Annotated in this window: 77 protein-coding genes, 1 tRNA gene and 1 other RNA gene; 33 read left to right on the top strand and 46 right to left on the bottom strand. The window is 72.1% G+C overall.

Annotation, left to right across the window (positions count from 1 at the left end; translation table 11 throughout):
• The first annotated feature begins 347 nt into the window (after positions 1–347).
• Both ACZ56E_RS39630 and ACZ56E_RS39625 read left to right on the top strand, forming a co-directional pair.
• A tRNA-Cys gene (locus ACZ56E_RS39630) sits at positions 348–419 on the top strand.
• 257 nt (positions 420–676) lie between these two features.
• Positions 677–2,299, top strand: coding sequence for a hypothetical protein (locus ACZ56E_RS39625; RefSeq protein ID WP_471221834.1), 1,623 nt, complete (start codon positions 677–679; stop codon positions 2,297–2,299).
• Between the two features lie 18 nt (positions 2,300–2,317).
• Here ACZ56E_RS39625 and ACZ56E_RS39620 read toward each other — a convergent pair whose 3' ends face one another.
• The 7 genes from ACZ56E_RS39620 to ACZ56E_RS39590 all read right to left on the bottom strand — a co-directional run bounded on the left by ACZ56E_RS39620 (position 2,318) and on the right by ACZ56E_RS39590 (position 11,812).
• On the bottom strand, positions 2,318–2,857 hold the full coding sequence (locus tag ACZ56E_RS39620; protein WP_471221833.1) for an AAA family ATPase: 540 nt from the start codon (positions 2,855–2,857) through the stop codon (positions 2,318–2,320).
• Positions 2,854–5,157 (bottom strand): xanthine dehydrogenase family protein molybdopterin-binding subunit, encoded by a 2,304-nt coding sequence (locus ACZ56E_RS39615; RefSeq protein WP_471221832.1) that lies wholly within the window; start codon positions 5,155–5,157, stop codon positions 2,854–2,856. The genes ACZ56E_RS39620 and ACZ56E_RS39615 overlap by 4 nt, the downstream gene beginning before the upstream one ends.
• Entirely contained in the window at positions 5,154–7,181 is a 2,028-nt protein-coding gene (locus ACZ56E_RS39610) for a (2Fe-2S)-binding protein (protein ID WP_471221831.1), read from the bottom strand. Before ACZ56E_RS39610 ends, ACZ56E_RS39615 begins: the two co-directional genes overlap by 4 nt.
• Positions 7,178–8,083 carry an FAD binding domain-containing protein gene (locus ACZ56E_RS39605; protein ID WP_398298305.1) on the bottom strand — a complete coding sequence of 302 codons (906 nt, stop codon included), beginning with the start codon at positions 8,081–8,083 and terminating at the stop codon, positions 7,178–7,180. The genes ACZ56E_RS39610 and ACZ56E_RS39605 overlap by 4 nt, the downstream gene beginning before the upstream one ends.
• A 285-nt stretch (positions 8,084–8,368) precedes the next feature.
• Complete coding sequence (locus ACZ56E_RS39600) at positions 8,369–9,994, bottom strand: beta-N-acetylhexosaminidase (protein ID WP_471221830.1); 1,626 nt, start codon at positions 9,992–9,994, stop codon at positions 8,369–8,371.
• A 126-nt stretch (positions 9,995–10,120) separates the two neighbouring features.
• Positions 10,121–10,417 (bottom strand): DUF3039 domain-containing protein, encoded by a 297-nt coding sequence (locus ACZ56E_RS39595; RefSeq protein ID WP_033263869.1) that lies wholly within the window; start codon positions 10,415–10,417, stop codon positions 10,121–10,123.
• Positions 10,418–10,636: 219 nt separating this feature from the next.
• Entirely contained in the window at positions 10,637–11,812 is a 1,176-nt protein-coding gene (locus ACZ56E_RS39590) for an MFS transporter (protein WP_471221829.1), read from the bottom strand.
• Between the two features lie 110 nt (positions 11,813–11,922).
• Between ACZ56E_RS39590 and ACZ56E_RS39585 the strand changes: the two genes are divergently transcribed.
• On the top strand, positions 11,923–12,861 hold the full coding sequence (locus ACZ56E_RS39585; protein ID WP_471221828.1) for a LysR family transcriptional regulator: 939 nt from the start codon (positions 11,923–11,925) through the stop codon (positions 12,859–12,861).
• On the opposite strand, the gene ACZ56E_RS39580 is transcribed toward ACZ56E_RS39585, so the two are convergent.
• Complete coding sequence (locus ACZ56E_RS39580) at positions 12,834–13,442, bottom strand: YqgE/AlgH family protein (protein ID WP_468601654.1); 609 nt, start codon at positions 13,440–13,442, stop codon at positions 12,834–12,836. The genes ACZ56E_RS39585 and ACZ56E_RS39580 overlap by 28 nt on opposite strands.
• Before the next feature lie 244 nt (positions 13,443–13,686).
• Between ACZ56E_RS39580 and murA the strand changes: the two genes are divergently transcribed.
• On the top strand, positions 13,687–15,027 hold the full coding sequence (murA, locus tag ACZ56E_RS39575) for a UDP-N-acetylglucosamine 1-carboxyvinyltransferase (protein WP_471221827.1): 1,341 nt from the start codon (positions 13,687–13,689) through the stop codon (positions 15,025–15,027).
• Between the two features lie 112 nt (positions 15,028–15,139).
• On the opposite strand, the gene ACZ56E_RS39570 is transcribed toward murA, so the two are convergent.
• The 9 genes from ACZ56E_RS39570 to ACZ56E_RS39530 all read right to left on the bottom strand — a co-directional run bounded on the left by ACZ56E_RS39570 (position 15,140) and on the right by ACZ56E_RS39530 (position 26,012).
• Positions 15,140–15,421 (bottom strand): HU family DNA-binding protein, encoded by a 282-nt coding sequence (locus ACZ56E_RS39570; RefSeq protein WP_016645140.1) that lies wholly within the window; start codon positions 15,419–15,421, stop codon positions 15,140–15,142.
• Between the two features lie 302 nt (positions 15,422–15,723).
• Positions 15,724–17,154: an NAD-dependent malic enzyme gene (locus ACZ56E_RS39565; protein WP_468601658.1), complete on the bottom strand. Its 1,431-nt coding sequence runs from the start codon at positions 17,152–17,154 to the stop codon at positions 15,724–15,726.
• 409 nt (positions 17,155–17,563) lie between these two features.
• Positions 17,564–19,906, bottom strand: a complete 2,343-nt coding sequence (locus ACZ56E_RS39560) for a HelD family protein (RefSeq protein ID WP_471221826.1) — start codon at positions 19,904–19,906, stop codon at positions 17,564–17,566.
• 99 nt (positions 19,907–20,005) lie between these two features.
• A complete protein-coding gene (locus ACZ56E_RS39555; RefSeq protein ID WP_471221825.1) occupies positions 20,006–20,803 on the bottom strand; it encodes a zf-HC2 domain-containing protein in 798 nt (265 codons plus the stop codon).
• Positions 20,800–21,375: a sigma-70 family RNA polymerase sigma factor gene (locus ACZ56E_RS39550; RefSeq protein WP_398298322.1), complete on the bottom strand. Its 576-nt coding sequence runs from the start codon at positions 21,373–21,375 to the stop codon at positions 20,800–20,802. Before ACZ56E_RS39550 ends, ACZ56E_RS39555 begins: the two co-directional genes overlap by 4 nt.
• Positions 21,376–21,518: 143 nt before the next feature.
• Positions 21,519–22,115: a CGNR zinc finger domain-containing protein gene (locus tag ACZ56E_RS39545; protein WP_471221824.1), complete on the bottom strand. Its 597-nt coding sequence runs from the start codon at positions 22,113–22,115 to the stop codon at positions 21,519–21,521.
• A 443-nt stretch (positions 22,116–22,558) separates the two neighbouring features.
• On the bottom strand, positions 22,559–23,803 hold the full coding sequence (locus tag ACZ56E_RS39540; RefSeq protein ID WP_471221822.1) for a uroporphyrinogen-III synthase: 1,245 nt from the start codon (positions 23,801–23,803) through the stop codon (positions 22,559–22,561).
• A gap of 155 nt (positions 23,804–23,958) precedes the next feature.
• Entirely contained in the window at positions 23,959–25,299 is a 1,341-nt protein-coding gene (locus ACZ56E_RS39535) for an MFS transporter (protein ID WP_471221821.1), read from the bottom strand.
• A 167-nt stretch (positions 25,300–25,466) separates the two neighbouring features.
• Positions 25,467–26,012: a MarR family winged helix-turn-helix transcriptional regulator gene (locus ACZ56E_RS39530; RefSeq protein WP_471221820.1), complete on the bottom strand. Its 546-nt coding sequence runs from the start codon at positions 26,010–26,012 to the stop codon at positions 25,467–25,469.
• Between the two features lie 159 nt (positions 26,013–26,171).
• On the opposite strand from ACZ56E_RS39530, the gene ACZ56E_RS39525 reads away from it, so the two are divergent.
• Positions 26,172–27,134, top strand: coding sequence for an EamA family transporter (locus ACZ56E_RS39525; protein WP_471221818.1), 963 nt, complete (start codon positions 26,172–26,174; stop codon positions 27,132–27,134).
• A 51-nt stretch (positions 27,135–27,185) separates the two neighbouring features.
• Positions 27,186–27,833, top strand: a complete 648-nt coding sequence (locus ACZ56E_RS39520) for an NAD(P)-dependent oxidoreductase (RefSeq protein WP_471221817.1) — start codon at positions 27,186–27,188, stop codon at positions 27,831–27,833.
• 15 nt (positions 27,834–27,848) lie between these two features.
• Here the strand turns inward: ACZ56E_RS39520 and ACZ56E_RS39515 are convergent, their stop codons facing one another.
• Together ACZ56E_RS39515 and ACZ56E_RS39510 are read right to left on the bottom strand one after the other, a co-directional pair.
• Positions 27,849–28,448, bottom strand: a complete 600-nt coding sequence (locus tag ACZ56E_RS39515) for a hypothetical protein (RefSeq protein WP_468560127.1) — start codon at positions 28,446–28,448, stop codon at positions 27,849–27,851.
• A 358-nt stretch (positions 28,449–28,806) separates the two neighbouring features.
• Positions 28,807–29,760, bottom strand: a complete 954-nt coding sequence (locus ACZ56E_RS39510; RefSeq protein WP_471221842.1) for a LysR family transcriptional regulator — start codon at positions 29,758–29,760, stop codon at positions 28,807–28,809.
• A gap of 161 nt (positions 29,761–29,921) precedes the next feature.
• Here ACZ56E_RS39510 and ACZ56E_RS39505 point away from each other — a divergent pair, with 161 nt between their 5' ends.
• Positions 29,922–31,166: an MFS transporter gene (locus ACZ56E_RS39505; RefSeq protein ID WP_471221816.1), complete on the top strand. Its 1,245-nt coding sequence runs from the start codon at positions 29,922–29,924 to the stop codon at positions 31,164–31,166.
• Here the strand turns inward: ACZ56E_RS39505 and dacB are convergent.
• From dacB to ftsE, 6 genes are all read right to left on the bottom strand, one after another.
• Complete coding sequence (dacB, locus tag ACZ56E_RS39500; protein WP_471221815.1) at positions 31,087–32,682, bottom strand: D-alanyl-D-alanine carboxypeptidase/D-alanyl-D-alanine endopeptidase; 1,596 nt, start codon at positions 32,680–32,682, stop codon at positions 31,087–31,089. The two genes, ACZ56E_RS39505 and dacB, sit on opposite strands and share 80 nt — an antisense overlap.
• A gap of 81 nt (positions 32,683–32,763) precedes the next feature.
• Positions 32,764–33,133: a transfer-messenger RNA gene (gene ssrA / locus ACZ56E_RS39495) on the bottom strand.
• Between the two features lie 128 nt (positions 33,134–33,261).
• A complete protein-coding gene (smpB, locus tag ACZ56E_RS39490) occupies positions 33,262–33,783 on the bottom strand; it encodes an SsrA-binding protein SmpB (protein WP_468601685.1) in 522 nt (173 codons plus the stop codon).
• Between the two features lie 18 nt (positions 33,784–33,801).
• On the bottom strand, positions 33,802–34,998 hold the full coding sequence (locus ACZ56E_RS39485) for a S41 family peptidase (RefSeq protein WP_471221814.1): 1,197 nt from the start codon (positions 34,996–34,998) through the stop codon (positions 33,802–33,804).
• Positions 34,999–35,076: 78 nt separating this feature from the next.
• Positions 35,077–35,994 (bottom strand): permease-like cell division protein FtsX, encoded by a 918-nt coding sequence (gene ftsX / locus ACZ56E_RS39480; protein WP_468601689.1) that lies wholly within the window; start codon positions 35,992–35,994, stop codon positions 35,077–35,079.
• 53 nt (positions 35,995–36,047) lie between these two features.
• Complete coding sequence (gene ftsE, locus ACZ56E_RS39475; protein WP_055569411.1) at positions 36,048–36,737, bottom strand: cell division ATP-binding protein FtsE; 690 nt, start codon at positions 36,735–36,737, stop codon at positions 36,048–36,050.
• Positions 36,738–36,965: 228 nt separating this feature from the next.
• Here ftsE and ACZ56E_RS39470 point away from each other — a divergent pair, with 228 nt between their 5' ends.
• Positions 36,966–37,157: a hypothetical protein gene (locus ACZ56E_RS39470; protein ID WP_468321827.1), complete on the top strand. Its 192-nt coding sequence runs from the start codon at positions 36,966–36,968 to the stop codon at positions 37,155–37,157.
• Positions 37,158–37,305: 148 nt separating this feature from the next.
• Here ACZ56E_RS39470 and ACZ56E_RS39465 read toward each other — a convergent pair whose 3' ends face one another.
• From ACZ56E_RS39465 to ACZ56E_RS39450, 4 genes are all read right to left on the bottom strand, one after another.
• On the bottom strand, positions 37,306–37,992 hold the full coding sequence (locus ACZ56E_RS39465) for an LPXTG cell wall anchor domain-containing protein (RefSeq protein ID WP_471221813.1): 687 nt from the start codon (positions 37,990–37,992) through the stop codon (positions 37,306–37,308).
• A 300-nt stretch (positions 37,993–38,292) separates the two neighbouring features.
• Positions 38,293–39,399, bottom strand: a complete 1,107-nt coding sequence (gene prfB / locus ACZ56E_RS39460) for a peptide chain release factor 2 (RefSeq protein WP_398298351.1) — start codon at positions 39,397–39,399, stop codon at positions 38,293–38,295.
• Positions 39,400–39,517: 118 nt separating this feature from the next.
• Complete coding sequence (locus ACZ56E_RS39455; protein ID WP_471221812.1) at positions 39,518–40,777, bottom strand: serine/threonine-protein kinase; 1,260 nt, start codon at positions 40,775–40,777, stop codon at positions 39,518–39,520.
• A gap of 120 nt (positions 40,778–40,897) precedes the next feature.
• Positions 40,898–42,598: a serine/threonine-protein kinase gene (locus ACZ56E_RS39450; protein WP_468601697.1), complete on the bottom strand. Its 1,701-nt coding sequence runs from the start codon at positions 42,596–42,598 to the stop codon at positions 40,898–40,900.
• A gap of 464 nt (positions 42,599–43,062) precedes the next feature.
• Here ACZ56E_RS39450 and ACZ56E_RS39445 point away from each other — a divergent pair, with 464 nt between their 5' ends.
• The 6 genes from ACZ56E_RS39445 (at position 43,063) to ACZ56E_RS39420 (ending at position 54,552) form a co-directional block, all read left to right on the top strand.
• Positions 43,063–46,455 carry an FHA domain-containing protein gene (locus ACZ56E_RS39445; protein ID WP_471221811.1) on the top strand — a complete coding sequence of 1,131 codons (3,393 nt, stop codon included), beginning with the start codon at positions 43,063–43,065 and terminating at the stop codon, positions 46,453–46,455.
• Positions 46,456–46,645: 190 nt separating this feature from the next.
• Entirely contained in the window at positions 46,646–48,040 is a 1,395-nt protein-coding gene (locus ACZ56E_RS39440) for an ABC transporter substrate-binding protein (protein ID WP_471221810.1), read from the top strand.
• A gap of 4 nt (positions 48,041–48,044) precedes the next feature.
• The gene (locus ACZ56E_RS39435; RefSeq protein WP_471221809.1) at positions 48,045–49,391 is read left to right on the top strand and encodes a carbohydrate ABC transporter permease; all 1,347 of its coding nucleotides are present in this window, start codon (positions 48,045–48,047) and stop codon (positions 49,389–49,391) included.
• Entirely contained in the window at positions 49,388–50,275 is an 888-nt protein-coding gene (locus tag ACZ56E_RS39430) for a carbohydrate ABC transporter permease (protein WP_398298363.1), read from the top strand. The genes ACZ56E_RS39435 and ACZ56E_RS39430 overlap by 4 nt, the downstream gene beginning before the upstream one ends.
• A 165-nt stretch (positions 50,276–50,440) precedes the next feature.
• The gene (locus ACZ56E_RS39425; RefSeq protein WP_471221808.1) at positions 50,441–51,739 is read left to right on the top strand and encodes a hypothetical protein; all 1,299 of its coding nucleotides are present in this window, start codon (positions 50,441–50,443) and stop codon (positions 51,737–51,739) included.
• Positions 51,736–54,552: a stealth conserved region 3 domain-containing protein gene (locus ACZ56E_RS39420; RefSeq protein ID WP_471221807.1), complete on the top strand. Its 2,817-nt coding sequence runs from the start codon at positions 51,736–51,738 to the stop codon at positions 54,550–54,552. The genes ACZ56E_RS39425 and ACZ56E_RS39420 overlap by 4 nt, the downstream gene beginning before the upstream one ends.
• Here ACZ56E_RS39420 and ACZ56E_RS39415 read toward each other — a convergent pair.
• On the bottom strand, positions 54,540–56,648 hold the full coding sequence (locus ACZ56E_RS39415; protein ID WP_471221806.1) for a bifunctional glycosyltransferase/CDP-glycerol:glycerophosphate glycerophosphotransferase: 2,109 nt from the start codon (positions 56,646–56,648) through the stop codon (positions 54,540–54,542). The two genes, ACZ56E_RS39420 and ACZ56E_RS39415, sit on opposite strands and share 13 nt — an antisense overlap.
• A gap of 149 nt (positions 56,649–56,797) precedes the next feature.
• Between ACZ56E_RS39415 and ACZ56E_RS39410 the strand changes: the two genes are divergently transcribed.
• From ACZ56E_RS39410 to galE, 4 genes are all read left to right on the top strand, one after another.
• Positions 56,798–60,310 carry a bifunctional glycosyltransferase/CDP-glycerol:glycerophosphate glycerophosphotransferase gene (locus ACZ56E_RS39410; protein WP_471221805.1) on the top strand — a complete coding sequence of 1,171 codons (3,513 nt, stop codon included), beginning with the start codon at positions 56,798–56,800 and terminating at the stop codon, positions 60,308–60,310.
• The gene (locus ACZ56E_RS39405; RefSeq protein WP_471221804.1) at positions 60,307–61,971 is read left to right on the top strand and encodes a hypothetical protein; all 1,665 of its coding nucleotides are present in this window, start codon (positions 60,307–60,309) and stop codon (positions 61,969–61,971) included. Before ACZ56E_RS39410 ends, ACZ56E_RS39405 begins: the two co-directional genes overlap by 4 nt.
• A 123-nt stretch (positions 61,972–62,094) precedes the next feature.
• Positions 62,095–63,687, top strand: coding sequence for a glycosyltransferase family 2 protein (locus ACZ56E_RS39400; protein WP_471221841.1), 1,593 nt, complete (start codon positions 62,095–62,097; stop codon positions 63,685–63,687).
• A 118-nt stretch (positions 63,688–63,805) separates the two neighbouring features.
• Positions 63,806–64,789: a UDP-glucose 4-epimerase GalE gene (gene galE, locus ACZ56E_RS39395; RefSeq protein WP_471221803.1), complete on the top strand. Its 984-nt coding sequence runs from the start codon at positions 63,806–63,808 to the stop codon at positions 64,787–64,789.
• A gap of 44 nt (positions 64,790–64,833) precedes the next feature.
• On the opposite strand, the gene ACZ56E_RS39390 is transcribed toward galE, so the two are convergent.
• Positions 64,834–65,454 (bottom strand): TetR/AcrR family transcriptional regulator, encoded by a 621-nt coding sequence (locus ACZ56E_RS39390; protein WP_471221802.1) that lies wholly within the window; start codon positions 65,452–65,454, stop codon positions 64,834–64,836.
• A gap of 138 nt (positions 65,455–65,592) precedes the next feature.
• On the opposite strand from ACZ56E_RS39390, the gene ACZ56E_RS39385 reads away from it, so the two are divergent.
• From ACZ56E_RS39385 to ACZ56E_RS39360, 6 genes are all read left to right on the top strand, one after another.
• Positions 65,593–66,507, top strand: a complete 915-nt coding sequence (locus ACZ56E_RS39385; protein WP_468601717.1) for an ABC transporter permease — start codon at positions 65,593–65,595, stop codon at positions 66,505–66,507.
• On the top strand, positions 66,500–67,282 hold the full coding sequence (locus ACZ56E_RS39380) for an ABC transporter ATP-binding protein (RefSeq protein ID WP_471221801.1): 783 nt from the start codon (positions 66,500–66,502) through the stop codon (positions 67,280–67,282). Before ACZ56E_RS39385 ends, ACZ56E_RS39380 begins: the two co-directional genes overlap by 8 nt.
• Positions 67,283–67,348: 66 nt before the next feature.
• On the top strand, positions 67,349–71,245 hold the full coding sequence (locus tag ACZ56E_RS39375) for a CDP-glycerol glycerophosphotransferase family protein (protein WP_471221800.1): 3,897 nt from the start codon (positions 67,349–67,351) through the stop codon (positions 71,243–71,245).
• Between the two features lie 32 nt (positions 71,246–71,277).
• Positions 71,278–73,509 (top strand): CDP-glycerol glycerophosphotransferase family protein, encoded by a 2,232-nt coding sequence (locus ACZ56E_RS39370; protein WP_471221840.1) that lies wholly within the window; start codon positions 71,278–71,280, stop codon positions 73,507–73,509.
• Complete coding sequence (locus ACZ56E_RS39365) at positions 73,506–75,185, top strand: glycosyltransferase family 2 protein (protein ID WP_471221799.1); 1,680 nt, start codon at positions 73,506–73,508, stop codon at positions 75,183–75,185. The genes ACZ56E_RS39370 and ACZ56E_RS39365 overlap by 4 nt, the downstream gene beginning before the upstream one ends.
• Before the next feature lie 708 nt (positions 75,186–75,893).
• The gene (locus ACZ56E_RS39360; RefSeq protein WP_471221839.1) at positions 75,894–76,406 is read left to right on the top strand and encodes a GntR family transcriptional regulator; all 513 of its coding nucleotides are present in this window, start codon (positions 75,894–75,896) and stop codon (positions 76,404–76,406) included.
• Positions 76,407–76,427: 21 nt separating this feature from the next.
• Here ACZ56E_RS39360 and ACZ56E_RS39355 read toward each other — a convergent pair whose 3' ends face one another.
• The 4 genes from ACZ56E_RS39355 to ACZ56E_RS39340 form a co-directional block, all read right to left on the bottom strand.
• A complete protein-coding gene (locus ACZ56E_RS39355) occupies positions 76,428–77,930 on the bottom strand; it encodes a hypothetical protein (RefSeq protein ID WP_471221798.1) in 1,503 nt (500 codons plus the stop codon).
• Positions 77,914–78,444, bottom strand: coding sequence for a GtrA family protein (locus ACZ56E_RS39350; RefSeq protein WP_471221797.1), 531 nt, complete (start codon positions 78,442–78,444; stop codon positions 77,914–77,916). The genes ACZ56E_RS39355 and ACZ56E_RS39350 overlap by 17 nt, the downstream gene beginning before the upstream one ends.
• Positions 78,441–79,262, bottom strand: a complete 822-nt coding sequence (locus ACZ56E_RS39345; protein WP_471221838.1) for a polyprenol monophosphomannose synthase — start codon at positions 79,260–79,262, stop codon at positions 78,441–78,443. The genes ACZ56E_RS39350 and ACZ56E_RS39345 overlap by 4 nt, the downstream gene beginning before the upstream one ends.
• Positions 79,263–79,553: 291 nt before the next feature.
• The gene (locus ACZ56E_RS39340) at positions 79,554–84,500 is read right to left on the bottom strand and encodes an NAD-glutamate dehydrogenase (protein WP_471221796.1); all 4,947 of its coding nucleotides are present in this window, start codon (positions 84,498–84,500) and stop codon (positions 79,554–79,556) included.
• Positions 84,501–84,974: 474 nt separating this feature from the next.
• On the opposite strand from ACZ56E_RS39340, the gene ACZ56E_RS39335 reads away from it, so the two are divergent.
• On the top strand, positions 84,975–85,541 hold the full coding sequence (locus tag ACZ56E_RS39335) for a DJ-1/PfpI family protein (RefSeq protein WP_471221795.1): 567 nt from the start codon (positions 84,975–84,977) through the stop codon (positions 85,539–85,541).
• Between the two features lie 339 nt (positions 85,542–85,880).
• Here ACZ56E_RS39335 and ACZ56E_RS39330 read toward each other — a convergent pair whose 3' ends face one another.
• The 3 genes from ACZ56E_RS39330 to ACZ56E_RS39320 all read right to left on the bottom strand — a co-directional run bounded on the left by ACZ56E_RS39330 (position 85,881) and on the right by ACZ56E_RS39320 (position 89,690).
• Positions 85,881–88,175 carry an ATP-binding protein gene (locus ACZ56E_RS39330; RefSeq protein WP_471221794.1) on the bottom strand — a complete coding sequence of 765 codons (2,295 nt, stop codon included), beginning with the start codon at positions 88,173–88,175 and terminating at the stop codon, positions 85,881–85,883.
• 93 nt (positions 88,176–88,268) lie between these two features.
• A complete protein-coding gene (locus ACZ56E_RS39325) occupies positions 88,269–88,940 on the bottom strand; it encodes an HAD family hydrolase (protein WP_468601741.1) in 672 nt (223 codons plus the stop codon).
• 243 nt (positions 88,941–89,183) lie between these two features.
• The gene (locus ACZ56E_RS39320) at positions 89,184–89,690 is read right to left on the bottom strand and encodes a DUF6912 family protein (protein ID WP_471221837.1); all 507 of its coding nucleotides are present in this window, start codon (positions 89,688–89,690) and stop codon (positions 89,184–89,186) included.
• A 336-nt stretch (positions 89,691–90,026) separates the two neighbouring features.
• Here ACZ56E_RS39320 and ACZ56E_RS39315 point away from each other — a divergent pair, with 336 nt between their 5' ends.
• Positions 90,027–90,485: an Rv3235 family protein gene (locus ACZ56E_RS39315; protein WP_468601743.1), complete on the top strand. Its 459-nt coding sequence runs from the start codon at positions 90,027–90,029 to the stop codon at positions 90,483–90,485.
• 97 nt (positions 90,486–90,582) lie between these two features.
• Here the strand turns inward: ACZ56E_RS39315 and secA are convergent, their stop codons facing one another.
• A complete protein-coding gene (gene secA, locus ACZ56E_RS39310) occupies positions 90,583–93,420 on the bottom strand; it encodes a preprotein translocase subunit SecA (protein WP_471221793.1) in 2,838 nt (945 codons plus the stop codon).
• 212 nt (positions 93,421–93,632) lie between these two features.
• Between secA and ACZ56E_RS39305 the strand changes: the two genes are divergently transcribed.
• Complete coding sequence (locus tag ACZ56E_RS39305; protein ID WP_468601747.1) at positions 93,633–94,205, top strand: GNAT family N-acetyltransferase; 573 nt, start codon at positions 93,633–93,635, stop codon at positions 94,203–94,205.
• Positions 94,206–94,276: 71 nt separating this feature from the next.
• Positions 94,277–95,440, top strand: a complete 1,164-nt coding sequence (locus tag ACZ56E_RS39300; protein ID WP_471221792.1) for a winged helix-turn-helix domain-containing protein — start codon at positions 94,277–94,279, stop codon at positions 95,438–95,440.
• Here the strand turns inward: ACZ56E_RS39300 and ACZ56E_RS39295 are convergent.
• From ACZ56E_RS39295 to mtnA, 7 genes are all read right to left on the bottom strand, one after another.
• On the bottom strand, positions 95,433–96,176 hold the full coding sequence (locus ACZ56E_RS39295; protein WP_398795889.1) for a response regulator: 744 nt from the start codon (positions 96,174–96,176) through the stop codon (positions 95,433–95,435). The two genes, ACZ56E_RS39300 and ACZ56E_RS39295, sit on opposite strands and share 8 nt — an antisense overlap.
• A 194-nt stretch (positions 96,177–96,370) precedes the next feature.
• Entirely contained in the window at positions 96,371–97,063 is a 693-nt protein-coding gene (hpf, locus tag ACZ56E_RS39290; RefSeq protein ID WP_398298420.1) for a ribosome hibernation-promoting factor, HPF/YfiA family, read from the bottom strand.
• Positions 97,064–97,376: 313 nt separating this feature from the next.
• The gene (locus ACZ56E_RS39285) at positions 97,377–98,171 is read right to left on the bottom strand and encodes a ComF family protein (RefSeq protein ID WP_471221836.1); all 795 of its coding nucleotides are present in this window, start codon (positions 98,169–98,171) and stop codon (positions 97,377–97,379) included.
• Positions 98,172–98,631: 460 nt separating this feature from the next.
• Positions 98,632–100,494 carry an LpqB family beta-propeller domain-containing protein gene (locus ACZ56E_RS39280; protein WP_471221791.1) on the bottom strand — a complete coding sequence of 621 codons (1,863 nt, stop codon included), beginning with the start codon at positions 100,492–100,494 and terminating at the stop codon, positions 98,632–98,634.
• On the bottom strand, positions 100,484–102,694 hold the full coding sequence (gene mtrB / locus ACZ56E_RS39275; protein WP_471221790.1) for an MtrAB system histidine kinase MtrB: 2,211 nt from the start codon (positions 102,692–102,694) through the stop codon (positions 100,484–100,486). Before mtrB ends, ACZ56E_RS39280 begins: the two co-directional genes overlap by 11 nt.
• Before the next feature lies 1 nt (position 102,695).
• Positions 102,696–103,385, bottom strand: coding sequence for a two-component system response regulator MtrA (mtrA, locus tag ACZ56E_RS39270; RefSeq protein WP_189176211.1), 690 nt, complete (start codon positions 103,383–103,385; stop codon positions 102,696–102,698).
• Between the two features lie 4 nt (positions 103,386–103,389).
• Positions 103,390–104,547: an S-methyl-5-thioribose-1-phosphate isomerase gene (gene mtnA, locus ACZ56E_RS39265; protein WP_468601756.1), complete on the bottom strand. Its 1,158-nt coding sequence runs from the start codon at positions 104,545–104,547 to the stop codon at positions 103,390–103,392.
• A 140-nt stretch (positions 104,548–104,687) separates the two neighbouring features.
• Here mtnA and ACZ56E_RS39260 point away from each other — a divergent pair, with 140 nt between their 5' ends.
• From ACZ56E_RS39260 to ACZ56E_RS39240, 5 genes are read left to right on the top strand one after another with little or no spacing between them, the layout of a single operon-like run.
• Entirely contained in the window at positions 104,688–106,013 is a 1,326-nt protein-coding gene (locus ACZ56E_RS39260) for a DUF7847 domain-containing protein (RefSeq protein ID WP_471221789.1), read from the top strand.
• A gap of 4 nt (positions 106,014–106,017) precedes the next feature.
• Positions 106,018–106,725, top strand: coding sequence for a DUF4129 domain-containing protein (locus ACZ56E_RS39255; RefSeq protein WP_471221788.1), 708 nt, complete (start codon positions 106,018–106,020; stop codon positions 106,723–106,725).
• Positions 106,722–107,990 (top strand): DUF4350 domain-containing protein, encoded by a 1,269-nt coding sequence (locus ACZ56E_RS39250; protein WP_471221787.1) that lies wholly within the window; start codon positions 106,722–106,724, stop codon positions 107,988–107,990. The genes ACZ56E_RS39255 and ACZ56E_RS39250 overlap by 4 nt, the downstream gene beginning before the upstream one ends.
• Positions 107,990–108,976 carry an AAA family ATPase gene (locus tag ACZ56E_RS39245; RefSeq protein ID WP_471221835.1) on the top strand — a complete coding sequence of 329 codons (987 nt, stop codon included), beginning with the start codon at positions 107,990–107,992 and terminating at the stop codon, positions 108,974–108,976. The genes ACZ56E_RS39250 and ACZ56E_RS39245 overlap by 1 nt, the downstream gene beginning before the upstream one ends.
• On the top strand, positions 108,976–110,286 hold the full coding sequence (locus ACZ56E_RS39240; protein WP_471221786.1) for a DUF58 domain-containing protein: 1,311 nt from the start codon (positions 108,976–108,978) through the stop codon (positions 110,284–110,286). The genes ACZ56E_RS39245 and ACZ56E_RS39240 overlap by 1 nt, the downstream gene beginning before the upstream one ends.
• The last annotated feature ends 114 nt before the right edge of the window (positions 110,287–110,400 follow it).

The following is a 110,400-nucleotide window of genomic DNA, read 5'->3' as shown; positions in this document are numbered from 1 at the left end:
CGAAGCGGAATCGGCGCAGCCGACGCGACGCAGGAGCGCCCTTTACTGCCGGCCCGGAGGCGCCACACTCCGGAAAACACCGGGCGGCCCCGGTGACCGTCAACGTCACCGGCCCACCGAAGATGCCGAGCCCCCCGCCCCGCCAACCGGGCCACCAGTTCGCCCCGGCTGGAGACGCCCACCTTGGCGAAGAGTGTCGAGCATCGCGGCCCAGGCGTCCCACACGGCCCAGTCCCTGCACACACCTCTTTCGTGAACGCGGCATGGCAGTCCCGTTGCACCACCCCGTGATCCCTTGAGTCACCCTCGGCACCCCGCCTACGGTCGAGAAGTCAGGTCGACGACTTGGCCGTGTGCCCGAGAGGCTCAGGGGCTGGACTGCAAATCCAGTAACGCGGGTTCGAATCCCGCCACGGCCTCCGACGGCGTCACCGCGCCGTACCGCAACAAGCGAAAGGGTGGTCCCCCACGAGGGGCCACCCTTTCCGCGTACAGGCGGACCCGAACCCGAACCGGCGGGTTCCCGGGTTCCCGTGAGCCATCTCTCAGAATCTCATGGGAACCACACAGCCGTGTAACCCCAACTAGGCGGTCCTGTAACGGAGTTCGGTGTCAGCCCCAGCGCTCTGCATACTCCCCTGGACAGCACCTCGGACCACGACTCCAGGGGGAAGACATGCGCAACCACGCCAGAAGAGCGGCCGCGGCCACCGTCGCCGCAGCCGCCGCCACGGCCCTCGCAGCGGGCACGACCAGCCCCGCGTCGGCCACACCGACGACCACGTCGGCAGCCACCGGGCACAACGGCAAGGGCGCCGCAGTCGAGCGCTATGAAGTGACGCTGAAGACCATCGGCCGCGACGGCCGGCCCACACCGCACCACGACGCGAGGATGTCGGCCATAACCGGCGAGGACAAGGGAATCACCCTGTCCCCGGACGGTGCGAGCACCAAGGTCCAGGTTGCCAAGGGCAGTTACCTGCTGGACTGGTCGATCCACGTCGACCCGGACAACTCGGAGAAGGGCACCGACTGGCTCGTCCAACCCCGGCTGACCGTCGACAGGGACATGACGGTGACGCTCGACGCCCGCAGGGCGAAGCCGGTCGACATCACGGTCCCGGACCCCGACGCCAAGCTCGTGTCGGGCGGACCGCGGTTCACGTACAAGGGCCACGAATCCACCCCCATCAACGCCTCGTTCAAGGGCCTGCGCACCGCCCACCTCGGCCCGGAGGTTCCCGAAGGCTTCGGCGAGCAGTGGCTCGGCACCTGGACGAAGGGCGCGGGCACCCGCTACGACATGCTCATCGGCGGCACGGTCAAGAAGCTCTCGACCGGCTACACCAAACACCTGAAGCGCGCTGACTTCGCCACGGTCAAGGTGCGTTCCGGCGCCTCGGCCCCGGGGAAGTCGGGCTCCCTCGCCGTCGCCGGATACCGTCCCGAGGCGGGCGGCATCTCGCACATCTTCGCTCCGCGGAAACTGCCGCGCACCACGACGGTGCACGTGACCGCGCTCGGCGCCACGAAGTGGGGCATCGACTTCGATCAGTACGGCGACAGGGGAGCGGAGGGCGAGCCGGTCATGGAGGGGTACTACGAGATGGATCCGCAGACCTTCAAGGCTGGGCGTCAGTACACGAGGACCTTCAATGTCGGTGCCTTCGGGCCCGCCCTGAACGCCGCCGGCACCGGTGTCTTCCGCGAAGGCGACCGGCTGGGCGGCCGCATCCCGGTCGTCGCCGACGGCGAGGGCCACGCGGGCTGGACCGCGTACTCCAAGGCGAAGTCGGCGCTCTACCGCGACGGCACGAAGATCGCGGAGAACGACGACCCGGTGACCGGTGGCAAGACGTTCGAGGTTCCGGCGAGTGACGCCGAGTACCGGCTGACCGCGTCGGCGGAGCGTGACCCGCGGGTGGCGAAGGCCTCGTCGCGTGTCGAGGCGTCCTGGACGTTCCGTTCCAAGAGGACGGCGGAGCGGACCGGACTTCCCGTCTCCGTCGCCCGGTTCAACCCGAGGACCGACCTGGAGAGCCGCGCCCCTGCGGGTGCCACCCAGTCCGTTCCCTTGACGGTGCAGGGCGCCGCTGCGGGCGCCGGGCAGCTCAAGTCGCTTGCCGTGTACGTCTCGTACGACGAGGGGCGGAGCTGGAAGAAGGTCCCTGTCCGGGACGGTGAGGTGTCCGTGACGAATCCGGCGAAGGGTAAGGGCGTCTCGTTCCGCGCCAAGATCACGGACAAGGGCGGTAACAAGACGTCCGTGTCCCTGTACAACGCGTACTACGGCAAGTAGCACGGAGCCCGGGTGGAGTCACTTCACCCGGGCTTCGTCCAGTCGCTCCAGGATGACGTCCACGGTCTCCTCGACCGTCAACTCCGTGCTGTCCAGCCAGAGTCCGAGCCGAGGTGTCTGCTCGCGCAGGATCGCGTCCAGGTCCTCGACCGTCCACGCGCCGTAGCCCGTCTTGCCGCGCGCGGCCTCGCGGGCGGCGACCGCGTCGGGGCGTGGGGCGAGGACGACGACGTATGTGGGGTGGGTGCGGAGGAGGTCCACGTACGGCTTCAGCTCGTCGCCCAGGATGACGTCCTGGACTACTGCGGTGAAGCCCGCGTCGGCGTACGCGTCGGCCGTCGACGCCGAGAGGCGGTAGCGCAGGCGGAGTTGGGCCTCACCCTCGCCGCCCGGCACGCCCTCGTACGGCACCCCGCCCGACACGATCATGCGGCGGAAGGTGTCGCCCCGCACATGCGCGGCCTTCGGCAGGCGTTCGGCCAGGGCCTGCGCGACCGTGGACTTGCCGGACGCCATGATGCCGGTGAGCACCACGACCCCGCCGCCGGGCGGCGTCATGTCGCGACCGCCGCCTGGGGGCGGATCGGGAGGCGGTTGACCGGGCGGCCCGTCGCCGCGCGGACCGCGGAGGCGATGGCCGCGGGGGACGTCACGACCGGGACCGCGCTGGCCGCCTTCGCGCCGAAGGGGGCCACGACGTCGCGCTCCTCCACCAGCTTCACGATGCGGATGTCGGGGGCGTCCAGGGCGGTCGGGAGGGCGTAACCCGTCAGGTCGGGGTGGCGGACGATGCCGCGCGGGGTGCGGAGGTTCTCCGTGAGCGCCGCGCCCACGCCCTGGGTGACGCCCGCCTCGATACGGGCCTTCAGCTGGGCGGGGTTGAGGATGCGGCCCACGTCCTGGGCGACGGCGAGCTCGACGACACGGACCGAACCGATCTCGATGTCCACGTCCACCACCGCGCGGATCGCGCAGAACGCCATGCCCACGAAGGCATCGCCCTGCCCGGCCTCGTCCAGCGGCTCCGTCGGGTGCGGGCGGCACTGGGCGGTGGCCCAGAGCTCCTTGCCCTCCAGGGCCTCGGTGACGGTCGTGGACAGCACACCGTCGTACGAGGTGATCTTGCCGTCGGTGATCTGGAGCAGTTCGGTGGACATGCCGAACTTGTGCGCCAGAGGCTGCAGGAGCTGCGTGCGGACCATCTTCGCCGCGCGCTCCACCGCGCCGCCCGACACCCACGTGTGACGGCCGCGGCAACTCGGGCCCGCCGGGGGCTGGTCCGTGTCGACGGGGGCGACCCGGACGTCCTCGATGCCGAGGGTCTCCTGGACGATCTGGCGGGCCAGGGTGGTGAAGCCCTGGCCGGTCTCGACGGCCGCGCAGATCACCGTCGCCATGCCGTCGTGGACCTTCACGGTGGCCGTGGAGACCTCGTCCGTGCCCTCGGCGCCGAGGAGCTGGACCATGCCGAGGCCGTAGCCGACCCCGCGCCGCACTGCGGACGGTTCGCCCGCGCCCTCGGGGCCGCCGGGCAGCAGCCACTCGTCCTCGGGGGTGTCCTTGGGCAGCTCGGGGAGCGGGAAGTCCCGCACGGCGGCGAGGAGTTCGGCCACCGGGGCTGGGCACGTCACGGTCTGGCCGGTGGGCAGGATGTCGCCGGTCGCCATGGCGTTGCGCAGCCGCAGCTCGGCCGGGTCGACGCCCAGCTTCTTCGCGATCTTGTCCATCTGCGCCTCGTACGCGGCGCACACCTGGAGCGCGCCCTCGCCGCGGACGTGTCCGGAGGGCGGGTTGTTCGTACGGACCGCCCAGCCCTCGATGAAGGCGTTCGGCACCACGTACGGACCGCAGGCGAAGGAGACCGCGGCGGCCAGCGCCTCCGACGACGTGTCCGCGTACGCGCCCGCGTCGAGCAGGATCTGCGCCTCCACCTTGACCAGCCGGCCCTCGGCGTCCGCGTGGTGGCGGTAGCGCAGAAGCGTGGGGTGGCGGTGGGCGTGGCTGAGGAAGGACTCCTCGCGGGTCGCGGTGAGCTTGACCGGACAGCCGGTCCGCAACGCCAGGAGCCCGAGCGGGAGTTGGAAGCCGGCGTCCTCGCGGTCGGCGGTCGCGCCCGGCACGCCGGTGACGACCACCTTCACGCGGTCCGGGGCGAGGCCGTAGCAGGCGGCGGCCCGGTCGCGGTCGGCGTGCGGGTCGGTGGAGGCGACGTACAGCTCCACTCCCCCGTCGGGGCGCGGCACCGCGAGGCCCGCCTCCGCGCCGATCGGCGCCGGGTCCTGGCGGCCGATGCGGTACAGGCCCTCGACGACGAGCTCGCCCGCCGCCTCCGGATCGCCGTGCCGCAGCGGGATGTGGCGGATGAGGTTGCCGTCGGGGTGCAGCGGTTCGGCCTCGAAGGCCTTCTCCGGGTCGGTGACCGGTTCGAGCACCTCGTACTCGACGATGACGGCGGCGGCCGCCATCCGCGCGGTGTCGGGGTGGTCGGCGGCCACGGCGGCGATGGGCTCGCCGTGGTGGCGTACGACATCGGAGGCGAAGACCGGGCGGTCCGCGGTCCTGCGGCCGTGCAGCGGCTCGCCGGGGACGTCCTCGTGCGTGACGACGGCGTGCACGCCCGGCATCTCGAGGGCGTGGCTGGTGTCGATGGAGACGATGCGGGCGTGCGCGTGCGGGGAGCGCAGGACCGCCGCCCACAGCAGGCCCTCGGCCCACAGGTCGGCGGCGTAGGGGAAGGTGCCCTCCGTCTTCACGCGGGACTCCGCGGACGGCAGCGACGCGCCGATGCCGTGCGCCGGCTGACCCGGCCCGTCGGGGGCGGCGGTGGGCGTGGTCGCGGTGCCGACTTCGGTGGTCACGCGTGGCCTCCGTCCTGGCCGTAGGGGCCCTGCGGTTCGTCGTACGCGGCGGGGTGGACGCCACCGGCTCCCGGACCCGCCTGATGCGGAATGCGTGCTTCGTCCGCGCGTTCGTACGTGTGCTCGTGCGGGTGCTCGGGCGCGTTCTGCGCCGGGGACTCGGCGGCGGCCGCGGAGGTCGCCTCGCGCTCGGCCACCACCTCGCGCACGGCGTCGAGGACGCCGCGGTAGCCGGAGCAGCGGCAGAGGTTGCCGCAGAGCGCGCGGCGGGCCTCCAGGTCGCTGGGGGCGGGGTTGCCCTCGAGGAGGTCGTGCACGGTCATGGCCATGCCCGGCACACAGAAGCCGCACTGGACGGCTCCGCACGCGGCGAGCGCGCGCTGCACGTCGGAGGGCTGCCCGTCGGTGGCCAGGCCCTCGACGGTACGGACCTCGCTGCCCGCGGTGGTCGCGGCCGGGACCAGGCAGGAGGCGACGAGCCGTCCGTCCACCTGGACGTTGCAGGCTCCGCACTCGCCCTGCGAGCAGCCGTCCTTGGCCCCGGCGAGACCGAGCCGCTCGCGCAGGACGTAGAGCAGCGACTCACCGATCCAGGCGTCGGTGACGGGCCGGTCGGTGCCGTTGACGCTGAGGACGTAGGAGACGAGGGGGTGGTCGTCGTGGAGGGGGTTGGGCGCGATGACGGGGCCGTCGGACTCCTTCGCCTCGGCCGCCTCCGCCGCCTCCGCCGCCGCCTCCGGTGCTTCGTGCGACTCCTGGGGCTCGTGGGGCTCCTGGGATGCGGCTTCGGCCGAGTCGCCGCCACTGGGCTCGTCCGCCTCAGCGATCGCGTCCGCCTCGCCGGTTACGTCGGCTACGTCGGCCTCGTCGGTCGGCTCCGGTCCGGCCGGGTGCTCCTCGGCGGCTTCGGCGACGACCTCGGGGGCAGCCTCCGGCACCGCTTCGAGGGCGGTTTCCGGGGCTTCCTGAGCGGCCTCGGGGGCGAACTCCAGGACGGCCTCGTGGGCGGCCGCTTCGGGCACGTCGACATGCTCGGCGGCGGCCTCGAACTCGTCCGTCGGCTCGGACGACTCCAGGATGTCCGCGACCTCCGCGGCCTCCGCGGCCTCGACGGCTTCCCGGGCGGCCTCGACGACCTCCGCCGCCTCCATGGCGTGGGCGGCCTCCGCCGCGAGGGCGGCCTCCGCGGCCTGCGCCGCCTCCGCGCCGGTCCGTCCGGCGGGCGGCACGCTGATCGCCCGCAGCAGCGTCGTCTGCTCGAACCGGCTCTCCTGCGGCGTCTCCTGACGGTGCGCGACGGGGGCGTGCTCGGCAGCGGGGGGCTCGGGGGCGTGCTCGGCAGGGGCGTGCGCGGCGGCTTCCTGCGGCTGCGTGCCCCAGGGCGCACCGGCTCCCGCCCCCGTCGCCCACGGCGCGGGCGCGCCGCCGGGCAGGGTCGCGGGGGGCGTGCCGCCGCCCCACTGGGCCGTCAGCGAGGACGCCGTGTACTCACCGGACTCGTCCGGCAGGTCCCCGTCGGCGACGGGGATGGACCACTGCCCGGTGACGTCGGAGGGGGCGGGGGTCGCGGGCGCCTGCCCGTACTGGTGGCCGTAGTCCTGCCCGTACCCGGCCTGCTCGTACGACTCCTGCTCGTACCCCTGCCCGAAAGGCTGCTGCAGTCCCGCGGCCTCGGCCTCGCCGAAGCTCCACTGGCCGGTCGCCCGCGGGTCGTACGGGTGCGCGTCCGGCTGCTGCTCCTGCACCGTGCCCGCGTCGGGCCAGCTCACCGCGTGTCCGCCGCCGGCCGCCCCGGTGACCTCGGGGGGCATGACCCAGGCGCCGGTGGCGGCCGGGTCGGTGGCGTCGGCGGTGGTGGGGGTGACCGTTATCTGCGGCGGTACGTAACCGTGTCCCGGGGCGGCGAGCGGGGTGTCCAGCATGCCTTCGGGGAGCTGTACGAACGCCGTGGCGTCGGAGTCGTACTCGCCCTGCGGGTGCGGCTGCCAGCCGCCGCCGTTGTGGGTGTTCTGGTCGTCGCTCACGACAGCGCCCTCCCCAGTGCTCGTCGGGCCAGCGCGGCGACGGTGCGCCGCAGATGCAGTACGGCGGGCGCCAGCGGCTGTTCGGTGCCGTCGGCCGCCGGGGGGTGGTCCGGGATGCAGGCGGACGCGACGTACTCGCCGAAGGCGGTGACCGCCTCCGGGACGAGGCTGCCGCGCTCGCCGTCCCAGTCGATCAGTGAGGCCACCCACTCCTCGGCCTCGAGCGGCCGCAGCGGCATCGGCGCGATGGCGCCGACCGCGCACCGCACGCCGCGCCGCGCCGGGTCGAGGACCAGCGCGACGGACGCCGTGGCCCGGCCGGGCCCGGTGCGTCCGGTCGCCTTGAGGAAGACCTGGGGGGCGTGCAGGAGCGGCACGCGCACGAAGCCGATGAGCTCGCCGGGGCGGAGCATCTCCATGCCGGCGAGGAGGTGCGAGACGGGGACCTCGCGGCGGGCGCCGCCGGGTCCCGCGATGATCAGCACGGCTTCGAGGGCGGCGAGGACGGGCAGCGCGTCACCGGTCGGGGCGGCCGACGCGATGTTGCCGCCGAGGGTGCCCGCGTTGCGGATCTGGGGCGGTCCCGCGGCGCGCGCGGCGGCGGCCAGGGCGGGGATCAGCGCGGCGAAGTCGGGGCGTCCCATGCGCGCGTGCGTGAGACCGGCGCCGAGCAGGGCGTGGCCGTCCTGGTACTGCCAGCCGCGGATCTCGTTGATGCGGCCGAGGCCGACGAGGGCGGCGGGCCGCAATTGTCCCGAGTTGACCGATGTCATGAGGTCCGTGCCGCCGGCGACGGGCACGGCGGCGGGCATGGCGGCGAGCGCCGCCACGGCCTCGTCCAGCGTGGCGGGCAGCTTCACCGATTGCGGTGTCTGTGCCGCCTGCGGTGCGTGCGTGCTCAAAACCGGCTGCCCCTTCCCGATGTCCGGCCGCGTGCTCCACGTACATCCATCGCGTATGTGAAGTGCTCGCCGTTTCGCGACGTGTCACCGTTACGCCTGTTCCGCCGTACGGTACGTGCTCACAACCCGGACGTGGCAACTCTGGCACATCTTCCCCGGGCCCCGACGCGGGGGTCCGCTAGGAGGCATTCGTCCCCAGACCAGGGGGATATGCCGTTTTCGCACGGCTTCCGGCGGCCCATGCTCCCGGCACGGACCGCCGGGAGCACGCACCCCGGAGCTTCCTCACACGTTCGGGGGCGCCCCCTCGATCGGGCGTCCGAGCACGCCCGGTCGCTGCTGGTGCGGCAGCGGGCCGCTCGGCGGGCGGTAGTCGACGCCGAGGGCGTCAAGTCGCGCGTAGTGCTCGGTCATTCGCCGTTCGAAGTCGGCGAAGTCCCGTTCGGCGGGGGCGGGCAGCTGTCGCCACGCCACCTCGCAGAAGGCGGCGAGGCGCGGGAACACCTGGTAGTCGACGCGTCCCTGGTGCTCCATCACCTCGGTCCAGACGTTGGCCTGGGTGCCGAGGACGTGGGCCGCCTCCTCCTCGGTGAGTTCGGCGGGGACGGGCTCGAAGCGGTAGACGTCCTCGAGGGTGCGGATGAAGCCGATGGGCATCGGCTCGTCGGGGCCGCCGTGCTGGCGGTGGTCCAAGTACACGTGCTGCTCGGGGCACATGATGACGTCGTGGCCGGATTTGGCCGCGGCGATGCCGCCCCGGTAGCCGCGCCAGGAGGAGACGGTGGCGCCCTCGGCGAGGCCGCCCTCCAGGATCTCGTCCCAGCCGATGAGGCGCCGCCCGCGGGCCGAGAGCCACCGGTCGAAGTGGCGGATGAACCAGCTCTGCAGCCCGTCCTCGCCGTCCACGCCCAGCTCCTTGATGCGGGCCTGCGCGGCGGGCGACTCCTTCCACTGGTCCTTGGGGCACTCGTCGCCGCCGACGTGGATGAAGGTGGACGGGAAGAGGTCGAGGATCTCCTCGAACACCCCTTCGTAGAAACGGAGTACGTCCTCGGTCGGGGCGAGGACGTTCTTGCTGACGCCCCAGGTGTCCCAGACGGTGAGCGCCTCGGTGTCGACGACGTCGGTGTTGCCGAGGTGCGGGTACGCGCTGATGGCGGCCTGCGAGTGGCCCGGGATGTCGATCTCCGGGACGACGGCGATGTGCAGGGAGTCGGCGTACGCGACGATCTCGCGGATGTCGTCCTGCGTGTAGTACCCGCCGTGCGGGCGCTCCTCCCAGAGGGGGGACGCGCGGTGGCCCCACTTGGAGCGGGCGCGCCACGAGCCGGCCTCCGTGAGCTTCGGGTGGCGCTTGATCTCCACGCGCCAGCCCTGGTCGTCGGTGAGGTGGAAGTGGAAGACGTTGAGCTTGTGGGCGGCGAGCAGGTCGAGGTAGCGCAGGACCCCGTCCTTCGGCATGAAGTGCCGTGACACGTCGAGCATCATGCCGCGCCAGCCGAAGCGCGGGGCGTCCTCGACGACGCCGGCCGGGACGGCGTACTCGGCTCCGTCCCGCAGGCGGGCGCGGCGGAAGGCGTCGGGGCCGAGGAGCTGGCGCAGCGTCTGGGCGCCCCAGAAGACGCCGGCGCCGGTGCCGCCGCGGATCTCGACGCGGTCGCTGTCGATGGTGAGCCTGTACGCCTCCGGCTCCAGGGAGTCGTCGACGTACAGGGAGAGGGAGTTGGCCGCGCCCTCGGTGCCGTCGCGGAGCGGCAGGCCGAGCGCGGGGCCGAGCGCGGCGCGCAGCCACCGCTCGGTGGACCCGGCGCCGGGACCGGCCCAGACGGTGGTGGACGCGTCGATGACGAAGGAAGAGCTCTGCGTGGCCTCGGCGCGTGCGGGCGCCGGGATGAGTTGCCCAAAGGTCATGGCGCCCAAGGCTGTCACGCGATTGCGGGACGCAAAAGGGGCGTTGCGGCAGGCGCAACGCCCCTCGGGCGAAGAGGTCTCACAACGGACGAAAGGGACGCCTACTTCGTGCCGTCCTCGGCAGGGCTACTTCTTGCCGTCCTTGCCGCCCTTGTCCTTGTCGCCGCCGGCGCCCATGGACTCGTAGATCTCCTTGCACATGGGACAGACGGGGTACTTCTTCGGGTCGCGGCCGGGGACCCACACCTTGCCGCAGAGCGCCACGACGGGGGTGCCGTCCAGCGCGCTCGCCATGATCTTGTCCTTCTGGACGTAGTGCGCATAGCGCTCGTGGTCGCCGTCACCGTGCGACACCTGTGGCGTCGGCTCTACGAGGGTCCCCGTACCTGCCCCGCGCTCGGGCTCGGGCTCAAGAGTGCTCATAAGGGCCAAGGGTACTCACGCCCGCGACGTCCCGGCATCGCCCATGCCGGGTGCCCGTTCGTCTGGCGCGGGCCCGCTGTGGCTGGCCGCTCCGTATCGTGCGGGCCCCCTGTGGCTGGCCGCGCAGTTCCCCGCGCCCCTGGGTAAGACCCTCCGGCCCCACCCGCCAGGGCAACCCCGGGTGACCATGCCGCACGCGAGGCCGCGCCACGGACCACTTCAGGGGCGCGGGGAACTGCGCGACCAGCCCCCACCGGCCCGCAGGGAACGGCCCCGTGCAGCGGACAGATGGAGGGTGAGGCCCGCCAAAGCCACCCCCGCCGCCGCCCACGGAAGGTCACGCGGCGCGAGCCCCGCCGCGAGAGCCACCCCGGCAACGCCGGACCCCACCGCACTGCCCAGGTAAAGGGCGGAGTTGTTGAGGGCAAGAGCCACCGTGCCCCGCTCCGCGCGCAACGCGAGCAGCCGATGCTGCTGCGGAACCTGGAAGGCCCACCCCGCCGCCCCCCAGACAACAAGCGCCGGATACGCCGCAGCGCCCAACAGCGGCAACACAGCGATCGCGACGGTCAGCGTCGAGATGATGCCCGTCACGAGAACGACCACCCGACCCGTACGGTCCACCAGCGGCCCGGCCACCAGACTGCCCAGCACCCCGCCGATCCCCCACGCCCACAGATACGGCGCCACCGCCCCCTCACCCACGCCGCCCGACGAAGCGAGCACCGGCGCGAGATACGTGTAGAGGCCGAGACTCGCCACCGCACCCAGGAACGAGACGCCCACGATCGGCAGCACCGCCCGGTCGGCAAGCGCCCCGAGCCGCGCCCGCACCGGCACCGGCGGCTCGGCGGGCACCTCCGGCAGCCCCACCGCGAGGCCCAGCAGAGCGACCGCGCCGAGCCCCGTCACCAGCCACATCGTGGCCCGCCAGGACGTGTGGCCGGCGAGCAGCACCCCCAGCGGCACCCCGAGCACCGTGCCCGAACTCATCCCGCCCATCACCAGCGCGAGCGCCCGCCCGCGCCGCTCCTCCCCCGCCAGCGAGGCGGCGGCCGCCGTGGACAGCGCCGAGTAGACCCCGGCGCCCACCCCCGCCACCGCCCGGGCGGCGAGCAGCACGGCGAGACCGGGGGCGAGCGCGGTGAGCCCGTTGCCGAGCGTGAAGACGGCCAGCGCGGCGACGATGAGCACGCGCGGCCGCACACCGGACAGCAGCCCGGCGACGAGCGGCGCGCTCACCGCGTACGCCAGGGTGAAGACGGTGACCATCTGCCCGGCGAGCGAGACGGTCGTCCCCAGGTCGTCGGCGACCACCGGCAGCAGCCCCGCCATCACATAGGCGTCGAGCCCCAGCGTGAAGGACCCCACCATCAACAGCCACACCTTGCGCACGGCACTCAACTCCCTCGTCGGGCCCGCCTCCCCGGCGGGCGAGAGGGAAACGTAGGCAGCCTCCGTATCCGGCGGGAAATGTCCGCCGAGCCCATTTATGCTCGGGCGGCATGGATCAAGGACTGGGCATGGGTCAGGGACTGGGCATGGGTCATGGACTGGACGGGGTCGAGCTGCGCCACCTGCGAGGATTCCTCGCCGTCGCCGACGAGCTGAGCTTCACGCACGCCGCCGACCGGCTCCGGGTCGGCCAGCCCGCCCTCACCCGCACGGTCCGCGCCCTGGAGGAAGCCGTCGGCACCCGGCTCCTGGAGCGCACCACGCGCCGCGTCGTCCTCACCGACGCGGGCCACCGGCTGCGCGACGACCTCGCCCCGCTGCTGACCCGCCTGGACGCCACCCTGCGCGCCACCCGCGCCGAGCCCCCGCTGCTGCGGCTCGGCTTCACCTCCGTCCTGCCCGAGGCATGCGTCGAGCTGACCTCCGCCTTCCGGGCGGCGACCGGCGCGGGCGTACGGCTGGTGCGGCGCGACGCCCCGCTGGCGGGCCTGGCCACGGGCGCGTGCGACGTCGCGGTCGTACGGGGCGACGTCCCGCCCGGCGCACCGGTCCGCACCCGCGTGCTGCTGCACGAGCCGCGCGTCGCCGTCGTCGCGCGCGGCGCCGCCGAGCTCGCGGGCCGCCGTGTCGTCGACTGGGCGGAGCTCGCGGACGTGCCGCTGGTGGTGAACACCGTCACCGGCACGACCCGCCCCGACCTGTGGCCCCCGTCCCGCCGCCCTCGCCTCGCCTGCACCGCCGACAACTTCGACGAGTGGCTGGAAGCGGTCGCGGCGGGCCACGGGGTGGGGGTGGCGCCGGAGCCGGTGGCCCGCAGGCACGCCCACCCGGCCCTGCGTCACGTACGCCTGAAGAACGCCCCGCCCGTCGCCGTACACCTGGCGATCCCGGCGAGGGACGCGCACCCGCTGGCCGAGCAGTACCTGCACGGCGTCGGGCCGTGCACCGACCGACCCGCCGGTCAGTTCAGCGACGCGTCGTCCGGATAGGTCGCCACCATCGCGAGCTCGCTGCGCTGGCGCCGCAGCACCGCACGCCACAGCCGCTCCGGATCGGGCGACGACACGTCGCCGGGCTCGGACTCGACCACGTACCAGGCGCCGTCGGCCAGCTCGGTCTCCAGCTGGCCCGGGCCCCAGCCCGAGTAACCGGCGAAGATCCGCAGCGAGCCGAGAGCCGAGGCGAGGAGCTCGGGCGGGGCCTCCAGGTCGACGAGGCCGATCGCGCCGTGCACGCGCCGGAAGCCGACCGGGTCCTGTCTGCCGGTCCGCGACCCGGCGGCCGCGGACACCGCCTCGTCGCCGGGGATCACCGCGACGCCGAGCGCCGAGTCCAGCGAGACGGGGCCGCCCTGGAAGACGACGCCCGGCGTCCCGGCGAGCTCTCCCCAGCCCTCCAGGATGTCGGCGACGTCCACCGGCGTCGGACGGTTCAGGACCACGCCGAGCGAGCCCTCCTCGTCGTGGTCGAGGAGCAGCACCACCGCGCGGTCGAAGTTCGGGTCCGCCAGGGCCGGTGTGGCCACGAGCAGCCGCCCTGTGAGCGAGGACACCTCGGTCATGGACCACATGATCCCGCATATTCGCCCGGCGCGGGGAGGCAATGCGCATACCGGAGTGAACGCAGCTCAGGGCCAGAAGTGGCCGGTGGAGCCGCTGCGTGGGGCGGTGACCCGGAGTGTCCGGTTCCGCACGGTTCGTGTTGTCACGAACTCATGACGTGGTTTGCACGCCCTTGGCCTTACGGAAGGGGGGTACGCGGCCATTACGCTTGCCCTTTGGTCCCCCCGTCCATCCAATCGGAACGCGAGATTCATGACCGTCACCGACGATGTACTGCTTGTCCACGGCGGAACCCCGCTGGAGGGCGAGATCCGTGTCCGCGGCGCGAAGAACCTTGTGCCCAAGGCCATGGTCGCCGCGCTGCTCGGCAGCGCTCCGAGCCGGCTGCGCAATGTCCCCGACATCCGCGACGTGCGCGTCGTGCGCGGCCTGCTGCAGCTGCACGGCGTGACGGTCCGGCCCGGCGAGGAGCCGGGCGAGCTCATCATGGACCCGTCGCACGTGGAGAGCGCGAATGTCGCCGACATCGACGCCCACGCGGGCTCGTCGCGCATTCCGATCCTCTTCTGCGGCCCGCTCCTGCACCGCCTCGGGCACGCCTTCATCCCCGGCCTCGGCGGCTGCGACATCGGCGGCCGGCCGATCGACTTCCACTTCGAGGTGCTCCGCCAGTTCGGCGCCACCATCGAGAAGCGTGAGGGCGGCCAGTACCTGGAGGCCCCGCAGCGCCTGCGCGGCACCAAGATCCGCCTGCCGTACCCGTCCGTGGGCGCCACCGAGCAGGTCCTGCTGACCGCCGTCCTCGCGGAGGGCGTCACCGAGCTGTCGAACGCCGCGGTGGAGCCGGAGATCGAGGACCTGATCTGCGTCCTGCAGAAAATGGGCGCGATCATCGCCATGGACACCGACAGGACCATACGGGTCACCGGTGTCGACAGCCTCGGCGGCTACAACCACCACGCCCTCTCGGACCGCCTGGAGGCCGCCTCCTGGGCTTCCGCGGCCCTGGCGACCGAGGGCAACATCTACGTCCGCGGCGCCCAGCAGCGCTCGATGATGACGTTCCTGAACACCTACCGGAAGGTGGGCGGTGCCTTCGAGATCGACGACGAGGGCATCCGCTTCTGGCACCCGGGCGGCTCGCTCGACGCGATCGCCCTGGAGACGGACGTCCACCCGGGCTTCCAGACCGACTGGCAGCAGCCGCTGGTCGTGGCCCTGACGCAGGCCGCGGGCCTCTCCATCGTCCACGAGACGGTCTACGAGTCCCGGCTGGGCTTCACCTCGGCGCTCAACCAGATGGGCGCGCACATCCAGCTCTACCGCGAGTGCCTCGGCGGCTCCGACTGCCGCTTCGGCCAGCGCAACTTCCTGCACTCGGCGGTCGTCAGCGGCCCCACGAAGCTGCAGGGCGCCGATCTGGTCATCCCCGACCTGCGCGGCGGCTTCTCGTACCTGATCGCGGCCCTCGCGGCGCAGGGCACGTCCCGCGTCCACGGCATCGACCTGATCAACCGCGGCTACGAGAACTTCATGGAGAAGCTCCAGGAGCTCGGCGCAAAGGTCGAACTCCCGAACAAGGCAGCGCTGTAGCGGTTCCAGCCCCGGCCGGGTCCAGCCCGGCCGGCGTTTGAGGCCATCTTTGACGGCATGCGAAGGGGGCGGCCACCCGAACCGGGTGGCCGCCCCCTTCAGCTGCTCCGGGCTACTTGCCCTTAGCCGCTTCCTTCAGCTTGGAACCAGCCGAAACCTTGACGCTGTAACCGGCCGGGATGTTGATCGGCTCACCGGTCTGCGGGTTGCGGGCGGTGCGAGCGGCACGGTGGGTGCGCTCGAAGGTCAGGAAGCCGGGGATGGTGACCTTCTCGTCGCCCTTGGCAACGATCTCGCCGACGGTCTCGGCGAACGCGGCCAGCACGGCGTCGGCGTCCTTGCGGGTCACCTCTGCGCGGTCGGCCAGCGCGGCCACCAGCTCACTGCGGTTCATGTTTGTACTCCCGTGTTCTTTTGCCGTTGAGGCGTGCCACGCGGCAGGGCCGCATGATGGGCACAGCGAAGACGATGCTGCCAGGGTCCTCGGACAGTCCCCGGACCCGGGTCTGACGTCCAGACCCTCGCGCCCGATTACGCATCCTGCCCCCACCTGCGGCGGGAAAGCCAATCCGGCGCCCTTGGGGGTCACACGAAAAGCGTCCGCCGCCCCCGAAAATGCGGGGCCAGGGGAGGGCTTGCTGCCAAGCCACCCTAGAGGGGGCCCGAGGGGCCCGGGTTCCGCGACGCGCCGTACGGCTAGGCCGTGGCGCCTGTCACAGCGGCCCCCGCGGCCTTCGCGGCGGTGCGCACGGCACCGGCCACGGCACCCGCGACCTTGTCGTTGAAGACGCTGGGGATGATGTAGTTCCGGTTCAGCTCGTCCTCGGCGACGACGTCCGCGAGGGCGCCCGCGGCGGCGAGCATCATCTCCGTGTTGACCGTGCGCGACTGGGCGTCGAGCAGGCCGCGGAAGACGCCGGGGAAGACCAGGACGTTGTTGATCTGGTTCGGGAAGTCCGAGCGTCCGGTGGCCACAACTGCCGCCGTCTGCCGGGCGATTGCCGGGTCGACCTCGGGGTCCGGGTTCGCGAGCGCGAACACGATGGCGCCGTCGGCCATGGCGGCCACGTCGTCGCCGTTCAGCACGTTCGGAGCGGAGACGCCGATGAACACGTCCGCGTCGACTACGGCCTCCTTGAGGGTGCCCGTGAGACCCTCGGGGTTGGTGTTGTCGGCGATCCAGCGCAGCGGCGAGTCGACGTCGTGGGAGACCAGGTCCTCGCGCTCGGCGTGCACGACGCCGTGGATGTCGGCCACCACGGCGTTCTTCACACCGGCGGCGAGCAGCAGCTTGAGGATGGCCGTGCCGGCCGCGCCGGCGCCCGACATCACCACGCGCACGTCGCCGATGCCCTTGCCCACCACGCGCAGGGCGTTGGTGAGGGCGGCGAGGACGACGATGGCGGTGCCGTGCTGGTCGTCGTGGAAGACCGGGATGTCGAGGGCCTCGCGCAGCCGGGCCTCGATCTCGAAGCAGCGCGGCGCGGAGATGTCCTCGAGGTTGATGCCCGCGAAGCCGGGGGCGATGGCCTTGACGATCTCGACGATGGCGTCGGTGTCCTGGGTGTCCAGGCAGAGCGGCCAGGCGTCGATGCCGGCGAAGCGCTTGAAGAGGGCCGCCTTGCCCTCCATGACGGGCAGCGCGGCCTTCGGGCCGATGTTGCCGAGGCCCAGGACTGCCGACCCGTCCGTTACGACCGCAACGGAGTTGCGCTTGATCGTGAGGCGGCGGGCGTCCTCGGGGTTCTCGGCGATCGCCATGCAGACCCGGGCGACGCCCGGGGTGTAGATCATGGAGAGGTCGTCACGGTTGCGGATGGGGTGCTTGGACGCCATCTCGATCTTGCCGCCGAGGTGCATCAGGAACGTACGGTCGGAGACCTTGCCGAGGGTGACGCCCTCGATGGTGCGCAGCTGCTCGACGATCTCGTCGGCGTGCGTGGTGGAGGACGCCGCGATCGTCACGTCGATCCGCAGCATCTCGTGGCCGGACGCCGTGACGTCGAGGCCGGTGACCGAACCTCCGGAGGACTCCACGGCCGTGGTCAGCTGGGAGACCGCTGTCCCGCTGGCGGGCACCTCCAGTCGGACCGTCATCGAGTAGGAGACGCTGGGCGCCGTTGCCATGGCGGACTTCCTCTGCTTTCACCTTGTAGCTCTTGCCGTCCGATGGTCGCACCTACCGCCGAGTACGTGGTAGCCGCCCCGGATTGAGAACGTTTTGTTCATCGGCCAGTGCGCTGCAGTTTCGGAAACTTGTTTCCACCATACGAGAAGTTGCGCGGAACGGAAAGAGGGACCGGAACAGAAAGAGGCCCACGTCACGTGGTGACGTGGGCCTCTCTCACACGCTTATGACACCGACCCGCCATGCTCGCCTCGCGGCAAGTGGTCGCTCGTAGCGACGATGGTTGGGCCCGGGGGCTTGGATCGAGCCGGTGCCACATCCAAGGTAACAAACGAATCCCGTAAGGCAATTCCCGTCCCGCGAAGCCGCTCGGGTCAATCTCGGACGAGGGGCGTTCACCGCGAAGGGTCAGTCCCTGAGCAGATCCGGGACGCCCGCCGCGTCCGGCTCGTCGCGCTCCCCCGACAGGACCGTGAGCTGCTGCGTCGCGCGCGTCAGCGCCACGTACAGGACGCGCAGGCCCGCCGGGGACTCGTCCGCGATCTCCGCGGGCGAGACGACCAGCGTCGCGTCGTACTCGAGGCCCTTGGCCTCCAGGCTGCCCAGCGCCACCACCCGGTCGCCGAGCCCCGCGAGCCAGCGCGCCGCCTGCTCGCGGCGGTTCATCGCCACGACGACACCGACCGTGCCGTCGACCCGCTCCAGGAGCCGCGCCGCCTCCTCGCGCACGGACGAGGCGAGGTCCTTGCCCCGTACGACCGCGAAGCGGGGCTCCACGCCGGTGGAGCGGACCGCCGAAGGGGACTCGGCGCCCGGCATCGCCAGGGCCAGGACCCGCGCGGCCAGGTCGGCGATCTCGGCGGGGTTGCGGTAGTTGACGGTGAGCGTGAAGCGGCGGCGCGGGCGGCTGCCGAGCGCCTCGTCGCGCGCCTCGCCCGCCTCGTCGGGGTCGGACCAGGAGGACTGGGCCGGGTCGCCGACGACGGTCCACGTGGCGTGGCGGCCGCGGCGGCCGACCATGCGCCACTGCATGGGCGTCAGGTCCTGGGCCTCGTCGACGATGACGTGCGCGTACTCGGTGCGCTCCGCCGCCAGGCGCTCGGCGCGCTCGCGCTGGGACTCCTCGCGCTGCGGCATCAGCTCCTCGAGGCCGGTGAGCAGGTCGAGGGGGTCGAGTTCACGCTTCTTCTTGGGGCGGTGCGGCGTGCCGAGGATCGCCTGGAGCTCGTCGAGCATCGCCACGTCGTGGACGGACAGGGCGTCGCGGCGCAGCGAGCGGGCGACCTTGCGGACCTCGCCGGGGTTGAGGATCCGGCGCGCCCAGCGGCCGAGCCGCCGCTCGTCGCTCATCGCGGCGAGCACGCCGCGCGGGGTGAGCTCCGGCCACCAGGCGTCCAGGAACCGGATGAAGTCGTCCTCGGACGTGATGTCGTCGTCGAAGGAGGAGCGGAGCTCGGCGGCGAGCTCGGGGTCCGTGTGGCGGCCCGCCGAGCCGGACTGGGACCACAGGGCGTCCAGGAGGAGCTTGCGGGCGCGCGGGCGCAGGAGGTTGACGGGGGCGGTGCCGCCGAGCGCGTTGCGGCGGATGCGGTCCAGCTGGCCGGCGTCCAGTTCGAGCCGGCGGCCGAAGGCGACGACGCGGAGACGGGTGGGGGTACCGGTGGCCTGCGGTTCCGGGTCCTCGTCGCCGAAGGACAGCTGCCCGTCCTGCGGGGCGGGAGCAGCCGGGGCGGAGGGAGTCTCCAGCGCCCCCCGCGCCGCCTTCCGCAGCACCTTCAGCATGCGCGATGAGCCCTTGACCCGGGCCACCGCGGGGCTGTCGTACTCCGTCGCCTCCACGCCGTCCACCAGGGAGCCGACCGCGCGGATGGCGACCTGCCCCTCCTCGCCGAGGGACGGCAGCACGCCTTCGGTGTAGGCGACCAGGAGCGGGGTCGGGGAGACGATGAGGATGCCGCCCGCGTACCGGCGGCGGTCCTGGTAGAGGAGGTACGCGGCCCGGTGCAGGGCCACCGCGGTCTTGCCGGTGCCGGGGCCGCCCTCCACGTACGTCACCGAGGCGGCGGGCGCGCGGATCACCATGTCCTGCTCGGCCTGGATGGACGCCACGATGTCCCGCATCGAGTGGCTGCGGGCCTGGCCGAGTGCGGCCATCAGGGCGCCGTCGCCGACGACGGGGAGCTCCTCGCCGTCGAGGCGGGCGGTGAGCTCGGGGCGCATCAGGTCGTCCTCGACGCCGAGGACCTTGCGGCCCTTGGAGCGGATGACGCGGCGGCGCACCACCCGGCCCGGATCGACCGGCGTCGAGCGGTAGAAGGGCGCGGCGGCGGGCGCGCGCCAGTCGATGACCAGCGGGGAGTAGTCGGCGTCGAGGACGCCGATACGGCCGATGTGCAGGGTCTCCGCGATGTCGGCGTGCTTGCCGCTCGCGTCCTCGCGCACCGCGCCCTCCGCCGGTTCGACCGCCGTGTACGCGCCGTCGGGCCCCTTCTTGCCGTCCTTGCCCCGGAGCAGGTCGATCCGGCCGAAGAGGAAGTCCTCGAACTCGTTGTTGAGCCGGTTGAGGTGGACACCGGCGCGGAAGACCTGCGCGTCACGCTCGGCGAGCGCGCCCGGCGTACCGACCTGGGAGCGCTGGGCAGCGTCGTTCATCAGGAACTCGGCCTCGTGGATCTTCTCCTCGAGACGTCGGTAGACCTGGTCGAGATGTTCTTGTTCGACGCTGATCTCGCGGTCGCGTACGTCGGCCACCGAGGCCCCTTTCACACCGTGCTGCTGCCCGTATTGAGCAGCCGTCCACCTTAGGCGAAAGGGGCCCGTCCTGTGCACTTGTCTCGCGGCCGGTGTGCGCTACACGTCGACCTTGACCAGCCGCTCCCCGTCGAACGTGGTCACCTCGAAGTGATCGATGTCGTTCCGGTCCATGGCCGCGCCCCCGTGCACGTACAGCGGGCTGCGCGCCCATTTGTTCGGGCTGTCCTTGATGCCGTATCCCCACTTGGGCACCGACCAGCTGCTGACGGTCTCCTTCTCGCCGTTCTTGCCGACCGCGACCAGGGAGCACTTGAGCGGCCCCTTGACGTTCTTCAGCTCCAGGACGGCGTGCGTGCCCCAGGCCTTCTTCTCCGTGCCGACCGTGGCGCTGACCTTGGTCGTCGGGTCGGTGGCGCGCACCTTCTCGTCCATGTGGTGGAAGAAGGCGTCCTCGGCGGGGCTGGAGGGGTGCGGTTCGGCGACGACGCCCTTCGAGCCGCCGTCGTCGCCGGTCACCGCGAGGACGACGAGCGGCCCGCCGACGATCAGCGCGACCGCCGCCGCGACCAGGTACAGGCCGCGCCTGCGCCGGTGCTCCCGCTTGACGGACACCTCCGCGAGGAGGCGCTCGGCGAGCCGGGGGCTCGGCCGGGCGGCGAGCTGCTCGCCGATCGCGGGCAGGCCGCGCGGGCCGGGAAAGTCCGCGAGCGCGGCCAGCATCGGCTCCACGCCGGAGAGCTCGTCCAACTGACGCCGGCAGAACTCGCACGCGGCGAGGTGCTCCTCGAACCGCGTGGCGTCCGCGTCGTCCAGGATCCCGAGGGCGTAGGCGCCGACGGTCTCGTGGAGCTCGTCGTCCTGCCGCGCGCCGTGGTGGCTGTGGAACTCGGTCATGCCGTCACCCCCCGCTCCTCGAGCGCCAGCTTCATCGAGCGAAGCGCGTAGAAGACCCGTGAACGGACCGTCCCGCTGGGTATGCCCAGCGTCTCGGCCGCCTCGTTGACCGTACGCCCTTTGAAGTAGGTCTCGACAAGTACCTCCCGATGTGCGGGAGTCAGGTCCTCCAGCGCGTCCGAGAGCGTCATCAGCCACAGTGCCCTGTCGATCTCGTCCTCCGCGGGGATGACCTCCAGCGGCGACGGGTCGACCTCCTGCGGCCGGGCCTGCCGGCTGCGGTGGCCGTCGATGACGATGCGCCGAGCGACCGTCACCAGCCAGGGGCGTACCGAACCGGTCGCTCTGTTGAGCTGACCGGCGTTCTTCCAGGCACGGATGAGCGTTTCCTGTACGACGTCCTCGGCACGCTGCCGGTCGCCCGCCACCAGCCGGAGCACATAGGCGAGAAGTGCTCCCGCGTGCTCGCGGTAGAGGGCGCGCATCAACTCCTCGTCCGGGCCCGGGGGCCGTCCGAGGCGATGCCGGTGCGGCTGCGGGCGCTCATCGGCCACGGCGGAATCCTTGCGCACGCGTACCTCCGGTGTCCGCCCTTTCGACGGGTCGGGCGGGTCTCACGACGGAGGTACGTATGGGGGGCGGCGAGTGTTCAAGGGAAGTGGCCGGAGGTTTGCGAGACTCTCACTCGCGACGGGTTTGCGAGGCTTTGAGGCCCTCACTCGCGTCCGACCGCCGCCACCCTCCGGCGGTGCCTGGCCACGCGCTCGCGGTTGCCGCACACCTCGCTGGAGCACCAGCGGCGACGGCGGCCGCGGGACGTGTCGAGGTACACGATCAGGCAGTTGTCGCCCTCGCACTGACGCAGGAGGGCTCGGGCGACGGGGTCGGTGAGCAGGTCGACGGTGTCCCGGGCGACGGCGGCGACGAGCGCGGCGCAGCCGGGGTCGCCGCGCAGGACGCGGACGAGGCTGCCGTCGGCGGCGCGGACGGCGCATGGGGCCGGGGGCGGGGCGGCGGCGAGGGCGTTGACGCGGTCGAGGGCGGCGGTGGTGGCAGCGGGGCGCCCGTCGATCTCACCGAGCACCAACTGCCCTATATGGGCGCGCAGTTCATGAAAGGCGGCGAGCCATTGCGGCCCGGCGCCGGGCAGGGGCGCGCCGGCCGGCACGAGACCGGTGCCCGCGAGCCAGGCGCGCAGCCGCTCCACGGAGTCGAGCCGCTCCACGGGGTGGTTCGTCGCCACGAGGTCCAGGCAGCTCCGCCCGGAGTCGAATCGCAGCTCGTACGGAGCCGGGGCCGTACCCAACGCCATGCGCCTGTCACCGCCTTGGTGGGGGTCACCGGTGAGTGAATGCCGTCGCGTACCCCTACAGTGCCCTCCCCCGGCCGCGTCCGGAACCCGGCGTACCAGGTTGCCCTGGGAACTCCCGTCTAGTCGTCCCGGGAACTCCCATCCGGTTGCCCCGGGAACCCGCGCTCAGCAGTTCCGGTGCCCCCCGCCCAAGCACCGCGAGAACCCCACCAGAGGCGGGGGCACACGCGGGTCGGCCGGGCCGTACCCGGGGCGACGGCGTGATGCACCCGAGGCGACGCGGGCGCACCCCAGGCGGCGGAGCCCCGCCCCCGGCGACGGGGGTGCCCGAGGCGGGAGGGCCGTACCCGGGGCGGGGGTGCCCGAGGCGGGAGGGCCGCACCCGAGGCGGGGGCGCCCGAGGCGGGATGGCCGCGCCCGAGCCGACCGGGGCCGATGGCGGCTTAGCCCACGTATTTCGAGCCCGATGCCGGGTCGATGGCGAGTCGGTACCCGCGCTTGACCACCGTCTGGATCAGCTTCGGTGTGCCGAGGGCCGTGCGGAGGCGGGCCATCGCGGACTCCACCGCGTGCTCGTCGCGGCCCGCGCCCGGGAGGACGCGCAGCAGTTCGGCGCGGGCCACGACCCAGCCGGGCCGGCGGGCGAGGGCGGTCAGGAGTGCCATGCCCGCGGGCGGCACGGCGCGCAGCTCGTCGTCGACCAGGACGGCGTGACCGCGGATCTCGACGCGGTGGCCCGCGACGCGCAACACCCTTGCTCGGGAGGGGAGTTCCTGGCAGAGCAGCTGGACCAGCGGGCCGAGCCGGAACCGTTCGGGCTGCACCGTGTCGACGCCGAGGGACTGCAGCGGCAGCGCGGTGACGGGCCCCACGCAGGCGGACAGCACGTCGTGGTGGAGGGCGGCGAGGAGTTCGGCCGTCATGCCCCGCTCCCCGGCGCGCGCGAGCAGCGAGGCGGCGGCGGGCGCGCTGGTGAACGTCAGCGCGTCGACGCCCCGCCCGACGGCCGCGTCGAGGAGCCGGTCCACGGGGCTGAGGTCCTCGGGCGGCAGCCACCGGTACACGGGCACCATGACGACCTCCGCGCCCCCGGCCCGCAACGCCTCGACGAAGCCGGGCAGCGGCTCCCCGTGCAGCTGGAGGGCGACGCGCCGCCCCGCGACACCCTCGCCGAGGAGCCGATCCAGGACCTCCGCCATGGACTCGGACGAGGGCGACCACTCCTCGGTGAGCCCCGCGGCGCGCACCGCCCCCTTCACCTTCGGCCCGCGGGCGAGCACTTCGACCCCGCGCAGGCAGCGGACCAGCGCCTCTCCGTACCCCCAGCCGTCCGCGGCCTCGATCCAGCCGCGGAACCCGATGGCGGTGGCGGCGACCACGACGTCGGGCGCGTGGTCGATCAACTCCTTGGTCGCTGCGAGGAGTTCACTGTCGTCGGCGAGCGGCACGATGCGCAGCGCGGGCGCGTGCAGCACGGTGGCGCCGCGCCGTTGCAGGAGCGCGCCGAGCTCGTCGGCGCGCCGGGCGGCGGTCACACCGACGGTGAAGCCGGCGAGGGGCCCGTGCCCGGCAGCCGGACCACCGACGGCGGGGGCACCCCTGGGACCCGGGTTGGGGCTCGGGCTTGCGCCGGGACCAGGGCTCGGGCTGGCGCCGGGGCTCGGGCTGGGCCTTGGGCTGTCGTGCATAGGCTCGTCTCGTCTCGTCCCGCTCGTGTTCCTTGTCCCGCTTTCCTTGTCCCGCTCGATTCGCTCGTCTCGCTCGTGGCGTGTGGGCGGCGGACGACCGAGCCTGTCAACGGCGCGTGACGGGCCCGGTTCACGCCGATGTCCGCCGTGTTACGTCACACCTCGGCGTAGCTGAGCTGCGCCTTCTCCTCGGTGTCGGCCGCCGGGACCGTACGGGCGACCGGCCGGCGAAGGTATACGGCCCAGGTGACGGCCGCACACACACCGTAGAAGACGAGGAAGGCGACGTACGCCCCCGTGCCGGACCCCACCGTCTGGAAGGACTGCCGCAGCGCGAGGTTGATGCCGAGCCCACCGAGCCCGCCGACGGCCCCGATCAGCCCCATGGCCGCCCCGGAAAGCCGCCGCCCCTGGGCCGCGGCGGCCTCCCCCACGAGCCCCTCGGCCTCCGCCTTCGCCTGGAAGATCCCGGGGATCATCTTGTACGTCGATCCGTTGCCGAGCCCGGTGAGCACGAACAGCGCGACGAACGCGCCGACGAACAGCGGCAGCGACTCCCGCACGGACGCGACGACGACGACACCGGTGGCGGCGCCCATCCCGAGGAAGTTCCACAGGGTGATGCGCGCCCCGCCGAACCGGTCGGCGAGCCGCCCGCCGAAGGGCCGGACGAGCGAGCCGAGCAGCGGCCCGATGAAGGTGAGCTGGGCGGCTTCGAGCGGCGTACGCCCGAACTGCGTCTGCAGGACGAGCCCGAAGGCGAACCCGTACCCGATGAACGACCCGAACGTCCCCACGTACAGGAACGACATGATCCACGTGTGCGCGTCACGCGTGGCCGCCTTCACGGCACCGGTGTCGTTGCGGACGGACGAGATGCTGTCCATGAAGAGAAAGGCACAGACAGCAGACACGACAACAAGCGGAATATAGATCCCGAGGACGACACGCGGCCCACCACTCGCCCCGATGACGGCGAGCCCCACGAGCTGCACCACGGGCACGCCGATGTTGCCGCCGCCGGCGTTGAGCCCGAGGGCCCACCCCTTCTTCCGCAACGGGAAGAACGAGTTGATGTTGGTCATGCTGGAGGCGAAGTTGCCGCCGCCGACCCCGGTGAGCAGGGCACACAGCATGAAGGTGGAGTAGGACGTCCCCGGCTCCATCACGACGAACGCGGCGACGGTCGGCAGGAGCAGCAGGGAGGCCGCGATGACGGTCCAGTTACGCCCGCCGAAGCGCGCGACGGCGAAGGTGTACGGCACGCGGACCACGGCGCCCACGAGGGTCGCCATCGACACGAGGAAGAACTTCCCTGCCGCGTCGATCCCGTACTCGGGCCCCATGAACAGCACCATCACCGACCACAGGCTCCACACGGAGAACCCGATGTGCTCGGACAACACGGAGAAGGCCAGATTCCGCCGAGCGACCTTCTCCCCGCCCTCCTCCTTCCAGAACGTCTCGTCCTCCGGGTCCCACCGCTCGATCCACATCACACGCCTCCAGGAGTAGTCCACGCACACCGGCCGACCCTCCCGAACGTAAAGAGACCGCATTTCAACCTTGTGCCACACGATGACCACCGGGGAACGTTGCTCTCACGGGGGGCGGGGCGGGGCGGTGAGGGACGGGACGGCGAGGGGACGGGGCGGCGAGGCCGTCACCCCAGATGCGTGTCCCCCAGCGACACCAGCAGCCGGCGCAGGGCCGCGTCGAGGGCGGTGCGGTCCTCCGGGGTCAGGGCCGCCAGCATGCTCTCCTCGTTCGCCACGTGGTCGACCACCGCGCGGTCGACCATGTCGCGGCCCGCTTCGGTCAGGCGGACGCGGATGGCGCGGCGGTCGTTCGGGTCCGGGTGGCGTTCGATCAGGCCCTTGCGTTCCAGTTTGTCCAGGCGGTTGGTGATGGCGCCGGACGTCACCATCGCGGTCTTGAGGAGGCCGCCCGCGGTCAGTTCGTGCGGGGCGCCGACGCGGCGCAGGGTGGCGAGGACGTCGAACTCCGCGAACTCCAGGCCGTACTCGACGAAGACCCGCTTCATGCCCTTGCTCAGCAGGTGGTCGGCCCGCTTGATGCGGCCCACCAGGGCCATCGCGTCGAGGTGCGCGAGGTCCAGGTCGGGGCGTTCGCGGCGCCATTGGGCACGTAGCTCGTCGATGGCGTCGTGGTCGGGTGCCTCGGGGTCGGGCGTCTCGTGGTCGGTCATGTCGTCGTCTCCGCTCGCGGCGTGCCGGGTGCCGGGGCTACCCGGCGGAATCTCTCAACGTTCAGATACTTGACGTTCGTAGATCCCGGGGTCCATATTTATCTCAACGTTGAGAATAATAGCGTTAAGCGTTGAGGGAACGGGGAGAGGAAGCGCGTCATGGGCATCGGCAGCAGGAGCAGCACCGCGCAGCGCACCGCGCAGAGGTCGGCACAGCGGGCGATCCCCAAGTCCGCCACCACTCCCCGCCCCTCCGCCAAAGCCGCCGCCGGCATCGCCGCGCTCGCCGCCATCGGCCCTGCCACCTGGGGCACCACCTATGTGACGACCACCGAACTCCTGCCCCCGGACCGCCCCTTGCTCGCCGCCGCCCTGCGCGCGCTGCCCGCCGGGCTCATCCTGCTCGCGCTCACCCGGCGCCTGCCGAGCGGCGACTGGTGGTGGAAGGCGGCCGTGCTCGGCATCCTGAACTTCGGAGCGTTCTTCCCGCTCCTCTTCTTCGGCGCGTACCGGCTGCCCGGTGGTGTCGCCTCGACGGTCAGCGCCGTCATGCCGCTGCTGGTCGCCGGGTTCGGGATCGGTGTGCTGAAGGTGCGGCCCACCGGTCGTACGCTGGCCGCCGGGCTCGTCGGGGTCGCGGGCGTCGCGCTCCTCGTCCTGCGCGGTACCGCCGCGGTCGACCTCGCGGGCATCGTCGCCATGCTGACAGCCACCACGCTGATGGCGCTGGCCGTCGTACTCAGCAAGCGGTGGGGCCGCCCGGAAGGCGTCTCGCTCCTCGCCCTCACGGGATGGCAGCTGACCGCGGGCGGCCTGGTCCTCGCGCCCATCGCGCTCAGCGTCGAGGGCCTGCCGGGCCACTTCACCGGCGCGAACCTCGCCGGGTACACCTACCTCGGCATCATCGGCACGGCCCTCGCGTACGCCCTGTGGTTCCACGGCATCGAGCGCCTGCCCGCCTCGTCGGTCTCATTCCTCGGCCTGACCAACCCGGTCGTCGCCACGCTCGCCGGGCTGCTGCTCCTGGGGCAGACCCTGACCGCCTGGCAGCTGGTCGGCCTGGTGCTCGTCCTGGGGAGCGTGCTGCTGGGCCAGGCCCGCCGCCCGTCACCCCGCGCCTGAGCCACCCACCCCCACCCGCGCACGTTCCGCGACCCCAAGGAGCCGACCCTCATGCGCATCACCGTCTTCGGAGCAGCCGGAAACGCGGGCAGCCGCGTCGTCGCCGAAGCCCTCTCCCGCGGCCACGAAGTCACCGCCGTCGTCCGGGACGCCACCCGCTTCGCCGAACTGCACCCGGCCGCCGCCCACCGCACCGGCGACGCCGGGAACCCCGACCACGTCGCCGAGTTGAGCGCCGGCCAGGACCTCGTGGTCAACGCGACCAGACCCGCCCCCGGCCACGAACACGAGCACCCGGCCATCATCCAGGCCCTCCTGACAGGCCTCGCCCGCACCGACGGCGTACGCCTCATCGTCATCGGCGGCGCGGGCAGCCTGACGGTCCCCGGTACGCAGGGGGTCCTCGCCATCGACGATCCGAGGTACGTCCCCCCGGCCTGGCGCCACATCGCCGAGGCGTCGGACGCCCAGTACGACGCACTTCGCACCGCACCCACCGACGTCCCCTGGACCTACATCAGCCCCTCGGCCCTTTTCGAACCCGGCACCCGCACAGGCGAGTTCCGTCTCGCCGACGACGAACTACTGGTGGACGCGGAGGGCAACTCGTCCATCTCCATGGAGGACTTCGCAATCGCCCTCCTGAACGAGGCAGAAACCCCGAGCCACCCCCACACCCGCTTCACCGTCGGCTACTGAGCCGGTCGTCGCCGGTTACTTGCCCGCGAACTTCCAGCTCACCTGGTCCCCGTCCTCCTTCGCGGACCAGCGGACCTCGATGGACTTCGAGCCCTTCGGGATCAGGTACGTCTCACAGAGGACGTGGGTCTCGCCCTTCTTCCAGCCTTCGAGGTCCAGCTCGTCCTCGCAGCCCGGCGCGTCCTCGGCGGCGCCGATGAGCAGGCCGCCGCGGGTGCCGTCCGCGTAGATCTCCGTGGTGTCCTGGACGTCCGGGGTGTCCGTGAGCGGTGCGCCGCCCTTGTGCGTGATCTTCATGTGGGCGGTCGCCGTGACCAGGCCCTTGGCCCGCTTCGGGTCGGAGACCAGCTTCTTGGTCTCGGCCTCCGTGCCGACGTCGACCTTTTCGGCGGTGACGTCGTACGTCACGAAGGCCTTGTCCTCCTTCACCTTGCCAGAGGTGCTCTTGCCGGCCGCCAGCACCGACTCTTCCTTGGGCTTGTTCTGCGACGTGGAGGCACCGGCCTTGGGCTTGTCCTCCGACTTCTTGTCGTCGCCGCCACCGCAGGCGGTCAGCGCGAGGGCGAGCACGGCGACGGGGGCGGCGGCGCGCAGCGCCGTCTTCCTGTAAAGCAAAGCAATCTCCTGGCAGAGGTGGGGGGCCCACCGCCCGGCGGTCGTCCGGCGCGAGCAGCGGGAAGAGCCGTCAGCTTAGGAGTTGACTACAGGGTGCGTCGAGATCGTTACGGCCTCTCACCGATCGGCTATTAGCAGTTGCAATGTCGTACACGCGTGCATCTCAGAACTCTTCGCGGGCAGCGCCTTTCAGTGCGGCAGTCGTTCACTGGTGCGAATTGCGGGGCTCGTGATACCCCTGCTCCCATCGAGCCTCACGTGCCGAACGCCCGTATTTACGACGGCATTTCAAACCATTGCGGGCAGCCCGTTGCACGTAACAGTCGCGCAACGCCTTGGGCTGCTGAAGGGTGCCGCGTCAGTTCCGTTGCCCCATGACGAGCGCGTCCGCCGCCGGGACCCATCCATCCGCCGGCCTCTCCAGCCAGCCCTCCTCGGCCGCCAGCGCCGCCGCCGCCGACCGCAGAGCGGTAACACCCGGATGGGCCAGGCCCTTTCGCCACACCAGCGACACGGGAGACAGCGGTACGGGGTCGACGAGCGGCCGCAGCTCCGCTCCCGGCATCGCCGGAAAGTCGACCACCGCGAGGACCGGATTCCGGCTCTTCGCCATCACCCGCTCGAACTCCTCGACGCCCACGGCGAGCGGCGCCGGCGGCGCGATCCCGATGCCGCGCCCCTCGAAGAGCAGCCGCGCGAGGCCCGTCCACTCCAGCGTCTTCGGGTTGCCCGCCCCCGCGTACACGGTCTCCCCCGCGAGCGCGTCCAGCGGCACCGCGTCGAGCTCCGCCAGCGGGTGCCCGGCCGGCAGCAGCACCGCCATCGGCTCGTACCGCACCGGCTGCTGGTCGAGCCCGGCCCGCAGCACCGGGTCGAGCCCCGCGAACCGCCCGAAGGAGACGTCGAGCCGCCCGGCGGCGATCTCGGCGGCCGCGCCGGTGAGGCCGCTCTCGAAACGGGCCATCAGCTCGCAGTCGGGCGCCAGTTCGCGGGCCCGCTCCAGAATGCGCCCGAAGACCAGACCGGGGCTGTTCAGGTCGACGAGCAGAGGCCGCGCCGCGCCCGCGACGGCGGCCACCAGGTCGTCCTGGGCCTCCAGGACCCGTCGCGCGTACGGCAGCAGCCGCTCACCGTCGGCGGTCAGCAAGACCTGTCGCGTCGTCCGCGCGAAGAGCTCGGCCCCCAACTCCCGCTCCAGTCGGCGCACATCGCGGCTCAGCGCCTGTTGCGCGACATAGAGCCGGTTGGCCGCCCGGGTGAAGTGCAGTTCCTCCGCTACGGCGACGAAGGCCCGCAGCAGCCTCGGGTCCACATCTCGGCGTACGGATGGATCCTCATCTCTGCGTACGACTGAACCCCCATCTCTGCGTACGACTGTATCCTCGGTCACCGCAGGAACTTACAACGGGGGAGCGTGAATCGGTACCCAACAGGTGTTGGACCCTGCCCTACACCCCCGGCGAGGGTGACCGCATGCCCCACAACCCCTACGCCCGTCTCTTCGCGATACCCGGCGCCACCGCCTTCACCGTCGGCAACCTCATCGCCCGCCTCCCCATGGGCATGTTCAGCGTGAGCGCCGTCATCATGATCTCCGGAGCCCGCGGTTCGTACGCCCTGGCCGGCGCCGTCACCGCGACCGGCCTCGCGGCGACCGCCGTCGTGGCGCCCTGGACGGCGCGGCTGGTCGACCGCCACGGCCAGGCGCGCGTCGCCGTGCCCGCCACCGCCATAGCGGCGCTCGGCTCGCTCTCGCTGCTGCTGTGCGTACGCTACGGAGCGCCCGACTGGACGCTCTTCGCGTCGTACGCCGCCACGGCGACGACGCCCAACACGGGCGGCATGTCCCGGGCCCGCTGGGCGCACCTCCTCAAGGGCGACGCGCAGGCCGTGCACACCGCCAACTCCTTCGAGCAGGCCGCCGACGAGCTCTGTTTCATGCTCGGCCCGGTCCTCGCCGCCTTCCTGTGCGGCTCGCTCTTCCCTCAGGCGGGCACCCTCATCGGCGTGATCCTGCTCCTGACCGGCGTGCTCGTCTTCGCCGCCCAGCGGGCGACGGAGCCCCCGCCCCAGGGGCGTACGGCCTCATCCTCCGGGACGACATCGCTGCTCCGCGCGCGCGGGATGCCCGCTCTGCTGGCCGGCTTCCTCGCCACCGGTGCCGTCTTCGGCTCCCTCGAAGTCGTCACGATCGCCTACGCGGACACGCAGGGCCACAAAGCCGCCGCGGGAGTGGTCCTCGCCCTCCAGGCCGCGGGTTCCTGCGCGGCGGGCCTCGTCTACGGAGCCGTGAAACCGCGCGGCTCCCTCGGCCGCCGCCACCTGCTGTGCGCCGCCGCGATGGCCGCCCTGATGACGCTGCCGCTGCTCGCGGTGGTGGCCACCGGCTCGCTGATCGCCCTCTCCGGAGCGCTGCTCGTCGCCGGGATGGCGACGGCGCCGACGATGGTCACCACCATGACGCTCGTCCAGCGCCGCACCCCCGAGGGGCGGTTGAACGAGGGCATGACCCTCGCCGTGACCGGCCTCCTCGGAGGCATCGCCTGCGGCGCTGCGGGCGGCGGCTGGGCGGTGGAGCACTTGGGCACCGCCGCGGGCTACGGAGTGCCCGTCGCCGCCGCCTGCTGCGCCCTGCTGCTCAGCAGCGCGCAGGCTTGCGCCACGAGCACTCCAGCTCGCCGCCGTCCCGCTCGGCCGCGCGCGTCGAACGCGGCGTGACCAGGACGGCCTTGTCCTCGGTCGAGGAGGCGAGGGTCACCATGATCGCGTCCTCGACGGGCTTCACCGATGAGGCCAGGTGGTTGTTGAGGATGACGCTGAAGACCAGTTCACGCCCGTCCTTGTCCTTGACGTAGCCGGAGAGGGCGGACGCTCCCGTCAACGTCCCCGTCTTGGCGTGGACGTTGAGCGCCGCCGGAGTGCCGCACATCCGCGAGCGCAGGGTGCCGCCGACGGACTTGCCGGGGCCGCAGGCCACCGGAAGGGACGCGTGCCAGTCGGCGAACCACGGCTCGGCCTTCACCGAACGCAGCAGCTTGATGTACTGCTCCGCGGCGGCGTTGTCCTTGCGCGAGAGACCGGAGCCGTCGACCTGGCGCAGCTTGCCCGGGTCGACACCGGCGGTCCTCAGATAGCCGTTGATCGCCGCGATGCCGTCGCCCCAACTCCCCGGCCGCCCTGTCGCCTTGTGGCCCATGGCCTTGGTGAGACTCTCCGCGTGCATGTTGTTGGAGAGCTTCATGAAGGGGACCATGAGGTCCTTGAGCGGCATGGAGTCGTGCGAGGCGAGCTGCCGGGCGCCCTTCGGCGTGGCGGTCCCGGCCCGCGTCGGGCCGCTCACCCGTACGCCGTGCGCGGCGAGCGCGTCGCGGAAGACGGCGGCCGCGTACCCGGTGGGCTCCCAGACGGTGACCCACTCCTTGGTGGTGTCGCCGCCGACCGGGACGGTGCCGCTGACGGTGATGGTGTTCTTGCCGTGCTGCCGCTCCACGGCGACGGTGTCGGCGCCGCCCTCCGCGACGGTGGTCGCGCGCAGATCGATGTCTACGTAGTCGGTCTTCGGCGTCACGCTGACGCGCGGCTTGTCCCCGGCCCGCGCCCCGGGCGCGACCTCGACGACGACCGTCCCGGTGTCGTAGTCCGTGTCGGGCGCGACGCTCAGGGCGCTGATCTGCGCGGCGTAGTACGCGGACTCGTCGTCGCCGCTCCACCCGTCGCCGATGCGCCTGCCGTCGAAGCGGGTGTCGTCGGCGACCAGCCGCCCCGAGACCCGCCGGATCCCCGAGTCGGCGATCTTCGCGGCGAGTTCGTCGTAGTCCTCGGCGAGCGTCGTCGGGTCTCCTGTGCCGCGCAGGTACAGGTCTCCTTGGAGCACGGAGCCGCGCCGCGGTGCGGCGGAGAGGACGTCGGTGGTGAACCGGTGGCCGGGGCCGAGGAGTTCCATGGCCGCGGCCGAGGTGAGCAGCTTGGTGTTGGAGGCGGGCATCAGGCGCCCGCTGGAGCGGTGCTGGTACAGGACGTCGCCGGACGCGGAGTCGGCGACGACGACACTGGCCACACCGCCCTCCATGCGCGGGTCGCCCAGGATGGTGTCGATGGCCTCGGGGAGCCCCGACCGGTCGGAGTCCGCCCCGGCCGGTGAGCCGACGGCGAGTCCGGCCGCCGCGACGGCGAGCACGGCGGGCCAGATCCAGTGGCGCATACGGATGGTGACGCGTCTCACGGGTCTACTCATGACCCAGGAGCATGGCAGCCCTCGGAGCACGACAGAAGCCCCCTGGCCGGAGGGCCAGAGGGCTTCAGTCTCACATGGGAATTGTGGAGATGGCGGGAATCGAACCCGCGTCCAACGGTGCAGAATCAGGGCTTCTCCGTGTGCAGTTCGCTGCGATTTTCTCGGCCCCGGCGATCACGCGAACAAGTCGCCGACGGGCCCAGTCACTGTTTGATTTCCTCCTAGGTCCCGTGACCGGGCCTAGAAGTTTAGTTCCCTAGCTGATGCCAGGATCCGGGTCGGGAACAGCCCCGGGCTGACACTTCGCAAGTCGCTACTTAGGCAGCGAGGGCGAAGGAATCGCGCTTGGTATCGGCGATTATTTTTTGCGACATATGGTTTACGAGATCATTGCCGCTTCCTCGACACGCTTCCCCTGCTTCGACATCCGCTGTCGAAACCGATCATCCCCATGTTGATTTTTCAATCTGGGCCTTTCGGCCCGGCGCCCCTGCTGTGCGGGGCACGGCCCATCGTACGTGACCAACGCACGACGATGCCAGCGTATTCCTGGCGGCCCGCCGATCCGAGCCCCTGGGGCTAGCCGATGCCCTGGCGCCGCCGCACCGCCGAGATCGCGCGGTTGGTCTCGCGGGTGTCCTGCTTCTCGCGGAGCGTCTGCCGCTTGTCGTACTCCTTCTTGCCCTTGGCAAGGGCGATCTCGACCTTGACCCGGCTGTCCTTGAAGTACAGGGCGAGGGGCACGATCGTGTGGCCCGTCTCGCTCGCCTTGGACTCCAGCTTGTCGATCTCCGCCCGGTGCAGCAGAAGCTTGCGCTTCCGCGTGGCGGAGTGGTTGGTCCAGGTGCCCTGCACGTACTCCGGGACGTGGATGTTGTGCAGCCATGCCTCGCCGCGGTCGATGTGCACGAAACCGTCCACCAGGGAGGCCCGGCCCATGCGCAGCGACTTGACCTCGGTGCCCATCAGCACCAGGCCGCACTCGTAGGTGTCCAGGATGTGGTAGTCGTGCCGCGCCTTCTTGTTCTGCGCGACCATCTTGCGGGCAGGGGCCTTCTCAGCGGCCTTGGCGGCCTTGCGCTTTACCTTTTCCTTCGCCATAGTCCGGCCATTTTCGCACTACGAGGGGGGTCCAAGGCCAGTCAATACTGTCTCGGCCCGCTCCTCGGCCCGCTCGTCGGCCTCCAGGTCCGGGCTGATGCCCCGGCCGTCGACGGTCCGCCCCGAAGGGGTGCGGTAGTGGCCGACGGTCAGCTCGGCGACGGAGCCGTCGGGCAGCCGGCTCGGCATCTGGACCGCGCCCTTGCCGAAGGTCCTCGAACCCACCACGACCGCCCGGCCGCGGTCCTGCAGCGCGCCCGTGAGGAGCTCGGCCGCGCTCATCGTGCCGCCGTCGACGAGCGCGACCACGGGGGTGTCCGTGTCGCCGCCCCGCTCGGCGTGCAGCGCCTTCTCCTCACCCCGTACGTCGTACGTCGCGACGAGGCCTCCGTCGACCAGCGCGGACGCGGCGGTGACCGCCTCCGACACGAGGCCTCCGGAGTTCCCCCGCAGGTCGAGCATGATCCCGGCGCCCTCGGGGGCCTCCCGTACGGCGGTCCGCACGGCCTCTCCGGAGTCCTTGGTGAACGCCGCGACCTTGATCAGGACCGCGCCGCTGGGCAGCCGGCTGACCGTGACGGGGTCCGTGGAGAGGTGGGCCCTGCGCACGGTCTCGCGCCACGCGCGCGTGCCGCGCTGTACGCCGAGGGTCACCGGGGTGCCCGCGCGGTCGCCGCGCAGCAGGGCGAGGACCTCCGTGACGGGCCGGCCCGTGACGCGCTTGCCGTCGACGGTCCGCAGCCGGTCGCCCTCGCGGAGCCCGGCCCGGTCCGCGGGCCCGTCCCGCTGGACCCGGGAGACCTCGATGCGCCCGTCGGCCGCGCGCCTGGCCCACAGGCCGACGCCCGTGTACCCGCCGTCGAGGGCCTTCTCGAACTCCTGGTACTCCCCCGGCGAATACACCGACCCCCAGCGGTCCCCGCTGCGGCTGACGGCCTCCTCGGCGGCCTTCTTGGCGGACTTGCCGTCGGCCATGGCCTCGGCGGCGGCGTCGGCGGCTTCCTCCGCGGTGTCGTCGGCGGGCTCCGAAGAGCCGAGCACGTCCGAACGCAACGAAGGAGGAGGGGGATTTCGGCCGTCGTCCGCGGCGTCGCTCCAGGAGCCGGTGGCGGCGCCCGTGACGAGGACGCTCGCGAAGACCAATGTCAGGGTCGCCCCGCGGCGGATGCGGCGGGGCCGGGACAACCGGTCGGCGAACCGGACGAGGCCTGACATGACGGTGAGTCTAGGACAACGAAGGGCGCCGTACGGCTGGTTGAACCGTACGACGCCCTGCCGCACTGGCGGCTCTTGTCACACCTTCAGGTACTTGCGCAACGCGAAGAACGCGGCAAGCGCGGGCATCAGAAGGCCGATGGCGAGCACCAGCGGGAGCTTGGCGAGGACCGCGTCCCAGCCGATGAAGTTGATCAGGTTGATCTTCTCGGACAGCTCCAGACCGTGGTCGATCATGAAGTACCGGCCGACCAACAGCATTCCGCAGGCGACGGCTCCGCCGATGAGGCCGGCGACGGCGGCCTCCATGATGAACGGCATCTGGATGTAGAAGCTGGACGCGCCGACGAGCCGCATGATGCCGGTCTCGCGTCTGCGGCTGAACGCCGAGACGCGCACGGTGTTGACGATCAGCATCAGCGCGACGACGAGCATCAGCGCCATCACCGCCACGGCCGCCCAGTTCATGCCGTTCAACAGCCCGAAGAGGTTGTCCAGATAGCCCTTCTGGTCCTGCACGGACTGCACGCCGTCACGTCCGGAGAAGGCGGTCGCGACCACCTGGTACTTCTCCGGGTCCTTCAGCTTGATGCGGTACGACTCCTGCATCTGGTCCGGCGTCAGGGAGCTGGACAGCGGGGAGTCGCCGAACTGCTCCTTGTAGTGCTTGTACGCCTCGTCCGCCGACTCGTGGGTGACCTTGTCCACCACGGTCATCTTCTTCAGATCGCGGAGGATCAGGTCCTTCTGCTCGTTCGTGACGGCGCCCTTGGCGCACTTGGGGTCCTGCTCGGCGTCGGCCTTGTTGCAGAGGAAGATCGAGACGTTGACCTTGTCGTACCAGTAGCCCTTCATCGTGCTCACCTGGTCACGCATGAGCAGCGAACCGCCGAAGAGGGCGAGCGAAAGCGCTACGGAGACGATGACCGCGAAGGTCATCGTGAGATTCCGGCGGAGACCGACGCCGATCTCCGACAGGACGAACTGGGCGCGCATGGCGGCCTTTCAGTGGATCAGGTGGAACAGACAGCGGTCGGGCGGGAGAGGCGTCAGTGCTGGTAGCCGTAGACGCCGCGCGACTGGTCGCGCACGAGACGGCCCTTCTCCAGCTCGATGACCCGCTTGCGCATCTGGTCCACGATCTGCTGGTCGTGGGTGGCCATCACGACGGTGGTGCCGGTCCGGTTGATCCGGTCGAGCAGCTTCATGATGCCGACGGACGTCTGCGGGTCGAGGTTGCCGGTCGGCTCGTCCGCGATGAGGAGCTTGGGGCGGTTGACGAACGCGCGCGCGATCGCCACGCGTTGCTGCTCACCGCCGGAGAGCTCGCCCGGCATCCGGTCCTCCTTGCCGCCGAGGCCCACGAGATCGAGGACCTGGGGCACGGACTTGCGGATCTCGCCGCGGGACTTGCCGATGACCTCCTGCGCGAAGGCGACGTTCTCGCCGACGGTCTTGTTGGGCAGGAGGCGGAAGTCCTGGAACACGGTGCCCAGCTGGCGCCGCATGTGCGGCACCTTCCAGTTGGACAGGCGCGCGAGGTCCTTGCCGAGGACGTGCACCTGGCCGTGGCTGGTGCGCTCCTCGCGCAGGACGAGCCGCAGGAAAGTGGACTTTCCGGAGCCGGAGGATCCCACCAGGAAGACGAACTCGCCCTTCTCGATCTCGAGGGAGACGTCCCTGAGCGCTGGGCGGGTCTGCTTCGGATAGGCCTTGGAGACGTTGTCGAATCGGATCACGGATGCACCACGGTTTGCCGGGGGTAGGTGAGCGTGACCATACGCGAACCCGGTACGCGCGCGCAGTCGGCGTCCTGAGTTGCGCGGATTGTCACGGAAGTACGGGGCGGAAACCGTGGCGAAGGGGCGGGCCGCGCCGAAATCCGCGGAAGCTGGCACAGTGGTAGGGGGAACGATTGAGTTCCCCGTAGCGTTGGGCAGGCTGAGACTGTGCGGGAGGAGAAGCGCATGACCCTGGATCGGTTGGTATGCGCGAACTGCGCAGCGCCCGTGAGTGAAGGCCGCTGCCCCGTGTGCCGGGCCAATCGCGAGCGTATGCAGCAGGAAGGGCCCTTCGCCGGGCTCAATCCCGCGGCACTGATAGCGCTGCTCGTCGTGTTGATCGCGGCGGTCGTGCTGCTCGCGCAGCAGACCGCGTAGCGCGGCGACCCCCGCGGGGGCGCCCACGAGGCACACAGTGAACACTGTGAACACAAAGAGTCACAAGGCGTCCCGAAGCTGACACCGGCGGCGACGCAGAAGGGCCCGGAGCTCCGTGGAGCTCCGGGCCCTTCTTCATTCGTACGGATCAGGCGGCTGCGCCGCGGTTGCCGACGAGGCGCGGCAGGACGCGGAAGCCGATGCCACCGGCGATCATCGTCGCGGCGCCGATCAGCAGGAACGTGGTCTCGGCGGCGCCGGTCTCGGCCAGCTCGCCCTTGTCGGCCGCCGGCTGGGCGTTGTTGCCGCCCTGCTCGACGGGCTGGGAGCCGGTGTCGGTCAGGCTGTCCTTGCCCTTGCCCTGCTCGACGGGGACGGAGCCACCGCCGTCGGGGCCGGCGTCGTTGCCGTTGTCGCCGCCACCGCCGCCGTTGCCGTTGCCGTTGTTGCCGCCGTTGCCGTTCCCCTCACCCGGGTCGGTGGGGTCGGTGGTGGGGTCCTCGGTCGGGATCTCCGGGTCCGTGGGCTCCTCGGTCGGAATCTCCGGGTCCGTCGGCTCCTCGGTCGGCTCCGTGGGCTCCTCGGTGGGCTCCGGCGGGTCGCTGGGGTCCTCGGGGTCGCCCGGGCCCGGGTCGCCCGGCGCCGGGTCGGCCGGGTCGAGGTCCACATCCACGCCGACGCCGCTCTCGTCGGCGTGGGCACCGGCGCCCACACCGCCGAGCTCGACACCGACGTCGAGGGCCGAAGCGGCACCCGCGGCGGTCAGCGAGGCACCGGCGGCGATCACCGCGCCGGCAGCTATTCGCGCGACACGGATCCGCGTCTTCTTCGTCATCTGGTTGCTACCCCCAGTAGCTGAATCGTCAGTGAGGCAGCGTCCGGGGCTGCGTTCGCCGGGGGCGTTCGATCAGCCATCGTCATCGGCCTTCAGCCCCCACGGATCCCACGCGCCCCAGAAATACGCACGCCGCGCGCTAGCCTTTCCACTTTTCACAGCAGCGTCAAGGTCGTTGCGGGCGCGATGTCCGAAATTGGGGGAGTTGACCGTCGTACGGACATCTGACTGTGACGCAAAAGGCAACTGCTGCCTCTGAGGCAGCAGTTGCCTTGTCGATAAAGCCGTTTCCGGCGGCTTTTACTTCTCCTGCTGCTTGCGCCAGCGAATTCCGGCTTCCAGGAAACCGTCGATCTCGCCGTTGAAAACGGACTCGGGGTTGCCGACCTCGAACTCCGTCCGCAGGTCCTTCACCATCTGGTAGGGGTGCAGGACGTACGAACGCATCTGGTTGCCCCAGGAGTTGCCGCCGTCGCCCTTGAGGGCGTTCATCTTCGCCTGCTCCTCCTGGCGGCGGCGCTCGAGGAGCTTCGCCTGGAGGACGTTCATCGCGGTCGCCTTGTTCTGGATCTGCGAGCGCTCGTTCTGGCAGGAGACGACGATGCCGGTCGGCAGGTGGGTCAGCCGGACCGCGGAGTCGGTGGTGTTGACGCCCTGTCCGCCGGGGCCCGAGGAGCGGTACACGTCGATGCGCAGCTCGCTCTCGTCGATCTCGATGTGGTCGGTCTGCTCGACCACCGGGAGGATCTCGACGCCGGCGAAGGAGGTCTGGCGGCGGCCCTGGTTGTCGAAGGGCGAGATGCGCACGAGGCGGTGGGTGCCCTGCTCGACGGAGAGCGTCCCGTACGCGTACGGGACGTTGACGGCGAAGGTGGTCGACTTGATGCCGGCCTCTTCCGCGTACGACGTTTCGTAGAGCTCCGTCTTGTAGCCGTGGCGCTCGGCCCAGCGGAGGTACATGCGCTGGAGCTTCTCGGCGAAGTCGGAGGCGTCGACGCCGCCGGCCTCGGCGCGGATGGTGACGAGCGCCTCGCGGGCGTCGTACTCACCGGAGAGGAGGGTCCTGACCTCCAGCTCGTCCAGCGCCTTCTTGACGGCCGTGAGCTCGGTCTCGGCCTCCGCGCGGGTGTCCGAGTCGTCCTCCTCCTCGGCCATCTCGAACAGCACGCCGAGGTCGTCGATGCGCCCGCGGAGCGCCTCGGCCTTCCTCACCTCCGCCTGGAGGTGGCTCAGCTTGCTGGTGATCTTCTGCGCCGCATCCGGGTCGTCCCACAGGGACGGCGCGGCCGCCTGCTCCTCGAGCACGGCGATATCGGCCCTCATGCTGTCGAGGTCCAGGACGGCCTCGATCGACTCCATGGTCGAGGAGAGGGACTTGAGCTCTTCGGAAACATCGACGACTGCCACGACTCCAGCGTAACGGCTGCGGCAAGTGCCCCGGTCCGGGGCGGGGCTCTGTGCCCTACGGCACCGTCGTGCGGCGCGGGGTGTACGGGTGGGTGGGAAACATCCGGGCTCGGGACCTCTACGGGACCGGAGGGGCCGAGTTCCCGCTGTCCGAGGGGGGTGTGTCGGCGGCGTCGCTGTGGGTGGCCGCCCAGGTACCGATGCCCGCCGCCGCCACCAGGACCGCTCCCGCCACGCCCAGGGTGATCCTGCGGCGGCGGGTCGAGGAGCGGTGCTTGGCGGAGCCGGGGCGGGCCGCTCCCGCGGCGCGGGGGACGCGGGCCGTGCCGCGGGCGCCGCCGGCCAGCTCGTCCGGGCCCGGGACCCGCATGGACGTGTGGGTGTCGCGGTTGGAGTCGGCGGAGGCCGAGCCGGGGACGAGGGGGACGGCGCCCCGCCGGGGCGCGGCCTCGCGGGGCTCGGGGGCGGTGGCGGAGCCGGAGGCGGCGTTCTCGTACGCCTCCTCGGCCCGGTCGGACTCCGTGTCCGGTTCGTCGACGTCCAGCGGCGGCATCCCGGCGACCAGCGGAAGCAGCTCCCGCAGGCGCGTGGCCAGCTCGGAGGCGCGCAGCCGGGACGCGGGCGCCTTGGCCAGGCACTGGACGAGGAGCTGCCAGAGCTCCTCGGGGATGCCGGGGAGGGGGACCACCGTCTCGGTGACGTGGCGGCGCAGGATCGCGCCGGGGTGGCCGCCGCCGAAGGGGGTGAAGCCGGCGAGGAGTTCGTAGAGGACCGTGGCGAGGGCGTAGATGTCGACGGCCGCGCGTGGGGGCAGGCCCTCGATGATCTCGGGGGCGAGGTAGTCCGGCGTACCGATGATCTTCGTCGCGCGGGTCCGGCGCGGGGAGTCGATCAGCTTGGCGACGCCGAAGTCCGTGAGGAGGGCGGGGTGCGCGCCACCGGGACCGAGGGGGCCCTGCATGTCCAGGAGGACGTTCTCCGGCTTGACGTCGCGGTGGACGATGCCCGCGGCGTGCGCGGCGGCCAGGGCGTCGGCGACGTCCGCGACGATGGCGACGGCGGCCTCGGGGGCCATGCGCCGCTCCCGCTCCAGGCGGGTGCGCAGGTCCGTGCCGCGGACGAGGTCCATGACCAGGGCGAGGTCGTTGCCGTCGACCACGAGGTCGTGGACGCCCACCACGCGCGCGTGGTCGAGGCTGAGCAGCGCCGTGCGCTCCTGGACGAAGCGGCCGACGAGCTCCTGGTCGGACGCCAGGTCCTCGCGCAGCAGCTTGATGGCGACGGGGCCCTCGGGCCCCTCGCCGAGCCACACCGTGCCGGCGCTGCCACGGCCCAGGATCTGGTGGGCGGTGTACCGGCTGCCGATCTTGCGCGTCAAGACTGCTCCTACGGATGCGTGTTGGCGACAAAACTACGCGGCCTTGCCGCCAACCTTCACTCCGGGAGCGGATTTCACTCTGCAGATGTCGACAAATCCACAGAACCGCCTGCGCGCGGCCTAGTTGCCGCCGACCTTGCCGAGCCAGCCGCTGACCGTGTCGTACCAGTCCGTCAGCTGCTCCCAGTACCCCTTCGTCGAACCGATCCAGTCCTGGAGGGGGCTGAACTCCCAGACCAGCCAGCTCGCCACGAAGAGGATGACGATCGTGAACAGGCAGCCCTTGAGGCAGCCGAGACCCGGGATCTTCATCGGGTTGGCGCTGCGCTGCCTCGGCTGACGCGGTTCGCGCGGCTCCCGCGCGGGACGCGGGGCGGGCTGCTGGGGCGCCGGTGCCTGCGGGGGCGCGTACTGCTGCGGCTGGTGCTGGGGCTGGTGCTGCTGCGGCGCGGGCGCGTACTGCTGCGGGTGCTGCTGTCGCTGCTGGCGGCCGCGCGGCTGCTGCGGCGCGTACTGCTGGGGGTGCTGCTGCGGCGGCTGCTGCTGGGGCCTGGCGACCTGGCGCTGGGGCCGGCGGCGCAGCGGGTCCTGCTCGGGGTCCAGGTAGGCCTGGTACTGGGTCTGTTCGTTGCGGTCGCGGGCCGCGGCCATCTGGCTCTGCCAGGGGTGCGGGTCGTTCGGGTCCGCTCCCGGGCCGTTCGGCGGGACGGGCGGCATGACCGCGGTCGGGTCGGCGTTGCCACCGCGGTGCGGCAGCACGGAGGTCGGGTCGGCGTCCGGGGCGCCGGGGGTGTGGCCGCCGGTGCTCTGCATGACGCTCGTCGCGGCGTTCGGATCGTACGAGCCCGCGTTGTTCGGCAGGACCTGCGTGGGGTCGGCCGCGCCCGGGGTCCCCGGGACGGGGGCCGGCGCCGGGTCCGGCATGAGGAGCGCGCCCACGCCCTCCGCGGCGGCGATCTGCGCCGGAGTGGAGTGCACGCCGACGCCCTCGGCGACGGCGCGCAGGCCGCGGGCGAGGTTCTCGGCGCTGGGGCGGCGGTCCGGGTTCTTGTCGAGGCAGCGCTCGATGACCGTCCACAGCGGGTCGGGGACGGTCGAGGGGCGGCGCGGCTCGGCGCTGAGGTGCTGGTGCAGGACTTCGAGGGCGGAGCCGCCGGAGAAGGGCGGGCGTCCGGTGACGAGCTCGTACAGCAGGATGCCCGCGCCGTAGATGTCCACGGCGCTGGTCTGCGGGCGGCCCTCGGCGGACTCCGGCGCCACGTACGCGGGCGTGCCGACGAATTCGTGGGTGCGGGTCAGGCCCGGGGAGTCCGCGAGGCGGGCGATGCCGAAGTCGGTGAGCATCGGGTGCATGCCCTGGGCGTCCTGCTTGAGCAGGACGTTCGCCGGCTTCAGGTCGCGGTGCACCACGCCGTCGGCGTGGCTCGCGGCGAGCGCGTCGGCGATCTGGGCGGTCAGCAGGGCCGCCGCGACCGGCGTGAACGGGCCGTTCTCGCGGAGGTAGCGGTGCAGGTCGGGGCCGTCCACGAGGTCCATGACCAGGGCGAGGAGGTCGCCCTCGACGACCAGGTCACGCGTGCGGACGATGTTCTCGTGCGTGAGCCTGAGCAGGACGGACCGCTCTCTGAGGAAGCGCATCACGACGTCCGCGTCGTTGGCGAGCTCTTCCTTGAGGACCTTGATCGCGACGGTCTCGCCGGGCTGGCCGGGAACGGCCGCCTCGGCGCCCGCGGTCTCCCGCTGGCGGGCTCGCCAGACGGTGCCCGTGGCGCCGCGCCCGAGCGGCTCCTCGAGCAGGTACTTGCTGCCTACCGGCCGCACGTCATGCGCTCCCTGCTGGTCTGGCTGGTCCCGACCGGACGCTGATCCTGTCCGGGGGCTGTCCGAAGGTGTTCCGAAGAAGATGTTCCGACGAAGGTGTTCCGACCCACTGTAGTGCCGCCGAACAGGGCACCGGCCGGTCGGATTCCTCTCGGCCATTTCTTTCCGGGGCTTTCCGGATCGTTGTTCGGTGGAAAGACGCTCACCCGTGGCCATTGGTTGCCGAGTGGTCCCGGATTGACCTTCTTCGAGGAACCTCCGCGCTAATGCGCAACGGTCCAAGCAGGCACTTTTCCGAGCAGAGCCGACCAATCAAGATCACTTACAGGTGGCCGCCGGGCGTGTTGTCAGTGGCAGGTGCGAGGATGCCTCCAGTACTGGCCGACGTGCCCGTGTGCGGTGGGGGGAATCACAGCGCGTGTCCCCGTGCCGGGCGCCCAGCGCAGAAGGGACCGCTGACGGCGATGCAGATCCGGCTGACCGTCCTCGGGCCGCGCAGCGGCCGGACCGAGCAGCAAGGCCGCCCCACGGCGGCGACCGGGGGACAGGGTGTCTGTGACGTCCTGGTCACCGCCCCGGCGGGGACCGCGCTCGCCGCGGTGGTCTCCGGTCTCGCCACGACCGTGGCGGGCGGCGAGGCCCCCCTGGTGCTGTTCGCGGGCCCGGACCGTCTCGACGCCCAGCGCTGCACGCTCGGCGAGCCCCCCTTGATCGACGGCGCGGTGCTCTCGCTGGGCGCCCCCGCCGAGCCGGGTCCCGAACTGTCCGGGGCGGCCGCCCAGTTGCACGTGGTGGCGGGTCCGGACGCGGGCGGTGTCCATCTGCTGCACGGCGGCCAGATCCGGGTGGGCCGCTCCGCGGACGCCGACGTGCCGCTGGACGACCCGGACGTCTCCCGGCTGCACTGCGCGGTCACCCTCGACCCGGACGGCCGCGTCACGGTCGCGGACCTCCGCTCGACGAACGGCACGGCGGTGGACGGCAGGGAGATCACCGACCGCCCGGTCCGGCTCTCCCCCGGCTCCCTGCTGCGCATCGGCGAGTCCGCCCTCCGCCTGACGGACGGCAGGGGCGGCCCGGTGCCCGGCGTGAGCGGCGTGCTCGCCACGGCCCCCGACGGCGAGGGTCACGTGCGCGTGCGCCCCGCCGCGACCCCGCCGCCCACGCTCGGAGAGCCCGGCCCCACCGCCGCCGCCACCCACCACGCGTACGGCTCGGCGGGCTGGGGCGCGGCAGGCGGCACCGGCACCGGCACCGGCACGGAGGGGGCGTACGGCACGCAAGGGACGTACGAGAACCGGCCGACGCCCGGGTTCGGTGCGCACGGGACCCACGCCGGCCCCACCGGCGCCGACACCCCCGTCGTGCCGCAGCAGGGCGGCATGCCCGACGCCGAGCGGACCCGCACCGGGACGACCGGGACCTCCGGAACCACCGGGGCCCCCGGCAGCACCACCGGCACCCCCGCGCGCGGGACCACCGTGCCGCGCGCCGTGCGCAGGCGTGGCGGCCTCTCCGCCTGGGCCCGCCGGCTCACCGGAGGCCGGGACGGCAGCCGGACCCCGGAGGGGTACGACGTGTACGACGGCCCTGACGGCCCCGAGGAGTACGAGGACCACGACGGCCGGCACGACCCGTATGCCGACGCCGGACAGGGCGGCACCGGCGGCGGCCCCCTGGAGCTCTCCCCGGAGGACCTCGCCATAACGGCGGCCGCCCGTACGCCCGAGTCGTGGCCGGATCCCGCCACCCTGCTGCTCACCGCTCTCGGTCCCGGCCCCCGTCTCTGGGAGCGCGGCCCCGGCCACCCCGAGGCGCTCGCGGTGCGGCTCGGCACGGTCGACCGGACCCTGCCGGGCGCCGACGGGCGCGACGAGCTGCTGCCCGCCGTGCCCGTCACGGTCGGCCTGCGGGAGGCGGGCTCGCTGGGCCTCGCCGGGCCCAGGGACCGGCTGTCCGGCCTGGCCAGGGCGGTCGTCGCCCAGCTCGCCGCGCTGCACTCGCCCGACTCCCTGGAGATCGTGCTGATCAGCACGGACCGGGCGCGCCCCACGGCCGAGCGCACCGCCGAGTGGGCCTGGCTCGGCTGGCTGCCGCACCTGCGGCCCACCCACGGCCAGGACTGCCGCCTCCTCCTCGCCTACGACCGCGACCAGGCCGCGGCCCGCACGGACGAGCTGGTCCGGCGCCTCGACGACCGCATCGCCGACGGCGGCGCGTACGACACGGACGGCGCGGCCGCCGGTGCCCGCACGGTCGTCGTCGTCGACGGCGACCCCGGGTCCGCCGCGCTGCGCGAGGCCACCGTCCGCCTCGCCGACGAGGGAGCGCGCGCCGGGATCCACGTCGTGTGCCTCGCCGAGACGGTGGCGGCCTCACCCGCGTCCCCGGTCCTGGACACGTACGAATCCGCCTGCGCGGTGACGCCCGCCTTCCGCGCGTGCGGCGCCGCCGCGCTGCTCAGCGGGGACGTGGCGACCGCGCTGCGGCTGATGCGGACGGCGGGCGGACGCCCCGCGGGGCACGGCACCGTCGCCGCCGTGGACGCCGTGTCGGCGGCCTGGGCCGAGCGGTTCGCGCGGGCGCTCGCGCCGCTGCGGTCGGACGGCACGGCCGGTGAGGGCCACGCGCGCGTGTCCGCGCCGCTGCCCCCGGCGGCCCGGCTGCTCGACGAGCTGGGGCTCGCCAGGGCCACCCCGGCCTCCCTGATGGCGCGGTGGGCGGCGGCGGCCGACGACCCCGACGCGCTCGGCGGGCGTGCCGTGGCGGTGCTCGGCGCGGGGCCGCGCGGGCCCGTCGTCGCGGACCTCGCCGCCGACGGCCCGCATCTGCTCGTGGAGGGCCCCGCGGGCAGCGGTCGTACGGAGCTGTTGCGTTCCGTCGCCGCCTCGCTGGCCGCCGCCGAGCGCCCCGACCGGCTCGGCATCGTGCTCGTCGACGGGCGGGACGGCGTCGGCGCGGGCGGCGCCACCGGACGGCAGGGGTCGGGCCTCGGTGTCTGTACGGACCTGCCGCACGTCACCACCCACCTCGTGGCCAACGACCCTGTTCGTATGCGGGAGTTCGCCCAGTCCCTGGCCGCCGAGCTGAAGCGCAGGTCCGAGCTGCTCGGCAGGCTCGGGTTCACCGAGTGGCACACGCAGCGGGAGGTGTCGGGACGGATGGTCACGCAGCGCTCGCAGTCCTCCACGGCCGCGCCCACCGCCGGTGCCCCCTCCGCCTCCGCCGCCTCGGCGGCGGCTTCCGGAGTGGCTCAGGGGCTCGACGGCGACCTCGATCCGCCGACCGGTGCCACGATGCGGCTGCGGCCCGCCGCGGCGCGGCAGCGGGTGGAGCCGAGGCCGCCGCTGCCCCGGCTCGTCGTCCTCGTCGACGACTTCGACGCGCTGCTCTCCCCCGCCCTCGGCTCCCCAGGGCGGCCCGCCGCCGGTTCTGTGGTCCGTGCGCTGGAGGCCGTGGCGCGGGACGGGGAGCGGCTCGGGGTGCATCTCGTGGCGACCACGGGCCGCAGCGAGCGGATGCCGGAGACGGAGCTGGCGCAGCGGGCGTCCCTGCGGGTGGTCCTCGACGCGGTCGCCCCGGGGCCGGAGGAGCCCGCGCCGGGGCGGGGCGAGCTCCGCTCCCCGGACGGGCGGGCCACCGCGTTCCAGGCGGGCCGGGTGACGGGACGGATTCCCCGTACGGCGACGTTGCGACCCACGGTGGTCCCTCTGGAGTGGGAGCGGATGGGTGACCCGCCGGCCCGGCGGCCCGTGCGGGAGCTGGGGAACGGACCGACGGACCTGGCCCTGTTGGCCAGTGCGCTGGAGCGGGCCGCGCGGTCCGTCTCGGCGGACCAGGTGCCGTCCCTGCTGTGAGGGGACCGAGCGTCCGGTGGTGAGAGAACCGCTCCCGGATGTGCGGGAACCCCGCTCCTAAACCTCATGACGCCACGTCACAAGGCCATTACGATCAACGAGTTGACAGCGCAGGCCATCTTGCCGCCCCTCCCCGCGCGGGCGTAGACCAGACCGCACGGGACTCGCCAGGGAAGAGAACGGGGCAGTGATGCGCAGCACTCTTCGTACACGCAGGGCACCGCTACATCGGCGTACCACCGCCAAGATCGCCTCAGCCGTCGTCGCGAGCGCGCTCGCTCTCACCGTCACCGCGTGCGGCGGTGACGACGGCGACGACGGTGACAAGGGCTCCGGCGGCGGCGACAAGGACACCGGGGCCACGCTCCGACTGCCGAAGCTGGACGGGGAGAACGTCTCCGTGGCCGCCGTGTGGGGCGGTGCGGAGCGCAAGGTGTTCCTGAAGGTCCTCGACGAGTTCGAGAAGCGGACCGGCGCCAAGGTCTCCTTCGTGCCCGCGCAGGACCCGATCATCAGCTTCCTGGAGTCGAAGGTGGCGGGCGGGGCGCCGCCGGACGTCGCGATGCTGCCGCAGGTCGGCGCGATCGAGCAGGCCGTGGAGAACAAGTGGGCCAAGCCGGTCGGGCCCGAGGCCCAGAAGCAGCTCGACAAGAACTACGCCAAGGGCTGGCAGGAGCTCGGAGCCGTCGACGGCAAGCAGTACGGCGTGTACTTCAAGGCCGCCAACAAGTCGCTGATCTGGTACAACACGCTCGTCTTCGAGAACGCGGGCGTCAAACCGCCGAAGACCTGGGACGAGTTCATGGAGACCTCCCAGACCGTGTACGACTCCGGTGTGCCGCCGGTGTCGGTGGCGGGCGCCGAGGCGTGGACGCTCACCGACTGGTTCGAGAACATCTACCTCTCGCAGGCGGGCCCGGAGAAGTACGACCAGCTCGCCCAGCACGAGATCAAGTGGACGGACCCGTCCGTCAAGGACGCGCTGACCACGCTCGGTGAGCTGTTCGGCAAGAAGGGCTTCGTGGCGGGCGGCGCGGACGGCGCGCTGCAGACCGAGTTCCCCGCGTCGGTGAAGCAGACCTTCCGGGGCGGCGACCAGCCCGAGGCGGGCATGGTCTTCGAGGGCGACATGGTGTCCCTCGCCATCTCGGAGACCAAGGCCGAGGTGGGGAAGGACGCCAAGGTGTTCCCCTTCCCCGCGGTCGGCGACGAGTCCCCGGCCGTGGTCGGCGGTGACGCCGCGGTCGCGCTGAAGGACAGCAAGGGCGCGCAGGCGCTCCTGACGTTCCTGGGCTCGCCGGACGCGGCGAAGATCTGGGCGGAGGCGGGCGGCTTCATCTCGCCGAACAAGAACCTGGACATGTCCGCGTATCCGAACGACGTGCAGCGGAACATCGCCAAGGCGCTGATCGAGGCCGGTGACGACATCCGCTTCGACATGTCCGACCAGGCCCCGCAGTCCTTCGGCGGTACGCCGGGCAAGGGCGAGTGGAAGGCGCTGCAGGACTTCCTGAAGAACCCGAAGGACGTCGCCGGCACGCAGAAGGTCCTGGAGACGGCCGCCGCCAAGGCCTACAAGGACTGACGCGGTGGCGTCCGCGAACGCCGAGGGCACCCCACGGGTGGTGCCCCCGGCCCCGACCTCGCGCAAGAGCGTGACCGGCACCCGAAAGACCGTGGCGGTGCTGTTCCTGCTGCCCGCCCTGGTGCTGCTCGGCGCGCTCGTCCTCTACCCCATCGGGTACTCGCTGTTCCGCAGCTTCTTCGACAAGTCGGGCGACTTCACGGCGTTCGGCAACTACGAGACGCTGTTCACCGACGACAGCATCGTGACCGCCATCAAGAACAACGCGATCTGGCTGGTGGTGGCGCCGACCGTGGCGACGGCGCTCGGCCTGATCTTCGCCGTGCTGACCGAACGGGTCCGCTGGGGCACGGCGTTCAAGCTCGTCATCTTCATGCCGATGGCGATCTCCATGCTCGCCGCGGGCATCATCTTCCGGCTCGTGTACGAGTCCGATCCCGACCGGGGCGTGGCCAACGCGGTGGCGGTGAGCGTGCACGACACGTTCGCCGAGGCGTCGGCGTTCCCGCAGGCGCATCCGAGCATGAACTCGCCCCTCGAGTCGGCGGGCGGCGGCGCCTTCATCACGAAGGAGCCGGTCGAGGCGGGCAAGCCGGTGGTCCTGCCGCTGACGGGCGTGCCGCCGAACGAGATGCCGGACGACGCGAAGGCCGCGGAGCCGGCGCGGGCCGACCCGGACCGGGTCACCGGCACGGCATGGCAGGACTTCACGCGCGGCAAGGGCCGGGGCGAGCCGAACGCCCCGGACGCCTCGGAGTTCGGCTACGCGGGCATCAAGATCGAGGCCGTCAAGGGCGGCGAGGTCGTGGCGTCCACGGAGGCGGCGGCGGACGGCACCTTCGCGCTCCCCAAGGAGGCCGACGGCGCCCAACTCCGCTATCCGGCCTCGAACTTCCGCGAGGCGTACAACGGCGTGGACTGGCTCGGCCCGAGCCTCATCACGCCCGCGATCATCGGCTCCTACCTGTGGATGTGGGCGGGCTTCGCGATGGTCCTGATCGCGGCGGGCCTGGCGAGCGTGCCGCGTGAGCTCCTGGAGGCGGCGCGCGTGGACGGCGCCAACGAGTGGCAGGTGTTCCGCAGGGTGACGGTGCCGCTGCTCGCCCCGGTCCTCGCGGTGGTCCTCGTCACGTTGATGATCAACGTGCTGAAGATCTTCGACCTGGTCTTCGTGATCCCGCCGGGCTCGTCGAAGGACGAGGCGAACGTGCTCGCGGTCCAGCTGTACAACTCGGCCTTCGGCGACCGGGACGCGGGCGTGGCGAGCGCGATCGCCGTCCTGCTCTTCCTGCTCGTGATTCCCGTGATGCTGTTCAACATTCGGCGGATGAGGCGGGAGGCGCAGCGGTGACGACGCAGACCGAGACCGTGACCGTCAAGGCCAAGCAGTCCGTGGGCGCGCGCGTCGCCTCGGCGCTCGGCGGCACCGCGCTGCGCGTGTTCCTCGTGCTGGTCGGCCTGTTCTGGCTGGTGCCTGCGGTCGGGCTGCTGATCGGCTCGCTGCGGACGCCCGCCGACATGAGCGAGAGCGGCTGGTGGAAGGTCTTCGGCGCGCCCTCGCAGCTGACGCTGGACAACTACTCCAACCTCCTCGAAGACGACACGATCACCGACTCGATCCTGGCCAGCGTCATGATCACCGTGCCGGCGACGCTGCTCGTCGTGGTGATCGGGGCGCTCGCCGGGTACGCCTTCGCGTGGATGGACTTCCCGGGCCGAGACTGGTGGTTCATCGGCGTGGTGGGGCTGCTCGTCGTCCCGGTGCAGGTGGCGCTCCTGCCGGTCTCCAAGCTGTTCGGCGAGATCGGCATCTTCGAGACGACGATCGGTGTGATCCTCTTCCATGTCGCGTTCGGCCTGCCGTTCGCGATCTTCCTGCTGCGGAACTTCTTCGCGGAGATCCCGCGTGAACTCCTGGAGGCCGCCCGGCTCGACGGCGCGGGTGAGATGCGGCTGTTCCTGCGGGTCGTGATGCCGCTGGGGGCGCCCGCGATCGCCTCGCTCGGCATCTTCCAGTTCCTCTGGGTCTGGAACGACATGCTGATCGCGCTGATCTTCGCGGACTCGCAGAATCCGCCGATCACGGTGGCGCTCCAGCAGCAGGTGCGGTTCTTCGGCGACAACGTGCAGATCCTGGCGCCGGGCGCGTTCATCTCGATGGTGATTCCGCTGGCCGTCTTCTTCGCGTTCCAGCGGCAGTTCGTCTCCGGCGTGATGGCGGGGGCGGTGAAGTAGGGAGGCGGGGCCGGGCCGGGTGCGGGGCGTGACCCGTCCGGCCCCCGCGAGAATGGCGTAGCTGCGCGCGAGGTTCCGAACATATGCGGTCAGAGTGGACAGATGTACCACTTGAGCTTGAGGCCGCGCCGACGTCCCGGACCACCCGCCGCTCTCGTACGACGCTTGCTCGCCACCGCACGGACCACCCGCTTCCGCCTGGAGCGGGCGGCGGCGGGGCGGGGACGTGGGCCCGGGCCGGGGTCCGGGCCCGGGACCCCGCTGCTGGTGCCCGTGCACCTCTCGCTGCGCGACAGCCGGACCCTCAATCTCGCGCTCGGTGCGGAGGGTGCGGACGGGGCGCTCGGAGGGGCGGACGCCGCGCGGCTGGTGCTGGCGCGAGGGCGGCGCCGGATCGTCGTGCCGCTCGTCCGGGAGGCGCGCGCCGGCAGGGCTCCGCTGTGGACGGCCACGGTCACCCTGCGCGGCATGGGGGACGGCGTGTGGCGGCTCACCATCGAGACGCGGGGCGCCGACGGGCGCGTACGGCGGCACGGTCTCGCACCCGCCGACACGGGCACCCCCACCACACCGCCGAATCCCCCACCCGCGACGCCCGCCACCCGGTCGGAAGCGCCGCCCACCATGCGGCGGGCCGCCCCGCCCGCCACGCCCCCCGCACCGCCGGACGCGCCGCCCACCCCACCCACCGCCCCGCCGTCCCCACCGCCCGCGACGCCCCCCACACGGTCGGAAGCGCCGCCCACCATGCGGCGGGCCGCCCCGCCCGCCACGCCCCCCACACCGCCGGACGCGCCGCCCACCCCACCCACCGCCCCGCCGCCCGCGACCCCCACCACCCCCCACGCCCCCGACCCCCTGACCGGCACCCTCGTCCGGGTCGTCAGGGCCCGTAGTGGGCGGGCGGTGCTGCAGGCGACGCGGTCACGGCCGCGGGCGGAGCTGGTGCGGTTCGTGCCGTCCGGGGACGGGATCACGGTTCACGGGAGGCTCGTCGCGGGGGGCCGGGGCCTGCCCGGGAAGCCCGGAGCCGGGCTCGGGGCCGAGGCCGTGCGGCGGCGGGACGGCCTCGTCGTACCGACCGAGGTGTGCTGGCACGGGACCACCTTCACGCTGCGCGTACCGCTCGGCGCGATGGCCGGGGCGGGCCCCGGACAGTGGGTGTGGGACTTCCGGGTGGGCCCGCTGCCCCTCGGCCGGTGGCTGACCGACGTGCGCGACCCGTCCGCCGCCTACCCCACCCCCTTCCGCGTCTTCGCCCTGCCGGACGGTGCGCTCGTCCGGGCCCACGCCCACTTCACCGGGACCGGCGCCTTCGCGGTGACGTGCTGGGACATCACCACCGAGGCCACCCGGAAGCCCGCCGGACCACCGGAGCCCACCGCCGTGACGGAGTCCGCCGCACCGGAGCCCGGCGCGCCGGAGCCCGACGCCACACGCGAGTTCGCGGAGGAGACCACATGAAGATCACGTACCTGCTCGGCTGGGGCGACGAGATGGGCGGCACCGAGCTCGCCACGTACACCCAGGCGCGGCACCTCGCGGAGCGTCCCGGCATCGAGGTCGAGGTCGTCTCCGTCTTCCGGACCCGCGCCGAACCGTTCTTCGCGGAGGCGCGCGGGCTGCCGGTGCGCCACCTCGTGGACCGCACCATGTCGCCCGAACGCCCGGTGCGGGAAACAGGGTTGGACGACGCCGCGTGCCGGACCCTCGCCGCGCTGCCCAGCGAGCTGATCAGGCCCGCCTGGGAGGGCGCCTTCGACCGTCTCTCGGACATCGAGATGACCGCCGCGCTCGGCGCGATCGACACCGACGTGCTGGTCACCACGACGCCCGCGCTCCTCGCCGCCGCCGTGGCACTCGTGCCCCCGCGGGTCGTCACCGTCCACCAGGAGCACCGCCCCACCCAGCGCCGCGGCCCGTCCGGCGAACCGCTGCTGCTGCACGCGCCGCGCCTGGACGCGCTGGTCACGCTCACCGACCGCACCCGCGACTGGCTCGCGGAGTCCCTGGGCGCCACCGCCCCCGAGCTGGCCGTCATCCCGAACGCCGTGCCCGACGGCTTCCGGCCGCGCGCGGACGGCGAGGGCAAGGTCATCGTGATGGCGGCGCGGCTGACCGGCGAGAAGCGGGTCGACCACGCCGTCCGGGCGTTCGCGCAGGTCGCCGACGCGCACCCGGAGTGGACGCTGCGGATCTTCGGCGGCGGCCACCGGGAGCGGCAACTGCGCCGCCTGGTCGACGGGTTCGGGCTGCACGACCGGGTGGAGCTCCTCGGGCCCTGCCAGGACATGGCGGCCGAGTGGGCCAAGGCCGGGCTGAGCCTGATGACGGCGGGGCACAACGAGGCGTTCCCGCTCGTGCTCCTCGAAGCGCTCGCCGCCGGGGTGCCGGTCGTCGCGTACGACGTGCTGACGGGGCCCGCGGAGATCGTGCGGCACCGCGTCGACGGGCTGCTCGTGCCGCCCGGCGAGGTCGACGAACTCGCCGTCGCCATGGGTGAGTTGATGACGGACGACGAGAAGCGGCGCGCCTACGCCCAGGCGGCTCGCGAGGGCGTCTACGCGCGGTTCTCCTCCGCGGACGTCACCGCGCGCTGGGAGGAGCTGTACACGCGGCTCGTCGCGGGCCGCGACCGGCCGGAGCGGCTGCGCGGGCGCGCGGACCGGGTGGCGCTCGGTGTGGCGTCGGGCGGCAGCGGTTTCCGGCCCACCGCCCCGCACACGTTCGACGCCGCGGCTGCCGCCGACGAGCACGCCCGCGAGGAGGAGATCCGGGCCGCCGACACCACGGGCCGCGTCATCCGCTCGGTGGGCCGCCTCGCCGAGCGGCGCGACGACGTGCTCGCGCCCCGCATGGCCGACTGGAACCTGGAGCTCGCCGCGGACGCCCTGGAGGCGCAGGACGTCCCCTACGTCCTCGTCCGCACCACCAACGGCGCCGCGCGCACGCTGGCCGTGGCGGAGGACGACCGGGGCCGCGCGCTGAAGGCGCTCGCCGGGGCGCTGCGCGGGCAGCCCGTCTACGCGGAGCTGGTCAACCCGCGCGACGCGGCGCCCGGCACCGTGCTCGCCGAACGCCTGGACACCATCGGCGAGCTGGCGGGCGTCAAGCTGTTCAAGCCGGTCACCACGACCACGCTGTCGCTGCGGCACGGCGCGGGACTCGCCTGCACGGTGGGCTTCTGGGCGCGGACACCCGACGGCTCCTTCCGGGCCCCGTTCGGCGCGACGCTCGCGGGCGCCGAGCTGCCCTCGCTCACGCCCACGGCGACGCTGCGCGTGGCCGGCCGCGCGTATCCGACCCTGGACGTCTTCACCGAACTCCTCGTCAAGGACGTCGACTTCCCCATCGACGCGGTCTACACCTGGGTCGACGACGCGGACCCCGAGTGGCGCGCCCTGCGCGACGCGACGCTCGGCGGCGGCGGCACATCGGCCGACAACGGCGCCGTGCGCTTCCGCAACCGCGACGAGCTCCGCTTCAGCCTGCGCTCCCTCGCGATGTACGCGCCGTGGATCCGGCACGTGTACCTCGTCACGGCCGGACAGGTCCCGCCGTGGCTCGACCGGGACCACCCGGGCCTGACGGTCGTCGACCACCGCGACCTGTTCGCCGACCCCGAGGCATGCCTGCCGACCTTCAACTCGCACTCCATCGAGTCCCAGCTGCACCGCATCGAGGGCCTGTCGGAGCACTTCCTCTACTTCAACGACGACATGTTCCTCGGCCGCCCCACCAACCCGGACACCTTCTTCCTCAGCAACGGCATCGCCCGTTTCTTCTGGTCGTCGGCGTCCGTGCCCGCGCTGCCGGTCGCGCCCGGCGACGAGGGGTATCTGGCGGCGGCGAAGAACAACCGTGAGCTGCTGCGCCGCGAGTTCGGCAGGACGACGACGCACACCTTCTTCCACGTGCCGTACGCGTTGCGCCGCAGCGTCCTCGCGGAGATCACCGAGCGTTTCCCCGAGCAGCTGGCGGCCACGGCCCGCAGCCGGTTCCGCTGCCGCGACGACTTCTCGCTCGTCTCGTCGCTGCACCACCATTACGCCTATCTGACCGGGCGCGCGGTGCCCGCCGGCATCTCGTACGACTTCGTGGACATCGGCGACCGCGCCGACCACGCGCGGCTCGGGCGGCTGCTGCAGAACCGCGACAGGACCGCGTTCTGCATCGGGGAGTCCCCGGACGGCGGGGTCACGGACGAGGAGATGGCGCTCGCCATCCGGTCGTTCCTGACGGCGTACTTCCCGGTGCGCTCGCCCTACGAGCTCTGAGCCCCGGAGAGGAAGAGCCGCCGGACGACGCGTTCGGCGGCGTTCCCGTCGTCGTAGGGGCAGAAGCGCTCACGGAACGCCGTCCGCAGCGCCGTCGTCTCCGCCGTGTCCCAGCCCCCGTAACGGAAGAGCCCGGCCAGCTCGTCCTCGGTGGTGGCCACGGCGCCCGGTGTCTCGCCGGGGCGTCCGGAGAGCAGGTCGAAGTAGGTGCCGCGGGCGAGGCGGTAGGCCTGCCAGTCGGGGGCGTACGTGACGATGGGGCGGTCGAGGCAGGCGTAGTCGAACATCAGCGACGAGTAGTCGGTGACGAGGGCGTCGGCGGCCAGGCACAGCTCCTCGACGTGCGGGTGCCCGGTGACGTCGACGAGGCCGCCGGGCCGCGGGTGGCTCTCCAGGCCGGCGTCGGCGCCGTAGAAGTAGTGGGCGCGCACGAGCACGACGTACGACGGGCCGAGCGTCTCGGCGAAGCGGCGCAGGTCGAGGCGGGGCAGGAAGCCCTTCTGGTAGTCGCGGTGGGTCGGCGCGTACAGCAGCACGGTCCGTCCGTCGTCGACGCCCAACTGCGCCCGGATGCGCCCCACTTCCCCTTCTCCCGCGTGGAAGTAGACGTCGTTGCGCGGATAGCCGGCCTCCAGGGGCTGGTAGGCGACGGACGGGTAGACGCGCTCCCAGATCTCCGTGGAGTGCGGGTTCGAGGAGAGGCTGTAGTCCCACTGGTCGGTGTGGTCGAGGACCTTCTGGAAGCTGATGCCGTGGGTGCCCGCCGGGTAGCGGCGCTGGTCGAGGCCCATCGTCTTCAGCGGGGTGCCGTGGTGGGTCTGGAGGTAGACCTGGCCGGGGCGTTTGGTGAAGCCGCCGGGGAAGCTGGAGTTGTTCACGAGGTACGTCGCCGTGGCCATCGTCCGCCAGTACTGCCGGGAGCCCTCGATGACGTACTCGACACCCGGTGGCACCCGGTGCTTGTTGCGGCTGGAGACCACCCACACGCCCCGGACGTGCGGGGCGAGTTCGCGTGCCTTGGCGTGGATCGCGGCCGGGTTGCAGGAGACGCCGCGGTTCCAGTAGGCGCCGTAGACCGCGAGGTGCGGGTCGAGGGGGCGGCGCAGGTCGGCGCGGTAGGCGGCGCGCATGGCGCGGGCCCGCAGCTTCTTCTTCTGCCGCGCCAGCCTGCGGGTGACGCGCAGCCGCCGCGTCTCGGCCTTGCGCAGGCCTTCGTACGCGGTGAAGGAGGCGGCGGCGAGTGCCTTGCCCTCGGGGGTGCGGGGCGCGGTGCCCGCGGGTGCGTAGGCCCGGTGGACGCGGGACGCCTCGCGGAAGAAGTCGCGCCGGTCCGCCGGCCGGATGCGGCCGGGGTCGTCGAGGACGGCGAGCAGGTGGGCTGCGGCGTGCGGCAGGAGGCGGGCGCGCTCCTCGGGTCCGGCGGCCGCGAGCAGCTGCTCGTACCGTCCGACGACGGCGAAGTGGGCGCGGCCCGGCGTCTTGGTGAAGCTGCCGGCGCGCCGCTCGCGCCAGCGCACGCAGGGCCGGTCGAGGACGGCGACGCGGTCGCCCGCGCGGAGGGTCGCGGTGTGGACCGGCACCACGTCCTCGTAGGCGCCCGCGGAGAACGCGAGCCGCTGCGCGCGCCAGAACTCCCGCCGGAAGACGCGGTTCCAGGCGGCGGGGGTGACGGCGAGCGGGTCGCCCGTGAGGTCGTCGCCGCCGGGGCGGACGTGCTCCCACCAGTCGACGCGGTCGTGGGCGCAGAGCAGGACGTCGGGGTCGTCGGCCGCGGTGAGTGCCGCGTCGACGGCCGCGAGGGCGCCGGGGAGCAGCAGGTCGTCGCCGTCGAGGAAGAGGAGGTGGTCGCCGGTGGCGCGGTCGGCGCCGGTGTTGCGGGCGGGGCCCGTGCCCGTCCGGTCGGGGACGCGGACGAGGTGCGTGCGCGGGTCGCGCTCGGCGTACTCCGCGGCGATCGCGGCCGAGGCGTCGGGGGACGCGTCGTCGACGACGATCAGTTCGAGGTCGCCGTAGGACTGGGTGAGCACCGACTCCAGGCAGGCGCGCAGGTAGCCCTGGACGCGGTGGACGGGGACGACTACCGAGAAGCGCGTCATGGGCACCGACCGTAGTCAGCCGGACACCGCCTGTCGAAGACCGCGCGTCACTCGTTGGGGTGGTCGAGTGCAGAGACCTTGACCGTCGTGAGACGCGAGCGGGCAAAGGGGACGAATATGCCGTTATCCCCTCCGAAAGGCCGGTTCGCGTGCAGCCCCGTCTCAGCGTCGTCGTACCCATCTACAACGTCGAGGAGTTTCTGGAGGAGTGCCTGGAGTCGATCGCCGGGCAGACCATGGACGGACCGGGCCTGCTGGGCGGCTCCGAGGCGCACGGCGGCCTGGAGTGCATCCTCGTCGACGACGGCTCGACGGACGGCAGCCCCCGCATCGCCCGCGAGTTCGCCGCCAGGGATCCCCGCTTCGTCTACGTCCGCCAGCGCAACGCCGGACTGAGCGCCGCCCGCAACACCGGGGTGCGCAAGGCGTCCCCCACGGCCGAGTTCCTCACCTTCGTCGACAGCGACGACGTCGTGCCGCACGACGCGTACGGACGGATGATCGCCAGCCTGGACGCCACCGGCTCCGACTTCGCGAGCGGCAACGTCTGGCGGCTCACCGAGCGCGGGCGCTCCCAGGCCTGGCAGTACAAGTGGCTGACCGAGTCGCGCACGAGCACCCACATCTCCGAGGACCTGGACCTGCTCTCCGACCGCGTGGCCTGGAACAAGGTGTTCCGCCGCGCCTTCTGGGACCGGCACCGCTTCACCTTCCCCGAGGGCAAGCTCTACGAGGACACCCCCGTGATGATCCCGGCGCACTTCCTCGCCGGATCCGTGGACGTGCTCAGCGACCACGTCTACTACTGGCGGGTCCGCGAGGGCTCCATCACCCGGCGCCGCACCGACGTCAAGGGCGTCCGCGACCGGATCGCGGCGTGCGCGCACGTCAGCGGGTTCCTCGCCCGGCACGCGCCGGAGATGAAGAGGACGTACGACGCGTCCTGTCTGCGCGACGACTTCGTGTACTTCCTGGAGGGACTGCCGATGGGCGGCCCAGAGTACCGTTCGGCGTTCCTCACGGACACCGCCGCGTTCCTGCGCCGCGCCGACCCGGACGTGCTCGCCGAGCTCCCCGTCGATCTGCGCGTCAAGTGGCAGCTCGTCCGCGAGTCGCGCACCGCCGAACTGATCGAGCTGCTCGCCTTCGAGCGGGCCAACGGCACGGCCTTCCACGTGCGCGGGAAGGTGCGGCGCAGCGCCGTCTACCCCGGGGTCGGCCCGCTGCCCGACAAGGTGGCGCGCCTCGGCAGGGGCGAACTGCCCGTCGTGGCCCGGGTGAGCGAGGCGCGGTGGGACGCCGAGGGGAAGCTGCGGATCAGCGGATACGCGTACGTCCGCAACCTGGAGGCGACCCGCCCCGGGCACTCCGTGAAGGCGGGCCTGCTCAAGTCCGCGCACAGCAGACGCCAGATCCGCCGCGTGCCGACGCGGACGGTCACCGCGCCCGAGGCCACCGAGAGGTCCCGGCAGCGACTGCACTGCTACGACCTGGCCGGCTTCGAGATGACCGTCGACCCCGAACAGCTCAGGACCGGCGGGCGCTGGCGGCCGGGGAACTGGCTGTTCGGCGTGGTCGTCGCGGGTCACGGCACGGTGCGGCGGGCGGCCGTGCGGTCCTCGGAGGGTGCGTCCGCGCAGTCCCTGGCGCGGGAGCTGGGCGACGGGCTCCGGCTCGTCCTCGGCTTCAGCAAGGGCCGGCTCGTGCTGCGGATCCAGGAGTACGCGGCGCGCGTGGACGCCCACCGGCGCGACGGGGACGACGTGGTGCTGACGGGCACCCTGGCGGGCGGGCCACGGCCCGCCGCGCTCCGCCTCACCCACGCGCCCACACAGACGGACCTCGACCGTCCGGTGCGCGTCACCGGCGACCGCTTCGACGTGCGCGTCCGGCTCGCCGACCTGGAGGACGTGCCGCCCACCCCGCACCTGGCGCCCAAGGAGGTCGAGCCGCCGCACGGCGAGCGCTGGCAGGCCAACCTCGTCCTGCCCGACGGCACCCTGAAGCCGCTGGCCGCCACCCTCGACCTGCCCCCGGGCCGGTACGCCACCCACGCGGGCCGCGAGCTGTGCGCCACCGCCAACGACCAGGGCCGCCTCGTCGTCGAACTGACCCGCAGGCCGATCGCCGACCGCGTCGCCTGGGGCCCGGACGACACGCTGACCGTGGAGGGCTCCCTGGCCGCTACTGGCTGGCACGAGCCCGAGCTGGTCCTGCGGCACAGCGGCCGCGACGAGGAGCTGACGGTACCGGCCGAGCAGGACGGCGACCGCTTCCGTGCGGTGGTCGCGCCGGGGGGCGGGGTGCTGCGCGAGGGCCGCTGGTACGCGTTCCTGCGCGACGGCACCGGGGCGGGCGGCTCCTCCGAAGAGGCCGCCGAGGGGGTGGCCGAGGACGGGATGCCCGTGCGGCTGCTGGCCTCCGCTTCCGTCACGCTGCCCCTGCACCACACCGCCCAGGGGCGGGAGTTCACCGTCGACCGGAGGTTCGGCGACCGGCTGCTCGTCGAGGCGGGCTCGGTCCTCTCGCGCTCCGAACGCGGCGCGTACCGGCGGCACCGGCTCCGCACCGTCCACTACCCGAGCCGCCGCCTGCTGCCGCTCACCGACGCCGTCCTGTACTTCGACGGGGACTCGCCGCGCGCCGTCCACGAGGAGCTGGTGCGGCGCGGCGCCGATGTCGAACACCTATGGGTCACGCACGACCAGCAGACCCGCGTCCCGGCCGGCGCCAAGGGCGTCGAGGAGCACAGCGCCGACTGGTACGAGGCGCTGGCCCGCTGCCGCCGCATCGTCACCGCGGGCCACCTGCCGGACTTCTTCGAGCGCCGCAAGGGCCAGACCGTCGTCCAGACCTGGCACGGCGCCCCGCTCAAACGCATCGGCACCGACCTGACCGACACCCTCTACGCCGACCACGGCCACCTCGACGCCCTGCCGAAGCTGTCCCGCCAGTGGGACGTGCTCGTCTCGCCGAACCGGTTCTCCACCCCGCACCTGGGCCGCGCCCTCGCCTACGACGGCGAGATCCTGGAGGCGGGCTCGCCCCGCAACGACGTGCTGTTCGGCGACGACCGGCAGAAGGTCGCCGAGCGGGTCCGCCGCGAGCTCGGCATCGCCCCGGACAAGCGCGTGGTGCTGTACGCGCCGACGTACCGGGACCATCTCGCGTACTCCCCCGGCCGGTTCCGCTACGAACCCGCGCTGGACTTCCGCGCGGCCGAGTCCGTGCTCGGCGACGACCACGTGCTGCTCGTCCGCAAGCACCCGCTGACGGCGGGCCGGCTGCCGGGCGCCCGCGCCCCCTTCGTGCGCGACGTGTCCGCGCACCCGCGGGCCGCCGAACTCCTGTTGCTCGCCGACGTGCTGGTGACGGACTACTCCTCGCTGATGTTCGACTTCGCGCACACCGGCCGCCCGATGCTGTTCCACGCGTACGACCTGGAGCACTACCGCGACACGGTGCGCGGCTTCTACCTCGACTTCGAGACCCGCGCCCCGGGCCCGCTGCTCGCCTCCACCGGCGAGGTCGTCGAGGCGCTGCGCGACCTGGACGCGATCTCGGCCCGGCACGCGGAGGCGTACGCGGCGTTCCGCGAGGCCTACTGCGACCTGGACGACGGGCAGGCCGCGGCCCGTGTCGCGGAGAGGCTCATGCGGTGAGCGGGGCGCTGCTGACCCGCAGGGCCTGCCACGGCGCGACGGCGCTGGGCGGTGGCCGGCGCCGGCGCCCGAGCCCCTACGTCGTCGTCGGCGGGCTGTTCTGGGTGGTGATGTCGCTGGCGTTCTGGCGGGTCCCGATGTGCTGCGACTTCGGCCAGCACGCGGCCGTCGTCGAGCGCCTGAAGGACAACCTCCTGCACCCGGCGCACCCGATGGCGGACCTGCCGGGCGACGGCAGCGCGTACTACTCGCCGTACGCCGTCGCGCAGGGCGCGTTCGCCAAGGCCACGGGGCTCGCGGGCTGGGAGGTCGTCAAGCTCGCGGGCCCGCTGAACCTCCTCGTCCTGCTCACCGGCATCGGCCGCTTCGTCCGCGTCCTGACGCCCCGCCCGTGGGCGCCGGTCCTCGCGCTGTTCGCGATGGTGCTGCTGTGGGGCACGCGGATGGCGTGGTGGAGCGGCTATCTGGGCCTGATGTCGATGACGGGGAACCTCGGCTACCCGTCGACGTTCGCGATCGGCCTGGCGTTCTGGGCCTGGGCCTGGGCGGGCACGCTCGTCCACCGCGTGAAGCTCTCCTGGTGGCCGTACGCCGGGCTCGGCGTCCTGTGCGGGCTGATCCTGCTCATCCACCCCATCTCGTCGGTGGCGGCGGTGATCGGCGTCGTCGCGTTCGCCGCGTCGGGCCGCACGGTGGGGGGCCGCACGGTGGGGGGCCGCACGGTGGGGGGCCGGGCGTGGCGCTGGGAATGGCGCCGGGCGTGGTGCTGGGCGTGGTGCTGGGCGTGGTGCTGGGCGGCAACCGCCGTGACCGCCGCGGCCGTTGCGGCGGTCTGGCCGTACTACAGCGTCTTCTCGCTCGTCGGCGACGAGTCCGTCGACTGGATCCACCGCCAGCTCTACACGGAGATGCCCCAGCGCTTCTGGCTCGCGCTGCTCGGGCTGCCCGCGCTGTGGCTCCGCTTCCGCAGGGACCGCAGGGACCCGCTGGTCCTGATGTTCGCCCTGGACTGCGCGGTCGTCGCGTACGGCTGGGTCAGTGGGCACTACACGTACGGCCGTATCCTCGGCCTGACCCTGGTGCCGCTCCAGTTCGCCCTGGCCATCGAGCTCGTGGCGCCCCGGCCCTGGGGGTGGCGGCGCGGCGCGCTCGTCGGGGCGGCGGCCCTCGGCGCCTGCGTCGGCTTCTTCCAGATCCAGGCGGGCGCCGTCGTGCCGCGCGCCCTGGACCCGGTCGGCTTCGACCAGCCGCCGCGCTGGCCCGGCTACGGGTGGGCGGTCGGCCATCTGCGCAAGGGCGACGTCGTCCTGACCGACGGCTACCGCCCCACCCGTTCCGTGCCCGGCTACGGAGCCAACCTCGTCGCCCCCGCCTGGCCGGACGCCTCCCTCGACGAGGACGTGCGCCACCGCCGCCTCGCGGCCGTGCGCGCCTATCTGTCCCCGGAGTCCACGCGCGCCGAGCGCGCGGCGATCGTCCGCCGCTACCAGGTGCGGTGGCTGCTGCTCTCGCCCGGCCAACGCGTCCCGCCCGAGGCGGTGGTGGTCGGCTGGAGCCGGCGCACGGGTGAGGTGCTCGCGCGGGTCGGCGGTGCGGACCAGCCACGTCGGCCCGGTGCCGACCGGGCGGCCTCACCGGCGAATACCCCCCTAATCGGATAATTACGAGAAACGCCTAACATTTCCCCTGTGGACCGCATCCTGTCTCACCCGACTGCCCAGAACACTCCTGCCACTAACCCGTCCGCCTCCTCCGCCCCCTCCGCCTCCCTCGTCTCCGTCGTCGTGATCGGCTACAACGACGCGGCCCACGTCGCGGACGCGGTGCGCTCCGCGCTGGCCCAGGGGCCCGTCGTCCGCGAGGTGATCGCGGTCGACGACTGCTCGACGGACGGCAGCCGCGAGGTCCTGGCCGCGCTCGCCGCCGCCGACGGGCGGGTGCGGGTCGTCCGCCGCGAGACCAACAGCGGCGGCTGCGGCACCCCCCGCAACGACGGCATCGACGCCGCCGCCGCGCCCTACGTGATGTTCCTCGACAGCGACGACGTGCTGCCGCCCGGCGCGGCCGACGCCCTGCTCGCCGCCTCGCTGAAGCACGGCGCGGAGGTCGCGTCGGGGCTGTGCGTGCGCCGCGAGCTGCCCTCCGGGCGCGAGGTGCCCTGGCAGCCCGAGCTCTACACGCGGGCCCGGCTCGTCGCCCGCCCCGAGCTGCGCACCCGCCTGGTCCACGACACGCTGTGCGTCAACAAGCTCTACCGCACGGCGTTCCTGCGCGAGCACGGCATCCGCTTCCCCGAAGGCCGCTTCATCTACGAGGACTTCGTCTTCACCGCCCGGGTCCTCGCCGCCGCACCGCGCATCGCGCTCGTCCCCGACACGGTCTACGTCTGGCACGTGCGGCGCGCCGCCACCAAGCTGTCGATCTCCCTGGACCGCTCGGGGATCACCAACTGGCAGGCCCGCATGGAGGCGCACCGCCAGTCCGTGGAGATCCTGCGGGACGCGCGCGGCACCGGCGGCAAGCGGCTCGCGCGGGCGGCCCGCGCCAAGTTCGTCGACCACGGGCTGCGGATGTACACGCGGGAACTCACCGCGCGCGGCGCGGAGTACCAGCGCGAGTGGTGGGCCCTCACGCGCGCCTACCTGGCGACGTTCGACGCCGCCGACCTCGACGCGGCGCCCGCGCCCGGCCGTGTCATCGCCCGGGTGATCCTCGCCGCCGAGCAGCCGCGCGACCTGACTCGGCTTAAGCAGGTGGCGGCGCGCCCGACCCGGCTCGCGCCGCCGTACGCGCGGGCGGGCGACGGCACGCCGGTCTGGGCGGCGGACCTGCCCCAGGTCACGCTGGAACACCTGCTCGTGCGGCCCCTGCGGCTGCTGCCCGTCGCGGTCGACGGCGAGCTGCGGCCCGGCGCGGGCGGTTCGCGGCTGACGCTGCGGCTGCACGAGCTGTACGGGCGCGTGGCGGACGCGGGTCCTGCCACGGTCGACGTCGAGCTGGTCCACCGGCACGACGGGCGGCCCGGGCTGCGCCGGACGGCGGCGTTCGGCGCCGAGCGGGCCGACGGGACGTGGGCGGCCACCGTCCTGCTCGACCTCGGCGCGCTGGCCGACGGCGTGTGGGATCTTCGCCTGCGGCTCCACTTCGACGACGGGACGACGCGCGACACGACCGCGCACGCCGTCGCCGGGCCCGGGCTGCTGCGCCGCACGGTGGTGCCGAGCCGGCGGCGCGGGGTGCTGCTCGTCCAGCCGTACGCCACGCAGGCGGGGAACCTCTCGGTGCGGCTCGCGCCCGGTGTGCGGGGGGTGGCGGGCGTCGCGAAGCGGCGCCTTGGCCGGGTGCTGCGGTCGGTTCGGAGCGCTGTGGGGCACTGAGGTGCGCTGGCGGGGCGCACGGATGGGTGCTGGCGGGGCACTGATACGTCCCTGACACCGCCTCTGCGACACTGCACCTCCACGCATCACACTCGCGACAAGACGGGACAAGACGACCATGACCTGGCTGATCACCGGCGGCGCCGGATACATCGGGGCGCACGTCGTCCGCGCCATGACGGAGGCGGGCGAGCGGGCCGTGGTCTACGACGACCTGTCCACCGGCGTCGCCGAGCGCGTCCCCGACGGGGTGCCGCTGGTGGTCGGTTCGGTCCTCGACGGCGAGCTGCTCACCCGCACCTTCGAAGAGCACGGGGTCACCGGCATCGTGCATCTGGCGGGCAAGAAGCAGGTCGGCGAGTCGGTCGAGCGCCCGCTGCACTACTACCGCGAGAACGTGGAGGGCCTGCGCGCCCTCCTGGACGCCGCGGTCTCCTCGGGCGTCGCCCACTTCGTCTTCTCCTCGTCCGCCTCGGTGTACGGCATGCCGGAGGTCGACCTCGTCACCGAGGAGACGCCGTGCCTGCCGATGAGCCCGTACGGCGAGACGAAGCTGGCCGGCGAGTGGCTGGTCCGCGCCACGGGCCGCGCGCACGGGCTGACGACGGCGTCCCTGCGCTACTTCAACGTGGCGGGCGCGGCGGCTCCCGAGCTGGCCGACACCGGTGTCTTCAACCTCGTCCCGATGGTCTTCGAGAAGCTCACCGACGGGGAGGCCCCGCGCGTCTTCGGCGCGGACTATCCCACGCCCGACGGCACGTGTGTACGCGACTACATCCACGTCGTCGACATCGCCGAGGCCCATGTGGCGACGGCCCGCAAGCTCGCGGCGTCCGCGCCCGGCACGGATTTCGTCTTCAACGTCGGACGCGGCGAGGGTGTCTCGGTCCGCGAGATGACGGACCTGATCAACGAGGTCACGGGGTACGACACCCGCGCCGAAGTCACCTCGCGTCGACCCGGGGACCCGGCCCGCGTGGTCGCCTCCGCACACCGCATCGCCACGGAACTCGGCTGGTCCGCGAAGCGTGACGTCCGCGAGATGGTCGCGTCGGCGTGGGAGGGGTGGGTGCGGCTGCACCCCGGGGCCGGACGGAACTGACCACCTCCTGAGGGGCCCTCGGAACCAACCCCTGGGGAAACCCCTCAGAGCGCCCGCAGCCCCGCCGCCGTAGCCGACGCCAGTCGGCTCAGGTAGCCCTTGGGGAGGTCTGTCCTGACCACCACCGCGCGCCAGTAGAGCGGGCCGGAGATCAGGTCCAGGGCCAGGTCCTCGTCGGCGGTCTTCCGCATTTCGCCCCGTTCCACGGCCGCCTTCACGATGCCGCTCGCCACGCCGTGCTGGCCCTCGCGCAGGGCCTTCTGGAGCGCTTCTGCGATCTCGGGGTTGCGGGCCGCCTCTGCCTGGAGGTCCGGGATGATCTGGGAGGCGACCGGGTGGCGCAGTGCGCGCGAGGTCACCTCGTAGAGCAGGCGCAGGTCGCCTTCCAGTGAGCCCGTGTCGGGGGCCGGCAGGCCCTGCACCGCTATGGCCGACACCAGGTCCAGGACCAGGTGCAGCTTGGATCGCCAGCGGCGGTAGACGGCCGTCTTGCCTACGCCCGCCCGGCGGGCGATCCCCTCGATCGACATGCGCGCGTAGCCGACGGAGGCCAGCTCCTCGAAGACGGCCGCCCTGATCGCCTCGGTCACGTCCTCGCGGAGCACGGCCGCCCCGGCGGGCGCCCTGCGGCGCGGCTGTTCACCCTGTGGCCTGCTCGTGGTCATACGGCAAGCATAGAGCGTCACGACGATACGGTTGCGTTCCGACGTCGCATCGTCCTACTCTCGGCGTGGCGACGATACGGGTCCGTCCCGACGTGCCCGGCGTACGCCTCCCCCTCCCTCCGAGCGAAAGCAGCGGACGTGAGTCAGGTCCTCGACGCAGCCCCGCCCGCCGCCACGGCGGCCCCCCTCTCCCCCGCCGAACTGGCCGCCCTGCACGGCCTGAGCGTCAGCGGTGCCCGGCCCTCCCTGCCCGCCTATGTCCGGCAGCTGTGGCAGCGCCGGCACTTCATCACCGCCTTCGCGACCGCCAAGCTGACGGCCCAGTACAGCCAGGCCAAGCTCGGCCAGCTCTGGCAGGTGATGACCCCGCTCCTGAACGCGGCGGTCTACTACTTCATCTTCGGCGTGCTCATGAACACCAAGCACGACGTCGAGGACTACGTCCCGTTCCTCGTCACCGGCGTCTTCGTGTTCACCTTCACGCAGGCCTCGGTGATGGCGGGCACCCGCGCGATCTCCGGCAGCCTCGGGCTGGTCCGCGCCCTGCACTTCCCACGGGCCTCGCTGCCCATCTCGTACTGCCTGCAACAGCTCCAGCAGCTGCTGTTCTCCATGGGCGCGCTGCTCGTGATCCTGCTCTGCTTCGGCGTCCCGCCCACCGCGTCCTGGCTGCTCGTGGTGCCGGTCCTCGCGCTCCAGTTCACGTTCAACACCGGCCTGGCGCTCGTCATGGCGCGGCTCGGCAGCAAGACGCCGGACATCGCGCAGCTGATGCCGTTCGTGCTGCGCACCTGGATGTACGCGTCCGGGGTGATGTGGAGCATCGACGCCGTCCTGAAGGACCAGCACCTGCCGCGCGTCGTGCAGGCCGTCCTGGAGGCCAATCCGGCCGCCGTCTACATCGACCTGATGCGGTTCGCGCTCATCGACACCTTCCGCGCGGACCAGCTCCCGCACCACGTCTGGGCGTGGGCCCTGGGGTGGGCACTGCTCGCCGGGGTCGGCGGGTTCATCTACTTCTGGAAGGCAGAGGAGACGTACGGCCGTGGCTGACACCGGGAACGCCCCCACCGTGATCGTCGACGCCGTCGACATCGTCTACCGCGTGCACGGCGCGGGCGCCACGGCGGGGCGCGGCGCCGCCACCGCCGCGCTCGGCCGGATCCTGAAGCGGGGCGACTCCGGCGGCGTACGCAAGGTGCACGCCGTCAAGAACGTGTCCTTCACCGCGTACAAGGGCGAGGCCATCGGCCTCATCGGCACCAACGGCTCGGGCAAGTCCACGCTGCTCAAGGCCGTCGCGGGGCTGCTGCCCGTCGAGCGCGGACGCATCTTCACCGACGGCCAGCCCTCGCTGCTCGGCGTCAATGCCGCCCTGATGAACGACCTGACCGGCGAGCGCAACGTCCACCTCGGCGGCCTCTCGATGGGCATGTCCCGCGAGCAGGTCAAAGAGCGCTACCAGGAGATCGTCGACTTCTCCGGGATCCAGGAGAAGGGGGACTTCATCAGCCTGCCCATGCGGACCTATTCGTCGGGCATGGCGGCCCGCCTGCGCTTCTCCATCGGCTCCGCCAAGGACCACGACGTGCTCCTCATCGACGAGGCACTCGCCACCGGCGACCGCTCCTTCCAGAAGCGCTCCGAGGCCCGCATCCGCGAGCTGCGCAAGCGCGCGGGCACGGTCTTCCTGGTCAGCCACAACAACAAGTCGATCCGCGACACCTGCGACCGCGTGCTGTGGCTGGAGCGCGGTGAGCTGCGGATGGACGGCCCCACGGCGGACGTACTGAAGGAGTACGAGCGTTATACAAACCCGAACAGGTAGCCCTTTTGTCGTACCAATGCGCGGATCCTTACACTATGGGAGCGTTTAGCAACAGAAGGAGTGCGCGTGCAGCCACGGCTGAGTGTTGTCGTCCCCGTCTACAACGTCGAGCTCTACCTCGACGAGTGCCTGGAGTCCCTGGCGGCCCAGACGTTCACGGACTTCGAAGTGATCATGGTCGACGACGGGTCGACGGACGGCAGCGCGGTGATCGCGAAGGCCTTCGCGGCGGCCGATCCGCGCTTCCGGCTCATATCCCAGGAGAACAAGGGCCTGGGCGCGGCACGCAACACGGGTGTGCGGGAGATGTCGCCCGACAGCGAGTACCTCGCGTTCGTGGACAGTGACGACACCCTGCCGCCCACGGCGTACGCGCTGCTGATCGAGACGCTCGACGAGACCGGCTCGGACTTCGCGGCGGGCAACGTGACCCGCTTCCGCTCCGCGGGCCACGTCCAGTCGCCCGTGCACCGCGTGCCCTTCGCGGCGACCCGGCTGCGGACGCACGTGTCGAGGTTCCGCCCGCTGCTCACCGACCGCACCGCGTGGAACAAGGTCTACCGCCGTACCTTCTGGGAGCGGCACGGGCTCGCGTACCCGGAAGCCATGCTCTACGAGGACGCGCCCGTCAGCGTCCCCGCGCACTACCTCGCCGAAGCCGTGGACGTGCTCAGCGAGCCGATCTACAACTGGCGCGAGCGCGAGATCGGCGAGCGCTCCATCACGCAGAACCGCACGAACCCGCAGGGGCTCATCGACCGCGTGAAGTCGATCCGCATGGTCCGCGAGTTCATGCTCGCGCGCGTCGGCGAGGACCCGATGTACGCGGAGCACCTTCGGGTCTACGACAACAACGCGCTCGCCGAGGAGATCCCCCTCTTCTGGCGGGTCCTGCCGGGCTCGGACGCCGCGTACCAGGAGGCGTTCCTGGAGCACGTGGGCCGGCTGGTCCGCGAGATCGGCCAGGACGCGGTGCGCGCGCTGCACGTCCCGCACAAGCTGAAGCTGTATCTGACCGTGCACCGGCGCCTCGACGAGCTGATCGCGCAGCTGGAGTTCGAGAAGGAGCACCCCGGCTCGATCCCCGTCACCGGGACGCTGCACCCGAAGGCCGACTACCCCTTCCTCGACCCGGCCTCCCCCGTCCCGGACGCCGTCCTCCGCCTCGACCCCGAGCTGCGGCTGCGCAGCCGCCTCGACGCGGCCGCCTGGCACGACGGCAAGCTGTGGCTGTCCGGCTGGGCGTTCCCGCGCCAGCTCGGCGCCGAGTCGCGGAGCAAGGCGCTGAAGTCGCTGATCCTGAAGGAGAAGGGCAGCCGCCGCACGGTGCTCGTGCCCGCGCGCAGCCACCTCGACCCGGAGGCGACGGTGGCGTCCGGCGCCGAGTTCCGGCACGCCGACTGGGCGGGCTTCGGCGCGCTCGTGAACCCCGCGCGGCTGCGGCACCGCGGGAAGTGGGTCGACGGGCTCTGGTACGTGCGCATCGCCGTGGCGGGCACGGGATCGACCCCGCGGCGCGGTCCGCTCTATGGCGCGGGTACGGGGTCCGGCCAGACTCCGCCCGCGCACTGGGTCACCGAGGACGTCCGCGTCGCCCCGCAGATCCAGGACGGCGAGCTCGCCCTGCGCGTGGAGACGGCGCACGCACGCGCCCTCGAGGTCCGCGCCGAGGGCACCGGCCTCCTCGTACGCGGCATCCTGCGCACCGCCCCCGCCGGCGAGCCCCGGCTCCGCATGCGCCACCGCGAGTCCGGCACGATCCTGACGGCCCCGCTGACCCTCGACGCCCCGAAGGACGGCCGCGTCCCCTTCACGGCCCGGATCGACACGGCATCCCTGACGAACACCCGCAAAAACCACGAACGCCTCCGCCCCACCCAGGCAGAACGCTCAATAGCCCGCTGGGACATGTCCATCGAGATCACCCCACCCACGACGAGCGCCCTACCCACTCCCGCCGCGGCCAGCGAGACCGCCCCCGCTGCGGCCGGCCAGACCGCTCCCGCTGTGGCCAGCCAGGCCGCTTCTGCTGCGGATGGCCAGGCCACTCCCGCCGCGGGCGACCAAGCCGCTCCCGCTGTGGCCAGCCAAGCCACTCCCGCCGAGGGCGACCAAGCCGCTCCCGCTGTGGCCAGCCAAGCCACTCCCGCCGAGGGCTGCCAGGCCGCTTCTGCTGTGGGCAATCGTGCCGCAGGGCGGCACGGGTGGGCACAGCCCACGGTGCCGGGTGCGGAGACCGAGGCTTCAGTCAAGACGACCCGTCTTGCCCTCATCCTGGACGACAGGGAAGGCTTCTCGGGCGCCCAGTTCGCGCAGGGGGACAGCTCCCGCACTGTCTACGCCCGGCGCAGCCCGGGAGGCTACCTCCAGCTCTGCGACCAGCCCGTCCAGCCCCTGGTGGACCGAGTCTCCGTACAGCCCGACGGCACCGTCACCCTCACCGGCAGCTACCCGGCGAAAGGCGTCCACGACCTGGAACTGGTCCTCCGCCAGACCTGGTCGGGCCACGAGTACACCTTCCCGGCGAAAGCGACCGACGGAAGGTTCGAGGCCCGCTTCGTCCCCGCCCCCACCCACCGCTACGCCGGCGCCACCCCCCTGCGCGCCGGCTTCTGGTGGCCGTCCGTACAGAAGCCGGACGGCACCCGCACCGCCGTCCAGCTCGCCCCGCCCGTCCACGCGAACCTCCCCCTGGAGGTGGAGGCGCACGGCAAGCGCGTCGAGCTCCAGGCCCGCCAGTACGACCAGCTCGCCCTGATGGCCCACTCCGAGCTGCGCCCCGACGAGCGCAGCCGCCACCGCCAGACCCGGCTGCGCACCGAGGCCTACCCGGCCGCCCGCCACGAGCCGCTGCGCGAGGCCGTCCTGTACGACGTGTTCGGCGGCCGCATGTACGGCGACTCGCCGCGCGCCATCCACGAGGAGATGGTCCGCCGGGGCCTGCCCGTCGAGCACCTGTGGGTCGTCAAGGACGGCCAGTGCGAGGTCCCGGCCACCGCGAAGGCGGTCCGCGTGCACAGCCCCGAGTACTACGAGGCGATGGCCCGCTCCCGCTACATCGTCGGCAACACGCACTTCCCGCGCTGGCTTGAGCGCCGCGAAGGCCAGCAGATCGTCCAGACCTGGCACGGCACCCCGCTGAAGCGGATCGGCTTCGACTTCGACAACGACCACTTCGCGAGCACCCAGTACCTCACGGACCTGGACCGCGAGCGCCACCAGTGGACGATGCTGCTCTCCCCCAACCGGTTCAGCACCCCGATCATGCGCAGCGCCTTCCGCTTCGGCGGGGACGTCGACGGCGAGCTCCTGGAGGCGGGCTACCCGCGCAACGACGTGCTGCTCGCCCCCGACCGCGCCGAGCGCGCCGCCCGCGTACGCCGCGCCCTCGGCCTGCCCGACGGCAAGAAGGTCGTCCTGTACGCGCCGACGTGGCGCGAGGACAAGCAGCGCCACCGCGGCGGTTTCCTCCTCGACCTGCGCATCGACCTGGCGAAGGCACGGCGCGAGCTGGGCGACGACCACGTCCTGCTCGTCCGGCCGCACGCGCACATCGTCGAGCCGGTGCCGGGCGCGGGCGACGGCTTCGTGTGGGACGTCGCGAGCTACCCGGACATCATGGACCTGCTCCTGATCGCCGACGTCCTCGTCACCGACTACTCCTCGGTGATGTTCGACTTCGCCGTGACGGGCCGTCCGATGCTGTTCTTCACGTACGACCTGGAGCACTACCGCGACCGCCTGCGCGGCTTCTACTTCGACTTCGAGAAGCGTGCGCCGGGACCGCTGCTGCCCACCTCCGACGAGCTGATCGCCGCGCTGCGCGACCTCGGCGCGGCGAGTGAGCCGTACGCGCGGGCGTACGACGAGTTCCGTGCCGAATTCTGCGACCTGGACGACGGCGGGGCCGCGCGCCGCGTCGTCGACCGGATGCTCGCCCACCGAGGGGCGGCCACCGTATGAGCACACATGAGGGGGACCCCGCGATGCCGGACCTGCCGCAGCTGAGCGTCATCGTCCACGGCCGCAACGTCCAGGGCCATCTCGGCGCCTGCCTCGACGGTCTGACCGCGCAGGTGTCGCCCGGCGTCGAGGTGATCGTCGCCGCGGTGGGCGCCTCCGCGCAGGCCGCCGCTGCGGGCCGGCCCGGCGTCACCGTCGTACCGCTGCCCGAGGGCACGGGCGACGGCGCGGCCCGCACCGCGGGCGCCGAGCGGGCGGCGGGCCGGTGGCTGCACTTCGTGCACAGCAAGGACAGCGTGCCGACGGGCGCCCCGCGCGCCGTCGCCGACCGCACGGCCGACCTGCCGGACGGCGTGGACGGCGCGGGTGGATCGGGCGGTGTGGACGTGCTCGTCGTCGACCACGTCCGCTCGACGTGGCGGCACCAGGGCATGCCGAGCCCCGACGGGAAGCACCTCGCCAAGCAGGGCCGCCGCGATCTGCCCCTCGCGGACTGCCCGAACCTCCTGAAGGTCACACCCCTGCTCGGCACCCGCGTCCTGCGGGCGGACTTCTGGCGGGCGCACCGCGACCAACTGGCCGTCGACGACGAGACGTTCGCCGCGTACGCCGCGCTGCTCCTCGCCGGCCGCGCGGCAGCTCTCGACCAAGTCGCCCTGAACGTAAGGGAACTGCGCACGGAGAGCCTGCCCACGGGACGGCCCGAGGAGCGCTACGGCGTCATCGACCGCTACGAGTCGCTGCTGCGCCTCGCCACCCGCCTCGGCCTGCCGGCCGCGCCCCGCGCCGCGCTCTACGACGTGATGGTCGGCGACTGCCTGCGGATCATCGCCCGCGAGAACCTGCCCGACCCGGTGCGCAGGGAGTTCTTCCACCGCGCGTCGAAGGCGGCGGTCGCCGGGCGGCCCGCGGGCCATCAGCACCCGGGCGGCCTGGAAGGGGTGCGGCGCCGCCTCCTCGAAGAGGACGCGTACACCAAGTACCGCACGTTCCAGACCGCCAACCAGCAGCGGCGCAAGCTCCGCTCGGCGGTCGTCTCGCGCAAGCACAAGGTGGGCCTCAAGGTCCGCGACCTGCGCTACCGCAGGGCCCTGGACCGCCCCGTCGACCCCGGCCTCGCGGTCTTCACGGCCTACTGGGACCGCGGCGTGGCCTGCAACCCGGCGGCGATCGCCGCGAAGCTCGCCGAACTCGCCCCGCACATCCACCCGGTGTGGGTCGTCTCCGCGGCCAACGTGCCGCTGCTGCCGCCCGGCACCGACCACATCGTGCCCGGCACGCCCCGCTACTGGGAGGTGATGGCGCGCGCCAAGTACCTGGTGAACAACGTCAACTTCCCCAACGCGATCGTGAAGCGCCCCGACGCGGTCCACCTCCAGACCCACCACGGCACGCCCCTCAAGCGCATGGGCCTCGACCAGCTCGACTACCCGGCGGCGGCCAAGGGCCTCAACTTCCACAGCCTGCTCGCCCGCGTCGACAAGTGGGACTACAGCGTCTCCGCGAACGGCCACTCCACCGAGATGTGGGAGCGCGCCTACCCCTCCAACTACACGTCGCTCGACCACGGTTACCCGCGCAACGACGTCTTCTACAGCGCGACGGCCGCCGACGTCCGCGCGATCAGGGAGCGGCTCGGCATCGCGCCCGGCAAGCGGGCGATCCTCTACGCGCCCACCCACCGCGACTACGAAGCGGCCTGGACCCCCCGCCTGGACCTGGCGACACTCGCCGACCGCCTCGGCGAGGACACGGTCCTCCTGGTCCGCGGCCACTACTTCTACGGCGGCGCGGCCTCCCCGCTGGCGGGCCTGCGCAAGAGCGGCCGGGTCATCGACGTCTCGTCGTACGACCCCGTGGAGGAGCTGGCACTCGCGGCGGACGCACTGATCACGGACTACTCCTCGATCATGTTCGACTACGCCAACCTCGACCGTCCCGTCGTCATCTACGCCGACGACTGGGAGACGTACGCGACGACCCGCGGCGTCTACTTCGACCTCCTGGCGGAGGCCCCCGGCAAGGTGGCGCGCACCCAGGAGGAGCTGACGGCGCTCCTCACCTCCGACGCCTGGCGCGACGAGGAGGCCACCAAGGCGCGGAAGGCGTTCCGTGAGCGCTTCTGCGAGTACGACGACGGGCGCGCGGCCGAACGTGTCGTACGCCGTGTCTTCCTCGGCGAGAGCGAGGACTCCCTGCCGCCCGTCACCCCGGTCGACGAGCGCACCCCGGCACCGACGCCCGAGGAGGCGACTCAGCGATGACTCCGACTCCTGACGTGACGGTCACCGTGATCGTCTACAACGACGCGGAACGCCTGCCGCGCGCGGTGGCGTCCCTGCGCCGCCAGACGCACGAGAACATCGAGATCGTCATCAGCGACGACCACTCGACGGACGACACACCGGAGGTCGCCCGCCGGCTGGCGGCCGAGGACGACCGCGTCACGTACCTGCGGTTGCCCGAGAACAGCGGCGGGTGCAGCGCGCCGCGCAACCGCGCGCTGGAGATCGCGCGCGCCCCGTTCCTGATGTTCCTGGACAGTGACGACGAACTCCCGGAGCGGGCAGTGGAGTTGCTGCTCGCCGCGCACCGCGAACGGGACGTGGACTTCGTGATGGGAGCGGTGGAGCGGGTCCGTGTCGACACGGGCCGTACGTCCACCTGGATGGCGCATCTGGTGGCCGAGCGGCGCACGGTCGAGGGCATCGAGGCGGAACCGGCCCTGCTCTTCGAGCACTTGTCGACCAGCAAGATGTACCGCCGTGAGTTCCTGGACCGGAACGGGCTGCGCTTCCCGGAGGGCATCCACTACGAGGACCAGCTGTTCTCGGCGCAGGCGTACTGTCTCGCGAAGTCCTTCACGGTGATCCCCGACCCCGTGTACCGCTGGTACATCGCGCCGTACGAGGCGGCGGAGTCGGCGTCGATCTCGAACCAGCGCCACAAGCTGTCGAACGTCCGCGACCGCGTCCATGTCCAGCGCCTGATAGACGAGTTCATGGAGACGAGCGGCCACACGGCGGCCCTCCGGGAGGCCAAGGACTACAAGTTCCTCAAGCACGACTTCCGGATGTACGCGGGTGACCTGCCGTACCGGGACGAGGAGTGGCTGTCGGGCTTCGCGTCCATCGTGACCCCGTACCTGGCGGAACTGTCCCCGGGCGCGTACGCCCGCCTCCCCCGCGCCGAACGCGTCGTCCTCCGGCTGGTCCGCGACGGGCGGCTGCCGGAGGCGCAGCTCGCGGCGCGCGGGCTCGGCCACGGGGTGGCGCCGCGCGAGACGACGGCGGACTCCGGCGGCCGCGTCTACTGGGGCCCGTACGTCCCGGAGACGGAGGCTTCCCGCACCGAACTGGACCTGACGGACCAGGGCCTGGACTCCCGCCCCTTCCCCAGCGCGCAATTCCGCCACGAGATCACGCGGGTGGAGCCGGGGCCCGGGGCCTCCGTCGACCTCTCCGTCCGCACGTACGACCCGGGTCTGCGGCTGCCGGTCGGCCCCCAGGTGGCCACGCTGCTGCTGGCCCCCGGCCGCCGCCGCATGAAGGCACCCTTCCGGCTGGACCCGGTCCGCCCCGGGGTGTTCGAGGGAACGGTACGCCTGGACCTGACGGCGGCCCCCCTCCCTCTGAACGGCTTCGAGGGCACCCGCCACCCGGTCCTCCAGCTGACGGCGGGCACACTCCGCAACACGTCCCTGCTCCTGGCCCCTCTGACCTTCCCCACGCTCAGGGCCCGCGTGGACTACCGGGGCGGGGCGCTGCCCCACGAGGTCACGGTGGAACCGGAGGGACGCGCATCGGGCCGCCTCCAACTCCGCTGGACCCCGGTGGGCGTCACCTCAAGGGTCATACGCCCCCTGACCCGCAAGGCAGCCACAAAGGCAGGCCCCCGCCTCCGCAAGGCAGCCCACCTAGCAGGCACCCTGACCCGCTGACCCCCGGGTCAGCCCACCCTCCCGACCCCGGGAGGCCGGGCTGACCCCACCCCACACACACCGCCTCACCCCACCTCACGCCACCCCACACGCACCGCCCCCTCCCCACCCACCCGCCCTCACCACCCCGTGGCGGGGCTGCCCCCAGCCATGACGGCCATGACGGCCATGACAGAGCCACCCCCAAGCCGCGACGACCGAGGCCGGGTTCCCCTCACGCCGTAGCGGCGAGGGCGGGGCTCCCCCCTCAAGCCATGGCCGGACTGCCCAGCCATGCCGGCCGGGCGGTGCCGCCTCACGCCGTGCCGGCCGGGCGGGCAGCGCTACCCCCACAGCGCGACGACCGCGGCAGACCCCCCTCACGCCGCGACAACCTAGGCAGGGGTCCCCCTCACACCACGGCAGCCGTGGCAGAGCTGCCCCCATGCCGCGACGGCCGAGGCGCAGCTCCCCCGCTCCCCCACCCGCTCCTCCCCCACCGCTACGGGGTAGGCCAACCGCCCCATCGGCCCCGCCTTCCCACCCCGCAGGGGTCTCCACGGCCAAGGTGCGCGCGGCTCCCGCGCCCGGGCAGGCGAGGCCAGGCAAGGTCAGGCCACGGCACGTGATTGGCTGCGTATGCCGAGCGGCAGCGAAGTCGCCGTGAACAAACCGGTCACCCAGGAGGACACCGTGAGCGACAGCGACAGCACATGGGTCAGTACCTCGATGCCGTACCTCAAGCCCCGCAGGGAGGGGCAGTCCGACGCCTGGGGTGAGGAGGCCGCCGCCCGTGGAGGCAAAGGCACCCAACGCATCGCACACGCAGGCGAGGTCCCGGCGCCGGACGACGTCGCCGGCCTGCTCCGGATCGCCGCCGGAGACCCGGTCGTCGTCCGCCGGCGCATCATCGAACTCGACGGCGCACCCTGCGAATTGACGGACACCTACTACCCCGTCGACATCGCCCGCGACACACCCCTCGCCGAGACCGGCAAGATCCGCGGCGGAGCCGTGACGCTCCTCGCCCGCCTCGGTCACGTAGGCGTACGCGTCCGCGAGGACGTGACCGCCCGTATGCCCGACGCCGACGAACGCGAAGCCCTGCGCCTGGGCCCGGACGAACCCGTCCTCCGGCTGAGCCGAGTGACGCTGGACGCCCAAGGAAACCCGATCCAGGCCGACCTGATGCTCATGCCCGCACACCGCCAACAGCTCCGCTACGAGATCAGCATCGGGTGACAGGGCCCCACCCGGGCGGGCTCAGCCCCGCACCACCTCGTACAGCACCTGCCCCTTAGGCCCGCCCCCCGCCCGGCGAAGGGCGGGGTCATCCACCCCCAAGCCCCCGTCCCCCGGGTACTGCACAATCCAGCGCACCCCGTAACGGCGCAGAACAGCCAGCCTCTCCGCGCGTGACGTCCCCGGTGCGAAATAGTCCCGCACCGCCGCCAACCGCTTCTCCTGGTCCGGCAGGAAGAAGTCGGGGTAGCCGGGGGCGACCGTATAGGGGCCGTACGCCGGGATCTGGCGGGAGGGGAACGTCTTCGCCAGCACCACGTCGCCGTATTTCACCTGCGGCGCCAGCCAGTCGTAACCCGTCCACGGGGCCCTGTACTTTGCCGCCACCGGGCCGGGCAAGGCCCCCTTCGGCAGCACATATCCCAGCGTTCCCGCCTGCGTCCACGCCCCGGCGAGCAGCGCCACCCCCAGCACCCCCGCGAGCGCGCGCCGCACGCCCGTCCGGCCCGCCTCGAAGACCTCCAGCGCCGCCGCCACCTGCGCGGGGATCAGGGCCGCCGGCAGCACCCTGCCCCACGAGTAGTGGCCGGTCAGGCCGCCCGCCGTGAACATCGCCGCGCCGAGGAGGAAGAACAGCACCAGCGGGTCCCGGTGGTCCCGTCGAAGGCGCAGCGCCAGCGCGGCCACGCCCAGCAGGGCCAGACCGAAGTGCGGCAGCAGGTTCCGGTAGAGCGAGCGGTGGATCTCCTCAAGACCGCCCACTCCGAAGAGGTCGAAGAAGGAGTAGTAGGGCCAGACCGCCAGCGCCACGAGCCCCACGCCCGAGCCACCCGCCAGCCGCGTCAGCACCGCCCGCGTCGGCCACGGCCGGGCGCCGAGCACCATCGCCAGCGCCCCGAACGACGCGACCACACCCGTGAACTGATGACTCAGCAACGTCACCGCCCACAGCGCCCCGAGCCCCAGAAAGGCCGCCCACCCCGCCCCCTCCCCGCCCAGGGCCTTCCGCAGCAGCGCCCACAAGTGGAAGGACAGGCCCAGTGCGAACGTACTCGGGTAAGAGACCGTCAGGGACAGGGAGTTGAGGCCGAGGAAGCCGCTCCAGTTGAAGAGTCCGGGGCCCCAGAGCAGGAGCAGGCAGAGCAGGGCCAGGGGCGGCGCGGCTCGCCGGGTGGTCAGTGTGCGTACGAAGTGCAGGACCCCCGTGACCAGCAAGCCCAGCCCCACCAGCGCGGCCACCCGCAGCACCACGAACGTGCCCAGCCCCGTCGCCTTGGCCAGGCAGCCGAGCAGCAGCATCCAGGGCGAGTAGTACGGGCTCGGGGTGTCGGCGTCGACCAGGGGGTTGCCCGGGTCGGTCAGGTCGTGGCGCAGGCGTTCGACGGTCGCCGCGTGGATGCCCAGGTCGCCCGCCCAGGGCAGGCGCACGATCACGAGAAGCAGCAGCACGATGACGAGGAGCGCCGCTCCCCGGACGCCCCCTCTGGCCGCTCCCCGTATGACCCCCTTAGCGGCGACGCGCATCGTGCTGGAAGACCCACGTCCGGTAGACCAGGAAGCGGAACGCCGAGGCGAGGACGATCGACAGTGCCTTGGCGATGTTCGAGCCGAGCGGCCCGCTCATGCCCGCCCCGTGGTACGCCGCGTAGAACAGGACGCTCTCCATCGCCACGCCGATACCGCTGAAGGCGAAGAAGAGCGCGATCTGCCGCTTGGTGCGCGAGGCGCGGTCGCGGTAGGCGAAGAAGCGGAAGCCGAGGTAGTTCGTCCCCATGGCGACGCAGCTGGCCAGCACCGTCGCCGTCATCGCGCCCGAGGCGGCGAAGCCGTGCAGGAGGAGGTTGAAGACCACGAGGTTCACGGCGACACCGCTGCCGCCGACCACGCCGAACTTCACGACCTCCAGGACCAGCCCGCGCAGCCGCGCGAGGGTGGACGGAGCGGCGGCGGGCAGCGCAGGGGCGGCCGACCCGACGGGACTCGCGGGCGCACTCGCGGCGGACCGGGCTTCCGCCAGAGCAGAGGCGGGGGCCATCATCCGCGCACCCCCGCACCCCGCCCGCCGCCCGCTCTCCCGTCCAGCCGCAGCTTCCACGGCATGACGACCGACTCCAGCTGCACCATCAGATTCATCTTCGACTCGCCGACCGTGCGGTCCTCGAAGTGGATCGGCACCTCCATGACGCCGAAGCCGCGGCGCAGCGCCCGGTACTTCATCTCGACCTGGAAGCTGTAGCCCGCGCTGTTCACGGAGGCGAGGTCGATGGCGCGCAGGGCGTCGGCACGCCACAGGTTGAAGCCGCCGGTGATGTCGCGGACGCGGGTGCCGAGGATGGTGCCCGCGTACGCGTTGGCCCAGCGGGAGAGCAGTTTGCGGTGGGCGCCCCACGCGTCGGAGAGCGTGCCGCCCTGGACGTACCGGCTGCCGATGACGACGCCCGCGTCCGTGGCGAGGGCGACGCCGAGCAGTTCGGCGGCCTTCTCCACGGGGTGGCTGCCGTCGGCGTCCATCTGGAGGACGTAGTGCGCGCCCTCGGCGACGGCCCGCGCCATGCCCGCCGCGTAGGCGCGGCCGAGGCCGTCCTTCTCGGTGCGGTGCAGGACGCTCATGCGGGCGCTGCCGTACCGCTCGGCGAAGCGTTCGGCGATGTCGCCGGTGCCGTCCGGGCTGGAGTCGTCGACGACGAGGAGGCGCAGGCCGGGCAGCGGGAGCGCCATCAGGGCCTCGGCCATGCCGGGCAGACTGCCCGCTTCGTTGTACGTCGGCATGACGACGGTCAGCGGCGTCGCGGCCCACGCCTCGGGCAGCCGGGCGGCGAGGCTCTCGGAGAGCTGCCCCGAGCCGTTCTCCGACATGTCCTGGGGGAGGTTCACTGTCACTGCTCAAGCCCTTCGACGAGGCGGGCGCACTGGTGTGCGAGGAACGGGACCCCGACTGCACATCGGATCTCGTACCGCCATCAGACAATCTCACCCACCTTAGACCGAATGTCTGAATTGACGGGGTATGGCGAGATATGGCGAATGTCATCACCCATTCCGCGCCACGGAAGCAACCATTCCGCTCGCGCCACACTCCGCCATACGCAAAGGGGGGGCGCCCCGAGCCGAAAGCCCGGGGCGCCCCCCTTCGTCACCTACCAGAGATCACGAATGCGTGCGCAGCAACGTCCGCATCGTCCGCATCGCCACCGACAGATTCGCCAGGTCGAACGCGTCCGAGCTCTGGATCTCCTCCAGCGTCGTCCGCGCCCGGCTCAGGATCGGGGCGTTCTTCTCCTCCCACGCCTTGAAGCGCTGCTCCGGCGTGGAGGTGCCATTGCCGGCGGCGAGGACGTCCGCGGTCAGCGCGGCGTGCGCGGCGTACAGGTCCTCGCGGATCGAGGCGCGCGCCATGGACTGCCAGCGGTCGGCCCGCGGCAGCTCGATGATGCGGTCCATGAGCTGGGTGATGCGGAGCCGGTCGGCGAGGTCGTAGTACACCTCGGCGACCGCCATCGGCTCCTTGCCCGTCCGCTCGGCGACGGCGACGATGTCGAGCGCCGGGAAGGCGGACGAGAACCCGGCGACGCGCTGCGCGAGCTCGACGGGCACGCCCGCGCCGGTCAGCTCGTCGCGGATGCCCTGGTACCACTCCAGGTCCGAGCCGCGAAGCAGCTGCGGCAGCTCGGCCCAGACCTCGGCGACGCCCTTGCTGAAGAAGTCGATCGTCTCGGCGAGCTGCAGCGGCTGCGGCCGGTTGTTGAGCAGCCAGCGCGAACCGCGCTCGACGAGGCGCCGCGAGTGCAGCCGGACCCGGGTCTGGACGTCGGCGGCGACCACATTGTCGAGCGCCTCGACCGCGTCCCACACCTCGCTCAGGCCGAAGATCTCGCGGGCGGCGAGCTGCGCCCGCACGATCTCCTCCAGCGAGGCGCCCGTCTCCTCACGCAGCCGGTGCAGGAAGGTCGAACCACCGGTGTTCACCGTGTCGTTGACCAGCACGGTCGTGATGATCTCGCGGCGCAGCGCGTGCCCGTCGACCTGCTCGGGGAACTTCTCGTGCAGGGCCTTCGGGAAGTACGCGTGCAGCAGCCGCCGCAGATACGCGTCGTCGGGCAGCGTCGTCTGGATCAGCTCGTCCGCGGCCGTGATCTTCGTGTAGGCGAGGAGCACGGCGAGCTCGGGCTGGGAGAGGCCGCGGCCGGAGTTGAGCAGCTCGCGGATCTGCCGGTCGTTCGGCAGGAACTCCAGGCCCCGGTCGAGGTGGCCCCGCTTGCCGAGCCTGCGCATGAAGCGCTGGTGGGCGTGGAGCAGGGACGCCGACTGGGCGACGGCGTTGCCGAGCGCGGTGTTCTGCGCGTAGTTGTTGCGGAGCACCAACTGGCCGACCTCGTCGGTCATTTCGGCGAGCAGCTTGTTGCGCTGCTTGACCGTCATGTCGCCGTTGGCCACCACGGCGTTGAGCAGGATCTTGATGTTCACCTCGTGGTCGGAGGTGTCCACGCCCGCGCTGTTGTCGATGGCGTCGGTGTTGATGCGTCCGCCGGCGCGCGCGAACTCGATGCGGCCCAGCTGGGTGAGGCCGAGGTTGCCGCCCTCGCCGACGACCTTGACGCGCAGGTCCTGGCCGTCCACGCGGATCGCGTCGTTGGCCTTGTCGCCGACGTCGGCGTTCGACTCCGCCGACGACTTCACGTACGTACCGATGCCGCCGTTCCACAGCAGGTCGACCGGCGCCTGGAGGATGGCCTTCATCAGGTCGGCCGGGGTCATCTTGGCGATCTTGCCCTCGATGCCGAGTGCCTCGCGGATCTGGGCGTTGAGCTGGATCGCCTTGGCGCTGCGCGGGAAGACGCCGCCGCCCGCGGAGAGCAGGTCCTTGCTGTAGTCGGCCCAGGAGGAGCGCGGCAGCTCGAAGAGGCGGCGCCGCTCGGCGTACGAGGTGGCGGCGTCCGGCTTCGGGTCGATGAAGATGTGCCGGTGGTCGAATGCCGCGACGAGCCTGATGTGCTCGGAGAGCAGCATGCCGTTGCCGAACACGTCACCGGACATGTCGCCGACGCCGACGACCGTGAAGTCCTCGGACTGGGTGTCGCAGCCCAGCTCCCGGAAGTGCCGCTTGACGGACTCCCAGGCGCCGCGGGCGGTGATGCCCATGCCCTTGTGGTCGTAGCCGGCGGAGCCGCCGGAGGCGAAGGCGTCGCCGAGCCAGAAGTCGTACGACTCCGCGACCTGGTTGGCGATGTCCGAGAACGTCGCGGTGCCCTTGTCGGCGGCGACGACGAGATAGGTGTCGTCCTCGTCGTGGCGCACCACGTCGGAGGGCGGCACGACCTCGCCGGCGACCAGGTTGTCGGTGATGTCGAGCAGCGCCGAGATGAACGTCTTGTAGCAGGCGACGCCCTCCGCCAGCCACGCGTCGCGGTCCACGGACGGGTCGGGCAGCTGCTTGGCGACGAAGCCGCCCTTGGCGCCGACGGGCACGATGACGGTGTTCTTCACCATCTGTGCCTTGACGAGGCCCAGGATCTCGGTCCGGAAGTCTTCCTTCCGGTCGGACCAGCGCAGTCCGCCGCGCGCAACCTTGCCGAACCGCAGGTGGACGCCCTCGACGCGGGGCGAGTACACCCAGATCTCGTACGCGGGACGGGGCGCCGGCAGGTCGGGGATGGCCTGCGGGTCGAACTTCATGGAGACGTAGTTGTGCGGCTCGCCGCTCTCCGCCGTCTGGAAGAAGTTGGTCCGCAGCGTCGCCTTGATGACGGTGAGGAAGGAGCGCAGGATGCGGTCCTCGTCCAGCGATGCGACCTGGTCGAGCGCGCCGTCCAGCTCCTCCAGGAGCCCGTCGGTCAGCTCGGTCCCGGCGCGCTGGCGGTCCGGCGACATCCGCGCCTCGAAGAGCGAGACGAGCAGCCGCGTGGTGTGGACGTTGTTGCGGAGGGTGTCCTCCATGTAGTCCTGGCTGAACGTCGAACCGGCCTGCCGCAGGTACTTCGCGTACGCCCGGAGGACCATCGCCTGACGCCAGTTGAGCCCGGCGCGCAGGACCAGCGAGTTGAACCCGTCGACCTCGGCGGCACCGGTCCAGGCGGCGGCGAAGGCCTCCTGGAAGCGCTCGCGGCCGTCGTCGCCGAGGTAGTCGCCGTTGCCGTTCGGGGACTTGGGCATGCGGAGCCCGAAGTCGTAGATCCACGCGTGCGTACGGTCCGCGCAGCGCAGCTCGTACGGACGCTCGTCGGTGACCTCGACGCCGAGGCGCTGCAGCACGGGCAGCACGGCGGAGAGGGAGACCTGCTCACCGGTGCGGTAGATCTTGAAGCGGCGCTCACCGGGGGCGGCGCCCACCGGCTCGTACAGGGAGAGGGCGAAGTCCTTGTCGTCGTGGCCGAGCTGCTCCAGGTGCTGGAGGTCGGCGACGGCGGCGCGCGGCGTGTGGTCGGCCTTGTAGCCCTCGGGGAAGGCGCTCCCGTACCGGCGAAGGAGCTCGGCGGCGCGCTCCTCGCCGCACTCGGCGGTCAGCGCCTCGGCGAAGCCGTCGGCCCAGGAGCGGGCGGCGTCGACGAGCCGCCCCTCGATGCGCTCGACGTCGGCGTCGGAGAGGTCGGGGACCTCGCCGCCCTTGGGCACTCGCACCACGAAGTGGATACGGGACAGGATCGACTCGGTGTTCCAGGCGGTGAAGTCGACGCTGGCGCCGTTCAGCTCCTCCTTGAGGATGTCGATGATCCGCAGCCGGACGCCGGTGGTGTAGCGGTCGCGCGGCAGGTAGACGAGGGCGGAGTAGTAGCGGCCGTACTCGTCCTTGCGCAGGTAGAGCCGCAGCCGACGCCGCTCCTGGAGGTAGAGGACGCTCGTGACGATGGCCCGCAGCTCGTCGGCGGGCGTCTGGAAGAGCTCGTCGCGCGGGTACGTCTCCAGGATCTGGAGCAGGTCGCGCCCGTCGTGGCTGTTGGCCGAGAACCCGGCACCCTTCAGGACCTCCGCGACCTTGCGGCGGATGACGGGCACGCGGCGCACGGACTCGGTGTACGCGGCGGACGAGAAGAGCCCGAGGAAGCGCCGCTCCCCCACGACATTGCCGTCGGCGTCGAACTTCTTCACGCCGACGTAGTCGAGGTAGCTGGGCCGGTGGACCGTCGCCCGGCTGTTGGCCTTCGTCAGGACGAGGAGCCGGTGCTCACGGGCCTTGGCGCGCGCGTCGGCGGGCAGCCGGTTGAAGGACGGGCTCACCGGGTGGTGGTCGTCGCTGTCGTGCTTCGGGTCGGCGCGCAGGATGCCGAGGCCGGTGCCGGGGACGGCGGCGAGGGAGTCGTCGTCCGTGAGGTCGTACTCACGGAAGCCCAGGAACGTGAAGTGGTTGTCGGCGAGCCAGCGCAGCAGCTCGCGGGCCTCCTCGACCTCCTGGTCGGGCAGGTCACCGGCGGTCGGCTCGGCGGGCAGCTCGTCGGCGATGCGCAGCGCGGCGTCGCGCATCTTCTCCCAGTCCTCGACGGTCTCCCGCACATCGCTGAGGATCCGCAGCAGGTCGGCGGTGATCTGCTTGAGGTCGGCGCGGTCCGTCTCGCGGTCCATCTCGACGTGGATCCACGACTCGACGAGCGCGTCGTGCGGCCGCTCGCCGCCGGCGCCCTCGGTCAGCACCTCGAGGAGCTTTCCGGTCACGTCACGCCGCACGATGACCTGCGGGTGGATCACGACGTGGATGCCGCGCCCCTGCCGGGACAGCTCGTTGGTGACGGAGTCGACGAGGAAGGGCATGTCGTCGGTGACCACCTCGACGACGGAGTGGCTGCAGGTCCAGCCGTTCTCCTCGACCGTCGGGGTGTGGACCCGCACGTTGGCCGTCCCCTGGGGGCGGTTCTCGGCGAGCCGGTAGTGGGAGAAGGCGGCTCCGAAGACGTCGACCGGGTCGCGGTCGGCCAGGTCCTCGGGGGCGGTGTGCAGGTAGTAGCGCTGGAGGAACGCGAGAGCCGTGTCCTGGTCCGGCGTGGCCTCGCTCGTCGTCCCGGTCGGTGCACCGCTCGGCAGGCGCCCTCCGACCGGGCTGTTCTCAGCGACCCGGGCGGCCCTCGCGAGCAGCTCGGCCTTGGCTTCGTCCAGCTTGGTCTGCATTGTCCTCTGACTCCTGTCGCGCGCCATTGCGTGACGTAGAAGGAAGTGATGTGCCGTGACGCCGCGGCCCGGGGTCTCCGGCCGGAATCGACGTTATGCCGCGGTGCGGGAAGAGCGGTCGGCTTTCCGCCATTTTCAGCGGTTCCGCTGACGGATGGCAGGCCCGGCCGGTCCGGCCGCAGCGCGAAGAAGCGTCAGCGAGGCCCCGGGCACGGTTGTCCACCGTGTTTCCCGGGCGCAGGGCGGGGGCGTCCATGCCCCCGCGGGATATCGCGCTGATCACGGGTCAAGGCTATCGCCCCCGACCCGGAAGCCGTCATGAGCCGTATGTGTACAAAAGCAGGGGTGGAACTTTGACAGTCTGCACAGTGACCCCGGCCGCCACCCCCTCTTGGCAAACAGCCACCGTGCGGGCACGTTGGCGGGAGGGGCCGGCCGACAACGGCAGCGCCCGTCCGAGGGGAGCGCGGCAAGATGGCAGCGAAGATCCTGATAGTCACCGGCGACGCGGCGGAGTCACTGGAAGTCCTCTACCCCTACCAGCGGCTGCGCGAGGAGGGCTACGACGTCCACATAGCCGCCCCCGCCCGCAAGAAGCTGCGCCTGGTGATCCACGACTTCGAGCCGGGCTTCGACACGTACACGGAGAAGCCGGGCTACACCTGGCCCGCGGACCTCGCCTTCTCCGAGGTGGATCCCGGCCAGTACGCCGCCCTGGTGATCCCGGGCGGCCGGGCCCCGGAGTATCTGCGCAACGACCCGGAGCTCCGCAAGATCCTCAAGTCCTTCTTCGACGCGGACAAGCCGGTGGCCCAGATCTGCCACGGCCCGCTCCTCACCGCCGCGATCGACGGCCTGAGCGGCCGCAGGGTCACGGCGTATCCGGCCCTCGAGCTGGACATGCAGGCGGCGGGGGCGACGTTCCAGGACGCGGAGGTGGTGGTGGACGGCACGCTGGTCTCGTCCCGCGCGTGGCCGGACCACTCGGGCTGGATGCGGGAGTTCCTCACGGTCCTGCGGGCGAAGGCGCCGGTCAGCTGATACGGAGCAACACCTTCCGCTAGGTATACGGAGACGCGTACATCGGTATGCGGATCCTCGGGCGTACCGATGCCGGGAAGCGCACGCACCCGACAGACTCGGTCCTGCGCCGCTCACGGGGCCGCGCGGGGCGGGGATGCCGACAGTGCCTGGTCAACTCCCCCACGGCTGTCGTGGCAAGGCATCACCCGCCCCACCACACCCCGTGCCCGGCCGCCGGACGCCTGCCCTTGTCGGCGAGGGCAGGCGTCCCACCCAGGGCCCCACCGCGCCCGAGCTACCCGGCCCAGGGGCCACCGCGCCCGAGCTACCCGGCCCAGGGGCCCACCGCGCCCCGAGCTACCCGACTTCGGCCGCCCCCGCGATCTCCGTGCGGGACCCGACCCCCAGCTTCGCCAGAATGTGCTCGACGTGCGCGTCCGCGGTCCGCTTCGAGATGACGAGCCGCTCGGCGATCTCCCGGTTGGACAGCCCCTGGGCGACCAGCGCGGCGACCTCCCGCTCCCGCCGCGTCAGCACATCACCCGCCACCCGCCGCCCGGCCCCGGCCCCCCGCGGAGCCGGCGGCCGCCCCGGCGCGTCCGCGTCGCCCCGCACCGCCTCCAGCATCTGCCGCCCGGACAGCCGCGCCCCCACCGCGTGCCACCGGTCGAACTGCTTGCCGCCCAGCGCCTCCCGCACGGACTTCCGCGCCGCCTCCTGCTGCTCCAGCAGCGTCGGCAGCATGCCGATCGGGTCTCCCTGGAGCCGCCGCGCGTTCTCCGCGTACCCGAACAGCCAGGCGGCCCGCACGTGCCGCCCCTCGCGCGCCGCCGCCCACGCCAGTCCGTGGCAGCACATCGCGGCGACGAGGATCTCGTCGACCTCGCCCGCCGCCTCCATCCCCCGGCACATCGACGCGACCCCGGCCTCGCGCTCCCCCACGAGCCACCGCACCAGCCCCTGCACCATCAGCGTGGAGCCGTAGAACTGCCGCTCGCCGACCCCCTCCAACGCGTCGAGGCCCTGCGCGCAGAGCTCCAGGGCCCCGTCCGTGTCCCCGAGGACGGCCCGCAGCAGAGCGCCCTCGCAGCTCATCACCACGAGTCCCAGCCGGTTGTCGCGCTCGGACATCCGCCGCCGCACGTCCGCGAGCCCCGCGAGCCCCGTCTCGTCCCCGCACAGCGCGGCGAGCCCCTGGGCGTACGCCTCGGCGAACTGCGCGACGTCCTCGTCGCCCGCCCGCTCCGCGCACTCCTGCGCGAGCGCCATCCGCTCGACGGCCGTCGCGAGATCCGCGGTCCAGACCCCGAAGGCCCCGGTCGCCAGCAGCCCCCAGGCCCGCGCCGAGCAGTCCTCGGGGACGCGCTCCAGCCCCTTCTCGATCCAGTACGCGCCTTCGGAGAGCGTCCCGGAGGCCCGCCAGTGCGGCCACAGCCGCGCCGCGAGGCGGAGCCCCTCCCGCTCCCGCCCCGCCGTCCCGTACGCGTACTCCAGGGCGGCCCGCAGCCCCGCCGACTCGGCGCGGACGGCCCGGTGCAGCTCCGGCTGCGCGGCGGTCAGGAACCCCTCCTCGAAGCGCCGCCCCAGGTCCCGGTAGTACGCGAAGTGCCGCGCCCGCAGCGCCGCACCCCCGTCGCCCTCCGCCGCACCGAGCCGCTCGGCCCCGTACTCTCGGAGGGTGTCGAGCAGCCGGTACCGGCTCCCGGCCTCCCCGAGCCGCTGCACCACCGACTTGTCGACGAGCCCGATCAACTGCCCGAGCACCTCCCCGACGGGCAGCGCCTCGTCCCCGCACACCTGCTCGGCCGCCGCCAGCTCGAAGGACCCGGCGAAGACCGAGAGCCGGGCCCACAGCAGCCGCTCGCCGGGCGTGCACAGCTCATGGGACCAGTCGATGGCGGTACGCAACGTCTGGTGCCGCGACAGAGCGGTGCGCCGCCCCCCGGTGAGCACTTGGAAACGGTCGTCGAGCCGCGCCACGAGCTCCTCGACCGACACGGCCCGCAACCGCACCGCGGCGAGCTCCAGAGCCAGCGGAATGCAGTCGAGCCGCTCCACCAGGGCCACCAGCCGCTCCCGGTTGGCGTCGCCCACCCGGAACCCGGGCACGACCCCTGCGGCCCGCTGCGCGAACAGCTCCACCGCGTCGTCCGGCGCGAGCGGCGAGACGGGACAGCAGTGCTCCCCCGGCACGTCCAGCGGCTGCCGGCTGGTCGCGAGCACACACACGTCCGCGGCCTCGCGCAGCAGAATGTCGGAGAGCATCGCGCACGCGTCGACGAGGTGCTCGCAGGTGTCGAGGACGATGAGCAGCCGCCGCCCCTGCAGATGCGCCACGACCGCGTCGAGCGGCTCCATCCCGGACTGCTCCGGCAGTTCGAGGACGGCTGCGAGCGTCGCGGGGATCAACTCCGGGTCCCGCAACGCGGACAGCTCGGCCAGCCACACCCCGTCCGGAAACCGCTCCCCGAGCCCGGCGGCGGCCCGCAGCGCGGTACGGCTCTTGCCGACACCTCCCGGCCCGACCAGCGTGACGAGCCGCGCGTACTCGAACGCCGCCCGCACCTGCGCCAGTTCGTCCACCCGTCCGACGAACGAGGTCAATTCGGCGGGCAGTTGCCCGCCCCGCCGCTGCCCGAAGCCGAAACCCATCGCGATACCGCCCCCGCCCACGTCGTCCCGCGGATCCGGACCTCAGCGTACGCAGAACGACGCGGAGCGTGAACGGAATCCCCGCAACCGCCCTCAGGCGACGAGCCGCTCCGCCTCCTCGACGGCCTCCGCCAGACTGTCGACGACGGGTACCCCGGCAAGCTCCAGACTCGCCCGGCTGTGCGAGCCCCCGGTGTAGAGCACGGCCCGCGCCCCCACATGGGCCGCGGCGACGGCGTCGTCGACGGCGTCCCCGATGACGACGACCCGATCGACGTCGAGCCGCTCCTCGAAGGCGTCGAGGTGCCGCACCATCCGCTCGGCCTTACCGGCGTGCGAATCGTCGGTGCGCCCGTCGATCCGCATGAAGTACTCGTGAATCCCGAACCGGCGCACGACGGGGATCAGCCGCTCGTGCGGGGCGAGCGACAACAACGACTGCGTACGCCCCTCGTCGCGCCGCGCGGCGAGCAGCTCGGCGGCCCCCTCGGCCAGCCCGCAGGCCTCCGCCCGCGCCCAGTAGTGCCGGTGGAAGACGGCGTCCATGACCCGCCACTCGGCATCGGTGGGCAGCCGCCCCATCAGCCGCTCGTAGAACCGCGGAATCGGCACGCAGTACAGGTCGCGGTACCGCTCCAGCGTGATCGCCTCGAGCCCGAGCTCCGCGAAGGACGCGTTCGTCGCCTCGATCACCGCATGGATGTCATGCAGCAACGTCCCGTTCCAGTCCCACACGATATGCGCCCCGCGCACCGACTTCCCCATACGAAAAACCTACCCTCCCGGCCACCGGAGGCGAGGGCGGTGGCCTCAGCTCCCACCGGGCCGCAGCCGCGAGCGCGCCGGAGGGGACGTGGGGGTATGTGCGAACGGAGCACCGAGGAAACATCGGCGCCTTTGTCCGTGTGCCGCGGCGCAGGGATGGCGAGTACGCACATACCCCCGCGGCCCCGCCCCACAGACGAACAGAAGGCGCAGACGCCCGCCCAAGGCGCCCCGCCAGAAAAGTCAGCGAATCAACCCGGGAATCTCCTGCGTGGCAAACCACAGCAGCTCATGATCCTCGACCCCGTCCACCACGAACCGCGCGTCGTCGTCACCATGGTCCGCCGCCCCCAACGCCTCGACCGCGGCCCGCACGTCCTCCTCCGCGTCCCCCGCGTCGACGTGCACCGCCGCCACCTTCCCCAGCGGCAGCGCCGAACCGATCCGCACCTCACCGAGCGCCCCCTGATCGAGCCCCCGGTCGGGATCGGCGACGGCCGCCCCGTCCGGCACGTCCGCCGCGAGCACGACCCGGCGCCGCGCGGCCCCGGACTCCCCGGCGAGCATCCGCAGGGACGCGCTCGCCGCCCGGTTCAGCGCCGCGTACTCCAGCTCCTCGATGTCGTCCGAGACGTACCACTCCCGCAGAGCGGGCGTGACGGCGTAGGCGACGAGCGGCCCGGGCCCCAGCTCCCCGGCCTCGTACGCCTCGGCGAGCCGGGGCAGGGTCACAGGAACGTAGACGCGCATGGGGCTGACCGCTTTCATCCGTGTCCGCAGCACGCGGACTTCGTGGTCGTGGAGAGATCTTCAGGATACGTGCGGGAGCCCCCTGAATACGTGCGGGAGTCCCCCATCGAGCTCCCCCCACAACCCCCGCGGCGGTCAACACACGTCCGACATCTCACCCACCACACCCCCGCCGCCCCACCACCTCCGAGCCGCCGCACCCCCCTGATAGGTGAACCCGAGATCGACCTCCCGCACCCCCTCGGCCCCCTTGCCACGCCCTCCCCCACCCCCGTACAAGATCCCCACCAGCAAGTTACTCCCCGGTACAAGAGAGGCACCCCGATGCACAAGGTGATGACGAGGCCCCGCCCCCGCCCGGCAGCCACCCGCCCGCCCGCGAGCCGCCCGCCCACGGGCCGCCCTCCGACGCGGAGGGACTCCCGCCGCCCCGCGAACCGCGAACGCCCGCCCGGCACGATCCCCGCCCAGCCACCCCCGCACCCCACCGAGGTCTTCGCGGAACGCCTGCTCCTGGTCCTCAGCGGCCAGCGCCCGATGCACTGGGTGGCCCGGCACATCGCCAACACGGCCTTCGACGACCTGGCCCGCCTGGCGGAGATCAGGCCGCTCTGCGCGGACGGCCACCGCCCCACGATCCACCGGATCGGCCACTACCAGCCGCACCCCGAGACGTACGAGGTCTTCGCCCGCGTCGCGACGGGCCCGAGGCTGCGCGCGCTGGCGTTCCGCCTGACGCTGGGAGCGGACCGAAGGTGGCGCTGCACGGCGGTCGAAACAGACCCACGCCCCTGAGACAACCCCTGACCACCTACGACACCCCACGACGAAGGGGCCGGACAAAAGCCCGGCCCCTCACGCCACCACTCAAAGCAACAAACGCTGCTGCGGCCTACTTCTTGCGCCGCCGCCCGCCCTTCTGAGCCTTGCGCCGCTCCGCCCGGGTCATCCCGTCCGCCTCGGACCGGACCTCGGAGCCGTCCGTGGTGAAGTCACCCTCGTCGACACCGCCCTCGGCGTTCGGCGCCTGGAAGTGCAGGCGGTCGGGCCGCTGCGGGGCCTCGAGGCCCTTGGCGTGGATCTCCGGCCGCGAGGCCCCGGCGCCCGCGGGCACCGCGTCCTGCACGCCGTCCTTCGTCAGCGAAGGCGCCGCGTCCGAGACGGGGACTTCCTCGACCTGCTGCTCGACCTGGACCTCCAGGTTGAACAGGTAGCCGACGGACTCCTCCTTGATGCCGTCCATCATGGCGTTGAACATGTCGAAGCCCTCGCGCTGGTACTCGACCAGCGGGTCCTTCTGCGCCATGGCGCGGAGGCCGATGCCCTCCTGGAGGTAGTCCATCTCGTAGAGGTGCTCGCGCCACTTGCGGTCCAGGACCGACAGGACGACACGCCGCTCCAGCTCACGCATGATGTCGGAGCCGAGCTGCGCCTCACGGGCCGCGTACTGCTCGTGGATGTCGTCCTTGATGGCCTCGGAGATGAACTCGGCGGTGAGGCCCGCGCGGTCGCCCGCGGCCTCCTCCAGCTCCTCGACGGTCACCTTGACGGGGTAGAGCTGCTTGAAGGCGCCCCACAGCCGGTCCAGGTCCCACTCCTCGGCGAAGCCCTCGGCGGTCTCGGCGGCGATGTACGCGTCGATCGTGTCGTCCATGAAGTGCGTGATCTGGTCCTGCAGATCCTCGCCCTCCAGGACGCGGCGACGCTCTCCGTAGATGACCTCGCGCTGCCGGTTGAGGACCTCGTCGTACTTGAGGACGTTCTTCCGGGTCTCGAAGTTCTGCTGCTCGACCTGCGACTGCGCGGAGGCGATCGCGCGGGTCACCATCTTGTTCTCGATCGGCACGTCGTCCGGCACATTGGCCATGGACATCACGCGCTCGACCATCTGCGCCTTGAAGAGGCGCATCAGGTCGTCACCGAGCGACAGGTAGAAACGGGACTCGCCGGGGTCGCCCTGACGGCCGGAACGACCGCGCAGCTGGTTGTCGATACGGCGCGACTCGTGCCGCTCCGTGCCCAGCACGTAGAGGCCGCCGAGCTCCTTGACCTCTTCGAACTCGGTCTTGACGGCCCGCTCGGCCTTCTCCATGGCGGCGGGCAGCGCGGCGGCCCACTCCTCGGCGTGCTCGACGGGGTCGAGGCCGCGCTGGCGCAGCTCCGCCTCCGCGAGGTCGTCGGGGTTGCCGCCGAGCTTGATGTCCGTACCGCGGCCGGCCATGTTCGTGGCGACCGTCACGGCGCCCTTGCGGCCGGCCTGGGCGACGATCGTCGCCTCACGGTCGTGCTGCTTGGCGTTCAGCACCTCGTGCTGAACGCCGCGCTTGGACAGCTGCTGGGAGAGGTACTCCGACTTCTCGACGGAGGTCGTGCCGACCAGGATCGGCTGACCCTTCTCGTGCTTCTCGGCGATGTCGTCGACGACGGCGGCGAACTTCGCGACCTCGGTGCGGTAGATCAGGTCGGACTGGTCGGCGCGGACCATCGGCCGGTTCGTCGGGATCGGCACGACGCCCAGCTTGTAGATCTGGTGGAACTCGGCGGCCTCGGTCATGGCCGTACCGGTCATGCCGGAGAGGCCGCTGTCGTAGCCCTCGCGCTTGTAGAGGCGGAAGAAGTTCTGGAGGGTGATGGTCGCAAGGGTCTGGTTCTCGTCCTTGATGTCCACCCCTTCCTTCGCCTCGATCGCCTGGTGCATGCCCTCGTTGTAGCGGCGGCCGGCGAGGATACGGCCGGTGTGCTCGTCGACGATCATGACTTCGCCGTCGATGACGACGTAGTCCTTGTCCTTCTTGAAGAGTTCCTTGGCCTTGATGGCGTTGTTCAGATAACCCACCAGCGGCGTGTTCACCGACTCGTAGAGGTTGTCGATGCCCAGCCAGTCCTCGACCTTGGCGACGCCGGACTCGTGGATGGCGACGGTGCGCTTCTTCTCGTCGACCTCGTAGTCCCCGGTCTCCTCGATGCCCTTGAGCTGGTTGCCGGGCTCACCCTTGGTGAGGCGGGTGACCAGCTTGGCGAAGTCGCCGTACCACTTGGTGGCCTGGTCGGCGGGGCCGGAGATGATCAGCGGCGTACGGGCCTCGTCGACGAGGATCGAGTCGACCTCGTCGACGATCGCGAAGTTGTGGCCGCGCTGCACCAGCTCTTCCTTCGACCACGCCATGTTGTCGCGCAGGTAGTCGAAGCCGAATTCGTTGTTCGTGCCGTAGGTGATGTCGCAGTTGTACTGCTCGCGGCGCTGGGCCGGCGTCATGTTGGCCAGGATGCAGCCGACGGACAGGCCCAGGAACTTGTGGACGCGACCCATCATCTCGGAGTCGCGCTCGGCCAGGTAGTCGTTGACCGTGATCAGGTGGACGCCCTTGCCGGAGAGGGCGTTCAGATAAGCGGGCAGGGTGCCGACGAGGGTCTTGCCCTCACCGGTCTTCATCTCCGCGACGTAGCCCATGTGCAGCGCGGCGCCGCCCATCATCTGGACGTCGTAGTGGCGCTGGCCCAGGACGCGCTTGGCGGCCTCGCGGACCGTCGCGAAGGCCTCGGGAAGGAGGTCGTCGAGCGTCTCGCCGTCGGCGTATCGCTCCTTGTACTCCTGGGTCAGCGCGCGCAGCTCGGCGTCGGAGAGGCTGACGAAGTCCTCTTCGATGGAGTTGACCTGGTCCGCGATGCGGTGCAGCTTGCGCAGGATCTTGCCTTCGCCTGCACGCATGATCTTCGAGAGGACGGACACGGGGGTTGGTCTCCTTGCCGGTCGGGCCTGGCATGGTCGGTTTTACTCGTCGGGCACCGGCCATCGTATGCGAGGACCGGGCCGCGCCGGGAGGTGTGCCATGAGGTCAACGGACGAGGGGCGCCGAAGGTGCCGGGCCGGTCACCGGATCGGTGATCGCGAAAGCCGGTAAAGCGCTGGCTCCGGGGGCCTCGTCCCAGCAGAATCGATTGATGGAGCCCGTCACCCTCACCACCGAACGTCTGTACCTGCGCGTCTTCACGCCCGAGGACATCGCCGAGACGTACGCGGCCTGCCAGGACCCGGAGATCCAGCGCTGGACCACCATCCCCTCTCCGTACGCGCGCCTGGACGCCGAGGACTTCGTGCACGCCGTGGTCCCCGAGGGCTGGCGCAACGACACGGAGTACACCTTCGCCGTACGTTCCCGTGCGGGCGGCCCCCTGCTCGCCGCCGCCAGCCTGCACCACCCGCGTTCGGGCACCTGGGAGATCGGTTACTGGACGGCGAAGGAGCACCGGGGCCGCGGCTATATGCGCGAGGCCGTGCTCGCCCTCGCCCGCTGGGCCTTCACCGACCTGCGCTGCACCCGTCTGGAGTGGCGCGCGGAGGTCGGCAACACCGGCTCGCGGGCGGTCGTGGAGAAGGCCGGCTTCACCGTGGAGGGCGTGCACCGCGCGGGCCTGCTCAACAAGGAGACGCTCCGCGACTGCTGGATCGGCTCGCTGCTCCCCTCGGACCTCGGCCTGCCGTCACCGCACCCATATCTGCCCGCGAAGGCGTGAGGCCCCACCCCGAAGGACCCGGCCGACCGGGCCCGGCGCCGTTGTCAGTGCCGCCCCCTATCGTTCGGACCATGACGAGCCTGCCGAGCCCCGCCATCGAACTCTCCGCCGACGAGGCACGCCGTATGGTCCTGCGCGCGCAGGGCTTCCTGGGCGCCCCCGACCGCAGGTCCGGGGTGCGGGGCGTGCTGCGCCACCTCGGCGCGGTCCAGCTCGACACGATCTCGGTCCTGGCCCGCTCGCACGAACTCATTCCGTACGCACGCCTGGGCGCCGTCGGCCGCGACACCGTGGAAGCGGCGTACTGGACGGACACGCATGCCTTTGAGTACTGGTCGCACGCCGCGTGCATCCTCCCCATCGAGGAGTGGCCGCACTTCGCCTTCCGCCGCCGCGCCTACCGCACCCGCCCGCAGTGGCACCACGACCTGCCCGCCGGTGCGTACGACCAGGTCATCAAGCAGCTCCGCGCCGAAGGCCCCCTCACCGCGACCGAGTTGGGCGGCGCGAAGAACAAGGGCGAGTGGTGGGACTGGTCCGAGTCGAAGATCGCCGTCGAGCGTGCGCTGATGCACGGCGAGGTGGTGTGCACCGAGCGCCGCTCCTGGAAGCGGGTGTACGACCTGGCGGAGCGCGCCGTCCCGGACGCCCTGCTCCACGACGACCTGGACGACACGGAGTGTCTGCGCCGCCTGGTCCGGCTGGCCGGTGAGGCGCTGGGCATCGGCACGCGCGCGGACATCGCCGACTACCACCGCCTCAAGGGCGAGCAGTTCGACGCGGTGGTCGCGGACTCGGGCCTGGTGCCGGTGACCGTCCAGGGCTGGGCCAAGCCGGCCTGGGCGGACCCGAAGGCCCTGGAGACGACGCCCCGCGGCCGGCACCGCACGACGCTCCTGTCCCCCTTCGACTCACTGATCTGGGAGCGGGCGCGCACCGAGCGGATCTTCGGGTTCACGCACCGCCTTGAGGCGTATGTGCCCAAGCCGAAGCGGATCCACGGCTATTTCGCGATGCCGCTGCTCGCCGGCGGCAGGCTCCTCGGCCGGGTCGACCCGGCGCGCGAGGGCAGCACCCTGGTCGCCAGGCAGGTCGCGCTCGACACCCCGAAGGCGGTGGCCCCGATGGCTCAGGCGCTGCTTGAGGCGGCGTCCTGGGTCGGCTGCGACACGGTGCGGGTGGAGCGGGTGAACCGCCCCGAGCTCACCGCCGAGCTGGTCGGGGCCCTCACCTGATCTCGAGGATCTTCTCCCGCATCGCGTAGACCACGGCCTCCATCCTGGAGTGCAGCTGCAGCTTCTCCAGGATGTTGCGCACGTGGTTCTTCACGGTGTTCTCGGAGATGAACAACTCCTTGGCGATGTCACGGTTGTTCATACCGGTGGCGACGAGCTTGAGCACTTCGAGCTCCCGGTCGGTCAGCCGGGGCGCCGGGACGAGCCGCCGCTCGTCGGTGCGCTGGATCATCGACTTGAACTCGGTGAGCAGCTTGGACGCCATCGACGGGCTGATCTGCGACTGCCCGTCCGCCACCGCGCGGATCGCCGTCGCCACCTCGTCCGTGGAGATCTCCTTGAGGAGATAGCCGGTGGCGCCCGCCTTGATCGCGTCGTAGAGGTCGGCTTCCTCGTCGCTGATCGTCAGCATGATGATCTTGGCGCTGGGCGCCACCTCCTTGATGGAGGTGCATGCCTCGATGCCGCCGCGTTTCGGCATGCGTACGTCCATGAGCACGATGTCGGGCAGCAGATCGGCGGCCTTGTCCACCGCCTCCGCGCCGTCGCCCGCCTCTCCGACGACCTGGATGTCCTCCTCGGCGGCGAGGACGATCTCCAGGCCGCGGCGGAAGAGGGCGTGGTCATCCACCACAAGGACCCTGATGGGCTCCTTGCGTGGGGCGCCCGCGTCCGTGCCGATGCCGATGCCGTCGCCGGCACCCTGGTGACGCATCGGTCCGAAGCTGTCCGCCATCGTTCCTCCCCCATGAAGGCCGCGGCCTGTTGTGCTTCTGCTGCGCCAACCCCAGGCGGCAGCACACCGGTTGACCGGCTCGCCCATGATTTCATGCCCGGCGCCGGTGCGGTGCGCGCACTGGGCGCACGGTGGTGCCCCTGGGGGCGCACAGGCGCTCCAGGGGCACCACATCGGCTGTCATGGGGCGGTCGTCAGCCGCCGAGGGCTCCGCCTCCGCCGCCCGTCTCCGCCTTGGCGACCATGGGGTCGGTGTTGAGGCGGATGACGCCGTAGTCGTAGGCGTGCCGTCGGTAGACGACGCTGGGCTCCTTGGTCTCGGAGTCGACGAACAGATAGAAGTCGTGTCCGACCAGTTCCATCTCGTAGAGCGCCTGGTCGAGTGACATGGGTGCCGCGACGTGCGTCTTCTCGCGGACCACGAGGGGACCTTCGCCCTGGATCTCCAGGGAGCCGATCTTCTTGACCGGTACGCCGTCCGGCTCTTCGTCGCGCGCGAGGGTGCCGTCTCCGTTGAGCGTCGCCGCGTCCGGGACGCGCTCGGCGACTTCGGCGGCCGAAAGCCTGCCGTTGCCGCGCCGGTTGTGGCGCTTCTCGTGCTGCTTGCGCAGGCTGGCGTCGAGCTTGGCCGTGGCCAGGTCCAGCGCCGCATACGGGTCGGCGGCCGAGGCCTCCGCGCGGATCACGGGTCCGCGCCCGCGGAGCGTGATCTCCACACGGTCGGAACGGTCGGCCTGACGCGGGTTGGTTTCCTTGGACACCTCGACGTCGAGGCTGATCACCTTGCCGTCGAGCTTCTGGATCTTGTCCAGCTTCAGCTTCTCGGCCACGTGCTTGCGGAACCGCTCGGGCACCTCGGTCTTGCGGCCCTTGACGACGATGTCCACGCAGAACTCCGTTCCCGGATCGCTCCGCTTCGGCGGCGGAGCATCTCCCTTTTGCACCAGACCCCGGTGACTCCCGGAGCCTCGGACTCGGTGACTTCCACCTCCTCCTCCCCCATGGGCAAGATCTCCACCCCACCGGTCCGGGTGATTGCAGAAAACCACGGACCGGCATTCCGATATGCGAGGGACGGCGTCCGCCATTCCTCACAACCGAACATATCTCGCCCGGACGGATGTCGTCACCCTCTACTGCGGCGTACCTCCATTCAGGTGTAACGACCCTCTCATCACCTGCAACGATGCAAGTTCGCGGTCAGTTCCGGTTTATTTCGAAAGAATCCGGCGACGCGGCGACAACGGCGGCGCCGACCGTGTTCTCGCAGCCCAATACCGACCTTCGTACAACCCCCGTTCCCGGTTCTCGTACGGCCTCCGCTCTCGCGTTCTCTTCCGTGCGTACGGCACGTAATGCGCGGGCGGCCTCCGCCAATGAGGCGCCGGTCGTCATCAGGTCGTCGACGACCACGATCCGGCCACCGCCCGCCAGCAGCCGGCCGCCCCCTGCGGTCACCGCAAGGGCGCCCGCCAGATTGGTCTGCCGCTGCCGGGAGTCGAGCCCCGACTGGTCGGCCACCGCACGCCGCTGCCGCAGCACCGCGAGCACCCGCGCCGGGATTCCCGCCCGCCGCAGCTCGCCCGCCGCGGCGAGGGCGATCCGCCGCACCGGGTCGTGCCCGCGGGCCCGCACAGCGGCCCGCGCCGAGGGCACAGGCACGAGTGACAACGGCATCACACGCCCCTGTGGACCATCCTGTCTGCCGCCTACCCACGATCGCGCCCCGCTATCACCGGCGCCCCGGCATTCGCCCCGCAGACCGTCACACACGGCCTCACGCCCGGAGCGGCCCGGCAGGCCTGCACACACAGCCTCGCCCCAGGACCAGCCCTGCGGACCGGCACACACGGCCTCGCCCCGGGACTCACCCCGCGGACCGGCACACACGGCTTCGCGCCCGGAATGGCCCGGCAGGCCTGCACACACGGCTTCGCGCCCGGAATGGCCCCGCAAGCCTGCACACACGGCCTCGCCCCGGGGGCCGGCACACATCGCTTCGCCCACGGAGTCGCGCCGCAGGCCTGCACACACGGCTTCGCCCCGGACACCGGCACACATCGCTTCGCCCAAGGAGCCGTGCCGCAGGCCTGCGCGCACAGCTTCGGCGAGCGCTGCCCCCAGTGGCGCGGCGAGCCCCAGGGCGCCCCGCTCCTTGTGTGCGAGCAGCACGGCCCGCACCGCGTCCTCGTACGCCGCGGCGGCGTACACCACGGGCAGCCCGGGCGGCTCAGGCTCGGGCCGCACCCGGCGCGGCCCGGCCCCGCACAGGGCGGCCCTGCACGCGTCGCAGAGCGCCGCCCGGGGCTCCCCGCAGCCTCCGCACTCGGCCGGCAGCACCAGGTCGGTGAGGTCCTGCCACCACCCCCGCATGCCCCCACTCTGCCAAGCCGCCCACCGCCCGGCCACCCCTGTGGACAACCCCCTGTGGACAACCGCCCGAGGGCGCACCAAGTCAGCCCGGATAGACCGGCGCCAGCCCTTCCTTCACGACCGTCTGCCACTGCGAACCCGTCGGCAGCCGCACGATCCCGTCGTCCGAGTGGGCCACCAGCGGCTGCCGCTCGTCCTCGGACGCCGCGATCTCCTTGACGCCGGTCAGACCGGGCAGCGCGGTGCCCGGCAGCACCGAGCCGTCGCACTGGACGTACCGGATCTGCTGCACGCCACCGGTCTCCCTGCCGACCACCACGAGACGGCTGCCACCCGCCCACGACATGGCCGTGACCTCTTCCATCCGCGGCGCCGCGGGGGTGGGGTCGAGGACCGAGATCTCAGGCCGCTCCCCCTTGCCGGTGCTTCGCTCGGCCCGGCCGATCCACAGGGACTGCTTGCCGTCCTTCTCGACGAGGAAGGCGATGCGCACGCCGTCGGCCGACACGCGCACCTCCTGGACGCGCCCGTCCAGCGCGGGCACCTCGACCTCGACCGGCTTGCCCGCGCCCTGCTCGAGCCAGAGCAGCCGCGGCCGCTTCGGATCACGGTCGGCCACCCACAGATTGCCCCTGCCGTCCCAACTGGGCGTCGAGAGGCGGTCCTCCTCCGACTTCGCCCTGCTGCGCAGCTGCGCCTTGCCGAGCGGGTCGTCCGAGAGCAGCGACCCCGTGTACAGCGACTTTCCGTCGAGGGACACTCCGGCCGCACGCTGCTCGTCGCGCGAGACCGCCGCCGAGCGCAGCGGCTGGTCGCCGGTGCCGAGGACACCCGTCACGGGCTCCGGGTCCGCCGCACTCCCGGAGTTGGCGGACATCCGGACCAGCCGGTGCTCCTCGTCGACGAAGTACTGGTAGTCGGGCCGGTCGGCGCTGCGGTGCGCCGCGACGGTCTCGGCACGCTCCTGGCTCAGCACACACAGCATCGAGCCGTTGGAACGCTGCAACGTCACCTGCTCGACCCCCGAAGGCGTCAAGTCCTGCAAGGTGAAGAGCAGTTGCGCCGCCATCTCCTTGCACCTGGACTGCCCGGCGCCGTCCGCCCGGCTGTTCAGCTGCACGGTCAGCCTGTTCTGGTCGTCCGGCGTCAGCGTCTTCTCGGGGTCCTTGAGCTCCGTACCGCTGGGGAAGCTCGAAAGCACCACCTGGCGCAGCCAGTTGGTCGGCCCCTTCAGCAGCGTCTTCACCGTCTGCGTCAGCGGGTCGATCCGCTGCCGGATGTAGACGGGGTCGGCGACGAGCCCCGTCCGGCCGCTCACGCCCGCCCCGGTGGGCCCGGCGAAGTAGTACTTGTTGACGGGCCGGTAGATCCGCTGGAAGTCCGATTCGCCGAGCACCACGCCGGGCGGCGGCTGGTCGATGCGCCACTCGTTCCCACCCGGGCCGCCGCTCTGGCTGAGGTGCACGGACTGGCTGTACGCCCCGTCCTCGGGCCGGTACGCGTGCTGTTCGTCCACCCTCGCGACCTGGTGCCCGGTCAGGGAGTAGCGGCGGCTGCCCTCGCCCTCGTTGCCCGCGTTGCCCGCGTCGGGGTTGGGCCCGTCGGCGAGCACCGTCGTGGACTCCTCCGGGTGCCACTCCCGCGACGCCTTCTTGGTCAGGTACTTGCGCGCCATCGCGAACTGCGGGTCATCACTGGTCAGCGCCTCCAGGAAGCCCTGGACGATCTCGATGGGCCGGGCGCCCTCGCGCGGCGGCAGCGCGTAGACCCGGACCTGCGACTGCGAGTCCGGACGCTGCGACGCGTCGACGGACTTCAGATTCCCGCTGTCCGGCATCGAGGCGCACCCGGCGAGGAGCGCGCCGCAGCTGCCCAGCAGCAGTCCGGTGCGCAGCGGCCGCCTGCGGCCCGCACGGCGGCCGCGCCCGTCGGGATCAGCGCCCACGCGTGTTCTCCTCTTCCCTGTCCGCCTGCCCGGCGCTGTCACCGCTCGGGCGACCGGAATCGCTCGCACCGCTGGACTCACGTACGTCACTCGGCCCGCTCGGGCCACTCGGGCCACCGGCGCCACCCACACCACTCGGGCCGCCCACACCACTCGCGTCACCGGCGCCACCCTGCGGCTCCTCGTCCGGCTGTCGGCGCGCCACGACCCGCGCTCCGCTACCGGGCAGCGCCGTCGGGTCCACGGGCCCGGTGTGCAGCAGCCGCGGCGCTATGGGCCCCTTCGCCGGCACGGGCGGCGGAACCCGCTCGGACGTCGCCGAGGACGACTGCCCGGACGCCTGCGCGGACGTCTGCCCGGACGACTGCGCGGGAACGGTGGCCAGCTTGCTGCCGCCCCCGAGGGGCAGCCCCGCGTCGTTGAGCCCGCGGTGGCGCCGCGAATCGTCGGGCTCCAGCGGTATCGGCGAACCCCGCAACGGCTCGTCCGCCGTCCTCGGCAACGTAAGCCTGAACTGCGAGCCCCCGCCCGGCTCACCCCACGCCTGCAACCAGCCGCCGTGCAGCCGCGCGTCCTCCAGGGCGATGGAGAGGCCGAGGCCCGTACCACCGGTGGTACGCGCGCGTGCCGGGTCCGCCCGCCAGAAACGGCTGAACACCCGGGTCGCCTCGCCCGGCTTGAGACCCACTCCGTAGTCCCGCACCGCGACGGCGACCGCGCCGCCCGCGGCGGCGAGCCGCACCACGACGTCCTTGCCCTCACCGTGCTCCACGGCGTTGACGACGAGATTGCGCAGCACCCGCTCCACCCGCCGCGCGTCGGCCTCGGCGACCACCGGCTGCTGGTCCCCGACGACGCGTATGTGCGTGCCCTTGCGCTCGGCGAGCGGCTCGGCCCCGCCGACGACTCTCCGCACGACCTCACGGAGATCTATCGCCTCGGCCTCCAGCGCGGCCGCCCCCGCGTCGAACCTGCTGATCTCCAGCAGATCCGCGAGCAGCGACTCGAACCGGTCCAGCTGGTCGGCGAGCAGCTCCGCCGACCGCGCGGTCACCGGATCGAAGTCCACCCGCGCCTCGTGAATGACGTCGGCGGCCATCCGTACCGTCGTCAACGGCGTACGCAGCTCGTGCGACACGTCGGACACGAACCGCCGCTGCATCCGTGACAGCTCCTCCAGCTGCTGGATCTTCAGCTGCAGGTTCTGCGCCATCTTGTTGAAGGCTTCACCGAGCCGGGCGATGTCGTCCTCTCCGGTGACCTTCATACGTTCCTGAAGGCGCCCGGCGGACAGCCGCTCGGCGATGCCCGCGGCCATGCGCACAGGCGTCACGACCTGGCGCACCACGAGCCAGGCGATGGCGCCGAGAAGCACCACGACGAAGAGCCCGGCGGTCGCGAGAGTCGTCCTGACCAGGTTCAGCGACTCCTCCTCCTGCGTCAGCGGGAAGAGGTAGTACAGCTGGTACGGATCGCCGTTGAGGTCGTTCAGCCGCTTGCCGATCACCAACGCGGACTGCGGCTCACGGCCGTCGTCGTACACGACCCGCGTATTGGCCTGGTAGACGCCGGTGCCGTCGTCGACCTGGCGGCGCAGCTCCTCGGGCACGCTCAGTATCGGCTCGACGCCGCCCGAGGCCCGCGACCCGCGCACGCTCCCGGAGTCGCCCGCGGAGGTGGGGCTCAGCGTCACCACGGCGAAGGCGTTCTGCCCACCGCTGGAGAGCTGTTCGACGAGGTCGGACATCCACACGGCGGCGTTACGCCCGTCAACCGTGCTGCCGTCCTGCCCCTGGCCCTGCCCGGTGCTCTGCCGCGCCGCGTTGACGCTGTCCTGCGCGGCGCGGAAGCCACCGTCGGCCTGGCTCTGCGACGCCTTGACCTTGGCCTTGAGCAGGCCGTTGTTCACGGAGCTCATGACGGCGAAGCCGAGCATGAGCACCACGCCGAGCGACATCAGCAGGGTCGTGACGACGACCTTCAGCTGGATGTTGCGCCGCCACAGCCGCACAGCGGGCAGCAGCGGACGGCGCACCCAGCGCACGAAGAGCCGGAGCACAGGACTGCCCTGCACCCCGCCCTGGAGCAGCAGCCCGCCGTCGGCGAGCCGCCCGAACCGGGACGCGCGACGCGCCGGGCCAGTCCGCCCCGAGCGAGCCCCCGGACCCCCGGGCGCCGAGGTGGAACTGTCCCGGGACACGTCAGCTCGGTCCGGCCTTGTAACCGACGCCACGGACGGTCACCACGATCTCCGGCCGCTCGGGATCCCGCTCGACCTTGGACCGCAGCCGCTGGACGTGCACGTTCACCAGACGGGTGTCCGCCGCGTGCCGGTAGCCCCAGACCTGCTCCAGGAGCACCTCACGCGTGAACACCTGCCACGGCTTGCGCGCCAGCGCGACCAGCAGGTCGAACTCCAGCGGCGTCAGCGCGATCGACTGCCCGTCCCGCTTCACGGAGTGCCCGGCCACGTCGATGACCAGGTCACCGATGGCCAGCTGCTCCGGCGCGGGCTCCTCCGACCTCCGCAGCCGCGCCCGGATCCGGGCCACGAGCTCCTTCGGCTTGAACGGCTTGACGATGTAGTCGTCGGCCCCGGACTCCAGGCCGACCACCACATCCACCGTGTCGCTCTTGGCCGTGAGCATGACGATCGGCACCCCGGACTCCGCCCTGATCAGGCGGCACACCTCGATGCCATCACGCCCCGGCAACATCAAATCGAGCAGTACAAGATCCGGCTTTGCCTCCCTGAAAGCGGCCAGCGCCTTGTCGCCATCAGCTACGAACGACGGCTCAAAACCTTCACCACGCAGCACAATCCCGAGCATCTCGGCCAGTGCGGTGTCGTCGTCGACGACAAGGACTCGTCCCTTCATGCCTGACATCATCCCATTAGCTAATCGTTACCTGGCGTGACCTGGCACACAGCTCGGCAAGGCCCTCTGCTGTCACAGGTGACAGAACGCCCTCTTCCGTGACGATCGCCGTCACCAACTCCGGCGGCGTCACGTCGAACGCGGGGTTGTACGCCTGGGTCCCCAGAGGTGCCACCGGAATCCCACCTCCCGCTTCCATCCCGACCACCGGCACATGCGGCGCCGTGACCTCCGTCACTTCATGCCCCGCCCGCTGCTCCACCTCGATGGACGCCCCGTCCGGAGTCTCCGGATCCACGGTCGTCACCGGCGCCACCACGATGAACGGCACATGGTGGTATCGAGCCAGCACGGCGAGCGGATAGCTCCCCACCTTGTTCGCCACCGAACCGTCGGCCGCGATCCGATCGGCACCGATCAGCACGGCGTCCACCTCACCCGCCGCGAACAGCGAACCCGCCGCACTGTCCGTGAGCAATGTGTACGCCATTCCGTTCCGCGCCGCCTCGTACGCGGTGAGCCTGGCCCCCTGCAGCAGCGGCCGCGTCTCGTCCACCCACAGCCTGCGCAGGCTGCCCTCCCGGTGCGCCTTGAGCGCCACCGCGAACGCCGTGCCCTCCCCTCCGGAGACCAGTGCCCCCGTGTTGCAGTGCGTCAGGATCCGGTGCCCGCCACCGGGCAGCAGCTCGTCGAGCAGCGCCAGGCCGTGCGCCGCCATCCTGGAGCTCGCCTCGGCGTCCTCGGCGTGCAGCGCCCGCGCCGCGTCGAGCGCGGCGGCCGCGGCCTGCCGGGCGTCGGCCCCGCCCGCGACCGCGGAACGGTACGCGGCCTGGGCCCGGCGCGCTCCGTACGCGAGGTTCACCGCGGTGGGCCGCGCCCCCGCCAGCGAGCCCGCCGCCTCGTCCACGTCGAAGCCCCGGGCGGCGGCCAGCGCGACGCCGTAGGCCCCCGCGATGCCCAGCAGGGGCGCCCCTCGTACCGCGAGCGTCCTGATCGCCTCCACCAGGGCAGGTGCGTCGGTGCACACCAGCTCGCTCTCCTCGCCCGGCAGCCGGGTCTGGTCGAGAACGACCAGTACGGGGCCTTCGGGTGGCTCGTCCCAGCGGATCGCGGGAACCCTGGAGATCTCGGTCGGCCGTATGTCCTCGCCGGATTGCGCGTACTGATCAGCCATCCGCCCAGTCTGCCCCGTGCCCGACGGACAATTGAAGGTGTACAGCCGCTACGGCGCCCGGTCACCTGGCGCCCGCACCGTGGCACGATGGCTGGCAACCTGCCGCCGCACCCGCGGACGGGCACCTTGAAGGAGCGACGATGAACGACACTCCGGGCTGGGCCTCGCCCGGATCTGCCCCCTCCGACGGACAGGACCCCGGCAAGCCGGACGCCGCCGAGCCCGCCGACGACGGCGGCCGGAGCGCCCCGTCCAAGTGGTCCAAGGAGCAGCCGCCGCCCGCCCAGTGGTCCCCGCCCAGCACCCCGGGCCCGGGCCACACTCCGCCTCCCCCGCCCCCGCCGCCCGGCCAGGGCGGCGGCTGGGGCTGGGGCGGGCCCCCCGGCGGCCCTGGTGGCCCCGGTGCTCCTGGCGGCCCCGGAGGCCCTGGCGGTCCCGGCGGCTACCGCGGCTGGGGAGCCTGGCAGGGCCCGCCGCCCGCCGCCAAGCCCGGCGTCATCCCGCTCCGCCCGCTCGGCGTCGGCGAGATCCTCGACGGCGCGGTGTCGACCATGCGCGCCCACTGGCGCACGGTCCTCGGCATCTCCCTGACCGTGGCCGTACTCACCGAGATCGTCGTCGTCCTCCTGCAGGGACTCGTCCTGAGCGAGTCCGTCGACACCGAAGCCCTCGACGACCCCAGCGCGACCGTCGGCGAACTGACCCGCGCCATGGGCGACACGATGCTGAGCTCCGGCGTGGTCCTCGCGATCACCCTGCTCGGCACGATCGTCGCGACCGCCCTGCTCACCATGGTCACCAGCCGCGCGGTGCTCGGTAAGTCGGTCACCGCCTCGGAGGCCTGGCAGGACTCCCGCCCCCAGCTGGCCAAGCTGTTCGGCCTGACCCTGCTCATCCCGCTCATCGGCGTCGCCATCGTCACCGCCGGCATCCTGCCGGGCCTGCTGATCGCGGTGGCCGGCTCGTCCGACGCCGGCGCCGGCCTCGCCGTGCTCGGCGGCCTCGGTGCGGGCGTCGTCGCCATCTGGGTCGTCGTCCGGCTCTCCCTCGCCTCCCCCGCGCTCATGCTGGAGAAGCAGGGCATCAAGAAGTCCCTGACCCGCTCCACCAAGCTGGTCCGCGGCTCCTGGTGGCGCGTCTTCGGCATCCAGCTGCTCGGCGCGATCATCGCGAACGTCGTGGCGTCGATCATCGTCATCCCGTTCACGTTCATCGCCGGGGCGGTCAGTGGCGAAGGCGTCACCGGCTTCCTCGACAGCACCGGCGAGCTGGGCTGGACGTTCCTGATCGTCAGCGGCGTCGGCTCGGTGATCGGCTCCATGCTGACGTTCCCGATCACGGCCGGGGTCACCGTCCTGCTCTACATCGACCAGCGGATCCGCCGCGAGGCCCTCGACCTCGAGCTCGCCCGCGCGGCCGGCCTCCCCGGTCACGGCCCGACCCCGACCGGCACACCGGGGAGCTGATGCGGTGACCGCGGCGGGGGCAGTACTCGGGGAGACCGTGCGCACCGGCGACGACCCGCCGGTGACGATCCCGCGCGACCCCGCACGGGAGGCGGCCGAACGCGAGCTGTCCAAGCCGATGTACCACGAGAACGACCCGAGCCTCTTCCAGCGCGCCCTGAATCGCTTCTGGGACTGGGTCGACGACCTGTTCTCCGCCGCCTCGGGGGCCACCCCGGGCGGCGGGTTCGGGCTCCTGGTCATCGTGCTGGCGGTCGTCCTCCTGATCGTCGCCCTGTGGTGGCGCCTCGGCACCCCGCGGCGCACCGCGACCTCCGCTCCGGCCCTCTTCGACGACCGCCCCCGCAGCGCCGCCGAACACCGCGCGGCGGCCGAGGCACACGCCGCCCGGGCCCACTGGAACGAAGCCGTACAGGAACGCATGCGCGCCGTCGTCCGCGCCCTGGAGGAACGCGCGCTCCTCGACCCGCGCCCCGGCCGCACCGCCGACGAAGCCGCGGCGGAAGCAGGCCGCACCCTCCCCGCCCACACCGACCGACTCCGCTCCGCCGCCCACGACTTCGACGACGTGACATACGGCGGCCGTACCGCCGACGAGCCCGCATACCTCCGCCTGGCCGAGCTCGACCGCGACCTGGGCACCACCAAGCCGACGCTGACCAGCACCGCCCACACCACACCGAGCAACAGCTCCCAGGGGGCCGCCGAATGACCGGCCCCACCCCCGCCACCGAACCGGCCCAGCCCGCTCCCCCTGCCACCCCGGAGCAGCGGCCACCCGACGCACCGCCCCCCGCGGCGGCTCCCACTTCGGTCTCCCCCACGCCCCGCCTGCTCTGGACCCGCTCCCGAGGCATCGTCCTCGCCCTGGTCGTCCTCCTCGCGGCGGCCGTCGTCATCGCCGCGGTCCGCTCCGGCGCCCAGCACGGCCGCCTCGACCCGCGCTCCGCCGACTCCCACGGCAGCCGGGCCCTCGCCGAACTCCTCGCCGACCGAGGCGTGTCCACCCGTGTGGTCACCAGCACCGAAGAGGCCCGGTCCGCGGCCGGTCCCGACACGACGCTCCTCGTGGCCAACCCCGACGTACTCACCGACCGTCAGCGGTCCCGCCTGCACGCGGCCACCGAGGACTCCGGCGGCCGCACCGTCCTCGTCGCCCCGGGCCCCCCGTCGCTCGACGCCCTCGCCCCCGGGGTCTCCGCGGCCCCGACGACCAGCACCGACTCGACGCTCTCCCCGAGCTGCGCTCTGCCCGAGGCCCGCCGTGCCGGCACCGCCGACATGGGCGGCATCCGCTACGACACTCTCGCTCCCGACGCCGAGGCCTGCTACCTCAGCGACGGCCTGCCCAGCCTTCTCCATCTCCCCGCCCCCCGTGGCAAGGGCGACACCGTCCTCCTCGGCGCCCCCGACATCCTCTACAACGACCGCCTCGACGAGCAGGGCAACGCATCACTCGCCCTGCAACTCCTCGGCTCCCGCCCGCACTTGGTCTGGTACCTCCCCTCCCTCTCCGACGACCAGGCAGCCACCGACTCCGAGCGCCGCGGCTTCTTCGACCTGATCCCCTCCGGCTGGCTCTGGGGCACCCTGCAACTCACCATCGCCGCCGCACTGGCCGCCCTGTGGCGTGCCCGCCGCCTCGGCCCCCTCGTCGCCGAACGCCTCCCCGTCGCCATCCGTGCCTCGGAAACCGTCGAAGGCCGTGCGCGCCTCTACCGCAAGGCGAACGCCCGCGACCGCGCGGCCGCAGCCCTGCGCACCGCCGCCCGAACCCGCCTCGCCCCCCTCGTCGGCGTATCCCCCGCCCAGGCCCACGCGCCCGAGTCCCTGATCCCCGCGCTGACCACCCGCCTTCACACCCCCGGCCACGACCCGCACCCCCTCCTCTTCGGGCCACCCCCCGGCAACGACGCAGCCCTCATCGCCCTCGCCGACCAACTCGACGCCCTCGAAAGAGAGGTACGCCACTCATGATGGACCCGACCACTGACAACGGGCCCACCGGAGCTCCCCGCGACGCCCGCGCTTCCCTGGAAGCCCTGCGCGCCGAGATCTCCAAGGCCGTGGTCGGCCAGGACTCCGCCGTCACCGGGCTCGTCGTCGCCCTGCTCTGCCGCGGCCACGTCCTGCTGGAAGGGGTCCCCGGGGTAGCGAAGACACTGCTCGTCCGTGCCCTCGCGTCGAGCCTCGAACTCGACACGAAGCGCGTGCAGTTCACGCCTGACCTGATGCCGAGCGACATCACGGGCTCTCTCGTCTACGACGCCCGCACCACCGAGTTCTCGTTCCAGCCAGGCCCGGTCTTCACGAACCTCCTCCTGGCCGACGAGATCAACCGGACCCCGCCCAAGACACAGTCCTCGCTCCTCGAAGCGATGGAAGAACGCCAGGTCACGGTCGACGGCACCGCGCGCCCGCTCCCCGAGCCCTTCCTCGTCGCGGCCACCCAGAACCCGGTCGAGTACGAAGGCACGTACCCGCTCCCCGAAGCCCAACTGGACCGCTTCCTCCTCAAACTGACGGTCCCTCTCCCGTCCCGCCAGGACGAGATCGACGTCCTCACCCGGCACGCGGACGGCTTCAACCCCCGCGACCTGCGCGCCGCCGGCGTGCGCCCCGTGGCGGGCGCCGCCGACCTGGAAGCCGCCCGGGCCGCCGTCGCGAAGACCTCCGTCTCCCCCGAGATCACCGCGTACGTCGTGGACGTCTGCCGCGCCACCCGCGAATCGCCGTCCCTCACCCTCGGCGTCTCCCCGCGAGGCGCCACGGCGCTGCTCTCCACCGCCCGCGCCTGGGCCTGGCTCACCGGCCGCGACTACGTCATCCCCGACGACGTGAAAGCCCTGGCCCTCCCCACCCTCCGCCACCGGATCCAACTCCGCCCGGAAGCCGAGATGGAGGGCGTCACCGCCGACTCCGTCATCAACGCGATCCTCGCCCACGTCCCGGTCCCCCGCTGATGGCCCTCACCGGACGCACCGCCCTCCTGGCGGCCCTGGGCACGCTCCCCGTCGGCCTGTGGGAACCCAGCTGGACGGGCGTCCTCGCCGTCAACGCCCCGCTGGCGCTGGCCTGCGCCTGCGACTTCGCCCTGGCCGCGCCCGTACGCCGCCTCGGCCTGACCCGCTCCGGCGCCACGTCCGTACGTCTCGGTGAGTCCGCCGATGTCGAGCTCACCGTCACGAACCCGTCCGGCCGCCCCTTGCGCGCCGAACTCCGCGACGCCTGGCCCCCGAGCAGCCAACAGCCCGGAACGGACGTCACCGCGTCCCGTCACCGACTCGCTGTCCCGGCCGGCGAGCGCCGCCGCCTGACGACCCGCCTGAGTCCCACCCGCCGGGGCGATCACCAGGCCGACCGCGTGACCATCCGCTCGTACGGCCCCCTCGGCCTCTTCACCCGCCAGGGCAGCCACAAGGTCCCCTGGACCCTGCGCGTCCTGCCGCCTTTCACCAGCCGGAAGCACCTCCCCGCCAAGCTGGCCCGCCTACGCGAGCTCGACGGCCGCACCAGCGTGCTCACGCGCGGCCAGGGCACCGAATTCGACAGCCTCCGCGACTACGTTCCCGGGGACGACACCCGCTCCATCGACTGGCGCGCCACCGCCCGCCAGTCCACCGTCGCCGTCCGCACCTGGCGCCCCGAACGCGACCGGCACATCCTTCTGGTCCTCGACACGGGCCGCACCTCGGCCGGCCGAGTGGGCGACGCCCCCCGCCTGGACGCCGCGATGGATGCGGCCCTGCTCCTCGCCGCCTTGGCCTCCCGCGCCGGCGACCGCGTGGACCTTCTCGCCTACGACCGTCGCGTACGTGCCCTGGTGCAAGGGCGCTCAGCAGGGGACGTCCTCCCCTCCCTGGTCAACGCTCTGGCCACCCTGGAGCCCGAACTCGTCGAAACAGATGCCCGAAGCCTCACTTCGACGGCCCTCCGTACGGCTCCCCGCAGTTCCCTGATCGTGCTGCTCACCAGCCTCGACACCGCCCCGATCGAAGAGGGCCTGCTCCCTGTACTTCCCCGCCTCACCCAGCGCCACAAGGTCCTGGTGGCCTCGGTGGCCGACCCGCACATCCAGGAAATGGCGACCGCCCGCGGCACAACAGAGGCGGTGTACGACGCCGCAGCAGCCGCCCAAGCCCAGTCGGAACGCCACCGCACAGCGGAACACCTCAGGCGCCGCGGCGTCACGGTCGTCGACGCCACACCTCATGACCTGGCCCCTGCTCTGGCAGATGCCTACCTCTCCCTCAAATCGGCCGGCCGCCTGTAAGCAGGCACCGTAGGCAGGCACCCTAAACGCAGAAAACCCCCGCACCATAAGGTGCGGGGGTTTCCCATTCAAAATTAGTTCGGCGGCGTCCTACTCTCCCACAGGGTCCCCCCT

The organism is Streptomyces sp. NPDC039480 (genome assembly GCF_055597165.1).
Note: the sequence above shows the minus strand (reverse complement) of the source record. Positions and strands in the feature narration are given on the sequence as shown.

What these genes read in the sequence shown, in the direction of transcription:
- ACZ56E_RS39325 (WP_468601741.1), bottom strand. Translation starts at nt 88,940, where the DNA reads ATGGGGAAGTCGGTGCGCGGGGCGCATATCGTGTGGGACTGGAACGGG.
- ACZ56E_RS39580 (WP_468601654.1), bottom strand. Translation starts at nt 13,442, where the DNA reads ATGTGGTCCATGACCGAGGTGTCCTCGCTCACAGGGCGGCTGCTCGTG.
- ACZ56E_RS39305 (WP_468601747.1), top strand. Translation starts at nt 93,633, where the DNA reads ATGGAGCCCGTCACCCTCACCACCGAACGTCTGTACCTGCGCGTCTTC.
- ACZ56E_RS39350 (WP_471221797.1), bottom strand. Translation starts at nt 78,444, where the DNA reads ATGATGGCCCCCGCCTCTGCTCTGGCGGAAGCCCGGTCCGCCGCGAGT.
- ACZ56E_RS39320 (WP_471221837.1), bottom strand. Translation starts at nt 89,690, where the DNA reads ATGCGCGTCTACGTTCCTGTGACCCTGCCCCGGCTCGCCGAGGCGTAC.
- ACZ56E_RS39570 (WP_016645140.1), bottom strand. Translation starts at nt 15,421, where the DNA reads ATGAACCGCAGTGAGCTGGTGGCCGCGCTGGCCGACCGCGCAGAGGTG.
- ACZ56E_RS39520 (WP_471221817.1), top strand. Translation starts at nt 27,186, where the DNA reads ATGCGCATCACCGTCTTCGGAGCAGCCGGAAACGCGGGCAGCCGCGTC.
- galE (WP_471221803.1), top strand. Translation starts at nt 63,806, where the DNA reads ATGACCTGGCTGATCACCGGCGGCGCCGGATACATCGGGGCGCACGTC.
- ACZ56E_RS39505 (WP_471221816.1), top strand. Translation starts at nt 29,922, where the DNA reads ATGCCCCACAACCCCTACGCCCGTCTCTTCGCGATACCCGGCGCCACC.
- ACZ56E_RS39335 (WP_471221795.1), top strand. Translation starts at nt 84,975, where the DNA reads ATGGCAGCGAAGATCCTGATAGTCACCGGCGACGCGGCGGAGTCACTG.
- mtnA (WP_468601756.1), bottom strand. Translation starts at nt 104,547, where the DNA reads ATGGCTGATCAGTACGCGCAATCCGGCGAGGACATACGGCCGACCGAG.
- ACZ56E_RS39300 (WP_471221792.1), top strand. Translation starts at nt 94,277, where the DNA reads ATGACGAGCCTGCCGAGCCCCGCCATCGAACTCTCCGCCGACGAGGCA.
- ACZ56E_RS39355 (WP_471221798.1), bottom strand. Translation starts at nt 77,930, where the DNA reads ATGCGCGTCGCCGCTAAGGGGGTCATACGGGGAGCGGCCAGAGGGGGC.
- ACZ56E_RS39415 (WP_471221806.1), bottom strand. Translation starts at nt 56,648, where the DNA reads ATGACGCGCTTCTCGGTAGTCGTCCCCGTCCACCGCGTCCAGGGCTAC.
- ACZ56E_RS39595 (WP_033263869.1), bottom strand. Translation starts at nt 10,417, where the DNA reads ATGAGCACTCTTGAGCCCGAGCCCGAGCGCGGGGCAGGTACGGGGACC.
- ACZ56E_RS39420 (WP_471221807.1), top strand. Translation starts at nt 51,736, where the DNA reads ATGAAGATCACGTACCTGCTCGGCTGGGGCGACGAGATGGGCGGCACC.
- ACZ56E_RS39445 (WP_471221811.1), top strand. Translation starts at nt 43,063, where the DNA reads ATGCAGATCCGGCTGACCGTCCTCGGGCCGCGCAGCGGCCGGACCGAG.
- ftsX (WP_468601689.1), bottom strand. Translation starts at nt 35,994, where the DNA reads ATGCGCGCCCAGTTCGTCCTGTCGGAGATCGGCGTCGGTCTCCGCCGG.
- ACZ56E_RS39330 (WP_471221794.1), bottom strand. Translation starts at nt 88,175, where the DNA reads ATGGGTTTCGGCTTCGGGCAGCGGCGGGGCGGGCAACTGCCCGCCGAA.
- smpB (WP_468601685.1), bottom strand. Translation starts at nt 33,783, where the DNA reads ATGGCGAAGGAAAAGGTAAAGCGCAAGGCCGCCAAGGCCGCTGAGAAG.
- ACZ56E_RS39245 (WP_471221835.1), top strand. Translation starts at nt 107,990, where the DNA reads ATGGACCCGACCACTGACAACGGGCCCACCGGAGCTCCCCGCGACGCC.
- ACZ56E_RS39530 (WP_471221820.1), bottom strand. Translation starts at nt 26,012, where the DNA reads ATGACCGACCACGAGACGCCCGACCCCGAGGCACCCGACCACGACGCC.
- ACZ56E_RS39535 (WP_471221821.1), bottom strand. Translation starts at nt 25,299, where the DNA reads ATGTGGATCGAGCGGTGGGACCCGGAGGACGAGACGTTCTGGAAGGAG.
- ACZ56E_RS39360 (WP_471221839.1), top strand. Translation starts at nt 75,894, where the DNA reads ATGCCGTACCTCAAGCCCCGCAGGGAGGGGCAGTCCGACGCCTGGGGT.
- ACZ56E_RS39585 (WP_471221828.1), top strand. Translation starts at nt 11,923, where the DNA reads ATGGATCAAGGACTGGGCATGGGTCAGGGACTGGGCATGGGTCATGGA.
- murA (WP_471221827.1), top strand. Translation starts at nt 13,687, where the DNA reads ATGACCGTCACCGACGATGTACTGCTTGTCCACGGCGGAACCCCGCTG.
- ACZ56E_RS39565 (WP_468601658.1), bottom strand. Translation starts at nt 17,154, where the DNA reads ATGGCAACGGCGCCCAGCGTCTCCTACTCGATGACGGTCCGACTGGAG.
- ACZ56E_RS39545 (WP_471221824.1), bottom strand. Translation starts at nt 22,115, where the DNA reads ATGGCGTTGGGTACGGCCCCGGCTCCGTACGAGCTGCGATTCGACTCC.
- ACZ56E_RS39625 (WP_471221834.1), top strand. Translation starts at nt 677, where the DNA reads ATGCGCAACCACGCCAGAAGAGCGGCCGCGGCCACCGTCGCCGCAGCC.
- ACZ56E_RS39240 (WP_471221786.1), top strand. Translation starts at nt 108,976, where the DNA reads ATGGCCCTCACCGGACGCACCGCCCTCCTGGCGGCCCTGGGCACGCTC.
- ACZ56E_RS39345 (WP_471221838.1), bottom strand. Translation starts at nt 79,262, where the DNA reads ATGTCGGAGAACGGCTCGGGGCAGCTCTCCGAGAGCCTCGCCGCCCGG.
- ACZ56E_RS39260 (WP_471221789.1), top strand. Translation starts at nt 104,688, where the DNA reads ATGAACGACACTCCGGGCTGGGCCTCGCCCGGATCTGCCCCCTCCGAC.
- ACZ56E_RS39390 (WP_471221802.1), bottom strand. Translation starts at nt 65,454, where the DNA reads ATGACCACGAGCAGGCCACAGGGTGAACAGCCGCGCCGCAGGGCGCCC.
- ACZ56E_RS39340 (WP_471221796.1), bottom strand. Translation starts at nt 84,500, where the DNA reads ATGCAGACCAAGCTGGACGAAGCCAAGGCCGAGCTGCTCGCGAGGGCC.
- ACZ56E_RS39285 (WP_471221836.1), bottom strand. Translation starts at nt 98,171, where the DNA reads ATGTGTGCCGGCCCCCGGGGCGAGGCCGTGTGTGCAGGCTTGCGGGGC.
- ACZ56E_RS39440 (WP_471221810.1), top strand. Translation starts at nt 46,646, where the DNA reads ATGCGCAGCACTCTTCGTACACGCAGGGCACCGCTACATCGGCGTACC.
- dacB (WP_471221815.1), bottom strand. Translation starts at nt 32,682, where the DNA reads ATGAGTAGACCCGTGAGACGCGTCACCATCCGTATGCGCCACTGGATC.
- ACZ56E_RS39365 (WP_471221799.1), top strand. Translation starts at nt 73,506, where the DNA reads ATGACTCCGACTCCTGACGTGACGGTCACCGTGATCGTCTACAACGAC.
- ACZ56E_RS39620 (WP_471221833.1), bottom strand. Translation starts at nt 2,857, where the DNA reads ATGACGCCGCCCGGCGGCGGGGTCGTGGTGCTCACCGGCATCATGGCG.
- ACZ56E_RS39315 (WP_468601743.1), top strand. Translation starts at nt 90,027, where the DNA reads ATGACGAGGCCCCGCCCCCGCCCGGCAGCCACCCGCCCGCCCGCGAGC.
- ACZ56E_RS39555 (WP_471221825.1), bottom strand. Translation starts at nt 20,803, where the DNA reads ATGACCGAGTTCCACAGCCACCACGGCGCGCGGCAGGACGACGAGCTC.
- ACZ56E_RS39250 (WP_471221787.1), top strand. Translation starts at nt 106,722, where the DNA reads ATGACCGGCCCCACCCCCGCCACCGAACCGGCCCAGCCCGCTCCCCCT.
- ACZ56E_RS39525 (WP_471221818.1), top strand. Translation starts at nt 26,172, where the DNA reads ATGGGCATCGGCAGCAGGAGCAGCACCGCGCAGCGCACCGCGCAGAGG.
- ACZ56E_RS39485 (WP_471221814.1), bottom strand. Translation starts at nt 34,998, where the DNA reads ATGTCAGGCCTCGTCCGGTTCGCCGACCGGTTGTCCCGGCCCCGCCGC.
- ACZ56E_RS39470 (WP_468321827.1), top strand. Translation starts at nt 36,966, where the DNA reads ATGACCCTGGATCGGTTGGTATGCGCGAACTGCGCAGCGCCCGTGAGT.
- ACZ56E_RS39600 (WP_471221830.1), bottom strand. Translation starts at nt 9,994, where the DNA reads ATGACCTTTGGGCAACTCATCCCGGCGCCCGCACGCGCCGAGGCCACG.
- mtrA (WP_189176211.1), bottom strand. Translation starts at nt 103,385, where the DNA reads ATGATGTCAGGCATGAAGGGACGAGTCCTTGTCGTCGACGACGACACC.
- ACZ56E_RS39295 (WP_398795889.1), bottom strand. Translation starts at nt 96,176, where the DNA reads ATGGCGGACAGCTTCGGACCGATGCGTCACCAGGGTGCCGGCGACGGC.
- ACZ56E_RS39540 (WP_471221822.1), bottom strand. Translation starts at nt 23,803, where the DNA reads ATGCACGACAGCCCAAGGCCCAGCCCGAGCCCCGGCGCCAGCCCGAGC.
- ACZ56E_RS39465 (WP_471221813.1), bottom strand. Translation starts at nt 37,992, where the DNA reads ATGACGAAGAAGACGCGGATCCGTGTCGCGCGAATAGCTGCCGGCGCG.